This window comes from Nitrosomonas oligotropha, assembly GCF_900106555.1.
GTDB lineage: Bacteria > Pseudomonadota > Gammaproteobacteria > Burkholderiales > Nitrosomonadaceae > Nitrosomonas > Nitrosomonas oligotropha_A.
This window is the reverse complement of the sequence record NZ_FNOE01000002.1, coordinates 115,344-213,632: the sequence shown is the minus strand read 5'-3', so window position 1 is coordinate 213,632 and position 98,289 is coordinate 115,344. Positions and strand designations below refer to the sequence as shown.

Genomic DNA, 98,289 nt, shown 5'->3' with positions numbered 1-98,289 from the left:
GTTCCACGGCCAGAAATCGAGAAAACGTCTTCCACTGGCATAATAAATGCACCGTCGATTGCACGTTCCGGTTGTGGTATGTAACTATCCAACGCTGCCGCCAATTTCAGTATGGAAGGTTCGCCGATATCGCTTTGATCGCCTTCTAGTGCTTTCAGCGCCGAACCAACAATGATCGGCGTGTCGTCACCTGGGAAGTCATATTTAGACAATAGTTCACGTATTTCCATTTCCACCAGCTCTATGAGCTCAGCGTCATCCACCATATCCGCTTTATTCATATAGACGATGATGTAAGGAACGCCCACTTGGCGCGCCAGCAGTATATGTTCACGCGTTTGCGGCATTGGACCATCAGCAGCCGACACTACCAATATGGCTCCATCCATTTGTGCCGCACCCGTGATCATGTTCTTCACATAATCCGCATGCCCAGGACAGTCCACATGTGCGTAATGACGATTCTCTGTTTCATATTCCACGTGTGCCGTATTAATGGTAATTCCACGCGCACGCTCTTCCGGCGCTGAGTCAATCTGATCGTAGCTCTTCGCTTCCCCGCCAAATTTCTTCGTCAATATCGTCGTAATTGCCGCTGTTAGCGTCGTCTTACCATGATCCACGTGTCCTATCGTACCAACATTTACGTGTGGCTTCGACCGCTCAAATTTACTCTTTGCCATGTCTTGTTTCCCCTTTGCGTGCTTTAACCATACTATTTCACATACAACCTATGGAGCCCATGGCCAGGATTGAACTGGCGACCTCTCCCTTACCAAGGGAGTGCTCTACCACTGAGCTACATGGGCAAGCATAAACAACTCTACTTTACCGTTTTACCTGCTAATTCCCATTTGGAGCGGGTGAAGGGAATCGAACCCTCATCGTAAGCTTGGAAGGCTTCTGCTCTACCATTGAGCTACACCCGCACTAGTTTGCTGCTTGCAAGAAGCACAACTTAAACTTATACCAACAGGAGCTAACGCCCTGCTATCCTTACTGCATTTCCAAAATTGGTGGAGGGGGAAGGATTCGAACCTTCGAAGGCAGAGCCGTCAGATTTACAGTCTGATCCCTTTGACCGCTCGGGAACCCCTCCGAACGAAACGGGCGATTATGAATATATTGCGCTCATAAGTCAATCTAGATTTAACGGGAAGTTGTAGATAGATAGGGATTAATACCATTTGCAGTTTTTTGACAAGAACACATTATGGTTGGTAGCGTATGTTTCGATGCCACAAAACTTCGTAATCTGTAAAAAGCAGCGAATCCTGCTCTTAACTTATTATGCCAAGTGAATTCTTGGATCAACCCAAGTGTACGATATATCAGTCAAGACCAAGCCTATGATATATAACAGTGAACCTAAAAAAACCATTGCTCTCACAATCGCAAAATCCTGTGAATTAATCGCATCAATGGTGTAGCTGCCTAACCCAGGGATACCAAAAAACGATTCAACCAGCAGACTGCCGAGAAATAATAAAGGCACCACAACAACTGCACCGGTTAAAATTGGAATCAACGCATTCCCAAGCACATGCCGGAATAGCACAATGCGCTCGGATAGTCCCTTGGCTCTGGCTGTACGCACATATTCCTTGTTCATCTCTTCCAGAAAAATAGTGCGATACCAGCGTATATTGGATCCCGCACTACTGATCACACCAATGATCACCGGCAAAAATAAAAATTTTGCTGCATCGAGTCCGGTTTCGTAACCGGATATGGGCACCCAATGCCATAGTTTACTGATCAAGAATTGTCCGACGATGATATAAAATAGGCTGGAAATTGACATCAGCGCCACGCATGAAACTACACCCAAGAAGTCGATGTAAGTGGCACGAAAAAAAACCATCAGCAACGCACAAGTAATGTACACAACCAAACCCAACACAAAGACCGGCAATGCAATCGCCAGACTTGGCAGCATGCGCGACTTGATTTCCTGAGCGATATCCCGGCCATCATCCGCTTTGCCGAAATCAAAAATAAACATGGATACCGATTTTTCAAAAAAGATCGTACTGGTCAATTTATCCAGGTTTTCTGCTTCTTGGTTGAATAATAGCGGCTTATCATAACCTCGTTCCGCTTTCCATTTTTCAATCGCTTCGGGTGTTACATACTTAATACCTAACTGCATCCTCGCCATGTCATCCGGTGTATTCACGACAAAGAACAACATGAACGTAATGAGATTAACTCCGATCAGAATCGGAATCGCATAAAAAATGCGCCTGATGATATAACTTAGCATTTAACTTATCCCGTAGTGTCCGAAGAAGTTGCACGCACAGCGGTACTGCTCTCGTGACGGCGAAAGGCATTTACAGCGGGAACAAAACTAACTGCCAGTACAGCCAAAATCAACGCTACAGGCCATATGACCGGCTCATTCCATTCAGCGCGCTTTTGCGTCCTCAAAGCAGTATCGATTTTGAAATATTTCAGATTATTATTTGATATCCGGTTGGGTTTTACGTTCTGATACCATGCATGGTACAAACCATAATCCTTCGGATGATACCCCCATAACCACGGCGCATCTAAGCGCAGTATCTCAATCATGCGATCAATAATCTGTTGCCGCTGAGGCCCGTCCTCCATATTTTTCATCTGTTCAAACAGCCGGTCATATTCTGCATTAAGATAATTCGCCGCATTCTCGCCACTATTACCTACTTTACGTTGTGGTCCGTACAATAAGAATAGAAAATTTTCCGCGTCTGGATAGTCGGCATTCCAGCCCCACTCAAAAATCTGCGCATTCCCTTTGCGGATCTTGTCCTGAAAACGATTGTAATCAGTACTTCTCACGACCAGCTGGATATTTAATTTCTGAAATTGCTTACGCATCCAATCCAGTCTGGATCTATCTTCAGCACTACGCGCAGTCACATCAAAATATAAAATGAGCGGCGCACCCGTTCGTTGATCCATTCCGTCCGGATAACCCGCTTCCGCCAACAATGCCTTTGCAGCTTGTATTGACTTACGCTTTGGCTCACCGTTTACCCAATCGTACACCACGGGATTGACGCCTTCCTCACCTTCCCGGTAACCCGCAATACCAGGCGGAATAGGGCTTTGGGCCGGCATTCCACGGCCATTGGCAAAAATCGAAATAAACTCTTCGTAATCCACCGCAATCGAAATCGCTTGGCGCAGTTTTCTGGCCGATTCCCGTTCTCGTTCATTTCTGCCGCCGACGACTGGATCGAGCATATTAAATCCCATGTAGTAGGTCGATGCCGCCACCGCCGTCTCCAGCCGTATCCCTTGCTCAGCCATGGCCTCGGTCACCGTCGCTTCTCCCTGCCCTACCAGCTGCACGGCTTGATCAAAGCTATCCGAGCCAATTCCACTGGCATCGTAATAGCCTTGCAGGAATTTATTCCATCTTGGAATACTCTCCTTTTCCCGAGTGAAAATAATTTTATCAATGAACGGTAATTTCTTACCAGCATCCACGAGAAGATCATTTTCTTCATCTCCCGGCATACCTTCAGCAGGATAGTATTCATCATGGAAGTTCGGATTCTTCTCCAATACCATCCGTGAATTAGGATCGTTCTCGGTCAGCATATAGGGGCCGGTGCCAACCGGATACCAATCCAATGTGATATTTTTTTGTTTTAATCCTTGCTGCGAATAAAAACGATCAGCCTCCCACGGAATCGGAGCAAAAAAAGGCATCGCCAACCAATACACAAATTGCGGGTACTTACCTTTTATTGTGATACGGTAAGTATATCTATCGACAACTTGCACGCCTTCCAATTGATAATCTCTTAAATCCAGGAATGTTTTTTCTTCCGGCCGGTTCTGATCGGCTTGCTTCAATACATCGGCATATTCCCTGAGTCCGGCAATATAATCAGCCATCAGTCCGTAAATCGGTGAATGCAATTTTGGATGCGCCAACCGTTTGATCTGATAAACATAATCTTCCGCTACCAATTCCCTGGTGCCAGTTTGCGAAAAATCCGCAAGCTTGCGCACGGACGCCATTTCCTGCCGGTTTAGATCATGATACAACCAGTGACCTTGCGCATCGCGAGCAAATGCCGGGTGTGGTTGAAAATGTATTCCCGCTTTGATTGTAATTTCATACACACTGTAGGCAATATCATCCGGTTGCGCATCACCCGGCAATTGATTGCCATGAACATCCCGATACTTCACTACAGGTATTTCTTCTGCTGTTGCTGGAATCAACACGAATGGCCGCTTTAAATAATGATATTGCAGCGGAGGCTCATAGATTTGTGCGGTGAATTGAATTTCGTTGGAACTATAGGATTGCACCGGATCCAGATGTTTTGGCCGCTCTGTGAATACCGTATAGAGAATGTTTTTTTCCGTATCTTCGGCCACATAGGGATTATTCCATTGATGCCCGCTGCATGCGGTAAGCCAAGCAAAAAGTATCAACAATCCAGGTAAGAGAGTCCGTTTATCCATTGCAATTTCGATTCTATGGAATCCATGTTTTAAGTAAAAATGACACTAGCACCTTATATATCTTCCTTCACACAATTCCATCTTATGCCACCCATCGGCTATAATTTGACAATTCACTCAATTCTACAAGGAAATTATATGGGGTTTCTGGCAAATAAACGCATTCTCATCACCGGGCTGCTCAGCAACCGGTCTATTGCTTACGGTATTGCAAAAGCTATGAAACGAGAAGGCGCCTTGCTGGCTTTCACTTACCAGGGCGAAGAAGTTCGCGGCCGGGTGGAAAAGCTGGCGGCAGAATTTGATAGTAATCTGTTATTTCCTTGCGATGTCGCCAATGACAATGAAATCGCTGCATGTTTCGACAACTTGCAGAAGCATTGGGATTCACTCGACTGTATTGTTCATTCCATTGCTTTCGCACCGCGCGAAGCATTAACCGGTGATTACCTGGAAAGCGTTAACCGAGAAGCTTTCCGTATCGCGCATGACATCAGCGCCTACAGTTTTTCTGCACTTGCCAAAGCCGCATTACCGTTAATGCAAAACCGCAATGGCGCTTTTCTGACATTAAGTTACTTGGGTGCTGTCCGGGTCATGCCGAACTATAACGTTATGGGTCTGGCTAAAGCCAGCCTCGAAGCAAATGTCCGTTTTATGGCTTCCAGCTTGGGTCCGAAAGGTATCCGGGTCAATGCCATTTCCGCCGGTCCGATCAAAACATTGGCCGCCGCAGGTATCGGAAATTTTGGAAAATTGTTAGGTTATACCGAGAAAGTCTCGCCATTACGCCGCAATGTAACCACGGATGAGGTCGGCAACGTTGCCGCTTTCTTATGCAGCGATCTTGCCAGTGGCATTACCGGGGAAATAACTTATGTCGATGCAGGATTCAACACCGTTGCGTTTAATCTCAACGATTAACGATTAAACACAGAGTGCAATAACTTCAGGAAACTAGAAGCTGTCTTGTTTAACTTTTACATCATAGCGCTGCCTGAGTGCAGCTAAGTATGACGAGACTTCTTCTTGTGTAATCATTTGCTGGAGTTGTTTGGTAAAACCATCCATCTTGGCTTTATCCACGGATTCGGATTCAACGATCTTGTTGATTCGTATCAGATTAAATCCACCTTTTGGATTGATAGCTCCCGTATACACTGGCAGATCATTTGTCTTCGCTCTAAAAACAGCTCTCAATGTCTCATGATCCAGTCCTTGCGGCTGCATATAAGAAATTTGTTTGGCTTCGTCCCAGGTAACATCACTTACCTCTTCTCCAGCCTGTAAGCGCACGAGCTTGGCTTGTCCTTCTTCCACCGCTTTCGCCTCAGCCATTTGCTTTCTAAGCTTTCCCACGATCTGCTCTCGGACGACCTCAAGCGATTGCGTCGTGGCAGGCTTATGCTCAAGAATGCGGGCTGACACAAATGTATCGGGTTTTACTTCAACTGCTTCAGTATTACGGTGATTTGAAATCACATCTGCTGAGAAAATTGCTGACAATAGTTTCTCATTTGCAAGAATAGACGGCTCTGCCTTATCTCTCGTAATCCAATCACTCACTTGTGTGGACAGTTCAAATTTCTCTGCAGCAGCTTGTAGATTATCGCCTTGTTCGTAAACGATATTACTGAAATCTTCAGCAATCTCTCCAAAAATATTGCTGACCATCTCTAATTTAAGCTTATTTGCAATCTGTTCCCGCACTTCTTCCAGATCAGGACGTTTCTCTTCCTTGATTGCGGTCAGCTTGATTACGTGGAAACCAAAATTTGTTTCCACGATATCGCTCACTTCGTCCAGCTGCATTGAAAAAATTTTATCTTCAAAGGCTTTAACCATAGCACCGCGGCCAAAAAAACCTAGGTCTCCACCACGCATTGACGAACCTGGATCATCCGAATCTTGCTTAGCAATTTCTGCGAACTGCTCCGGATTTTGCTTGATTTTCTCCAGAACGCTTTCGGCTTTTTCCTTCGCTGCGCGTTTCTCGTCATCCGTGGCATCAGCCGCAATACTGATCAAAACATGGCTAGCTTTGCGCTCTTCGGCTTTACCAAATTCATTCTGATGCTCGGAGAAATAAGTATTAATCGCTTCGTCACTCACTGTTTCATTTCTAGCTACTGCATCCAGCGATAACACCAAATATTCGACTCGCGCACGCTCCGGCAAATCAAAGTCAGCTCTATGCTGGTCATAATAACGGGTAATGTCGGATTCTTCCGGTGTCACTTGTGATAGGAATTGTTCAGGAGCGATCTGCGATTGATTGATCTCGCGCTTAACTTCAGTGAGATAGTGCACTTTCTCCGCAACCGCTTTGGGAGCAAACGCATTGTCACTATAACCGTCCAATAATTGCTGAAGCAAAAGCTCCTGACGTACGCGCGACTCAAATACTGCTGGAGTTAAACCCTGATTACGCAACAATTCTTCGTATTGCTGCTTGGAAAATTTACTATCTTTCTGAAATGCGGGAGCTTCCCGGAGAGTTTTAATTACCTGTGAGTCCAGTACGGTAAAACCGTTGCTAACAGCTTCCCGGTGTAATAGTCTCTGCTGAATGAGCCTTTCCAGCACTGAGTTCCTTACCTCAAAAGTATCCAGCATCGCACTATCGAAATTCGCACCCAACATCGCGCGCATTCTTTCATGATGATCACGTAATGCTTGCTCATACTCACGCCGTGGAATTTCTTCACCGTCCACTACTGCAACATAACCTTCGCCACCCATCGTACGATACGACTCAACACCCCAAAACAAGAAGGGTAATATTAACAAGCCCATAAAGACTTGCACGACACGTTTTTTACGGTTGACGAAATCAAACACAATTAGAACCTGAGAATGCTAGAAAGTGAAATGACGATCAAAGAACTTTTTACTTCTCGTAAGCTGATAAACCTAATTTGGCGGAGTGGACGGGACTCGAACCCGCGACCCCCGGCGTGACAGGCCGGTATTCTAACCAACTGAACTACCACTCCTAGAACTAGCAAATTTGACTGGTGGGTGCTGACGGGATCGAACCGCCGACATTCGCCTTGTAAGGGCGACGCTCTACCAGCTGAGCTAAGCACCCGGTCAAGAAAGTGCGCTAGTTTACTGCATCTTTAAGCGCTTTACCAGCACTGAATTTAGGAACCTTCGCTGCTTTGATTTTAATTGCAGCGCCCGTACGGGGATTACGGCCTGTACGTGCAGCCCTTGTGCCTACTTTAAAAGTCCCAAATCCGACCAAAGTTACACTTTCATTTTTTTTGAGTGCCCCTTTTATTGCTGCTAACGCGCCATCTAATGCGCTGCCCGCGGAAGCTTTAGAAATTTTAGCCGATTTTGCGATAGCTTCGATGAGTTCGGATTTGTTCATATAATTCCCCTTCTTGGTTAATGGTAATTAAATCACAAGCAAGTACTGCAGACGCTCTTATATCAAGCCGTTAACGGCTGGTCAAGCGAATTAGCGTGTTCTCGCCGCACCATTTATCAAGCAAATCAACTGTTTCAGAGAATACCGGTCAACAGCGTCAGTTAAAAATTTCATAAAAACAAATAACTAGTCACCAGAAGCAGAGTTAACTGGAAGTTCTCAGGATAAATTCTACGCTAATAAATTTCCGCCTTTTGTTCACGGTTTAACAACACTTCGACCGCTTTCTTGGCGGATACTACGCCATGCAAAATATCGCAAACCGCTTGAGTAATGGGCATCTCAATATTCAATTGCTTGCCTAATTGCAATACCGATTTCGCCGTGTGCACACCTTCGGCGACATGCCCTAATGCATCTAAAATATCTGTCAGCGACTTTCCTTCCGCTAGCATCAATCCGACTTGTCTATTTCTGGATAAATCACCCGTGCTTGTCAGAATCAAATCACCAACTCCAGCCAGCCCCATGAAGGTCTTCATGTCTCCTCCCAAGCCAAGCCCTAGTCGCATAGTCTCTGACAATCCTCGTGTAATCAGGGCGGCCCTGGCATTATGTCCAAAACCGATACCATCAGAAATGCCTGCCGCGATGGTGATCACATTTTTTACCGCCCCCCCGGTTTCCACCCCGACAACATCCTCACTGGTATAGATGCGTAGTCTTGCACTATGCAGTTCGGCAGCCATTTTATTGGCGAAATCGATATCTTTAGATGCCAGTGTCAAAGCGGTTGGGAGACCTTGAGCTACTTCTTCCGCGAAACTTGGCCCGGATAACACACCGCAAGGTGGCAATCGGCCGGAAAATTCTTCAGCTGCAATTTGATGCGGCAGATAAGTTGTTCCCGATTCAAACCCTTTGCACCCCCAGATGACCGGCACCTTGATATTACAGGTAACAATGGCCCGCAATGTGTCACGCAAACCGGCAACAGGCACAACGATTAGCGCCAGATTAACGCCCTCCAACGCATCATCCAGCGTTGCAGTAATCTTCAGAGATTCAGGCAGTGAATGGCCTGGCAGGAAAGCTTGATTAATTCGTTGACGATCCATCTCAATGGCATGATCCGGATCCTTTGTCCATAGATGAATCTGATGGCGCGTTGATAGGCTAATCGCTAAGGCGGATCCCCATGCACCCGCACCCAGTACCGCAATTTTCATGACCCCCAAACCTGATTGACTTTGACATAGCCGGCTTGACCGCCAGAGTGCCGCACTTTGACCCAGCCTTTGCTATCGGAGTCCAACCATTCCAAGACAATATTCTCCTCAGCCTGGAACACTAATTCCGAGTTTGCATCGGCTGATTTGTGGATACTGGCCAACGGTACCGTCACCACCACAAAACGCTGCTGACTCAGTGTTTTCTTTTCAACCCAAGCAAGACTTCCACTACTATCGCGAACTTTTGCCCAACCATCGACATCCACCACCACTTCGACAGGAAGATGACGATCCGCCACGAATAGCTTGTCGGCTTTCAGCGATGGCGCGTCATACATGACAACGGCGCTATCGGCAATTGAGAAAAATTCCATCTCAGCCACTGCATAACCGGGAGATTGCAGAAAAATACCGGTCAGAAAAATTCCTACTTTATTTTTTAACCAGCATGAATCAATCAGTGAGCTTTTTTTCATGCGATTTTCATCTCCATGCGCGCGATTACCGGTTACTTCTAATTCGGTTTTGTTTCCGCGTTTTTCTGCTGATAAATAGCCTCAAAATTAACCGGATTGAGAATCACCGGCGGAAATCCGGCGCGCGTCACAACATCTGACACCACTTCTCTTAAATAAGGAAAAAGAATATTGGGGCAACCAATTCCCAACACCGGATCTATCTCTCCAGCCGGTATATTCCGAATACGGAAAATCCCCGCTTGCTGAGCTTCCACCAAAAACATGTTCTTGTCTTTAATCTTAGCCGTCACCGTTACGGTTAACAATACTTCATACAATCCTTCACCGATCCCTTGACTCTTGGTTCCCAGCTGCAAGTTAATTTCCGGTGTATCTCTTTCCAGAAAGATATTCGGTGCATTAGGAATCTCCAGGGATAAATCCTTCACATAGATTTTTTCTATGGCAAAAACCGGTTGCTGTTGCTCGCTCATATTGATCTTGTCCAATATAGTGAATTAATAAAATAAACCTAAATACAAATTGCTATCGCATCAATCAACGCGGCTGCAATCAACTTGCCAGCAGAGCCGTCAGCTCGCCCGCACGATCCAATTGCGTCAAGTCATCATACCCACCCACATGCTTTTCACCAATGTAGATTTGCGGAACCGTGCGACGCCCTGTTTTTCCCATCATTTCGATACGTTGCTCTGGCTCCAGATCAACGCGGATTTTCTCAATTTCCTGAACTCCTTTTGCACGCAACAAGCTTTCCGCCATCTTACAATAAGGGCAAAAACCAGTGGTATACATGATAACCCGGGGCATTTACTCTCACTTCCTTTATCGTTTAACCATGGGTAAGCCGGCACGCTTCCAGGAATCAATCCCGCCCATCAGATTAACCACTTGAGAAAAACCGTTTTTCTTCAAAACCAGACTGGCATTATTGGATCGAATACCACCCCGGTATACCACCACGACGGGCTTTTCCTTGAATTTTTGCAACTCCGTCCAACGTTCTTCAATTTTCTCCGCCGGAATATGCTTGGCATTCGGCAAATGCCCTGCGGCAAATTCGCTATCGTCGCGCACATCCAATACCAACGCATCCTGGTAATTGATGAACTGTACCGCGGTGCGTGTATCGATTTCTTTGATGCCGCCCTGCGTTACCATCGACCATACCAATAATGAACCGCTGATAACTGCGGTGATAACGAACAATAAATTCTCCAACCTGAGAAGAAAATGATCTTGTAATAATGACAATTCCATATAAGCTTTATTTTATTAGATTTTTTAAACTCTGAATTTTATCAGAAACTGAAAAGTTAAGGGATTCTCTGCTGTCAGACATTTGACTTCGCACATCATAGCATCATGCTCACCGACTTATCACATTCAAATCCACGAATACATCATCTATTCCATCTTTAATTAACTTAACAAGAAATACAAAAATCTGTCATCATTTTTCATGAAAAAAAAGCATTCTTATTTTTTTCATGCCAAAGAATCAGTCTAATGCTGTGTTTACAATCAAAAGTATAATAAAATAGCTGCGTTTTTTAATCTGCTTGACGATACTCATTTCCTTTTTATCAAAAGGCCAATATGAAGAAAATTGTTCTCCTGCGGCATGGAGAAAGTACCTGGAATCAAGAAAATCGATTTACTGGCTGGACAGATGTTGATTTAACGCCTCAAGGCATACAGGAAGCTCAAAGTGCCGGCAGGCTATTACGCGAACACGGGTTTGCATTTGATATTGCTTATACATCCGTCCTCAAACGGGCTATCCGCACTTTATGGATCGTGCTGGATGAAATGGATCAAATGTGGATTCCTATCCAACACACTTGGCGCCTGAATGAAAGACATTATGGTGCACTACAAGGACTGAACAAAGCGGAAACCGCAGCGCAATATGGTGACGAACAAGTCCTCATTTGGCGGCGCAGCTATGATGTCAGACCACCCGCATTAACCGTTGACGACACCCGCTATGCAGGTGCCGATCCGCGTTATAAAAACCTGTCGGATAATGATATCCCTGTAACTGAATGCCTAAAAGATACGGTTGCTCGATTCCTGCCCTACTGGAACACAACCATCGCACCGCAAGTTCAGGCGGGTAAAAGTGTCATCATCGCAGCGCACGGTAACTCCTTGCGTGCGCTAGTTAAATATCTGGATGACATTTCCGACGAAGATATTCTAAATTGCAATATACCGACCGGCGTTCCATTAGTTTACGAATTAGACGATAATCTGAAACCGATTAAAAATTATTATCTTGGTAACTTAGCTGAAATCCAGGAAGCAATGCAGACCGTCGCTAACCAAGGCAGATCCAGTGGTTAAAATATAATCCATTCATTTATTCAGATGCATGAGTGTAACCGGGCGCGCGATTCGAATAAATCTTATCAATCTGGAAATCATACGTTTAATTCAATTCATATAAAACATTACCGGTCAATCCTAGCGATTTGGGCGCTGATTTTGTTTTGCCCGTCATCCGCGTTCTCAAACAATCAGGAAAATCTCAAACTGCTGCGTGAACGCATTCAATCACTACAAAAAGATTTAGCCAATAAAGAAGCGCTAAAACAAAGCGCAGCAGATGCATTGCAAGGAACTGAGCGTGCAATCAATGCCATCACGCAAAAAATGACCAAACTTATTGAGCACGACCGGCAAGCCATAGAAGAATACAAGCAGTTACAAGCACAGCACAAAAAACTCAGCGAAGAAATCAGCATTGTACGAAATCAACTGGAAAAATTACTTCATCAACAATATATCGGGGGACAACAAGATTATTTGCGGTTGGCGTTGAATCAGCAAAATCCGCATCAGATCGCGCGCGATATTTATTATTACCGGCAACTCTCGCTCGCTCGCTCGGATAGCATCAAGAATCTCCAGTACAATCAACAAGAAATCGACACCCTGACACAAGCCAGCCGTCAAAAGAAAGACGAAATCGCCGCTATCCAAGCGGAATATTTCGATCAACGAAAAAAACTTCAACAAGAGAAAACCAAGCAACAAACGCTCCTTACGCAAGTATCCAATCAAATTTCTCAGCAGCAACAGGAAATCAATAAACTCGGGCAGAATGAAAAACGCTTAACAAATTTGGTAAACGAAATTAATCAATTACTTGTACAAGAAAAATCCAATGCCACGGCGATTAACAATAAGCTCCCGGATGCTTCCACTACAGGTGCTGCATTCTCAACATTAAAGGGCAAATTAAATTTGCCGGTACGCGGGAAACTTGTAAACACTTTTGGTGGTCAACGTTCAGGTAAGCATGTGACATGGAAAGGTTTATTTATACAATCGCCTGATGGCAGTGAAGTCAAAGCAATTTCCGCAGGCCGGGTCGTATTTGCGGATTGGTTAAGAGGTTTTGGTAATTTGATAATTCTGGATCACGGAAACAACTACATGAGCTTATATGGCAATAATGCAACACTTCACAAACAAGTTGGTGAGTCGACTCGCGGCGGCGAAACGATTGCAACCGTTGGAAATAGCGGTGGTAATGCCGATTCAGGTTTATATTTTGAGCTTCGTCACGGAGGAAAGCCGTTTGACCCGTTGACGTGGATAAAAATAGAATGAACGCAACAGCCATTTACATAAATTTGATCAGTGCGGAGATAGCTTAAATGAGTAACATAATCAAAAAAACAGGTTTAATTCTGATTGGCGCAATTGCTGGAATGATGCTCAGTTTGAATTTCTCCGCTATTGCCAAGAAAGAAAATATCGAGGCAATTCATCCGCTGCCGATTGAAGAATTGCGCACCTTTGCCCAAGTATTCGGCCGGATCAAAAGCGATTATGTTGAGTCTGTAGAAGACAAGAAACTGATCACCGAGGCGATCAATGGCATGTTGATCGGACTGGATCCGCACTCGTCATACCTCGATAAAGATGAATACAAAGAACTGCAAATCGGCACACAAGGCGAATTCGGCGGTTTGGGTATTCAGGTGACGATGGAAGATGGTGTCGTAAAGGTCATATCGCCGATCGAAGACACACCGGCGTTCCGCGCGGGTATCAAAACCGGTGATCTGATCGTCAAATTGGATGACACCGCTGTTAAGGGCATGACACTGAATGATGCGATCAAGCTGATGCGTGGCAAGCCCAACACTTCGATCAAGATCACGATTGTGCGGGAAGGAGAAACAGAGCCGCTGGTCTTTAATCTGGTGCGTGACATCATCAAAATCCAAAGCGTTAAATCGAAAATGATCGAACCGGGTTATGCCTATATCCGTATCACGCAATTCCAAGAGCAAACCGGTGAGAATCTGGCACAAGCCATCAAAACGCTTTTTGCCGAAAACAGCGGAGCAATGAAAGGATTAATCCTGGACTTACGCAATGACCCGGGTGGATTGCTCAATGGCGCTGTCGCTGTATCGGCTGCTTTTCTGCCAGAAAATGCGCTGGTCGTTTATACCGAAGGCCGCAGTCCGGATGCAAAAATGAAATTGCACGCCAACCCGGAATACTATCTGCGCGGACCGGATGAAGATTATCTGAAAGGATTACCATCGGCAGTTAAAACGGTACCGATGATCACCTTGGTTAATGGCGGTTCCGCTTCCGCATCGGAAATTGTAGCGGGAGCACTGCAAGACCATAAACGTTCCATCGTGATGGGATCACAAACATTCGGTAAAGGGTCCGTGCAAACGATTCTTCCGTTAGGTAACAATACCGCGATCAAACTGACGACCGCGCGCTATTACACACCGAATGGCCAATCTATTCAGGCACAAGGAATTACACCCGATGTCCTGGATGAAACCGACAGCGGCGATGAGCAGCGTTTGCGGGAAGCGGACTTAAACCGGCATTTGTCCAATGGCAAAAAAACCGAGAAAAAAGCGGCTTCCGAAACTGAAAAAGCAGCTTTGAAACCCGCCAGCGACAAAAAAGAGAAGAAAGAGAAGAAAAACAAAGACAAGAATAAAGCCCCTATCGAATTCGGCTCTGAGGAAGATCTCTTGTTGAAACAAGCCATGAATTACTTCAAGGGCATTACTGCATCACCCGAGAAAAAAAGCGATGAAACTGAAACCAAAAGCTGATTTCAGGAATCGTGGATGATCAGCAATTACTTCGTTACAGCCGACATATCCTGCTCCCGCAAATCGATATTGCGGGACAGGAGAAGCTCAATCAATCGCGGGTATTAATTATCGGTGCAGGCGGCCTGGGTTCTCCCGCCGCCTTGTATCTCGCCGCCAGTGGAATTGGCCATCTGACCATTTGTGATGGCGATCAAGTTGATTTAACCAATTTGCAGCGTCAGATTATTCATGATAGCGACACCATCGGTTTAGCCAAGACGCAGTCGGCAAAACAAGCGCTGCACAGAATCAATCCCGCAATCCATATCACCACAATTCAAACGCATGTCGATGCAGAAAAATTGTCGCAATTGGTCCCTCAAGCCGATGCAGTCATTGACGCCAGCGATAACTTCAGTACCCGCCATCATGTGAATCAAGCTTGTGCCGTTCATAAGAAACCGTTGATTTCCGGTGCCGCGGTGCAATTTTCCGGTCAAATCAGTGTGTTCGATTTACGCCATGACAACAGTCCTTGCTATCACTGTTTATATCCAATTGACGGTGACCAGGAAGATATGCCGTGCGCAATCCTAGGTGTATTCTCGCCCGTGGTCGGTATCATCGGCAGTATGCAGGCTGCGGAAACACTAAAAATTCTATTGAATATCGGTCAAAGTCTGAACGGCCGTCTGCTGCTACTGGATGGCCTCACAATGAACTGGCGCTCGGTCAGATTAAATAAAGACCCACTCTGTCCGGTATGCCGGTGTAATGGCCGGTAAAAACTAATGCATCAGGAACCACCGGCTATTGCACTTTAAAGCAATTCCTTCGGCAACAAAGTCATTCGTTGCGTTTCCCAATTGGCCAGCGGATCACGCCTGAATCCGCTGTTAACAAATTGATACCAGCGGCCAATCACGAAGCACATGAACAAATTAGCCTGCGCCGCAATATCCACATTCGCTGTCAGCTTCTGCTCACTGACGGCAAACCGTAATGCCTGTTTTAAAGTCGCTTCCAGCCGGTCATGCAACTGATGAATGCGCAATTGCAAATGATCATTCTCATTAATCAGCGCATCGCCAATCAGAATCCGCGTCATACCCGGATTTTTTTGCGAAAAACCTAGCAATAACAGTAACAGGTTTTCAATCTGTTTAGCATTCGACTGTTCTTCCTGCAGAATTTTATTGATCAGCACAAACAATGTTTTCTCAATAAATTCAATTAAAGCCGCAAACATGTGTGACTTACTGGAAAAGCAGCGATAGACCGCTGATTCCGAGATTCCCGACTGCTTTGCCAACGCGGCCGTAGTGATCCTAACTCGATGCGGATACTCCAGCATCCCGGCCAGCGTCTGCAGGATCCGATCCTCTCTTTCGCTTGATTTGATTGTTTGATTTGAATGCTTCAATTATTTGGCTGCAACATGACAAAAACGATAGCAGGAATATAACTAAATTAATAAATCAACGCGAGTACTAATCTGTCCCGCCGTCAATTTCCGCGCTTCGCTTTTTCCAGTAAGTATCTATAATTATTTGAATTCAATATACGCGGCAACACAGTGCAAGCTAGACCTGTCCACCTTAAACACGCTAGAATTGCTAATTTTTTGGGTTCGAGCGCATGCATACATGGCGAAAGGTGCCGTCCCGTGCTAAAACACCGATTGCACTGACCATAGGCAATTTCGACGGAGTTCATTTAGGCCACCAGGCCATACTTTCCCGATTGAAAGATACTGCCAGCCGATTAGGACTTCCGGCTTGTGTCATGACTTTTGAACCGCATCCGCGTGAATTTTTCGCGCCGGATCAAGCGCCTGTCCGACTCTCCAGTTTGCGGGAAAAATTAACCTGCTTGATTCAGACAGAAGTCGATTGTATCCACATTTGCCGCTTCAATTACGACTTTGCCAGAATCGGCTCGGAGCAATTTATCGCGGACATTCTGAATAAAGAGCTTGCGGTGCGCTGGCTGCTCATCGGCGATGATTTCCGTTTTGGCGCTCGGCGTGCCGGTGACTTTGCCATGCTGCAAGCTTTGTCAGCAGAAAATAACTTTTCCGTCGAAGCCATGCCCAGTGTTACCATCGACGGACAGCGCGTTTCCAGTACCGCGACCCGGCAGGCGCTTGCCAACGGCGATCTCGACACCGCCAGGAAATTGCTCGGCAGACCTTACAGCATCAGCGGACGGGTTGTGGATGGGGATAAATTAGGCAGACAACTTGGATTTCCGACCGCGAACATTCAGCTGCAGCATAACCGCCCGCCGCTTTCAGGTATTTTTGTCGTGTCCGTATACGGTGCCATACCATCCTCGCCCGCCACGCCGCTGCGCGGTGTTGCCAGTTTGGGCGTGCGGCCGACAACCCATGACAATGGCAAGCCTGTGCTGGAAGTCCACTTGTTCGATTTTCATCAGGAAATTTACGGACAGCATTTACAGGTCAATTTTTTGCACAAATTACGTGACGAAGAAAAATATGTGGATATCAACACACTCATCCGGCAAATCGAAAAAGATGTCGCGCAAGCCAAAAGTTTTTTTATAACCGCCCCGATTCATTCTCATAGCATGTGCAACGCCCTTTAACCTATCCATTGAACTTTCATGACTGATTATAAGAAAACGCTCAATTTACTCGACACACCGTTTCCGATGCGCGGCAATCTGGCCAGTCGCGAACCCGGTATGCTGAAAGCCTGGCAAGACAAAAATCTGTATCAAAAAATCCGCGCCGTCAGCAAAGGACGACCAAAATTCATTCTGCACGACGGCCCGCCTTATGCCAACGGCGACATTCACATCGGTCATGCCGTCAACAAAATCCTCAAGGACATCATCATCAAGAGCAAAACATTGGCCGGTTTTGATGCGCCGTACGTTCCCGGCTGGGACTGCCATGGTTTGCCGATTGAGCACCAGATCGAAAAGAAACACGGCAAGCATTTGCCTGCCGATAAAGTACGCGAGCTCTGCCGTGCTTTCGCGCAAGAACAGGTGGAACGTCAAAAAGCCGATTTCATTCGTTTGGGCGTGCTGGGTGACTGGGATAATCCTTATCTCACGATGAATTTCAAAACCGAAGCTGGCATTATCCGCGCGCTGGGAAAAATTTATCAAAGCGGCTATCTGTATCAAGGACAAAAACCGGTCAATTGGTGTATCGACTGCGGCTCCGCCTTGGCCGAAGCGGAAGTGGAATACGAAGACAAAACTTCACCGGCGATTGATGTGGGATTTGCCGTTCAGTTCGCGCATTCATCACTGAGCGGAATTTTCGGCATCGCCATTCCTGAGAATGCGCAAGCTTATGCCATCATCTGGACCACCACACCGTGGACATTACCGGCAAACCAAGCGGTCAGCGTGCATCCCGATTTCGACTACGCGCTGGTGCAAACTGCACACGGACTGGTAATCCTTGCCAGTGAATTGCAGCAGGCTTGCCTGGCACGCTATGATTTAACCGGTGAAACGCTTGCCACCTGCAAAGGCCGGGCACTGGAACATCTGGCTCTGCAGCATCCATTTGAGCCGCGCACGGTAAAAATCATTTGCGGCAAGCATGTCACTCTGGAAACCGGTACCGGGCTGGTGCACACGGCACCTGCGCATGGTTTGGATGACTATTTTGCCGGCCAGAATTACGGCCTGCCGAGTGACAGCCCGGTGGATGGCGATGGCAAGTTTATGGCCAGTACGCCTTTAGTGGGTGGGCTTTCGGTATGGAAAGCCAACGACATTGTCATCGATACGCTCAAAACCAGCGGGCATCTGTTTTGCCTGAAAAAAATCGACCACAGCTACCCGCACTGCTGGCGGCACAAAACGCCCATCATTTTTCGCGCAACCCCGCAATGGTTCATCGGTATGAATCTGCACAGCTCAACTACTGCGAATGTTGGGGATAAAACGTTACGCGATCTGGCGATGCAAGCCGTCGATTCCACCGCATTCTATCCGGCATGGGGCAGAGCGCGCTTGGAAGCGATGATCAAAAACCGCCCGGACTGGTGTGTATCGCGCCAACGTAATTGGGGTGTGCCGATGACCTTCTTTGTGCATAAAGATACCCACGCATTGCATCCGCGTTCACTTGAACTACTCGAGCAAGTCGCACAAAAAGTCGAGCAGCAAGGTATCGAAGCCTGGTTTGCGCTCGACGCCGCCGAATTGCTCGGCGATGAAGCGCAAACGTATAAGAAACTGACCGATACGCTGGATGTCTGGTTCGATTCCGGCACCACGCATGACACTGTTGTCAAAGCGGATGCGCAACTCAAATTCCCAGTAGATCTTTATCTGGAAGGTTCCGATCAGCATCGCGGCTGGTTTCAGTCTTCACTGCTGACCGGTTGCGCCATCGACGGCCGCGCACCGTACGATGAATTGCTCACACATGGATTTGTGGTCGACGGCAGCGGTCACAAAATGAGTAAATCCAAGGGTAATGTGATTGCCCCGCAAAAAGTGATGGATACTTCCGGCGCCGATATTTTACGGTTGTGGGTTGCTTCCACCGATTATTCAGGCGAACTTTCCATTTCGGAGGAAATTCTGAAACGGGTGGTGGAAAGCTACCGGCGGATCCGCAATACGCTACGCTTTTTACTGGCAAATCTGATGGACTTTAATCCGCATACAGACACGGTTGCCGTGGCAGATTGCCTGGAAATCGATCGCTATATGCTGGCATTGACCCAAGCCTTTCAGGAAGATTTAACGCGCAGCTATCAACGCTACGAATTCCATCAGGTCGTGCATAAACTGCATAATTTCTGCTCTGAAGACTTGGGAGGATTTTATCTGGACATCCTCAAGGATCGCCTGTACACGGCAGCAGCCAAAGGTCTTCCGCGCCGTTCGGCACAAACTGCGTTACACCATATCGCGCACAGCTTAGTGCGGCTGTTTGCGCCGATCTTGAGCTTTACGTCAGAGGAGGTCTGGGAACAATTGACGGGCGATGCTCAGGATAGTGTATTGTTTCATACGTGGCACGATCTGCCAGCACATCCGGATACCGAGTCATTGCAACAACGATGGGCGAAAATACGCTCGCTGCGTTCACACGTGCTGAAAAAACTGGAAGACTCCCGCACACAAGGAGAAATCGGTTCCTCATTAGCAGCTGCGGTAGAAATCCGCGCCAATAAGGAAGATTTTGCCTTACTGAATGCGCTGGGCGACGACTTGCGTTTCGTATTAATCGTCTCCGAAGTTCGCCTGATTCCAGTCAATGATCCGCAGCAGGAAGGCATAACCGTAACATCCAGCGCGCATACGAAATGCGAGCGGTGCTGGCACTACCGCCAAGATACCGGCCAGCATGCGGAACATCCCACGTTATGCGCACGCTGCGTTGCCAATCTTCATGGCGGCGGCGAAGAACGGCACTTTGCATGAAATTTCACGGCTAATCACTGAAACGAAAACTCTCTTATTATGAAACTCTACATCAGCTTGAGCATCGCTTTGATTGTTCTGATATTGGATCTCGCCAGTAAATACTGGGTCGAATCGACGCTGGAATTCGGTGAACGCATTCCACTCAGCGGTTTTTTTAACTTGGTGTTGACCTACAATCCCGGCGCCGCATTCAGTTTCCTCAGTGAGCAACCCGGCTGGCAGCGCTGGTTTCTGAGCGGAATCGCAGGCAGCGCGGCCTTAGTGATAATTTTTCTGCTCCATAAATACCGGCAGGAGAAATTATTTTGTTTATCGCTGAGTTTGATTCTGGGCGGTGCGCTGGGAAATTTGTACGACCGCATTACGCTGGGTCATGTCGTCGATTTTCTGGATTTCTATATCGGGAATTACCATTGGCCGGCGTTTAACATCGCCGATTCCGCTATTTTTATCGGCGCCGCATTGATGATTTATGACAGTTTCCGGAAAAAAGAAAATCCAGAAGACGCTGCAAAAGCAGTGAAATAACCCAATCTCATTTGTTGGATCTTTTTTCCTTGGTGATCGGGTTTTGCAGGGTATAACCGTTTTCCTTCATTTTATACCCTCCATAAGCACCCGCCCCGACGGCCACTAGCGTCCAGCAGCCGGATAACAGCGGTATGACTGGCAAGAAAGCAATCAAGGTCAATATTTGTTTTTTCTTCATCACTGATTCCGGTAAAAAATAAAATTTCAATCATTCCAGCAGACTGCCGCATTGGTTATAGACTACAGACAATCCGATACGCTTACAACCAGTCCGCGCACACCGGAAAAACACTTTTCTACATTCGCGGTAGCAGCTGCTAGAGTTTCCCGGACACTTTCTAGTTTCATCAGGCTGCACCGCTGACGCATTACCGCCAGAACCGCAACATTATCCCTATCCACGCCGCAACGAAGACGATATCCGCCCCCCCCCCGTGATGCACTAGCTGCCATCAAAATACCGCACGGCTTCTGAGGTCATGCGATGGCCTTTTCTTTGTGTCTGATAGTTTGCAAAGAGTTTACATTCTCTCAACAATTCAACAAATCCCCCCAGGTATAGTTCATCCCAACGCAGCAATGTGTTTTTATTCAAAGAATCATCCAAATGTTTGAGAGTATGAATTAGGTTTTATTACAGCGAGTGGAGGAATCAATGTCATTGCAAGAACTGAAAGCAAATAGCGTAACAGGAGTGCCAGCGGTAGCGCTTGATCTGGTTACGAATGAGTTTCTGACGTTTCGTTTGGGAAGCGAAGAATATGGGATTGAGATTCTGAAAGTACAAGAAATCCGAGGTTACGATTCCATCACGCATATTGCGAATTCGCCAGACTATATCAAGGGTGTCATTAATCTGCGCGGCATTATCGTCCCGATTATCGACATGCGAATAAAATTTAATTTAGGTCACGCAACATATGATCAATTCACAGTGGTCATCATACTCATGGTAGCAGGCCGGGTGATGGGGATTGTGGTTGATGGGGTATCAGATGTGATCACTCTGGCGGATGAGCAAATGCGTCAAGCACCGGGTTTAGGCTCGGTGATCGACACGGAATATATCATGGGTCTAGGTACAGTGGATGAGCGGATGCTGATATTGATCGACATCGAAAAGCTAATGAGCCGCAGCGACATGGGCCTTATTGCACGCAGCATTAATTAATCAACAAATTTTATAAAATATTCTTACAGGAGAATCGTAATGTTTAAAAACATGACCATTAAATCTCGATTGATCGTTGTCATTGGATTTCTTTCTGCTCTGCTGGTTAGCATTGGTGGTTTCGGAGTATATGGCATGAACCAGATGGATGCGGCCTTCAAAGGTGTTTACGATAATCGCGTTTTACCTCTGGGAGATCTGGGAAGAGTATTGGATGACATGCAACGCATACGTTTCAATACGATGATTTCAAGTAATTCCGAGAATCCAACTGTCGTGGCAGAGAGAAAAGCACTCAATGACAAGAGGTTTGCAGAAATCGAAACACTATGGTCTGAATATAAGGCAACCGAATTTATTGCCGAAGAAACTGCGCTAGCCAATGAATTCGAGCAGCAATGGAAGAGTGCGTCACAATCGGTAGAACACTCGATGAATGCTGCGCTTAATAAGGAATATAAGGTCGCACAACAGAATCTGCACGATGATCTGTATACTAAATTCGATGCAGCCCATACCACCATGTTCAAATTACTCGATATGCAACGAGTATTGGGTACCGATGAGTACAAGGGCGCCAATGAAGCTTACCAGAAGCACCTGTCACTCAGTAATACGATAATTTTAGTAGGATTGATCCTTGCTATCATTGCCGGATTTTTGCTGGTGCGTGCCATCATCAGACCGCTGAATGAGGCCGTTGCTATTGCAAATGCGGTGGCTGCAGGCGATCTGACTACCCGAATCGAAGTGAACTCAACCAATGAAATGGGACGTTTACTGCAAGCTCTGAAAACGATGAACTCTAATTTGCTGGATTTGGTAGGTAAAGTACGTAACAGCACGGAGTCCATAGCAACCGCGTCCAGTGAAATTGCATCAGGTAACTCGGATTTAAGCCACCGTACCGAAGAACAAGCTTCAAGCTTGGAGGAAACCGCTTCTTCGATGGAAGAACTGACATCAACCGTGAAACAGAACGCGGATAATGCGCGTCAAGCTAATCAACTGGCAGTAGGCGCATCGGAAGTGGCCATGAAAGGTGGTGCTGTAGTTGGACAGGTAGTACAAACGATGAGCTCGATCAATGACAGCTCGAAGAAAGTGGTTGAGATTATCAGCGTCATCGATGGCATTGCATTCCAAACCAATATACTGGCATTGAATGCCGCCGTGAAAGCAGCCCGTGCTGGAGAGCAAGGAAGAGGCTTCGCAGTGGTGGCGACAGAAGTCCGGACACTGGCGCAACGGTCAGCAGCAGCGGCCAAAGAAATCAAGGAATTGATCAATGATTCCGTGACAAAAGTGGATGAAGGCACAAAACTGGTGGATGAAGCGGGATCAACCATGGACGAGATCGTTACCGCTGTAAAACGTGTAACCGATATAATGAGTGAAATCTCAGCCGCATCGCAAGAACAAAGTTCCGAGATAGAGCAGATCAACCAAGCAGTAACGCAAATGGATGAGGTAACTCAACAAAATACAGCCTTAGTAGAAGAAGCTTCCGCCGCTGCTGAATCCATGAAGGAACAATCCAAGGTATTAATTCAAGCAGTGAGTGTGTTCAAATTTACGAACCACGGTGAACAAGTTGCAGCAACAAAAAACTCTGGTGTAGTGACACTGCTGCCCAACCGTGGATCAGCAACCAGGAAAGCTGCGGTCAATACCAAGACCGAAACGGCACCCGAGAAATTAGCGATGCCAACTCGTAAGGTTGCATCAGGCGGTAAAGAAGATTGGGAAGAATTTTAACAATAAGGGTTGATTGAAATAAGGCGATACCTGGGGTAACTCAGGTATCGCCTTAATGATGTGTAAGTCTGTTTACTCTTGATCAGAGCACTCGTGAAGTCAAAGACTCAGGAAGGTTGCGGAGGAACTTTGATCCATTGGCCTGAGCACTGCTTCACATAGGGATAGTATCCTTCGGGCTTGCGGCAGTAATACCAATAGTTCCTTTGCTGCACAGGCGCAGGGCCGGAAACTTCATTACGTTGAACATAGGTGGGTGCTCTGGCCGGGGCGAATGCCATGTTTGACGAAAATACCGGCGAGGCAGCCAGATATCCGCCCAAGGGATAATACGGTTCAAAATAGCGGTAAGGGCCAAAACCGGCATAACTATTATAGAATCCAACTCCAACACCACGGCCGCCGTAAAAACCAAAGCTGCTGAATGGCCCGCCGAAGCCATAATAACCGAAGGGAACAAACGGACTGTAATAACCAAATGGCCCGAATCCGAATCCTAGCCCCACTCCCAGACCTAAGCCGAATCCCAAACCAAAGTTATCGTGATGATGATGCCCTCCCCCGTGATGATGGCCATGATCATTCCCTGTAGTATTTTGACTTACATTCGTATTGTTCTGAATATTCACATTTTGCGTGGAGGAACCGTCTTGAACGACAGTACTATCATTCTGGGCAGATTGGTCACCCGCAGTAGAAGCAGTATCGGCAGCCCCAGGAGAGTCGGTTGCTCCTGCGGATTGAGTTGAATCGGTAGATTCAGCATTCGGATTTGAATCATTGTGCTGACCCAGAGCATCCCCTTGAGCGCCTTGGCTTGGATCGGAAGCGGTATCAACGGATTGATCCGGTAACTCTTTTTTCAAGGATTCATCTGCGGGCCCATCGCTACCGGATGCTGTATCAGTGCTGTTATCCGGGGTATCTTCCGTAGCGAAATCATTCGGCTGACTCGCTGCATCGGTTTGTTCTAAATCATTTCCCTGAAACGCATCATCGGCTGCCCCAAAGTCTTCCGGTTGGTTGAATTCATCATTCTGGTCGAAAGCATCGCTTTGGTCAAAACCACCCTGATCGGAGTAATCCGAATATCCGCCCGAATCGAGATCACCACCAAAATCGCCACCGTAGTCACCGCCATAATCGCCGCCGAAATCACCACCATCGAACCCACCATCAAAGCCACCGCCGTCTCCCTCAGCGCCAGCTGGATTCATTGAAAATATTCCGCAGAGGGCGATAGCCAAGCACGCTAATTTATATTTATTCATATCAACCTCAATCAGAATTCACTACAACTTTTACCCGTTAATCAAATCTCTAAACAACACCTCAGGCTTCCTCAGTCATCAACCCACCTCGACCGCTATTTGACACTATCATAACGAGGTAAATCTGAATGCATACTGAATAAAAATCCGAGCAGAATATGATTCAAACGACAGAAAACATCAGCTTCGAGTTAAGGTGTTGATTACGATTTCTCGTCAATGAATTCGTCAAGAAGCTGTTTGATGCGCATACTGTGACTCCCTTGCCAGTAAATCCGGTCGCATTCCGGACAGATCAGAAATTTATCGTAATGTTGCCTTGTCAACGGTTCCAGGCGATGTTCAATAAGCTTCTTGCCGGTTCCTATCAATATTCCATTGCACTGAGTACAACGCGTTAACGGTCTGATTAGGGAATATAACGCAAATCTTTTCAGAACTTCCCGGGTTTGAATTTTCGGCCTATCCGCACGCACAAAATACCCGTGCACAATGATCCTGCGTTTCAATAGCGAACGATCCCTGGTAAGCACGACACGCTGCTGCTCACAGGCTATTTTTGCCATTGCGCCATCGTCGTAATCATTGCGATAAAGGCAGTCGAATCCGAGCAACCTCAGATAGCGTGCTAATCTCCCAAGATTGCTATCGACCAAGAATAGCGGTGGTAGCGATAACGCTACCCTCAGTTGCAGTACCGGTATACCGTTGAAATTTTCACCCGCCGGGAAAACCTCGATATGATCTCCATCCCGCACAGTATAGTTAAAATCTACTGCAATACCATTTACCACAATTCGTTCAACTTCTGGGTGCGGCACATTGAAAGATTCGATCATGTCCTTAATCGAAGCTTTTCGCTCTAAGTTGTAAATAATCTCCGTATCACCGAGACCGGGTGCAAGAAAATCATTCAATGATTGATAAAAGCGTATTCCGATCTGCGCCACTGATTACATTCCCAGCATAAGTTATCGCTTGGATTCGGATTGCCTGCAGGTGTTTGATGTCAAGGTGAATTTAATTTGATCAAGATCAATATTTCGCGTAACTGTAAACGGTATTCTGCGAATCGTCGTCATACAAAATTAATTACAAATAACATTCAGAAGGTTCTATATGAGAATTACACAATTTTTAGCAGTATCGGCGGTTTTAGTTCTAGTTGCCTGCGGTGGGAAGCCTACAGCGCCGGAATCACCTGATCCGGATGCTTACGGTAAAACCATTCAGCCTTTCCATCAAATACCATCGGGCGATCAGGAAGGCGGCGGAAAAGCCAGATCAACTGAAGAAAAATCGAGTTACTAAAGTTTGCTAGAGGGTGGACAGTGCTCTATAGTTGAAAATCACAAGCAACTGAGGCTATAGAGCGCTGTCTTTTTATCATGCGAGAAGAAATTACTTACACACAGTACAGAGAGAACACTGATCCGGACACCCTGTCCAACCTATCTCACCAGCTCTGCACACTTTAACCACCACAAAACCAATGACCTACGCTGTTGCCCAGGAAAGGTCGTATGCTTCAGGGAACGGTCCGGATTTGTAGTCTATATCCCCTTTCGGCTCCACATCTTTCTTCAGCATTACTTGCCGAACCATTTCAGGAATCATCACCATACCCACGTAACGCCCCAGGCATTCATGGTTACCGAATCCGAAGTGAAAATAGTTATACCAATTGCGCTGCGGAATAAACTCATCCGGCGACTCAAATGCCCGCTCATCGAACGTCGCGGATAACGTCACCGGCAAAACATAAGTACCGGCACGCAAAACCGTTTCGTGGTCTGTTCCTTTCGCAGCCGTGTAATCGCTCACCGTAGTGCGGAACAAATACGACGTGATCGGAACAAAACGCAATGCTTCCCACACGATACCGTCGAACTCGGTTGTATCTTCCTTTTGTGCAGCCGCTTTAGCCGCCGCCAGCCATTGCGAATGCTGGAACAAATATTGCAGCACTTGCGCTACGGCTTGCGCAGTGGTCTCGATCGCACCGATCAACAAGCCGCCGGCATTCACACCCAGCCGTTTGATATCAAAATCCAATTCTTTCGCAAAACTGGTGCGCAGCATCCGAGTGACGATATCATCATCCAATCTGACGATTGTTGAAAACGTCAATTTCTCGAGTTTCACTGCCAATAACCGTTTCGCAATCAGCATCGTGATATAGTCTCCCAGCTTTTTGGAAGTTTCATTATGCCGGTCGATAATGCGTTTTGACAGTTCCGGAGGCAATAAATCGAATGGTTGATTATGGAACGTATCGTATTGATTCCAATACGACCACTCGATCAAGTCTTCCCGATTAGCGCCCGTCAGTCCAAAATACTTTTGCACCAATGTCGCGGGAACCATCCGGCAAAATTTATTCACAACTTCGATCTGCCCACTGGCATTACCGAGAATGCCACCGGCAATATCTGCAACCATATTGCGCACTCTGGGCAAATCATCACGATTCAGCATAAATTGCATCAGCGATTTCTCACGGGTATGCAGTGCATCGTCATCATGCGCCATAAGGTAATTGTCCATTTTTGGAACGTACGGCTTAACGGTGAATACTTTGTACATCAGCAGTATTTCCCTGACATCGTCAAACCGGGTCACCAAGGTGCAATCCGGCGTCACCAGGATCGGACGCTTAGCGCGCAATTCCTTAAAGAAAGGTAAAGGTTCTGTATCCATCCAGCGGCGTACCAAGGGAAATTTTTCCGTATCGGGAGTCGCATCATACCGTTCAAGATAGTTTGTACTCATTTCAATACTCCTTGTTCAATAAACATCCTCGTGGCAAGACCACGGGGAATCGCAAGTTAAGAATGATTACTCAAGAGTGTCCAGATATTACAAAGTTTTGAGATATTCCAGCACGTCGAGTTTTTCATCCTTATTCAGCGGTCTTAAAACTACACCATTCGGTTGCGCTGTTTTGCCGGATGCATATTCGTGCCCGGCGTTGCTATTGCCAGGAAAACTGGTATCAAAAGTAAAGCTTTTATATCCGCTACTTTTTAATCCCACTTTGACCGGATCAAATTCGCGTGAACCCACTTCGAATTGATCAGGACGGTATTCCCCATCTTCCGGATCACCTTCACGCTTTTTGGGTAATAACAAATCATACAATGATGGAACAGAACCATTGTGCAAATACGGCGCGGTTGCCCAGATTCCATTCAAAGGCCGTCCCTTGTAGGCATTAAGTGAGGCCAATGGATTGACTGTAGTATCCGGATCATAGTTACCATTTTTGATTGAGGATTTAATCTCATTTTCCGCATAGGCTGTTACGAGATTGGCAGCCCAATCCGTCCAACGTTGGAAAAACCACTTATCGGGATCAGGAGTAGCCACTACATTTTTTGTTGCTTGAGTCAGCAAAGCTGCAACGGGCGCTTCCTTATCCAGCAAAATATTACCCACTTCAAGTCCTACATACTGGTTGCGCAAAATGCCGGAATAACCCTGATATTTGAAGCTATTCTCTGCCATCGTGGAATCCGTTCCTATCGCGCTGACTTTCGTCATATGAGCGACGACGCGCCGGTTTGGATCGTCACGATCAATTCTGGCATGGCAGGCCGCACAATATTCATCGAATAATAGTTTGCCTTTTGCAGCTTGCTCCTCATTGATTTTTCCTAGAATTTCTTGCGGCCATACCGGAGAATTCAATTTCTTCAAGTGCGATTCAATTCTGTGCAAGTTTTGCACATCAACGGAAGAATCAAATTTGACTCGCGTGTTACCGGAGCCTTGGAAAAGAATCGATGTCAATGACGTTCCTTTTTCTTCTTTCCAGTCAAGCGTGCCAAATACACCAATCACTTCACCGGTATTCCGGCCAATCGGCCCCAGCCCGGCATTGTCAGCGATCCCATTCCATTGCACATAATCGTGTTGCGCAATATCCCATAAGAAAGGATAGCTAACGGGTGCATCAGGCCGATTGAAAATCTCATTATTCAACAGCGCTATTTGCTCAAAGGTCAGATACTTACTCAGACGCTCCATCAAATGATCACGCTGCTCTCCCGTGATCACATTATCAATTTTTGCCAGGATTTCATCGATTTGCTCCTTCGTCATCACTTTATCATCCATTATCTTCCGGTCGCTCAGTATCTCTCTCAGCTCTCTTGCGTTAATGGTATGTTCAAGCACACGATTGTATATGCGTCCGAAGGCATCCAGCCGTGCATAGCCATAAGAAGTTTGACTTGCATTGATATAGGTATAACTGTATATGCGCTGTTCATACTTACTTAAATCAGCAAGCACATCAGCTTCCGACTTGTAATTCCCCTTGGCTAATACATTTTTGACAAACCGCTGCTTAGCTTCCGCATCTTCACGCGTATGTTTCAAGGCTTTGGCCAGATCGATCATGATGTTTTCCATATCCGCGCTGGCCGGACCACCATCAATACGGATACCTACACCGTTATAGTTGATCTGTCCGGTGTGGCAAGCCGCGCAAGTCAAACCGACATATTCTTTGCCTTTGTATTTATCCTTAACCCAACCGACCGGCAGTGCATCAGGGTTTATCGATGAAGCCTTCTGAGGTAAGTAGCGGTAAAAATTCATATTCTCATCGGAACGGAAAAGCTGGGACTGTCCCGGCTTCTCCAGCGCCAAAAAGAAATCATAGGGCATCAAGTTTGATCCCTGTGTGGTGTAGTAAAACCACAAACTCTCGGCAGAATTCCAACCCTGATCTAGGTATTGGACCTTTGTATAGCTATCGCCAAGATGATCGTTCTCAACAGCAGATGCGTGGCGATCATCAGGTTCGTTTCCCGGGATAAGGGTGCAAGCGGATAGTATGCCGATGGAGAGCATCGAGGCGGCATAAGAAAATAAAGATCGTTTTTCTGACAAAATGAAATATTGTTTCACGATAAATCCCCTTTCATTTGAATTTGTTTAATCAGCATTGTTAGGACAATGTGCATTACTAATACCCGTAAACTCTTGCTCCTTACATTACCTGACTTTGGATTATTTCTTCTCGAGGCCCGTGCGCCTGACGCTAAAGCTCAATCTTGGCGGATTGTATTTTTCTTATTGGCAGTTCCCGATTATATGCACAATCCATTGCTGATCATAGCAATACTCGCACATCTCAGAAACATATTTGATACAAATAGTAACTTTACGGTATAACCTTAAGGAATCGCATTAGCTTTTTCGCTGCACCGGTTTAAAACCGTTTGCCAGCAACTCAAGCGCCCGGATGGGGAAGCGAATTGGCAACAGCGGGTTTCTCGCTATAAGTCATGACTGGCATTGAGCGACACTTTAAATACAGCAACTATCAAAATAGAGAGGGTTATCATGAAAAAACCATTCGCCGTTTTACTCTCGGTCATTATTGTCTTTGCGCTGACTGCGTACGCCACAGCACCCACTGCGCCCGCTGATGATGACCGGATTCATGTAACCATTTTGCATTTTAACGATATTTACGAAATCACCCCGGTCAGCGGCGGCAAGGAAGGCGGCATTGCACGGGTCGCCACGCTGCGCAAGCAACTGCTGGCGCGCAACCCGAATACCATCACCACCCTGGGTGGCGATCTGTTCAGTCCGTCCGCGATCGGCACCGCCCAATATGAAGGCGACCGGCTCGCCGGGCGGCAAATGGTCGATGTGCTGAATCACTTTCAACTCGACTATGCCACCTTCGGCAATCACGAATTCGACGTCAAAGAAAATCAATTCAACCAGCGCATGAAAGAAGCAAAATTCACCTGGGTATCGAGCAATGTGTTTGCCGCGGATGGTCAGCCTTATGCCGGTATAAAACAGAATCTGGTGATTCCTGTTACGGATAAAAAAAGCGGGAAAACCTTCAGAATCGGCATGTTCGGCTTGACGCTGGCGGCCAATAATCCGGGTTATGTGCGTTATTCCGACTCCATCGCAGCCACCGCCGATCAAATCAAACAACTCAGCGGACAAACCGATTTTGTGGTCGCCCTGACGCATCAAGCCATCGACGACGACATCGAGTTGCTGCAAAAATTTCCGCAAATCGGATTACTGCTGGGCGGGCATGAACATGTCAACTATCAAAACTGGCGCGGTAATTTCACGCCGCTGCTGAAAGGCGACGCCAATGTACGCTCGGTTTACGTGGTCGATCTTCATTTCGATCCGAAAACCGGAAAAACCCAGGTCAAACCCGAATTTGTCCCGATCAATGACACACTGACGGAAGATCCCGCAGTCAAAACCGTAGTCGATAAATGGATGAACATCGCCTTCGATGCCTTCCGGCAACAAGGGTTTGAGCCCGAAGCCGTGGTCACGACCACCACCGAAGCATTGGACGGACTCGAATCCAATGTGCGCACCCGTAAAACCAATTTGACCGAACTGATCGCCAAAAGCCTGCTACGCCCCTACCCCGAAGCCGAGCTTTCGCTGTACAACAGCGGTTCAATCCGCATCGACGACGTACTGCCTGCCGGTCCAATCACCGTCTACGACGTCATCCGGGTGCTACCGTTCGGCGGCAAAGTGCAACTGGCTACGATCAAAGGCAGTCTGCTCATCAAAGTGCTGAACCAAGGCATGGCAAATTCCGGCGCGGGCGGATTCCTGCAATCCGCCAATACCCAACAAGTGAACGGCGCCTGGCAAATCAGCGGCACCCCAATCGATGCGAAAAAAACCTACAAACTGGCGATCAACGACTTCCTCGCTTCCGGCAAAGACCATGGTTTAGACTATCTGAAACCAGGTAATCCGGATTTCGTCATTGTTAATCGGGGAGAAAACACCGATATCCGTCAAATGTTAATTGATCAGTTGAAGCGAAATTAAAAAGTTTGGGCAGCCTCCTGACGAGATAAAGCACATCACAAGAAAAACGAGACAGAACCGCATTCAAATACACATAAACTTATTGCCTACTGCAAACCTGAGCACTCCTCCGCTGCTCGCCATCGCTATTTTCATGGTTTCCCATGTACTATTTTAGCCGTCGGAATATAGTTCTTTATTGCCACACAATGCACTCTATGTTATTAATTATAATCAATTTTTTACCCTATTATCTCAATAATAAACCGCATTAAGGTACAATGCGATCACTTTAGCTTGGGCAATTCTGAAGAAAGAAGCCAACAAACGATCCAGCAAGACGGAATCAAGCAAAAAACGCAAGTTTGTGAAAAATCATTGAGTGTTATGCGCTCGATTTGAACGCTTTAAAGCGCGATGCATCAGCTTTTCAACAACTTCTACGTTATCGTGATCCAAAATCAGGAAACAATATGAATGACCACATTAAAACGATCAGTACAGTACTCGGCATGGTTTTATCGGCGATCATCATCGTTGACCAAGCTTTTGCCAACAGCTTACCGGAATTATACAAGCGCAGCGGCCTGCAAATCGGCGGCTGGATCAATGGCGGGGCAACCTACAATGCCAATAATCCGTCGGATGGTTTCAACGGCACGGTTACTTTCGCCGATCGCGCCAACCGGTTTCAATTAAATCAGCTCAATCTCTTCATCGAACGCAGCGTCGATACGGAAACTTCGAATTGGAGCCTTGGCGGCCGTTTCGATTTCATGTTCGGAACCGACGCCATTTACACGCAGGCTTTTGGTATTTCCGCATTCGATGAAAATACCGGCGAACCGTCGGAACGGGGCAACTGGGATCTGAATCTCTGCTGCAAGTCGACGCGCACCTATGGCATTGCGCTGCCGCAAGCCTATCTGGAGGCGCACGTACCGGTCGGCAACGGCTTGAACATCAAGGCGGGGCATTTTTATACTCCGCTGGGTTATGAGAGCGTCCCCGCGCCCGACAATTTCTTTTACACCCGCGCTTATATTCTGAACAGCGGCGAACCGTTCACGCATACCGGTTTTCTAGGCACTTACAATATCGATAAAAACTGGACCATCCAGGGCGCGGCGACGACCGGCAGCGCCACCGGCGGATGGGACGGCGGCTTTGACAAACAGCTCGACAACTGGGGCGGACTGGCCAACCTATCATGGAGCAGCGACGATAAAAGAACCAGTATGGCATTGGGCGGCACCTACGGCCAAACGGCGGTAAATCAACCTTGGATGATGTACAGCGTGGTGCTGCAACATTGGTTCACACCCAAGATGCACGGCGTATTGCAGCATACCAACGGCTGGGCGGCCGACATCAATCTACCCGAAGGAATCCGCAACGCCGCCTGGTATAGCATCAATACCCACCTGACTTACGATCTGAAAAAAAACCTGTCGATCGGCATTCGCGCCGAACGGTTTCACGACCGCAACGGCTGGCGGGTGTTCTCCCCTTACCGCATTCTGTCGGCGATGAATAACAAGGGCGTTAGTTACGCCGGCAATATTCCTCTCGTGAGCGCGCCCGCGGATTATTACGCCGTTACCGCGGGCATGAACTGGAAACCGGCGATGCACTGGAACAAAGGCTGGAAGCCGATGCGCAATCTCAATATCCGCAAGAATATCCGCTACGACCGGACGGACAGCATCGACATGGCGTTTCACCCTTTCGACGGCAAAAAGGATCAGTGGTTATTCTCGCTGGATGCGATGATACCATTTTAAAAATAAACTCCGGCCCAAAGAAGCCCGGGAAAATGATGCGAGCGGCTGCAAGGGAAGACCATGATCAGGGTAAAAACGCGATCATTTCTCAGGCTGCCGTTGCGCAAACCTAACCGCAACCGCCTTAACCGGAATCAATCAGGTAGAATACCGGCATTACGTTTTTCAAAGCGGCCCAAAAAATGATGTTACGTAAAATCTTCATCGCCAATCGCGGCGAGATTGCGGTTCGTATCATTCGCGCGTGTGCCGAGATGGGTATCCGTTCGGTAGCGGTGTATTCGGAAGCAGATCGTTTCGCGTTGCATGTCAAGAAGGCCGATGAGTCGTATTGCATCGGCAGCGAGCCGATGGCGTGCTATCTGAATATTCACGCGCTGGTCGATCTGGCTCTCGCGACCGGTTGCGATGCAATACATCCGGGTTATGGATTTCTGTCCGAAAATGCGCAATTCGCCCGCGCCTGCAAAGAACGCGGACTGACGTTCATTGGCCCCGAGGCGGATGTGATTCATCGCATGGGCGATAAAACCGAAGCCCGCAAGGCGATGATCGCGGCGGGGATTCCAGTGACACCGGGATCGGATGGCAACCTGCATTCGGTTGACGAAGCGCTCAAAGTCGCGGCGCAGATCGGTTATCCGGTGATGCTGAAAGCGACATCCGGCGGCGGCGGGCGTGGTATCCGGCGTTGCGACAATGCCGAAGAACTACAGCGCAATTACGCCCGGGTGATTTCCGAAGCAACCAAAGCCTTCGGCAGCGCCAACGTATTTCTGGAAAAATGCATCGTCAATCCGAAGCATATCGAAGTGCAAGTGCTGGCTGATCATCACGGCAATGTAATTCATCTCTACGAGCGCGATTGTTCGATTCAGCGCCGCAATCAAAAGCTGATCGAAATCGCGCCGTCGCCGCAACTGGATGAAGCACAGCGCCAATATATCGGCGGTCTCGCGGTGATCGCGGCGAAATCGGTCGGCTACACCAACGCCGGTACGGTGGAGTTTCTGCTCGACGATAGCGGCCGCTTTTATTTCATGGAAATGAACACGCGCGTGCAGGTCGAGCACACCATCACCGAAACGATTACCGGCGTCGACATCGTCGAGGAACAAATTCGCGTGGCCGCGGGTTTGCCATTGCGCTTCAAGCAGGAAGAAATTGTCCGACGCGGCTTTGCCATTCAGTTCCGTGTCAACGCCGAAGACCCGAAAAACAATTTTCTGCCGAGTTTCGGCCGCATTTCGCGCTATTACGCGCCGGGCGGCCCGGGCGTGCGCACCGATACCGCGATTTACACCGGTTACGAAATTCCGCCTTTTTACGATTCCATGGTGGCGAAAGTCATCGTTAGCGCGATGACCTGGGAAGACGTGATCAAGCGCGGTGAGCGCACGTTGCGCGATATGGGATTGTTCGGTATCAAAACGACGATTCCCTATTATTTGCGGATTCTGAAACATCCGCAGTTTCGCGCCGCCCGCTTCAATACCGGTTTCGTCGAACAAAATCCGAATCTCATCCAATATTCCGATAAACCCCGGCCTGAAGTGCTGGCCAGCGTGATCGCCGCGGTCGTGGCCTCGCATACCGGTCTGTAAATACCGGATTCATTGGTTAATCAAGGAAAACCTATGCAAAAAGTTCATATCACCGACGTCATTTTGCGCGACGCGCACCAATCCCTGATCGCCACCCGCATGCGTACCGAAGACATGCTGCCGGCTTGTTCGATGCTCGACAGCATCGGCTACTGGTCGCTGGAATGCTGGGGTGGCGCGACGTTTGACGCCTGTCTGCGGTTTCTGAAGGAAGATCCGTGGGAGCGCCTGAGCAAACTCAAGGCCGCGCTGCCGAACACGTCGCTGCAAATGCTGCTGCGCGGCCAGAATCTGCTCGGTTACCGCCATTACTCCGACGATGTGGTGCGCGCTTTTGTCAAACAAGCCGCAGCCAACGGCATGGATGTTTTCCGCATTTTCGACGCGCTGAACGACGTGCGCAATCTCAAAACCGCCATCGAAGCCGCTAAGGAATCCGGCAAACACGCGCAAGGCACGATCTGCTACACCACCAGCCCGGTGCACGACACCAAGAGCTTCGTGACACTGGCCAAGGATTTGGCCGAGCTCGGTTGCGATTCGATCGCGATCAAGGATATGGCCGGTCTGTTGACACCGTATGCGACCAGCGAACTGGTCAAGGCACTGCAAGATACCGTCGACCTGCCGATCCATTTGCATTCGCATGCCACCGCCGGATTGGCCGAAATGTGCCAATTGAAAGCCATCGAAGCCGGTTGCCGCCATATCGACACAGCGCTGTCATCGTGGTCGGGCGGCACCAGCCATCCGCCGACCGAAAGCCTGGTCATGGCGTTGCAAGGCACGGAACACGATACCGGACTGAATCCGCAAAAATTGCAGGAAGTGAACGACTATTTCGCGCAAATCCGCAAAAAATACCACCGTTTCGAGAGTGAATTCACCGGCGTCGACACCCGCGTGCATGTGTTCCAGGTGCCCGGTGGCATGATTTCGAATTTGGCCAATCAGTTGCAGGAACGCAACGCGCTGGATCGCATCAACGAGGTTTATGCGGAAATTCCGCGTGTGCGCAAAGACTTAGGTTATCCGCCGCTGGTCACACCGACATCGCAGATCGTAGGCACACAAGCGGTGCTCAATGTGCTGACCGGCAAGCGCTATGACACTATCACCAATGAAGTGAAACGTTATCTGCAAGGCGGTTACGGCAAAGCACCCGCGCCGATCGATGCCAAATTGCAAAAACGTGCCATCGGCAAGGAAGACATCATCGACTGCCGCCCCGCCGATTTGTTGAAACCGGAGTTCGAGCATCTGCGCCGGGAAATCGGCCACTTGGCATTGAACGATGAAGATGTGCTGAGCTATGCGATGTTTCCCGAAGTCGGAAAGCAATTCCTGGAACTGCGCTCCACCGGCCACCTCGTGCCGGAACCGCTGGAAGTAGCGTCAGCAGCGGGTAGCGGCATACAAAAAGCGCCAACTGAATTCAACGTCGCGTTGCACGGTGAGTCGTATCACGTCAAAGTCACCGGCACCAGTCCGAAAAACGAATCCTTACGCCATTTCTATTTCATGGTCGACGGCATGCCCGAAGAAATCGTCGTCGAAACGCTCGATGAAATCGTGCTCGACGGCGGCACCCAAGGCGCCGTCAAAAGCACCATCGCCAGCAAACGCCGCAGCCCCGCAAACGAAGGCGACGTCGTTGTCAGCATGCCGTGCAATATTCTCGACGTGCTGGTCAAAATCGACCAAAAAGTCACCGCCGGGCAGCCAGTACTCATCACCGAAGCCATGAAAATGGAAACCGAAATCACCGCCCCGATCAGAGGTATTGTCAAAGCCGTGCACGTCGTCAAAGGCGAATCGGTGAATCCAAATGAGGTGTTGATTGAGATTGTGGCGGGATGATTGCGTATAAGCGATGAACTCAATATTACGTACAGTAATCATTGTGTAAGTTGATTAAATCGGGACGATTTAAATGGGAAAGTATTCAAAACTCAGGATGAAAATCCTGATGGGAAGTGCAGACAACGACATTGCATTTTCCGAGCTTTGCCAATTATTGACCCGGTTAGGGTTCATCGAGCGAATAAAAGGAAGTCATCACTTATTCACTCGCGAGAACATTGAAGAGATTATTAATTTGCAACCAAAGAACAGTAAGGCAAAGCCGTATCAGGTCAAACAAGTTAGAATTCTATTGACAAAGTATCGCATGGGAGAACATGACATTGATTAAATACGAATTAATTATTTACTGGAGCGAGGAAGATCACGCTTTTATCGTCGAAGTACCGGAACTACCCGGTTGTATGGCGGATGGAGAAACCTACGAGCAAGCAGTCACCAACGTGAAAATCGTCATCGGTCAATGGATAGAAACCGCTCGCGAACTGGGCAAACCGATCCCGGAACCCAAAGGCAGGTTGGTGTACGCGTAACGCACCACATACTCACTTCCCTTGCCTGAACATAGTTAATGTCTGCGTAAAATGTGACTTCAAGTAGGATTTTGCAATGACATTACATCCCACCTTTCTTCATGATCAACCTGCTGAGGACGATGCATTCGGCCGCGAACCTTTTGCAAAAAGTCTGGCCTGTTCTCTTGTTCTACCAAACAACAGCCCTGGATTGGTTGTCGGGATCGAAGGAGAATGGGGTTCAGGAAAGAGCACATTAATTGGATTTATTACAAAGCATCTCAGAGCGAATCAGAAAGCAATTGTCATTGATTTCAATCCCTGGATGGTCAGCACTACCGGGGCTTTAGTTGAAACCCTAATTGAACAAATTGCAGTTTCGATTGGTAAAAAAGTCACTAGAGGAAAAAAAGGAATCGATGCTAGTCAGAAATTGATCAACTTTGTTCGCTTACTAAAACCGCTCAAATATATTCCTGCATTATCCTGGGCGGGCCATATAGCTGAAGATGTCACTGAAGCAGCACAAGTAAATCTTGATGACATTAAAAAACTATTGCCCGACATGGATTTGGCACAAAAAAAGAATGATGTCATCAATGCACTGAAAAAATTGGATCACCCAATAATCGTTGTCATTGATGATCTTGATCGCCTTCCTGCTGAAGAAGTACGGACCATGATTCAGGCAATCAAAGCGGTAGCTGATTTTCCGCAAATCACCTACCTACTGGCCTATGATCCGGGCATTATTGCCCGAGCCCTTACCGAAAATGAGAAATCTGGCCTTTCCTATTTGGAAAAAATTGTGCAAGTTGCTTATCCGCTCCCACCGCTATCTAGGCGGCAGCTCAAGCGATTTGCTGACGAAAAAACTCGAGATCTGTTAAAGCAACTCGAAATCGACTTGCAGTCATATGAAAATGATCGTTATGAAGAAGCAATCATCTTATTTACTCAGCTATCACGTCACCCCCGCGATGTCATCAGAATCACAAACCGTCTTTGTCTCAGCCTACCAGCTACAAAGGGTGAAGTTAATACTGCTGACGTCATCGCGTTTGAAGCGCTTACTCAACGCTTTCCTGCAATTCGGAAAGCAGTTCTTGAGCATTCGGCTGACTTCACTGGGCATTTCTTTCGAGGTGATCTAATCAGTAAGCAATATGCATTTGATTGGGGCGTATCCCTTGGATCAAGAGAAGATGAAGCAGAGCATACTTGGTTAAAACACCTACCAAAAGATAATGAACATGATCTTCAAATTGCAAACAAAACCTGTTTGTTTCTTTTTGAAAAGAAAGCAAGAAATGGTGTAGATGACTTAAGAATAGCTGATCCGGATCAGTTAGCTCGTTTACTCTCATTAACTTCAATTGAAGAAGTTCCTGAAGTTAAAGATATCCATAAACTTCTGATGGAACCGGAAGAGCTAGAAAAAAAATTGAATCGTGCAGATAGCGAGGAAAAACTGTTTCTGTTGAATTGGTTGAGCACTTACGCACCTTCGTGTGACGAACGGGATATTAAAGGATGTATTAATAAACTAACGAAAATTTCACAAAAACTAACTAGCGACTCCCTGCTAACCAAAGAACTTGCACATGGTATCAGCGATTTAATGATACGCCTGCTGCGATTATTAGAGCCTCCGAATTATGAACAATGCTTTCAGGACATTGCAAGTAACTTACCATTGTCTATTTCTATGATGGTGCTATCTATCGCCGAAAAAAATCAAGGAAATCAAGCGACTAAAACTTGGTCCGATCAAGTAAGAAAATCCATTCGGGAAAACAATCTGCTTCAAGAAATCTATCTTCATTTGATTTTACATCGCTTCACACAATTAAATGACAATGATAATTCTGAATCTTATGCAGCGATTGATCAAATGTGCAAAACGGAAGAAGGATTGGCTGCTTTTCGAAAAATCTTTACCCAAGAAAGTTTTGGTCCTGCTACTAACGAATTAATGCGGGGTATTATCCAATCCATTAAGGGAAAGGATGAATCGTCACTTGAAATCTCTTCCCACAAGGAAGTCATTAAATTAATTGAAGAGCAACAAGCTAAATTAAAGATGCCGGAAGCGAATTAAATATATGGAGTGTTAATATCAGCTTTGTCTGCTTAAATCCTTTCTATTACCACTCACATCACCTCATTCAACCGGCGCCGTCCGAGAATTTCCTTGTACGCCTGACTGTTCAGCAATTCTGAGATGCTGCCGGCGGCGGCTGGTCTGCTAAACAGATAGCTTTGTACGATTTCACAATTCAGGTTTCTGAGAATATTCAATTGCGCGGGAGTTTCGACGCCTTCGGCCACGAGCCGTAGCCCAGTTTCCGTCCGATTTCTATCATCAAGCTGACCAAGGTACAGGTTTTCGGGTTAGCCTGCATGTCGTCAATAAATACCGGTCGATTTTCAGGTAGTCGGCTTGCAGGTATTTCAGCGAGGCAAACGACGAATAACCGGTGCCGAAATCGTCGATCGACAACAACACGCCAATGGCTTGAGACCGGATTTACGAGGTATTTTCCCAACAAGGCCAGTTCTTGAGTGAACCTGAATAGCGGAGGCTACGCTTTATGTCTTGCAGACGAAACGCCTGCTGCTTAACGCGATAAAAAAGTAATCTTCTTGATAAACGCCTCAGCGCCGCCTTGGGTATTGTTGGTATTGGCTTGGAAAGCAATTCCTGTAATCGGCGGTGTTTTAGGGTGTTTGAAAGTGGTACGAAATTTTTCATCGACTTCAAAATCGGTGGTAATCACTTTACCCGGCTGATCACCGGATGCCACGCAAAAATATCGCCCGCCTTTTTTCCATAGCTTGCCCAAATACATACGGCCCAGTTCTTCAGCTTTGCCGATAAAAGCGCTCAAAAAATAGGGCGCTGCATAGATGCCCAACGGCAAGCCGCTGGAAAGCTTTTCGGTTCCAAATGACAGCATCACGGCGATAGGCACACTGTTAATTCCCGCATTCCAATTTGCGCCCTGGGGATATTTATTCACGCCCCAAACGATTTCCACCCGCTTAACATTGTGAATAAAGTTCTGTTGTCTCAGCTGCAAACCAAACAATCCGGCCATCTCGCCGTCCGCGCTGATCACTAGGGCATCATTTTCAAATCTAGGGTTTAATTTTTTTGCATCCAACTGAAGCTCGAATCCTCTTTCCTCCAACCAGGAAACGGCACTGCCATTCGAATTGCCGGAAAAATCGATGACATGAACAATTTTTTCATTCGCTGCGGCAAACGACGTCCAACACCACAAAAACAGAATGCCAATTAAAAATTGTCGATTAGGGAAGCGTTGATTCATTCGTCGAACAAGAAGATAAGCACACCAAAAGCGTCAGGCCTTACAGTTTACAAGAATTAACAGCAGTAGCACTACCCGCAAAGCATAATCAACTACGCGGTCTCATCTACACGGCCTTGAGCAAGAATCGTCTTGTGCGCTTGATTGTTCAGAAATTCTGAAATGCTGGCGGGAGCGGCAGGTTTACTAAACAGATAGCCTTGCACCATTTCACAGTCAAGGTTCTTGAGAATATCCAGTTGTTCTGACGTTTCCACGCCTTCGGCAATGATGCCGTAACCGAGTTTTTGTCCCATTTCTATCATGGAACTGACCAAGGTGAGGGTTTTTTGGTCGATCAGCATATCGTCGATGAAATATTTGTCGATTTTCAGGTAATCCGCTTTCAGGTGCTTAAGCGATGCGAAAGAGGAATAGCCGGTGCCGAAATCGTCGATGGACAGTAACACGCCAAGGTCTTTCAAGTCTTGAAAAATGGTCAGATTGCGCGGATCGGTTTGCACGATGCCTTCGGTCACTTCGAGTTCCAATTCGGCTGGCGCGATGCCAACTTCATCGATGATACGCTTAACCAGCAGCACAAATCCTTTGTCCAGAAAAAGACTGGGGGAAATATTGACGGCCATGCGCAGCGTGCGGAAACCTTCTTGCTTCCAAACCACCAGCTGGCTGCACGCGGTGCGTAACACCCATTCGGTGAGCGGTTTGATCATGCCGATTCTTTCGGCGGTGGCGATAAAATCGTTGGGCGGGACTTGCCCCAATTGCGGGTGATACCACCGCGATAGCGCTTCGACGCCAAAAATTTCCCCGCCCTTGATATTGATTTGCGGTTGATACACCAAAGACAATTGCTGTTTTTCGATGGCTTCCCGCAGGTTTTGCTCGATTTGAAAACGATACTCCGCCTTGTGAGTCAGCTCGGCTTTATAAAATGCATACTGATTTTTCCCATTCTCCTTGGCGGTGTACAACGAGATATCACCGGCTTTGAGTAAAGCGGAAAGAGTTTCGCCGTCATCGGGGTAATAGGCGATGCCAATACTGCAAGCCGGGGCGATTTTTCTGGAATAAATCCCGATCGGTTGGGATATGGCCTCAAGACAGCGTTTCGCGACATTGGCGGCGTAATCCGCTTCGACTTCTTCAATGAGGATACAGAACTCATCGCCACCCAGCCGGGCAATGAAGTCTATGTCGCGGCAGGTGTGGATTAATCGCGTTGCAATGGTTTTGAGCAACAAATCGCCAGCGTCGTGCCCCAGGCAATCGTTAATGTATTTGAAGTTATCCAGGTCAATGTACAGCAACCCGAAGCGGCGGCCGTGCCGGCTGGAGGATTTGGTGATTTCTTCCATGTGCTGCATAAACGAGGCGCGGCTGGCCAATCCAGTCAGTTCGTCAGTATACGCCAGCGTGCGGATGCGTTTTTGCGCTTGATCCCGTTCCATGACGATCCCCGTCAGCCGGGCAGCGGATATCAGATCTTTTAACTCTTTCTCGTCCGGCAGTGCGGGGTGATTGTAGTACATGCCGAATGCACCCAAAACTTTCCCGCTGGAGCTTTTGATCGGTTCGGACCAGCAACACCGCATACCGTGCGGTAACGCAATGTGTTTAATTTCCGCCCACTTCGGATCGGTTTCGATGTTTTCCACCAGCACCCGTTGCCCGGTATAAGTGGATGTCCCGCAGGAACCGACACTCGGTCCGTTTTCCAGGCCGTGCACGGCTTCGCAATAAGCCTGCGGCAAACTGGGCGCGCCACCGTGCAGCAGTTTATTACCGCTCAATTCGAGCATCGAGCAGCGCATGCCGGGGTGGCGGGCTTCGTACATGAGTGCAATCGCATCGTAAATATCCGGCGCGGGACGCCCTATCGCAATCATCTCGAGTATTTCGGCGTATTGATTATCAAAGGTTTCGGCTTTTTTGCGTTCGGTAATATCGACATGAGTACCAATGAGACGCAACGGCTTATTGTCTAACGCGCGCGTGACCAGAAATGCGCGCGATAGTACAAAAACCTCGTGGCCATCCTTATGCCGCATGCGCATTTCAACTTCAAACGAATCCTTGCGGCCATCAAAGTAATCTTGCACTTTCTCCAGTGCGATGATTTTGTCATCGGGATTGACTAGGTTCTCCCAGGTGCTTATTTGATTCGCCAGCTCATTCTCCGCATAACCCAACATGCTTTTCCAGCGTGGCGAGTAATACACTTCATCCGTTTCCAGATCCCAATCCCATAGTCCATCGTTGGCGCCGCGCATCGCTAACGAAAACCGCTCCTCACTAACATAAAGCTCATGGGTACGTTTCTCGGTCATCAACTCGATAGCAGCCAATTCGGAACGCAATCGCTGCAGTTCTTCCAGTAGTTGAGACTTGGTTTGCTTGGTATTACCCATGGTTACCTCAATGATAAATCAATGTGCGAAGATAACCATCTAAATTAGGATTTTGCAAGTGATGATGGATAGGCATGATCCCGAAAAAAAATAGTATGACGGCACCCTGCCCTTGCGTCCTTTCCGCTTGCCATCATGACTTATGGATTGTTCCGGTTTATTTTGTTTTTCTTAGCCTTTTTTCTGGAATCCTTAGCAGCGGCTCCTGTTCCGTTCCGCTGAGCGCTACCGATTAATTTTTCCTTACCCAATTTCTGTATGAATTTTTCTTTATCGACCGGCGAGACGATAATGACTTTATCTTCTCCGTAGGTTATTTGCAGGCGATCGAACGACAAAGCCGGACTTGTCGCCGCGACCTGAGTTTCCTCTAGGGATACGATCGATTGAATGGGGATATTCCATGTAAACGGACCGCTGATGATCTTGAGATCATCGCCACTGACGATATACCGGGTCGAAACATAGATCCAAATGGGGAAGCCAGCACCCGCAATCAATATAATCGCCGCAAACACATAATTGGCTATTCCGCCGACCGTCAGCGGGACGGATGCGCCCATTAAGCAGGCGGAGACGGATAGCAATAAACAAACCAGTACCCAGTTATCGATTTTAGACTTAAAGACATGCATGATTATTCGTTCTTAAAATATTGATTCGATGAAGCGCACAAAACCTGCTTGGTTTTGATCGCAATGAATGGCCGCACTGCAAAAATACCAGCCAAGAAAAATGGGCAAATTTTGCCCTATTATCGTTTTAAAAACAAAACTTGCGCCACCATTACTTTAAAAAGCCCTAGTGACGATCTCTGTATTGATGATCATTGCAAACAAACGCAAGGAAACCGGAGCTTATTTTCCCCCTTCCAGCATTGAATGCGCACCCCACCCACCCGATTATCCGGAATGTATGAACAACTTTGTAGCATGCGAAACCGCGCACATACATACAAAAATAAACCTTTTTCACGTATAATTCCGTCTTCAATAGCTGGGGCATTTCAATGAATAACCCCGGTCCATTTTCCAGATCTTGTCAGTTTCCAAGGAGTTTTTTGTGTCACAACGACCGCACGCCATCCTCGCACTTGCCGATGGAACAATTTTTCGTGGCGTGTCTATTGGCATTGAAGGCATCAATACCGGCGAAGTGGCGTTCAATACGGCAATGACCGGTTATCAGGAAATCTTGACCGATCCGTCGTATTGCCAGCAAATCATCACGCTGACTTATCCGCATATTGGCAACACCGGCACCAATCCGGAAGATTTTGAATCCGGTAACATCAATAAAGTGTACGCCGCCGGATTAGTAATCCGTGATTTGCCGCTCATGGCCAGCAGTTTTCGTAAAACCCGCACATTACCGGAGTTTCTCCAAGAGCAGAATGTCGTCGCTATTGCCGAAATCGATACACGCAAATTGACGCGGATTTTACGCGAAAAAGGTGCGCAAGCCGGTTGCATCATGGCGGGCGATATCGACGAGGAAAAAGCATTGCAAGCTGCCCGGGCATTTCCCGGATTAGCCGGGATGGATCTCGCCAAAGTGGTGAGCTGCCGCCAGCCGTATACCTGGACAGAAGGCGAATGGTCGCTCGAATCCGGTTTCCAGACTCAGGACAATCCCAGATTTCACGTCGCCGCTTTTGATTTCGGCATCAAACGCACGATTTTGCGCAAACTGGTGCAGCGCGGCTGCAAGGTGACGGTATTCCCGGCGCAAACCCCGGCCGAGGAGATTCTAAAGGCACAGCCTGATGGCATTTTTCTGTCCAATGGCCCCGGTGATCCGGAACCGTGCGATTACGCCATCTCCGCCACGCAAGCTTTGCTACAAAAAAATATCCCGCTATTCGGTATTTGCCTAGGTCATCAATTGCTCGGTTTAGCCAGCGGCGCACGCACCATTAAAATGAAATTCGGCCATCATGGCGCCAACCATCCGGTGCAGGATGTGGCCAATGGCAAGGTGATTATTACCAGCCAGAATCACGGTTTCGCTGTCGATATCGACACATTACCCGCGACCGCTCGGATCACGCATGTCTCGCTTTTCGACGGGAGTCTGCAAGGATTCGAGTTAACCGATAAACCGGCCTTTTGTTTTCAGGGTCACCCGGAAGCAAGCCCAGGGCCGCATGAAGCGGATTATTTGTTTGATAAATTCATCGCCATGATGCAGCGCTATAAAAGCCCGCACTCCCAATAATTACGCCATGTTCATCCGCTAGATAGTATGCCTAAACGTACCGACATTCAGTCCATTCTCATCATCGGCGCCGGCCCGATCATTATCGGCCAAGCCTGTGAGTTTGATTATTCCGGCGTGCAAGCCTGCAAGGCCTTACGCGAAGAAGGCTATCGCATCATTCTGGTGAATTCGAATCCCGCCACCATCATGACCGATCCGGAAATGGCCGATGCCACCTATATTGAGCCAATTACCTGGACCATGATTGAGAAAATCATCGCGACCGAACGGCCGCAAGCGCTACTGCCTACGATGGGCGGACAAACGGCGTTGAACTGCGCGCTCGATCTGGTCAAACACGGCGTGCTGGAAAAATACGGCGTCGAACTCATCGGCGCTTCGCGCGAAGCCATCGACATGGCCGAAGACCGGGAAAAATTCAAACAGGCAATGACCCGTATTGGCTTAGGCTCGGCACGCTCCGCAGTTGCGCATAGCTTGGAAGAAGCCATGCAGGTTCAAGCGATGCTGGGTTATCCGGCCATTATCCGCCCTTCGTTCACCATGGGTGGCAGCGGCGGCGGCATTGCCTACAATCGCGAAGAGTTTCTAGATATCTGCGAACGCGGATTGAAAACTTCTCCCACCAAGGAATTACTGATCGAAGAATCCGTGATTGGCTGGAAAGAGTTTGAAATGGAAGTGGTGCGGGATAAAAACGACAATTGCATCATTGTCTGTTCGATCGAAAATCTCGACCCGATGGGCGTGCATACCGGCGATTCGATTACCGTCGCACCGGCGCAAACGCTCACCGACAAAGAATATCAATTGATGCGTAACGCATCGATCGCAGTGTTGCGGGAAATCGGTGTGGAAACCGGCGGCTCCAATGTGCAGTTTGCCATCAATCCGGACGACGGCCGGATGCTGGTGATTGAGATGAATCCGCGCGTGTCGCGCTCATCTGCATTGGCGTCGAAAGCGACTGGCTTTCCTATCGCCAAAATCGCCGCCAAGCTGGCCGTCGGTTACACGCTGAACGAGCTGGGTAACGATATTACCGGCGGCATTACCCCGGCCTCCTTTGAGCCCACCATTGATTATGTCGTCACCAAAGTGCCACGGTTTGCTTTTGAAAAATTTCCGCAAACCAATGATCGCCTGACCACACAGATGAAATCGGTTGGTGAAGTGATGGCAATCGGCCGCACATTCCAGGAATCCCTGCAAAAAGCACTGCGCGGATTGGAAACGGGGGTTGACGGTCTGGACGAAAAAACCGACAACCTGGAAACCATCCACACCGAGCTGGCCAACCCCGGCCCCGAGCGGATCTGGTTTATCGCCGATGCGTTCCGCTGCAATTTGTCGCTGGACGAAGTGCATCAGTTGACACACATCGATCTCTGGTTTCTGGCGCAAATTGAAGATTTGGTCAAACAGGAACAAGCATTAACCGGTACGGCGCTGGAAGCGCTGGATTATCTGGCGCTGCGAAAATTGAAACGCAGCGGTTTTTCCGACCGGCGCCTGGCCAAACTGCTTAATACTGGACAAACCGCAGTCCGTTCGCGCCGCCATCAATTCAATCTGCACCCGGTCTATAAACGCGTCGATACCTGCGCGGCCGAGTTCGCGACCAGTACAGCGTACATGTACTCCACTTATGAAGATGAGTGTGAGTCCCGCCCAACCGGTAAAAAGAAGGTCATGGTGCTGGGAGGCGGTCCTAATCGCATCGGGCAAGGCATCGAGTTCGATTATTGCTGTGTCCATGCGGCTCTGGCACTGCGCGAAGACGGTTTTGAAACCATCATGGTAAATTGCAACCCGGAAACGGTTTCGACCGACTACGACACATCGGATCGCTTATATTTTGAACCGCTGACACTGGAAGACGTGCTCGAAATCGTCGCGGTAGAAAAACCCGATGGCGTGATCGTACAGTATGGCGGGCAAACACCGCTTAAACTTGCACGCGATCTGGAAGCCAACGGTGTGCCGATTATCGGCACCAGCCCGGATATGATCGATTGCGCGGAAGATCGCGAACGCTTTCAGCAAATGCTGCAACAACTAGGATTGCGGCAACCGCCCAATCGCACCGCACGCAATCCGGAAGCCGCACTGATCGCCGCCGAGGAAATCGGCTATCCACTGGTGGTACGGCCCAGCTACGTATTGGGCGGCCGCGCGATGGAGATCGTGCATGAAAAAGCCGATCTAGAACGTTACATGCGTGAAGCGGTTAAAGTTTCCAACGATTCCCCGGTGTTACTGGACCATTTCCTGACCAATGCCACGGAGGTGGATGTCGATGCCATTTACGACGGAGAAACCGTGCTGATTGGCGGCATCATGGAACATATTGAACAAGCCGGCGTGCATTCGGGTGATTCCGCATGTTCGCTGCCGACTTTCAATTTATCACCGGAAACCCTGGATAAGCTGCGGCGTCAAACCGCCGATATGGCGCGGGCGCTGCATGTCGTCGGACTGATGAACGTACAGTTCGCGATTCAGGACGATACGGTATACGTCCTCGAAGTCAACCCGCGGGCATCGCGCACGGTGCCTTTCATTTCCAAGGCAACCGGTCTGCAGCTGGCCAAAATTGCAGCGCGCTGCATGACGGGTAATAGTCTGATTGCTCAGAATATTACCAAAGAAGTGATACCGGCGTATTATTCGGTCAAAGAAGCAGTTTTCCCCTTCATCAAACTTCCCGGTGTGGATACGATACTAGGACCGGAAATGAAGTCGACCGGCGAAGTCATGGGAATGGGCGCCACTTTCGCCGAGGCGTTTATCAAATCTCAATTGGCAACCGATGTCCGCTTACCTGAATCGGGTAAAATTTTTATCAGTGTGCGGCAATCCGACAAACCACACGCGATTGAAATCGCACGCAACCTGGCTGGACTCGGCTTCACCCTTTATGCTACGCGCGGCACTGCCGCCGCCATAACCGAAGCGGGAATCGACGTTATCATCGTTAATAAAGTAGCGGAAGGCCGTCCGCATATCGTCGATATGATCAAAAATGGGGAAATTAACCTAATCATCAATACCGTAAAGAATCAAAGCAGCGCGATAAAGGATTCGTATTCGATCCGCCGCGCCGCGCTTCAGGCGAAAGTGACTTACTATACGACGCTAGCGGGAGCGCGTGCGGCCTGTGTCGGCATTACCAACAGACGCGAACTGCAAGCGTATAATCTGCAGAAATTGCATGTACAACTTAAGGCATAAGCAATTAACTTTTCTTGATTATTAAGAAACAGAATGAAAATGAAAGGCAAACAACCACAATGAGCACGATCCCTTTAACAGTAGCCGGAGCGGAAGCGCTACGCAAAGAATTACACGAAATGAAAACCGTACATCGTCCCGCAGTCATCGCGGCGATTGCAGAAGCGCGTTCGCACGGCGATCTGTCCGAAAATGCCGAATATGATGCTGCCAAGGAAAAACAAGGGTTTATTGAAGGCCGTATTGCCGAGCTGGAAAGCAAACTCTCCAGCGCTCAGATCATTAATCCTGCACTGATTAACGCCGACGGTGCTTGTGTTTTCGGCGCCACTGTTGAACTAGAAGATTTGCAAAGCGGTGATACGGTCACCTATCAAATCGTCGGTGACGACGAAGCCAACATCAAAAATGGAAAAATTTCCATCAGCTCCCCCATTTCACGCGCCTTAATCGGCAAATATGCGGGCGATATCGCCGAAGTTCAGGCACCCGGCGGAATACGTGAATACGAAATATTGGATGTTAAATACATTTGATGCCGCTAAAACTCAATTCTGATAACTACGTTTGGTACGAAAAGGCTCACGTTTCTTTTTCTGGGAAGGACGCGTGGATTTTTTATCAGCCTCTTCCGGCTTGGGACGGTAAATAACAAAAGTTTTCCCAATATGCTGCACCGGTGCGGCACTCAGCTTCTCACAAATTTCTTCAAATAGCGTATTCCTGGCGACCCGGTCGTCGACTTGAACCTTAACCTTAATCAGTTCATGACTTGTAAGCCCGCGCTCCAATTCTTCGATAACCGTGGCCGACAACCCCGACTTCCCAATCATGACGACCGGATTGAGCGCGTGTGCTTGCGCTTTCAATTCGCGCCGTTGAGCAATTGTTAGTGTTAACATAAATTCTCTTTAAACGTATTATTTTACTTGATGAAACGGGCTAAAACCAGCAAAGCTTGGATGAAAGAACATGTTAATGATTTTTTCGTCAAGCAATCCAAGAAAGAAGGTTATCGTTCTCGCGCCGCTTACAAGCTGCTTGAGATCGCCGAACGGGATCATCTATTTAAATCCGGTATGATTGTTGTCGATTTAGGTGCTGCACCCGGCAGCTGGTCGCAAGTCGCCAGCCAGAAAGTGGGCCAGAAAGGAAAAGTAATTGCATTAGATATCCTGGAAATGGCGCCTTTGCCCGGTGTGGCATTTATTCAGGATGATTTTAGGGAAGAACGCGCTCTGTTTGAATTAAGAAAACATCTGGAGGAGCGGCAGCCGGATCTTGTCATTTCAGACATGGCGCCCAATATGAGTGGTATTGTAGTCAGCGATCAAGCCAGAAGTATGTATTTGGCTGAACTGGCGCTGGCATTCTCGATGGAACAACTGAACTATGGCGGAAATTTCCTAGTCAAAGTTTTTCAAGGTAGGGATTTTGAGCAATTTCATCGCGACATGCGCACCGGATTCAAAAGCGTTGTGGTACGAAAACCAGAAGCCTCGCGTGATCGCAGCAACGAATTATATTTATTAGGACTCGGAAAAAAGTAACACCGGAAATCGCTGAGAAATGAATGGATCCCCCCAGTGATTAAGACAAATGTAAAGAGTAGGATGATAGTTTGATAGCAAATTTCTATAACATGAACTGTTCTGTTCTATTTGACAAAATAGAGTTAGAATGCCCAATCAATGATTTTTAAGGTGCAAACCAAGGAGCTATCTTGAATAACTTAATTAAAAACATGGCCATTTGGCTGGTAATTGCACTTGTGTTGATGACCGTATTTAACCAATTCAGCGTACGTCAACCGACGCAAGTACCAATGGAATACTCTCAATTCATTTCTGAATTGAATCAAGGCAGAATTGCCAAAGTTGTCATTGAAGGCCGTACCCTGAAAGGTACGAAATCCGATGGCAGACGCTTTACAACCTATGCACCTTCTGATCCATGGATGGTCAGTGATTTACTCAGGGCTGGCGTCATTGTTGAAGCTAAGCCTGAAGAAGAACCATCTATGCTGATGAGTATTTTCATCTCATGGTTCCCAATGCTATTACTGATTGCAGTATGGATTTTCTTCATGCGGCAAATGCAAGGTGGCGGCCGTAATGGCGGCGCATTCTCGTTTGGTAAAAGCAAAGCGCGCATGTTAGATAAATCAGCCAACACAGTGACTTTCAACGACGTCGCAGGTTGCGAGGAAGCAAAGGAAGAAGTAGCGGAGCTGGTTGAATTCCTGCGCGACCCATCCAAATTCCAGAAACTTGGCGGACGAATCCCACGCGGCGTTTTGATGGTAGGCAGCCCAGGTACTGGTAAAACATTGCTGGCGCGAGCCATCGCAGGAGAAGCAGGAGTACCTTTCTTCAGCATTTCCGGTTCGGATTTCGTTGAAATGTTTGTCGGTGTGGGCGCATCCCGTGTGCGTGACATGTTCGAGCAAGCTAAAAAACATGCACCCTGCATTATCTTCATTGACGAGATTGATGCGGTTGGCCGTCAACGCGGTGCCGGACTGGGTGGCGGAAACGATGAGCGCGAACAAACGCTCAACCAATTGCTGGTGGAAATGGACGGTTTTGAAGGTGCTATGGGCGTGATCGTAATCGCAGCAACGAACCGTCCTGATGTATTGGATCCTGCATTGTTACGTCCTGGCCGTTTTGACCGTCAAGTTACGGTACCGTTACCGGACATTCGTGGACGGGAACAAATTCTGCATGTGCATATGCGCAAAGTACCGCTTTCACCCGATGTCAAAGCGGATATTCTGGCGCGTGGCACTCCCGGTATGTCGGGCGCCGATCTGGCCAACCTGGTCAATGAAGCAGCGTTGTTTGCCGCTCGCAGTAACAAGCGATTGGTCGACATGGAAGATTTTGAACGCGCCAAAGACAAAATTTTCATGGGCGCGGAACGCCGCTCGATGGTCATGCCGGAGCACGAACGCCGCAATACCGCTTACCATGAATCGGGACATGCGGTAGTGGCTCAATTGCTGCCGAAAACCGATCCGGTGCACAAAGTGACGATTATTCCGCGTGGCCGCGCATTGGGTGTCACGATGCAATTGCCAACGGAAGACCGTTTCAGCATGGAACGTGAAGAAATTCTGCAAAGAATTTCCGTGATGTTTGGTGGCCGTATTGCTGAGGAAGTTTTCATGCATCAAATGACCACCGGCGCATCCAATGACTTTGAGCGTGCTACCGAATTGGCGCGGCAAATGGTCACCCAGTGGGGGATGTCTGACGTACTTGGACCGATGGTTTATGGTGAAAATGAAGGCGAGGTTTTTCTCGGCCGTTCAGTAACCACGCATAAAAATATGAGTGAAAAAACGATGCAAACCGTTGATGCGGAAGTTCGCCGCATTGTGGATGAACAGTATGCGATTGCTCGTAAACTCATTGAAGAAAATAAAGATAAGATTGAAGCAATGACACAAGCATTGCTGGAATGGGAAACGATCGATAGCGATCAAATCAACGATATCATGGACGGCCGTCCACCACGTCCACCCAAACCGCCTCAATCAATGTCTTCCACAGTGGCAACCGAAGGATCATCTACTGCGGTAAAAACGGATGAACCCAAGGAACCCGCAGCACCGCAAGAAATAGCTAAAGAAGCAGACTAATCATCTGCAATCCAAATCAACGGGATACGACTAAAAAATCGTATCCCGTTTTCACTTCTACAATTCCTTAACGCATTGTGCCTTCATTACAGCAAAACCTTATTCTCTCAAGCAGCCGCCCGTTAATCATGGGCATCATCAACGTAACGCCGGACTCTTTCTCGGATGGCGGATTGTATTTATCAACACAGCAAGCCATTGCGCATGCCAGGAATCTGATCGATGAAGGCGCCGATATCCTGGATATCGGTGGAGAATCAGCGCGCCCGGGAAGTCAGCAAGTCAGTACCGAAGAAGAGTTAAAGCGTGTTATCCCTGTGCTGGAAGCGCTTGCCGATACTGGAATTCCTATATCGATCGATACTTCAAAGCCCGAAGTGATGAAACACGCCATAGCTGCAGGCGCTTTCATGATCAATGACGTGAATGCGTTACGCAGCCCCGGCGCATTGGAAACCGTCGCACAAAGCAATCACGTGCAACTTTGCTTAATGCATATGCAAGGCACGCCGCAAACCATGCAAGCAAACCCGCAATACCACAATATCGTTCATGAAGTGAAAGATTTCCTGCAACAACGCATCCAGGCAGCAGCAGCAGCTGGTATATCGAAAGACCGGCTGGTTATCGATCCGGGGTTCGGCTTTGGCAAAACGCTGCAACATAACTTCACCCTGTTAAATCAACTGGATCAATTGACCACACTTGGTGTTCCACTGTTAGCAGGCTTGTCGCGCAAATCCATGCTCGGAGCGATTACCGGAAACAACGTAGATCACCGCATTCATGAAAGTATCGCGGCAGCCTTGCTAGCAGTAACTAAAGGTGCCAAAATTGTACGTGTACACGATGTCAAAGTAAGCAAGGAAGCGCTTGCGATCTACAATGCCATGAAAAATTGTGCTGCACAGAAAATCAACTTAACCGCGTCGAATCGCAACAGACAACACCACTCAAATTGACTAAAAAATATTTTGGAACAGATGGTATCCGCGGGCGTGTCGGCAAAGAACCCATTACGCCGGATTTTATTCTGCATCTAGGCTATTCCGCCGGCAAAGTTCTCGCTGCTGCCGATTGGCATCTGATGCAAGGCAAACGCCCAACCGTTCTGATCGGTAAGGATACCCGGGTATCGGGTTATATGCTGGAATCCGCTTTGGAAGCAGGCTTATGCGCCGCCGGTGTGGATGTCATTCTATCCGGGCCGATGCCGACCCCGGCCATCGCGTACCTGATTCGCGCCTTGCGGCTGCAAGCCGGGATCGTCATTTCAGCTTCGCATAATCTATTCGAGGATAACGGCGTCAAATTCTTTTCTGCCGAAGGTAGAAAATTGCCTGACGAAATAGAGCATAAAATCGAAAGCGGCATCCATGCGCCGATCGAAACCAAACCTTCCGCGCAATTAGGAAAAGTACAGCGTATTGACGATGCCGCCGGACGTTATATCGAATTTTGCAAAAGTACTTTCCCTTATCACCTTGACCTGCGCGGACTACGTATCGTTGTCGATTGCGCGCATGGCGCCGCTTATCATATCGCCGGTCACGTCATGCACGAATTGGGTGCAGACGTCGTCACCATTGGCGTACAGCCCAATGGACTGAATATTAACCTGGAGTGCGGTGCGACGCATTGCGCGACATTGCAAAAAGCTGTCAAACAGCACCACGCCGACTTAGGTATCGCGTTGGATGGCGACGGCGACCGGCTCATGATGGTCGACAAAAATGGCCGGATTTATGATGGCGATCAACTGATTTATATTATCGCCAAACACCGCCAGCAGAATAAAATGCTGACCGGCGGGGTTGCCGGTACTTTGATGACTAATCTGGCGATCGAAGCGCAATTCAAAAAAATGAATATTCCATTTCTTCGCGCCAATGTCGGTGACCGCTACGTGTTGGAGGCATTGCAAGAGAAAGGGTGGCAGCTCGGCGGCGAGAATTCCGGACATATCATCTGCATGGACAAACATACGACAGGCGACGGCATTATTTCCGCTCTGCAAGTGCTGTATGCGTTACGCGATACGAATAAAACTCTGGCTGAGTTCCTGCGCGGCGTCTCGCTTTACCCGCAACGCTTGATCAACGTGAAAACTCCCAAACCGTTTAATTTCAGTGCCAATAAAGCAATCCAAGCCGTACGCGAAGAAGCCGAAACCGATCTGAATGACAAAGGACGCGTGCTGATTCGCGCATCAGGCACGGAACCGCTGATCCGTGTTATGGTGGAAGGTGAATCGAAGCATAAAATCAACCACTGGGCCGAGCGCATCGCTGCAACCATACAGACGGCCAGCAATTCTTGATACAGGCGTCATTTTTACCGGCAGATTTTTTACAAAAATTCGCAAAAAATCAACACATGTGCATCGACCTTAAGACAAAAAAGACATTGTCATAATCCTGTAACAATTCTGAAATAAGATACCGCACTGGTCGCACGATCTTTCATGACCATTTTATTGACTCACCTGGAGAACATATTCATGTTGACCTCGTTTAACTTCAGAACATTCCTAGCGGCTACACTGTTGAGTGCGTCCGCTATTACAACAGCAATCGCCAGTCCGATCGTAAAGATTGACGGCTCCAGCACGGTTTTCCCGATTACCGAAGCGGTTGCGGAAGACTTCCAGATCGCCAAGCGCGGCGCGGTTCGTGTCACTGTCGGCATCTCCGGAACCGGCGGTGGCTTCAAAAAATTCTGCCGCAATGAAATTGATATCGTCAATGCCTCGCGCCCCATCACTGAATTGGAAATGGAAGCCTGTAAGCAAACAGGTGTGCAATATATTGAAATGCCGATCGCATTTGATGCTCTGACCGTCGTTGTTAATCCCAAAAATACCTGGAGCAAAACCATCACCGTCGAGGAACTGAAAAAAATCTGGGAACCGGGTGCGCAAGGTAAAATCACCAACTGGAATCAAATCAATCCCGAATGGCCGGACAAAAAAATTAAACTCTACGGTCCAGGCGCGGATTCTGGCACATTTGAGTACTTCACCGAAGCCGTCGTCGGCAAAGCCAAATCAAGCCGCGGCGATTTCACCGCTTCTGAAGATGACAACGTGCTGGTGCAAGGTGTCGCAAGCGACATTTACGCGTTAGGATTCTTCGGTTTCGCGTATTACATCGAGAATAGCAAAAAAATCAGCGCCGTCGCGATCGACAACGGCAACGGCGGCGTGCTGCCATCCGCTGCAACGGTTGAAAATAATAGCTATAAACCATTATCGCGCCCGATATTCATCTACATTAACGCCAAGTCCACCGAAAAACCAGAAATTCAGGAATTTGTTAATTTTTATATGCAAAATGCCGCGGCGCTGGTGACGGAAGTCAAATATTTCCCGCTCTCAAAAGAAGTCTATAACCTCAACATCGAGCATCTGAACAAGAAGAAAGTAGGCACTGTGTTCAAAGGAACCGGAACGAACATCAAGCTGGAAGATATACTTAAACTGGAATCCAGCTTATAGCCTTCACCCGGTAAAAACTTCTACACGGATAGCGCTGTAGAAAATAGCCGCAACTCAAGGAAGCGCTGATTAACCCATAAGCCGGTATTTGGCTTAGAATTGATCAGCGCTTCCTTATTATTGGGATTAAAGAACTCGTCGAAACATCATGGATTTTTTACCGGTCTTCCTCAACATCAGAAACAAAGCTTGCTTGGTCGTCGGTGGCGGCGAGGTCGCCACGCGCAAGGTTATGCTTTTGCTTCAGACCGGTGCATATGTTTCGGTGGTCTCACCAGAGCTGAGTAGCGCATTAAATGAATTCCACGCACAAGGCAGAATCAAACACCATGCTGAATTCTTTCAGCCCGGACATTTGGAAGAGATCGTTTTGGTAATTGCCGCCACCGACGACCGCGACACCAACCGGCAAGTTTCCGCAGCAGCACAGCAGCGGCAGATTCCCGTCAATGTGGTCGATAATCCCGATCTTTGCACATTTATCATGCCCTCCATCGTTGACCGTTCACCGCTGCTGATCGCCATCTCCAGCGGCGGGCAATCGCCCGTACTGGCGAGACTTTTACGCGCGCAATTGGAAACCATGATACCGGCCGCTTACGGGCACCTCGCCACGTTGGCGGGTAAATTCCGCGAGCACGTTAAGCAACATTTCACGCACCCGGAAAAGCGGCGGATTTTCTGGGAAAAAACACTGCAAGGCCGGTTCAGCGAAATGGTACTGGCGGGACAAGACGAAGCTGCGCAGGATTATTTGTTGCAGTCCTTGCAGCAGGAAAAAGACCAGCCACCGCAAGGCGAGGTTTATTTGGTCGGTGCCGGACCGGGAAATCCCGACTTACTGACGTTCCGCGCCATGCGCCTGATGCAGCAAGCCGACGTGGTGGTTTACGACCGTCTGGTTTCGCCTGCGATTCTCGACATGGTGCGCCGCGACGCCGAACGCATTTACGCCGGCAAAGAGCGCAACCGCCATACTTTGCAGCAGGAATCGATCAACCAACTGCTGGTGCGGCTGGCGCAAGAAGGCAAACGCGTGCTGCGGCTGAAAGGCGGCGACCCGTTTATTTTCGGCCGCGGCGGCGAAGAAATCGAAACCCTAGCTGCGCACCGCATTCCTTTTCAAGTCGTGCCCGGCATTACTGCTGCATCGGGGGTCGCCGCTTATGCCGGTATTCCATTGACGCACCGCGATTACGCGCAATCGTGCATTTTTGTCACCGGCCACTTGAAAAATAACAGTATCGATCTCGACTGGCCCCATCTCGCCCGCCCCAATCAGACCATCGTGATTTATATGGGACTCCTGGGTCTGCCCGTACTATGCCAGCAATTGATTGTGCACGGCCTGCTGGACAGCACACCCGCCGCCATCATTCAGCAGGGTACCACGCAGAAACAAAGAATTGTGACCGGCACCCTGCAAACATTGCCGGAGCTGGCGGAAGCCGCTCATTTGACCCCGCCGACCCTGATCATCGTCGGGCAAGTCGTCAAACTGCATCAAAATCTCGCCTGGTTCGAACCGGCTTCGGAAGCGGAAAATACGCAGGCGCACTTCCTGGCATTGGATCAACCGGCAAAACCATCATCCGAATAACAATCCCGCCCGGCTCGACCGTTTTATTCCGGCTCGGCAAAGCGCATCGACAAATCGATCGCTTGAATATTTTTGGTTAAGCCACCAATCGAAATCCGATCCACCCCTGTTTCCGCCACCTGCCGCAGGTTATCCAAGGTAATGTTGCCGGATGCTTCCAATATGACAGCTTTACCCGCTTGCTTGCGAGCCAACGTCACCGCATCCGCTAGCTGATTCAACGTGAAATTGTCCAGCAACACCATGTGGGCACCCGCTGCCAATGCTTCCTGTAATTCCTGCAACGACTCCACTTCGATCTGGATAAACACACCCGGCGGCGCGATTTCGCGCGCCCTGCTTAAAGCCGGTTGAATCCCTCCTGCGGCGATGATGTGGTTCTCCTTGATCAGAATCCCGTCGTACAAGCCAATGCGATGATTCACCCCGCCGCCACAGGTCACCGCATATTTCTGCGCTAGGCGCAACCCCGGCAGCGTTTTGCGCGTATCGACGATCACCGTCCGGGTACCAGCGACAGCATCGGCATACCGTCGGGTTTGCGTCGCCACGGCGGACAGCAATTGCAGAAAATTCAGCGCTGAGCGCTCCGCCGTCAACAGCGCGCGGGCATTTCCTTTGATCTTGCATAATGTCTGTCCAGCGTGAATTGCATCGCCATCCTTGGCGCACCATTCGATCTCTGTGTCCGCCGCCAGCGATACAAAACACGCTTCAAACCATTGCATCCCGCATAACACGGCATCTTCCCGGCTGATCACCGTTGCTTGCAAGGTTTTGTCAACCGGTATCAACGACGCCGTCAGATCACCGCTGCCGATATCCTCTTGCAACGCGCGTTGCACATTAGCGCAAATTTCATCGTGTAAATCCAGCATTTTTATCCTCAACCGCCATGAAGCCATGCATTATAGTGCACACAAGTGGTTCACTTCCGCCAATCGAACAGCTAGTATAGCGATTGGCTTGCGAAATAAGGAGAGCATATGTCCAGCGCTTTTGACTTGATCTTTTTCAGTATTGCCGCAATGCTGGGCGTAGCCGCTGTCGGTTTGATCGCCGTCTGGTTCATCCAGGATGTCACGCAAAAGAAGCATTCGATCCTGCGCAATTACCCGGTGATTGGCCGGTTGCGTTATTTTTTTGAAATCCAGGGCAAGTATTTCCGGCAATATTTCTTCGCCAATGACCGCGACGAGATGCCGTTCAATCGCGCCACGCGCGGCTGGATTTACAAGAATTCCAAGAATAAGGGCAGTCTGGTCGGTTTCGGGTCGACAAACGATTTGCGCCAGCCGGGTTCGATTATTTTCGTCAACGCTGCCTTTCCGATTCAGGAAGAAGACCAGTTGCCGACACCGTCGTTACGCATCGGTGAAGGTTACTGCGAACAGCCATTCGAGGCGAAATCGATCATCAATATCAGCGGCATGAGTTACGGCGCCATCTCGAAACCGGCGGTGCGGGCGTTATCGCTCGGTGCCGCGCAGGCGGGTTGCTGGATGAATACCGGTGAAGGCGGGTTGGCACCGTATCATTTGGAAGGCGATTGCGATTTGATCATGCAAATCGGCACCGCGAAGTACGGCATCCGCGATGAGCACGGCAATTTCTCAGCGCAGCGCGCGAAAGAGCTAAGCAAAGTCGTCAAAGCCTTCGAGATCAAGCTATCGCAAGGCGCAAAACCCGGCAAGGGCGGATTGCTGCCGGCGGGCAAAGTGCATGAAGAAATCGCCTCGATCCGCGGCATTCCGGTGCATCAGGATTCGATCAGCCCGAACCGCCACAAGGACATTAACAACATCGACGAGCTGCTCGATAAAATCCATTACATCCGAGAATTGACAGGCCGTCCGGTCGGTATCAAAACAGCGATCGGCGGGTGGAATTTCATCAATGAGCTGTGCGACAGTATCAATCGCCGCGGACTCGAATATGCCCCGGACTTTTTGACCATCGACGGCGGCGAAGGCGGCAGCGGCGCGGCACCGCAGACCTTGATGGATCACGTCAGTTTACCGATCGCGGAAGCCCTGCCACGCGTCGTCGATGCGCTGCTGCAATCCGATCTTAAGAAGCGCATCTATGTGGTGGCAGCCGGAAAACTGGTGACTTCCGCGGAAGGTGCTTGGGCGCTGTGCGCCGGTGCTGATTTTGTCAACACTGCGCGCGGCTTTATGTTTTCACTCGGGTGCATCCAGGCGATGCGCTGCCATCTGAATACCTGCCCGACCGGCATTACTACGCATGACGAACGGCTGCAAAACGGTTTAGTGGTGGAAGAAAAATATCTGCGGGTCGCGAACTACGCCCGGAATGTCAATAAAGAAATCAACATGATCGCCCATTCATGCGGTTTGCGCCACGCGCGGCAATTTAAACGTGAACATGTGCGTATCGTCGAAACGGCGGGCAAAAGCGTAGCGCTGAATATCCTTTATCCTTACCCGGAGCCTAACAAGAAAAAAATATAGATTTAAAAATCCACTGGTCATTTCCCGGCTGGCCTGCTGTTTATCGAGCGTTAGCGCCAGCCTTAAAGAATTAACCCGACTAAATCCCGCCTCATCATACTGAAAATAAGGGGTAAAAATGCCCTTTAAATATGACTTAAGTCTATTGTCAGTCCACCGATAATACATGCCTTACGCTGAAACCACACCCACTGACCGGCCAATAGACATACGACAAAACATGTTTCGTTTTTTCATCAATCAGGACGACAAAAAGATTCGTGTTATCAGCGGATTGACACTGAGTATCCTGATCTTGTCAGCGGGTTTCTCCGTTTACAGCGTCATGCAGCCGCAAACCGAAGCCATGGCCACTTCAGGACTCCGTGCCACTTTAGAGAATACCGTTAGACTGATCGAAAATCAGATCTCGCACTCCCTGGCAAATAGCCGGGCAATATCCGTTAATACCGTTCTGATTGAAAGTTTGGAAAAGCTTAATGCCGCTGAATCCGGAAACGAAGACATAGCCGTACTGCTAAAAACCACGGAAAAAATACTAACCACGTCTTTCTCCGGCATCAAAATCTATGACTCCGAAGACAATCTCATCGTCGATGCAGGCATTAATTCCAGTCACGCGCATCCGGGTATCGAACTGAGCGCCACTCCCGGTATCCGCACAATATTATTGTGGCAAGAACAGTTCATTATCCGTAATTCCCTTCCGGTACTGAATGGCAAGAATCACGTCATTGGCCGGATCACAACCGAAGAACACATACCCGATCTTACGAGGATATTCAAAGAAGCCGTTTTGATCGGTAGAACCGGCGACTTTCTTCTTTGCGCGCCGGTCCAAGAAAGTAATCTCGATATGAATTGCTTCGTGCGCGGGTTGGATGGAAGTCAATTTAAACGCATGCAACGCATCATGCACAACAAACCATTACCGGTACACTTTGCGCTTGAAGGACAAAACGGCGTTAAATTTACGAAGGATTACCGGCAAATGGATGTCGTCGCGGCACATTCGCCCGTCGCCTTCGGCCTAGGCGCTGTGCTCAAGATGGATGAAAAAGAACTTTATGGCAATTTCTCCGAGCAAATCATAACGATTTTATTTTATCTGGCTCTGCTTGTTCTGGCCGGCATGGCGATTGTTTATTGGTTAACCAAGCCGCTTATTCACAAAACGATTAAATCGAAAAATGCCTCGATCAAAGCGCATGAGGAATTGCTACAAGCTAAAAACAACGCTGAAAAGATTTCATTGGAGCTGACCGCTTATTTAAATGCCATAGGGAAACTCGCCTTAATTTCAATCACGGATCGCACAGGCAACATTATTCAGGTCAACGAAAAGTTTTGCGAGGTCAGCGGCTATACGCAGGAAGAATTGATTGGTAAGAATCATCGTATTCTGAACTCATGCACGCATCCAAAATCATTTTTCGACGAAATGTGGGCCACTATCGCAAAAGGTCAAACTTGGCACCGGGAAGTCTGCAATCGCGATAAATCGGGCAAGCTCTACTGGGTTGATTCGACCATCGTACCGCTGGTGAACGTTCACGGAGAAATCGATCGTTACCTTGCCGTGTGGGTGGATATCACCGCACGTAAGCAAAATGATCTGGACCTAAGCGAACGGCTGAAAGAAAGCAATTGCTTGCATGTAGTGCGCAATTATCTGGAGCAGGATCAAGATACCGAAAAAACCTGCCAGAGCATATTACGGTCATTAATACAGGCGCTGCAATTTTCTGACATAGCCGCCGCTGCGATTACACTAGGCGGCACACAGTTCGCCACTGCCGGATATCAAGACAATTTTACTCATACGATAAACGCCGCGATCATCGCTAATGGAGAAGCATGCGGGCGATTGGAAGTAGCCTATACACAGGATATTCCATTCGCCTTACCTTATGAGCAGAATCTTATTGACACGATCGCGCATGATCTGAGCCGCTGGTACGAGCGCAAAGAAGCCGAAAAGCGCATTATCGAAATGGCCACGCACGATGCACTAACCGGACTGCCCAACCGGCATTTGCTGCAAGATCGCATCGAACAGGCACTGGTTCACGATACACGCAGTCAAAAACAAATGGCAGTGTTATTTATCGATCTGGATCATTTCAAAACCATCAATGACTCGCTCGGTCACGATATCGGTGACCTGCTGTTGCAGGCGGTCGCGGAGAGATTGCTGACTTGCGTGCGCAGCGAAGATACCGTGGCCCGTCAGGGCGGCGATGAGTTTATTGTAGTGCTGAATGCGATAGCGGAATCGCTGGATGCCGCCAAAGTGGCGCAGAAAATTCTCGATGCATTGATGCGTCCCTACTATATCCACAAAAATGAATTACATATCTGCGGCAGCATCGGTATCGCCGTCTTCCCGGACGATGGCGCTAATGCCGAAACATTGCTGAAAAACAGCGATGTGGCGATGTATCATGCCAAGGAAAATGGCCGGAACAACTATCAGTTCTTCACCGATGAACTCAATAAATCAGCCCATGAAAGACATACGCTCGGCCTCGATTTACGTTATGCATTAGAGCGCAATGAGCTAGTTTTACATTACCAGCCGATCATGGATATGCCGGATCATCAGTTGCACAGTGTCGAAGCGTTGTTGCGCTGGCGGCATCCGCAACACAAGCTGATCGCACCAGATAAATTCATCAACCTGGCGGAAGAAACCGGTTTAATTATTCCGATCGGTGAATGGGTGGTAAAAACGGTGTGCGAACAAATCAATGCCTGGCAGGCGCGAGGCTACCGCATCCCCAAAGTAGCCATTAACCTATCCGCGCGGCAATTCCGTGATAAGGAGTTAATCAATAATATTGCGCGTATCTTGGATGAAACCGGCGTAGCAGCCCACCACATCACGCTGGAAATCACAGAAAGTATGCTGATCGATAATATTGAGAAAGTCGTGGAAACACTCAATTGTCTCAACGCCATGGGCATTCGTATCTCAATTGATGATTTCGGCACCGGCTATTCAAGTCTCAGTTATCTGAAGCGTTTCCCGATTCACACCCTCAAAATCGACCGCACCTTTGTGCGCGACATCGTCACCGACAGAAGCGATCACACCATTGTTGCAACGATCATCGCGATGGCACACAGCCTGGAAATGGATGTCATCGCAGAAGGCATAGAAACAGAGGAACAACTCAATCTTTTGCGTGCTCAGCATTGCAATCACTATCAAGGCTATTATTTCAGCAAGCCGGTCACCGCTGCTGAAATCGAGTACATGCTCATTAAACCCGCATCACGCCATAGAAAGATTCACGCCATCCGTTCGGCCGGTTAATCCACTCTTGAAATTTCACACATTTCCCCCACGTAGGCAATAACAACCTACGATGGGAGAATTTAATGCGTTTTGACAAACTAACCACTAAGTTTCAACAAGCTTTCGCGGATGCGCAAAGTATCGCCGTTGGTCAGGATAATCCGGCCATCGAACCACAGCATCTTCTGTTGGCTTTACTGCAACAAGACGATGGCAGTACCGTTTCTTTACTGCAACGCTCCGGTGTCAATACCACGCCGCTGCTGGAGAGCCTCAAACAGAACGTGCAGCGTCTGCCGAAAGTGGAAAACGCAGGCGGGGAAGTCAATATCTCTCGCACCCTGAATAATCTGCTCAATCTGGCGGATAAGGAAGCGCAAAAACGCAATGATCAATTCATCGCTTCAGAAATGTTCCTGCTCGCTTGTTTGCAGGACAAAGGCGAGATCAGCGCACTGCTCAAGCAACACGGCGCCAATGCCGCGGCACTGGAACGCGCCATCAACGCCATCCGTGGCGGCGAGCAAGTCAGCAGCGCGGAAGCAGAAAGCAGCCGCGAAGCGTTAAAAAAATATACCCTGGACCTTACCGAACGGGCACGCCAAGGCAAACTGGATCCAGTCATCGGCCGCGACGACGAGATCCGCCGGGCAGTACAAGTGTTGCAACGACGCACCAAAAACAATCCGGTGCTGATCGGTGAGCCGGGTGTGGGCAAAACCGCCATCGTTGAAGGCTTGGCGCAGCGCATAGTCAACGGGGAAGTGCCGGAAAGCTTGAAAGACAAACGTGTTCTCTCTTTGGATATGGCCGCCCTGCTGGCCGGCGCCAAGTATCGCGGTGAGTTCGAGGAACGCCTCAAATCGGTACTCAAAGAACTCGCACAAGACGAAGGAAAAACCATTGTCTTCATCGACGAACTGCATACCATGGTGGGTGCCGGTAAAGCGGAAGGTGCGATGGATGCGGGCAACATGTTGAAGCCGGCGTTGGCGCGTGGAGAATTACACTGCGTCGGCGCGACAACCTTGGATGAATACCGCAAATACATTGAAAAAGACGCCGCACTGGAACGGCGCTTCCAAAAAGTCTTGGTGGAAGAACCGAGTGTGGAAGCCACCATTGCAATCCTGCGCGGCTTACAGGAAAAATACGAAGTGCATCATGGCGTGGATATCACCGATCCCGCTATTGTCGCAGCTGCGGAATTATCCAACCGCTACATTACCGATCGTTTTCTGCCGGACAAGGCAATCGACCTGATCGACGAAGCCGCGGCACGCATCCGCATGGAAATTGACTCCAAACCGGAGGCATTGGATAAACTGGACCGCCGTTTAATCCAACTCAAAATTGAACGTGAAGCGATCAAAAAAGAAAAAGACGAGGCATCGCAAAAGCGGCTGCAATTGCTGGAAGAAGAAATAAGACAAAAAGAACGTGAGTATGCCGATCTCGCCGAAATCTGGAAAACCGAAAAATTCCAGGTGCAAGGTTCGCAGCATATTAAAGAGGAAATGGAAAAAATCAAGCTGGAAATCGAAGCGGCCACCCGCAAAGGCGATTGGCAAAAAGTTTCGGAATTGCAGTATGGACGGCTTCCGCAACTGGAAGCGCAATTGCAATCCCAGCTGAAACAACAGAGTGAAGGCGCTGAACCAGGCGCTGCAAACGCGCCTAAGTTATTGCGCACGCAAGTTGGCGCGGAAGAGATCGCCGAAGTGGTATCGCGCGCGACCGGCATTCCGGTATCGAAAATGATGCAGGGAGAACGTGAAAAACTACTGCTGATGGAACAAAAGCTGCATGATCGCGTGGTCGGACAGGATGAAGCCGTGCGGCTGGTATCGGATGCGATCCGGCGTTCCCGCGCCGGGCTGTCCGATCCCAACCGGCCTTACGGATCGTTCCTGTTCCTGGGCCCAACCGGCGTGGGCAAGACTGAGCTGTGCAAAGCTTTGGCCGGATTCTTGTTTGACTCGGAAGATCATTTAATCCGCGTCGATATGTCTGAATTCATGGAGAAACATTCGGTCGCACGCTTGATCGGCGCGCCACCGGGCTATGTCGGCTATGAGGAAGGCGGCTACTTAACCGAACTGGTGCGCAGAAAACCGTATGCGGTCATCTTGTTGGATGAAGTGGAGAAAGCGCATCCAGATGTGTTTAATGTGCTGCTGCAAGTACTCGATGATGGGCGCATGACCGATGGTCAAGGACGCACGGTTGATTTTAAGAATACCGTGATCGTCATGACATCCAATTTAGGATCGCAAATGATTCAGGAAATGTCCGGAAACGATTATCAAGTTATCAAACAGGCTGTCATGGGTGAAGTCAAAACATACTTCCGTCCGGAATTCATTAATCGCATTGATGAAGTGGTCGTATTCCATGCGCTTGATCAGAGACATATTCAGTCGATTGCCAAGATCCAATTACAATACCTTGAAGCAAGATTGGCCAAGCTGGAAATGAAGCTTGAAGTCAGCGATGCCGCTTTGTCTTCTATTTCGCAAGCAGGCTTTGACCCGGTATTCGGCGCACGCCCTCTAAAACGAGCGATCCAGACGCAAATCGAGAACCCGCTCGCCAAAGAGATTCTGGAAGGAAAATTTGTTGCAAAAGATACTATTAAGGTTGATTTCAGCGATGACACGATCCGTTTTACACGTGTAAGCGGATAACCGCGTGCTATCAGTGAATCCCAAAATAGGATTGGAAATGAACAGCCAGAAAAAATAGACCGGGAGACGTGGTGAATATACTTAAACACTACGAGATTCGGGTAAAATGTATTCTTTTTACCGGATAGATTGTCATGTTTAAAGGTAGCTTGGTTGCTATCGTCACCCCGATGGATGAAGAAGGCGGATTGGATCTGGATCGCTTCCGCGCTCTGCTCGATTTCCACATAGACCAAGGTACCGACGGTGTCGTCATCGTTGGTACGACAGGCGAATCCCCAACAGTAGATTTTGAGGAACATCATCTGTTGATGCGTACCGCGGTTGATCATGTGGCCGGACGCATACCGGTGATTGCCGGTACGGGTGCCAATTCAACACGAGAAGCGATCGATTTATCGGTTTACGCCAAGAATGCGGGGGTCGATGCCTGCCTCTCGGTTGCGCCTTATTACAACAAGCCAACGCAGGAAGGACTGTATCAACACTTCAAAGCAATCGCCGAGGCCGTTGATATCCCGCACATTTTATATAATGTTCCGGGCCGGACCGTGGCTGATATCCGTAACGATACGGCGTTACGTTTAGCGCAGATTCCCAACATCGTCGGCATTAAAGACGCCACCGGCGATATCGGACGAGGTTCCGATCTGTTACAACGCGCGCCGTCTGATTTCTTCATTTATAGCGGAGATGATGTCAGTGGGCTGGCATTTTTGCTGCTGGGCGGGCATGGTGTGATTTCAGTCACGGCCAATGTAGCGCCCCGGATGATGCACGACATGTGCGTTGCAGCATTTACAGGCGACCTCAATACCGCGCGTGCGCTCAATAATAAGCTTTTGCGTTTACACCTTGATCTGTTCGTTGAAGCCAATCCTATCCCGGTAAAATGGGCTGTCGAGCAAATGGGACTCATCGGCCCTGGAATCCGTCTGCCGCTCACGCCTTTATCCAGCCAGTACCACCAACTTATTCGCGAAGCAATGCAATCAGCCAATATCCACGATTTGAAGAGGTAAGATGTCAAAAATGAAATGGCGGAAAGTCACCATACCGTCTCTGGTATTGACGCTTTCATTGGCAAGTACAGGTTGTAAAATGATCGACCTGTTCCCAGAAACTAAAACCATCGATTACAAGTCAGCAGGAAAACTGCCGCCGTTGGAAATTCCGCCCGATCTGATTCAACCGGCTATTGATGAGCGTTACGCAATTCCCGAGGCGAGTTCATCCGGCAGCACCACTTTCTCCAGCTACAACAACGAACGCGGCGGACAACAAAAAACTGTCAGTTCCTCCTTAATACCGCTATCCATTCAGAATGTGCATATTGAACGCGCCGGAACACAACGCTGGCTGGTCATTCCTCAGCCTCCCGAAGCCGTTTGGCCGGTGGTTAAGGAATTCTGGCAAGAGCTGGGTTTCCTCATCAAAATGGAAGTTCCTGAAGCCGGTATTATGGAAACCGATTGGGCTGAGAATCGCGCCAAGATTCCACAAGATATTATTCGTACTTTTCTCTCCACCTTTCTGGATAGTATTTATTCAACCGCTGAACGCGACAAATTCCGCACCCGGCTGGAACGTAACGACACCAGCACTGAGGTCTATATCAGCCATCGCGGTATGACTGAAGTACTGGAAGGTGGTAGTCTCAACCGCACAGTCTGGCAACCACGCCCGGCCGATCCTGATTTGGAAGCCGAAATGCTATCCCGCTTGATGATGCGCTTCGGTGTCGAGGAACAAAAGGCAAAACTGGAGTTAACCACCGGCAGAAGCTCGACCACGGAACGCGCATTCATCAACTCAGAGGGCACTTCGCTGGTCGTTAACGAAGCATTTGACCGGTCATGGCGGCGAGTCGGCCTAGCGCTGGATCGAATTGGCTTTACTGTTGAGGATCGCAATCGGGAGCAAGGCATCTATTTTGTACGTTACGTTAGCCCTGACAAAGACAGTAAGAAAAAAGGTGATGACGAAGGTATTCTTTCCAATATTATGTTCTGGCGAAGCGGGGATAAAGATAGCGCGAAAGCCGAGAAATACCGTATCCAGGTACACAACACCGGTACAAACACCAGTAATGTCACTTTGCTGAATGATGATGGAACAGCCGTGGGCTCTGCCACTGCAAGCCGCATTCTGAAGCTATTGCATGAGCAACTTAAATAGCAAAAGCAATGAAGCCCAGATCAGATTCTTGAAGAGTTAGTTTTGTAGTTATTCTTATTAAAGTAACAAAAGAAAAAAATACAAAAATAGAAACAAGTTTACAAATAAAAAAACCGCCCGAAGGCGGTTTTTTTATTCCTTCCAAATAGAAGAATTATTTTTTACTATCTGGTTCTCCACCACTCATAACTTTTTCGTAGTTTGCTTTTTCAGTTTCAGGCAGTGCTTGGCTAGGTTTTCCACCACATGCTGATAAAGTTAAAGATAGTAAAAATGCAGCCAGAAGAGCATATTTCATATGATTTTCCTTATAAAAAGTTCTTAAAATAACAACGCAGTATATAATAAATTTAACTCATCTTTCAAGCTGTTTACTTAGCCGAAAGTAATCCATTCATATCTGCCATTCAGGTTTTAATCATCCGGACAATAAAGACATCTAAATGATCCCTGTTCTCTGCAAATCCATTTCCTGTTACTTGAGTATAGCAGTGAGAAAATGGAAACCAGAGATTTTGATTGATGTACAAAAAAACAAACCGCCAACAAAATCCAGTAAATTTATCTTTTTATAATCAATCAGCAAGTCACAAATTTTCTTGCGAGAATCTGTGACTCAAAAAGCGCATTTCTATACAGCTTTTTGACGATTACTGCGATCATATTTTCGCAATAACTCTGCTATTTGCTAATCCTTTTTATTTTGATTCTTGAGGTTCAGAATCTCTAGGTCCATAAGCGGATGGAGGTGGTTTATCCATTGGATAACCATCAAGACTTTTCTTTCCTTCACAAGCACTTAATGTCAATATAGCAAAAGCGATTATTACCAGTGAAAATCTAAACATTCAATCTCCCATTTTCTTCGTTTTGATTTGCGTGCGATAGGATAATCGAACTCATCCGATTATACAAATTTGATTCAAAAAATTCTGCTTCATTTCCTTGCATTATTCAATTAATACAGTGCAGTAATAAGTGACCACAGAGAAGATAGCCAGCGACTCCATTGAACAAAAACTTTACTTTAGACAGCGCTTAGTTATTATCTAGAATATAACCACTGACATACCACTGATAAAGAATTTCCTCAGTTTCTTTATCCATTTCGCAAGCGGGTGGCAATTCATAATTATCAGCCAGCTCAATCAATATCTTGTATGCATCAGCGCCGACTTGAACAGTCTCACCGTTAATAAAAAATTTATCACGGCCGCTTAACATTCTGCTTTTTAAATCCAGCTGCACTCCATTTTCTTTAATTCGCTTGAGAAAAACACGCAATGACGATGGTTTAGCGGGCTGCGCAAAGAAAACATGTGATTTAGGTTCCGAGAGATAAATACCCAGAAAATCCTCGATGTCATCTCGCTCCCAGTTAATCTTCTTCAAGATTGAACTAACCTGAGATTGCATTGCAGCACTAATTTTTGACGGGTGTGATTGCCATTGCAAATCAGGATCGGAATACCAGCCATCCGTTAAAATAGTATCCTGCAAATGAACGAGAAATTGCGTTATCAATTCTTGCTGACTCGGAGCACGGAAACCAATGGAATATGTCATGCAATCATCCACAGCAATACCGTTATGTGCGTATTTGGGCGGCAAGTAGAGCATATCACCGGGGTTTAGCACCCATTCCTGCTCAGGTTGAAAATTCTTCAAAATCCTGAGCGGCGCATCGGCGATAAATTCATCATCCAGTTGCGCGGATATCTGCCACCGCCTGGAACCCATCCCTTGCAATAGGAACACGTCATAGGAATCGAAATGTGGGCCAATCCCGCCGCCCTTAGGGGCATAACTCACCATCAAATCATCCAGCCGGGTGTGCGGTATGAAGCGGAATTTTGATAACAAATCGCGCGCCGGAGCAAGAAAATGATTCACATCTTGCACCAGCAATGTCCATTGTTTTTTAGGCAGCTTTGCCAAATCATGATCACTTAACGGACCATGCGTGAGATGCCATTTGCCGTTTCTTTGTATAACAAGACGGGATTGCGCATCTCCATCACACGCCAATGCCATCAATTCCTCGCGTGTCAGTAAGCCATTAAAGCCCGGTAAAGCATTTCTCACCAGCAGAGGCTGCTTCTGCCAGTAATCACGCAAAAAATTCTTCGGAGTCACATCACCCAAGGAAATAGTTTTTATCCTACTGATGTTCAATTCCTTTACCATTTCTCAGTTTCTCAATGCCGGCAATGATTCTGTGCGCAGTACGAATTTTAGCGCCAATCCGTTATTGCACCAGCGCTCCCCTCTGGGCGACGGGCCATCTTTAAAAACATGCCCTTGATGCCCCCCGCAACGCGCACAATGGTACTCGGTGCGCAGAAAAATTAACTGATAATCCGGTTTGGTGCCGACATGCCCGGCAATCGGTTGCGTAAAACTTGGCCAGCCGCTTCCGCTTTCATATTTATTCCGGCTTTCAAACAGCGGTAAGTAACAAGCGGCACAAATAAATGTCCCGTCTCGCTCTTCGTCATTTAATTCACTACTGCCGGGTTCTTCGGTTTGTTCTTCAAACAAAATCCGGTAAGCGTCCGGAGCCACTAATCCGTGCCATGCTTCGTGCGGCTTATTAAGCGGCACAATCGCCGGATTGATACCTGTTGCTGCGAGCCGCAACGGCCACATCAGCGAAACGGCAGGTAACACCGCCAATAAGCTCATGCGTTGCAGAAAAATGCGCCGGTTCATAAAAAACCCTCATGTCATCCAAGCGGCCCGTCGGCCTTATTTCATTGAAAAAGAATGTCCATTGAACAGACAAGTTGAATTAAAACGTAAAATGCTCAGGTCGCGCTAACTAAGATTTTGCTGCATCCGGCGGTGCAGATTTAATCGCAAATCCTGTATCATTTCGTTTTTAGGATTATATCTTAGCCCACATGAAAATCACTTTTCTGGAATTTGAGCAAAATATCGCAGAATTTGAATCAAAAATTGAAGAATTACGCTTTGCGCAAGATGATTCGGCCTTGGATATCTCTGCTGAAATTGCACGCTTACAAGCAAAAAGCCAATCCCTAACAAAAAATGTATACGCAAAACTGACACCCTGGCAAATCTCGCAAGTGGCCCGCCATCCGCAACGCCCCTATACATTGGACTACATAGAGCATCTATTTACCGACTTCGAAGAACTGCATGGCGACCGGAATTTCTCGGATGATCATGCGATTGTCGGCGGCTTGGCCCGATTTAACGGCCAGACCGTTATGGTGATCGGCCATCAGAAAGGACGCGACACTCGGGAAAAAATCTACCGCAACTTTGGTATGCCAAAACCGGAAGGTTATCGCAAGGCATTGCGCTTAATGCGCTTGGCGGAAAAATTCTCGATTCCGCTGATTACTTTTATCGATACACCCGGCGCATATCCCGGCATCGATGCGGAAGAGCGCGGACAATCCGAAGCCATCGGCAGAAATCTTTATGTTCTGGCGGAATTAAGAATTCCCATTATCTGCATCGTGATCGGTGAAGGCGGCTCCGGCGGTGCTTTAGCTGTTGCCGTCGGTGATGTGATACACATGCTGCAGTATGCCACCTATTCCGTCATATCACCGGAAGGCTGCGCCTCCATTTTGTGGAAAAGTGCCGACAAAGCACCGGAAGCCGCAGAAATCATGGGTATTACGGCCGACCGCTTGAAAGCAATGAATTTGATCGACAGCATCATTACGGAACCGATCGGGGGCGCTCACCGGGATTACCCGGCCATCATGCAATCGGTAAAAGCCGTGTTGCAGGAATCGCTGCGTAAATCTCAGGATCATTCCAGTGAAACGCTTCTGGCAAAACGTCTGGACCGGCTTATGGCATATGGCTCATTCAAGGAAGTCAAAATCGAATAGCTTGCTAGGTGACGCTGAAGCAGTATTACTCGCGCATATCAAACCAGGCGATCATCTCACCATAGCACTGAGCGGCGGTATCGACTCAGTCGTGTTACTGGACATACTCGCTCAATTATCCCGACAAATACCCTTTACGCTCTCCGCTGTGCATGTAAATCATGGCATCAGCCGCAATGCAGCCGGTTGGAGCAATTTCTGCAGCAATCTCTGCGCAGCTTATGGTGTTTCAATCCACGTAGCTTCTCTGCAAATAAAAAAAGAAGCCGGGGTTAGCCTTGAAGCCATTGCCCGGGAAGAACGTTATCGCATCTTCAGCCGTATGCATGCGGATTACGTGGTTGTTGCGCAACACCTGGACGATCAGGCCGAAACACTGTTACTGCAATTATTTCGCGGTGCCGGAATCCGCGGGTTGAGCGCAATGCCGCTAATCAGAAAGCAAGATTCCGATACCGCGCCGCAAATTCTCCGCCCGCTATTGGAAATTTCCCGTAGTAGAATCGAAGCCTACGCTCATAAAAATGAATTAACCTGGATCAACGACGAAAGCAATGACGACACCGGTTTCAATCGGAATTTCCTGCGGCACGAGATTCTGCCCTTACTGAAAAAACGCTATCCCAGTTATCCCAAAACACTGCTGCGCACCAGCCGTCACCTGTCTGAAGCATCGTTATTACTGGACGAACTGGCTGCAATGGACAGTGAAAATTGCGTTGTCTCCGGCTTGCTGCAAGTCGAGCGCATGCGCAAGCTCAGTTTTGCGCGTGCAAAAAATCTCCTACGCTATATGTTGTCGCAACAGGGTGCGCTACTTCCCAGCACGGCAAAATTGGAAGATATTGTGAATCAGCTTTTGTCCGCGAATAAGGACAACCGCCTACACATCGTTTTTGGCCATAGCGAAATTCGTTGTTTCAAAGGCGCCGTTCATATCCTGCCTAAGCAATCTTCACCGCAAGACCCGGAACAATGCACATGGCAAGGAGAACCGTGTTTAGCGCTGCGGCATCTGAGCGGCAGTATCCGCTTTACACACGTAAAGGATCAAGGTATCAACCAACATAAATTATCAGATGCACCGGTAACCGTCCGTTCCCGGAAGGGCGGCGAACGTTTCATGCCGGCTTGCAATCGCCCGCGCAGAAGTTTGAAAAACTTATTACAAGAAGCATCCATCCCTCCCTGGCAACGCAATACCCTACCGCTACTGTTCTGCGGCGAACAGCTGGTATGGGTTCCGGGAATCGGCATCGATTGTGAATTTCAAGTAAAATCGGGAGAAACGGGGATTTTACCGCTGTGGGATTCAGCATGAACAAGACCGGAATTCAGATTACTGATTTACTCAACTGGAAAATTGCATGATTTTAGTCACGGGAGGCGCAGGATTTATTGGCAGTAATTTTGTTCTCGATTGGTTGGCACAATCGGATGAACAGATCATCAATCTTGATAAATTGACTTATGCCGGGAATTTACAAAATCTAGCGCCATTGTCTCAAGATTCTCGGCATATATTTGTAAAAGGCGATATCGGTGATACCCAATTGGTTTCACAATTGCTGCCCCAGTACCAGCCGCGCGCAATCCTTAACCTGGCAGCTGAAAGTCATGTCGATCGTTCCATTCTAGGTCCGGAAGATTTTATTCAAACCAATATCCTGGGTACGTTTCGCTTATTGGAAGCAACACATGCTTATTGGCGCGAGCTGGAATCGGCTGCAAAACAAAGTTTCCGTTTTCTTCATGTTTCAACCGATGAGGTTTACGGCTCATTGAGAAAAGATGAATCCGCATTTACCGAAGCACATCGTTATGAACCCAACAGCCCCTATTCAGCCAGCAAAGCAGCCAGCGATCACTTAGTGCGCGCCTATCACCATACTTATGGGTTACCCATACTGACCACCAATTGTTCTAACAATTATGGCCCGTTCCAGTTTCCGGAAAAATTGATTCCTTTAATGATTGTTAATGCGCTGGCAGGAAAATCCTTACCGGTATATGGAGATGGTCAACAAGTGCGTGACTGGCTCTATGTTGCCGATCATTGCAGCGCGATCCGGCGTGTATTGGAGCGCGGCACTCCCGGTGAAACTTATAATATAGGCGGCTGGAACGAAAAGCCTAATATTGAAATTGTGCAGACCATCTGCAGCCTGCTAGAAGAATCTTATCCCAACACAAATTTTCATAACCTCATCACGTACGTTCAGGATCGGCCAGGACACGACAGACGCTATGCCATTGATGCGACGAAAATCGAACGCGAACTCGACTGGAGACCGGTCGAAACATTCGCTACCGGCATACGAAAAACGATCCAATGGTACTTGAACAACCGGCAATGGGTAACTGATGTGCAAACCGGTGCTTACCAGGAATGGATCAAAACGCATTACGCCGGATTGCAGTCATGAAAATTCTATTATTCGGCAAAAACGGCCAGGTCGGATGGGAATTGCAGCGCAGTCTCGCACCGCTGGGTGAATTAATCGCATTAAGTTCAAGCAGTGAAGAATTTTGCGGTGACTTGACCGATTTCGCCGGTATACAACAAACCCTGCGGCTAATCTCGCCCGATATTATCGTCAATGCAGCAGCTTATACTGCAGTCGACAAAGCAGAAAGTGAGCCTGAACGGGCATATACGCTCAATGCTCAAGCACCTGCTGTGCTGGCACAAGAGGCCAAAAGACTCAACGCATGGCTCATCCACTACTCAACCGATTACGTCTTCAATGGACATAGCAGTCAACCCTATCTTGAAACTGATGATTGCGATCCGCTCAGCGTCTATGGTAAATCTAAATTGGAGGGTGAGAAAAACATCCTCACTTCCGGCTGCTCACATTTGATTTTTCGTACCAGCTGGGTCTATGCCGCTCATGGAAATAATTTCATAAAAACAATACTTCGCTTGGCGCAGCAGCGCGATAAATTGACCATCGTGGATGATCAAGTCGGCTCACCAACCGGAGCAGAGCTAATTGCAGATATCACCGCTCATGCATTGCGCATGGTTAAGCAAAAACCCGAGGTCTCCGGTTTATATCACTTAACTGCCGGTGGAAGCACTTCATGGTATGGGTTTGCTAAATTTATCCTGGAAAATGCAGAACGCATGAACTACCAGCTCAAAATCCAACCTGCTGCATTGCAACCGATCCCCAGCAGTGATTTTCCTCTGCCTGCAAAACGTCCGTTCAATTCTCGTCTCAATACTGAAAAACTGACAAAAACTTTTGGTCTTATTTTGCCATCATGGCAAACCGGAACAGCACGAACGCTAACAGAACTGCTCAGTGAGTAATTTGAAAAATACGATCAAACAAAAATATGTGCTCTTAGCGCATTGTCAGTACATAGTCGGAAAGCATATTAAAAACGATTTGACCAAATCGTTTGCTGAACAAGTCCGACAAACCTTCATGCGGCGAAAAATCAACCAGGACTTCTGCCTTAATAATCTCCCGTGCGACATATTCGGCATTGCCCATTTCATCAGCTAGCCCTAAATCAATGCTTTTTTGGCCTGTCCACACAATTCCGCTGAATATTTCCGGAGCATCTTTTAAACGTTCACCTCGACCTTGCTTTACTACCTGAATGAATTGCTCGTGAATTTCACGCAGCAAATGTGTCGCATGTTCCTTTTGTATAGGATCTAAAGGTGCAAAAGGATCCAGGAAATTTTTATTCTCGCCAGCAGTAAGCAATCGCCTTTCAATGCCTAGTTTTTCTAAGGTGCCGGTAAAGCCGAAGCCATCTATCAGCACACCAATTGAACCAATCAAGCTGGCTTTATCAACAAAAATTTTATCAGCAGCCACAGCCACATAATATCCACCCGAAGCACAAATGTCTCCAACCACTGCATAAAGTGGTATATCCGGGTATTTGATTCGTAAACGGCGTATCTCATCATTGATATTGCCAGCTTGAACCGGACTTCCTCCAGGGCTATTTATGCGTAATACTACACCTTTAGTATTTTTATCTTGAAACGCTGAGCGTAGGCTGGCATTAACTTTATCAGCATTACTCATGCTATCGGGAGTAATCATACCGCGTAAATCAATCAGTGCTGTATGCTTCTCTGCAATTCGAACTCTACCGTCTTCTATCCAGCCTAAGGCAAAAAATAATAAAATAAACAGATATAAAAAAGTAATTAGCTTAAAAAAAATCCCCCAATTGCGCGTGCGACGCTGCTCACGAAGAGATGCCAGAGCAAGATTTTCAAGTAGATCTCTTTCCCAATCATCTTTTTTAACTTTAGATTCACTCATAGCCATCATAGCCATCCACTCAAATTAGAAATGAATATTATTGAAAATATTGCAATTTGATTCTAAGGAAATTCTTGTCGATCATCAGCAACAAGATTATTGAAGAAATTTTGCAGTTTTACAAATTAGGGAAGCAGAAACTAGAAAACCTCTCATCAAGTAAAATTTTGATGAGAGGTTTCTAAAAAAGAGTGCCTGGCGGTAACCTACTTTCACATGCGAATGCACACTATCATCGGCGCAGCTTCGTTTCACGGTTCTGTTCGGGATGGGAAGAGGTGGGTCCAAAGTGCTATGGCCGCCAAGCGTAACTTGACACTGAATAATATTAAACAAATATTATTCAAAAAGGAAAAAGTAAAATGGATCAGAATATATCAATAGCATAAATTATCAAAGTTATAGGATCAAGCCTCACGGTCAATTAGTATCGGTTAGCTTAACATATTACTATGCTTCCACACCCGACCTATCAACGTCGTAGTCTTCGACGAACCTTTAGGAGGGTTATACCCTCGGGAAGTCTTATCTTGAGGAGAGTTTCCCGCTTAGATGCTTTCAGCGGTTATCTCGTCCGCACATAGCTACCCGGCGATACGACTGGCGTCATAACCGGTACACCAGAGGTGCGTCCACTCCGGTCCTCTCGTACTAGGAGCAGGTCCTCTCAAACTTCCAACGCCCACGGCAGATAGGGACCAAACTGTCTCACGACGTTTTAAACCCAGCTCACGTACCACTTTAAATGGCGAACAGCCATACCCTTGGGACCGGCTACAGCCCCAGGATGTGATGAGCCGACATCGAGGTGCCAAACTCCCCCGTCGATATGAACTCTTGGGAGGAATCAGCCTGTTATCCCCGGCGTACCTTTTATCCGTTGAGCGATGGCCCTTCCATACAGAACCACCGGATCACTATGACCTGCTTTCGCACCTGCTCGACTTGTCAGTCTCGCAGTTAAGCACGCTTTTGCCATTGCACTATCAGCACGATTTCCGACCGTACCTAGCGTACCTTCGTACTCCTCCGTTACAATTTGGGAGGAGACCGCCCCAGTCAAACTGCCTACCATACACGGTCCCCAATCCAGATAATGGATTTAGGTTAGAACCTCAACAACACCAGGGTGGTATTTCAAGGATGGCTCCATGAATTCTAGCGAATCCACTTCAAAGCCTCCCACCTATCCTACACAAGTGTTATCAAAGTCCAATGTAAAGCTACAGTAAAGGTGCACGGGGTCTTTCCGTCTAGCCGCGGGGAGATTGCATCTTCACAAACATTTCAACTTCGCTGAGTCCCAGGAGGAGACAGTGTGGCCATCGTTACGCCATTCGTGCAGGTCGGAACTTACCCGACAAGGAATTTCGCTACCTTAGGACCGTTATAGTTACGGCCGCCGTTTACCGGGGCTTCAATCAAGAGCTTGCACCCCATCATTTAACCTTCCGGCACCGGGCAGGCGTCACACTCTATACGTCCACTTACGTGTTTGCAGAGTGCTATGTTTTTATTAAACAGTCGCAGCCACCAATTCATTGCAACCCTGTTCTGCTTCACGCGCGAGGCGCTACACATACAAAGGGCACACCTTTTCCCGAAGTTACGGTGCTATTTTGCCGAGTTCCTTCTCCTGAGTTCTCTCAAGCGCCTTAGAATTCTCATCCTACCCACCTGTGTTGGTTTACGGTACGGTCTCTATTCAACTGAAGCTTAGTGGCTTTTCCTGGAAGCATGGTATCACTCACTTGGCACTCCGAAGAGTGTTGCGTTATCACGTCTCAACTAAGCCATTCGGATTTACCTAAACAGCATATCTACACGCTTGAACCGGGACATCCAACACCCGGCTGAGCTAACCTTCTTCGTCCCCACATCGCATTGAACAAAGGTACTGGAATTTTAACCAGTTTCCCATCAGTTACGCATTTCTGCCTCACCTTAGGGGCCGACTCACCCTGCGCCGATTAACGTTGCACAGGAAACCTTGGGTTTTCGGCGAGGGAGTCTTTCACTCCCTTTATCGCTACTCATGTCAGCATTCGCACTTCCGATACCTCCAGCAGTCTTTACAAACCACCTTCACAGGCTTACGGAACGCTCTCCTACCATCTACATAAAATGTAAATCCCTAGCTTCGGTGCACAATTTGAGCCCCGTTACATCTTCCGCGCAGGACGACTCGATCAGTGAGCTATTACGCTTTCTTTAAAGGGTGGCTGCTTCTAAGCCAACCTCCTGACTGTCTATGCCTTCCCACTTCGTTTCCCACTTAATTGTGTCTTGGGGACCTTAGCTGAGGGTCTGGGTTGTTTCCCTTTTGACACCGGACGTTAGCACCCGATGTCTGTCTCCCATGCTCGCACTCTTTGGTATTCGGAGTTTGCAATGGTTTGGTAAGTCTCAATGACCCCCTAGCCATAACAGTGCTCTACCCCCAAAGGTGATACATGAGGCACTACCTAAATAGTTTTCGGAGAGAACCAGCTATTTCCAGATTTGTTTAGCCTTTCACCCCTACCCACAGCTCATCCCCTAATTTTTCAACATTAGTGGGTTCGGACCTCCACGAGGTGTTACCCTCGCTTCATCCTGGCCATGAGTAGATCATCTGGTTTCGGGTCTACACCCAGCAACTATACGCCCTATTAAGACTCGCTTTCGCTGCGCCTCCCCTATTCGGTTAAGCTTGCTACTGAATGTAAGTCGCTGACCCATTATACAAAAGGTACGCAGTCACCCTTGCGGGCTCCCACTGTTTGTATGCATGCGGTTTCAGGATCTATTTCACTCCCCTTCCGGGGTTCTTTTCGCCTTTCCCTCACGGTACTGGTTCACTATCGGTCGATTACGAGTATTTAGCCTTAGAGGATGGTCCCCCTATCTTCAAGCAGGATTTCACGTGTCCCGCCCTACTTATCTCAATCTTAGTTCTATATTTGAATTTTCGCCTACGGGACTATCACCCACTATGGTTTAACTTTCCAGAAAATTTGACTAATTCAAATACTAAATATTGAAGGCTGATCCCAGTTCGCTCGCCACTACTTTGGGAATCTCGGTTGATTTCTTTTCCTCTGGGTACTTAGATGTTTCAGTTCTCCAGGTTCGCTACACTTAGCCTATATATTCAGCCAAGGTTGACTCTTGCTCAATTAATTTTACTCAAATAAATATAGCAAAAATAATTAAGCAAGAGTCAGGTTTCCCCATTCGGATATCTCCGGATCATAGCTTGTTTGCCAGCTCCCCGAAGCTTTTCGCAGGCTTCCACGTCCTTCATCGCCTGTAATCGCCAAGGCATCCACCACATGCACTTATTCACTTGATCCTATAACTTTAACAACTTAATAAAGTTATAGTCTCTATACTTGTTGCATTATTTTTAAGATACAATCTAACCCATAATTTATTTTACAAACAATCAAAAACTCACGATCATTTTATAAAAAATAAATATTTTACTTTTTCCAAATTTTTAAAGAACGAAATTAATTTCGAAGGCAAGAAATCTATCACACAAGCTTATGATGATAAAAAATAGTTTACTTAAACTCAAGAACTATAAATTGGTGGAGGTGAACGGGATCGAACCGATGACCCCCTGCTTGCAAAGCAGGTGCTCTCCCAGCTGAGCTACACCCCCTTATGTTGGTGGGTCTGGGTGGACTTGAACCACCGACCCCACGCTTATCAAGCGTGTGCTCTAACCAACTGAGCTACAGACCCTTGAGAGTCTAAATTCCACTCAAACATTAGCACAAGCTTTTGATTTTTAGTCTTGCCTTAATAACAATCGATAGGTTGTGAGTACTTAAATGAGATACTCTTGAAAGGAGGTGATCCAGCCGCAGGTTCCCCTACGGCTACCTTGTTACGACTTCACCCCAGTCATGAACCTCACCGTGGCAAGCGCCCTCCTTACGGTTAGACTACCTGCTTCTGGTGAAGCCCACTCCCATGGTGTGACGGGCGGTGTGTACAAGACCCGGGAACGTATTCACCGCGGCATGCTGATCCGCGATTACTAGCGATTCCAACTTCACGGAGTCGAGTTGCAGACTCCGATCCGGACTACGACGCGCTTTCTGAGATTAGCTCCCCCTCGCGGGTTGGCAACCCTCTGTACGCGCCATTGTATTACGTGTGAAGCCCTACCCATAAGGGCCATGAGGACTTGACGTCATCCCCACCTTCCTCCGGTTTATCACCGGCAGTCTCATTAAAGTGCCCAACTAAATGATGGCAATTAATGACAAGGGTTGCGCTCGTTGCGGGACTTAACCCAACATCTCACGACACGAGCTGACGACAGCCATGCAGCACCTGTGTTCAGATTCCCTTTCGGGCACAAATTCATCTCTGAAAATTTTCTGACATGTCAAGGGTAGGTAAGGTTTTTCGCGTTGCATCGAATTAATCCACATAATCCACCGCTTGTGCGGGTCCCCGTCAATTCCTTTGAGTTTTAATCTTGCGACCGTACTCCCCAGGCGGTCAACTTCACGCGTTAGCTACGTTACCAAGTCTAATAAGACCCGACAACTAGTTGACATAGTTTAGGGCGTGGACTACCAGGGCATCTAATCCTGTTTGCTCCCCACGCTTTCGTGCATGAGCGTCAGTGCTAGCCCAGGAGGTTGCCTTCGCCATCGATGTTCTTCCATATCTCTACGCATTTCACTGCTACACATGGAATTCCACCTCCCTCTGCCGCACTCTAGCTCTGCAGTTTCAAACGCAGTTCCCAGGTTAAGCCCGGGGATTTCACATCTGACTTACAGAACCGCCTGCGCACCCTTTACGCCCAGTAATTCCGATTAACGCTTGCACCCTACGTATTACCGCGGCTGCTGGCACGTAGTTAGCCGGTGCTTCTTCTGTTGATACCGTCATGAATCATGATTATTAGTCACGACTTTTTCTTCTCAACTGAAAGAGCTTTACAACCCGAAGGCCTTCTTCACTCACGCGGCATTGCTGGATCAGGCTTGCGCCCATTGTCCAAAATTCCCCACTGCTGCCTCCCGTAGGAGTCTGGGCCGTGTCTCAGTCCCAGTGTGGCTGGCCGTCCTCTCAGACCAACTACTGATCGTCGCCTTGGTAAGCCATTACCCTACCAACTAGCTAATCAGACATCGGCCGCTCCAAAAGCATAAGGTCTTTCGATCCCCTACTTTTCTCCTCAGAGAATATGCGGTATTAGCACATCTTTCGATGCGTTATCCCCCACTTCAGGACACGTTCCGATGCATTACTCACCCGTCCGCCACTCGCCACCAGGTGCAAGCACCCGTGCTGCCGTTCGACTTGCATGTGTAAAGCATGCCGCCAGCGTTCAATCTGAGCCAGGATCAAACTCTTAAGTTCAATTCTGGTAAAACTCTCGCTTGACGTATTATGATGTTGATTAATAAAACCAATATCTTTTATTTCTTGCGAGTATTTAAATTTTTTGATTCTTTCGAATCTACTCTCAATTTAAGTACTCACACCTATCGATTGTAATTTTTTAAAGAGCGTCGCTACTTGTTTTTAATGTTGCGCAGTAGCGAGAAGCGGAATTATACAGAGTCTAAAAGACCGGTCAAGTAATTTCTGTAGATAATTTTAATTAAATAGTGCCATGAAGCTTATATTACGAGAAAACTCCTTTTATTACAGTCACTCATACCACTCAAATTTTTTTACTTAAATTATTATTTCACACCCTGTTTAAGGCTTGCCTCAATGAAGCTGTTCAAATCCCCATCTAAAACACCTTGCGTGTTCCCAATTTCAATATTTGTCCGCAAATCTTTTATGCGGGACTGATCTAATACATAAGACCTGATTTGATGGCCCCAGCCTATATCTGTCTTCGTTTCTTCTATAGCTTGCTTTTCTTCGTTACGTTTACGCAACTCTGCTTCATACAACCGCGATTTCAACATAACCATAGCATCCGCTTTGTTCCGATGTTGTGAACGCCCGCTTTGGCATTGCACAACAATCCCCGTCGGGTTGTGGGTAATCCGGATAGCGGAATCGGTTTTATTGATATGTTGACCTCCCGCACCCGATGCGCGGAATGTATCTATGCGCAAATCGGCCGGATTAATTTCGATTTCTATCGTGTCGTCGACTTCCGGATAAACAAAAACACTTGCAAATGAGGTGTGACGCCGATTACCGGAATCAAACGGTGATTTTCTAACCAAACGATGCACACCCGTTTCAGTGCGCAAATACCCATACACATATTCACCTGTCACTTTCAAGGTAGCACTCTTGATGCCGGCAATATCCCCTGGTGACTCTTCCAATACTTCAACTGTCCATCCTTGCCTTTCACAATAGCGCAGATACATGCGTTCAAGCATGGCTGCCCAATCTTGCGCCTCCGTTCCTCCCGAACCTGATTGAATATCCACAAAACAATTCTTCGGATCCATCGGATCGGAAAACATACGGCGAAATTCCAGATTCGCAATGACTTGCTCTACCTTATTGACATCAACGGCAATACTCTCGAGCACCGCTTCATCATTTTCTTCCTTTGCAATTTGAAATAACTCTTCCGCATCCTGCAACTGTTGTTCCATCGATACCAATGTCACCACAGTATCTTCCAGCAGCTTTTTTTCTTGTCCGATTTCTTGGGTGCGCTTACTGTCATTCCAGATTGCCGGATCCTCAAGCAAACGCGTTAACTCGTTTAATCGGGTCTGTTTAGCATCGAAGTCAAAGAAACCTCCGTAATTCACCGGCACGATTACCCAGATCCTGGAGATGATTAGAAACTGCATTAATTTGTTCTGCTTCCATATATTTCACCTTTAGTTTGAATTTACTGATTATACCGTTTACTAGATTTAAGTTCCGAGCGCCTTCCGTCAATCCAGCCATTGCATACACATCCCCAATATCACGCAAGACGAATTGGTAACAATTTCAAACAAGCCGCTAATAAAAAATTATAATGCTCAGCTTATATATAGTTAGCTGATCGTGCATTTTTATCCACCGGCTTATTTTCTAAACTTGGTCTCATCACATTCTTAAATAATGTCCCAATTTTTTGCTTTAATTCCTGCCGCAGGCTCAGGCTCACGCATGGGGAACGAACTCCCCAAACAATACTTGCCGTTATGCAACAGGCCAATGATTTATCATGCAATCAGAACATTAAGTAACAATCGGTCGATTGCGGGAGTATTTATCGTACTGGCGCCCGACGATACTCACTGGTCTCAATACGATTGGTCCGAATTTTCTCAAAAATTAACGGTATTACACTGTGGCGGAGCAACCCGGGCGGACAGCGTGCTCAATGGCCTTACCACCGCACAACAACAGGGCCTGATCAATCCACAAGACTGGGTGTTGGTGCACGATGCTGCCAGACCCTGCTTGACATCCGATCAACTGGATAAATTGATCAGTGAATTAGCCGGTGACGCAGTCGGTGGATTATTGGCTGTACCTGTAGCCGATACCCTGAAGCGCAGCAACGCAGACAACCACGTGAAACAAACCGAATCACGGGAAAATTTATGGCAGGCACAAACACCGCAAATGTTCCGCTATGAACTGCTCACCTGGGCACTGCAAAATGCGACAAACATTAATGTGACCGATGATGCCAGCGCCATTGAAGCATTAGGGCTTCATCCCAAATTGGTACCTAGCGATGCGTACAATTTTAAAGTAACCTACCCCCAAGATCTGGCTTTGGCCGAATTGATCATACAAAAAAGGAATCATCCGTGAGCACAATAAGAATAGGACAAGGTTTTGACGTTCATCAACTGGCTGAAGGCCGTCAGCTGATCATAGGCGGCGTTACGATCCCGCATGAAAAAGGCCTGCTTGGCCACTCGGACGCGGATGTGTTATTGCATGCCATCTGTGATGCATTATTGGGTGCGGCGGCATTGGGAGACATCGGACAACACTTTTCCGACTCCGATCCGCGCTACAAAAATATTGATAGCCGCGTGCTGCTACGCAATGTATACAGCTTGCTGGAAAATAATCACTACAAACTCGTCAATCTTGATGCAACCATTATTGCGCAGGCCCCAAAAATGGCACCGCATATCCCGGCAATGATCGCCAATATTGCGCAAGATCTGCAAGCCTCAGCACGCAACATCAATATCAAAGCCAAAACCGCCGAGCATCTGGGCGCGATCGGCCGCAAAGAAGGCATCGCAGCCGAAGTCGTATGCCTGATTGACCGCGCGGAAAGTAAGATTGACTAAACAAGATACTGATCTGGAAATACAATCCATTCGTGTATTCTTTGCTATTTCTCCCAGTAAATTTATACAAAGACAGCTGGCGCACCAAGCCGAATTACTGGCGCCAATTTGCGGCGGGCGCCAAATCGTAATGCCGCATTTTCACCTCACGCTGGTATTTCTGGGTAATGTCAGCGTTCAGCGCATCGAAACGCTCCGGCACACCATGAGAAATATAGCGGCAAAGAAATTTGCGCTTTGTCTGAATAAAATCAGCTACTGGAAACACAATCAAATTATTTACCTCCACGCGAAGCAATTCCCGGCTGAACTGTTCGATCTGGTTACTGCATTACAATCAACTCTGTCAGAAGCTGGATTCGTATTTGACCACCGGGTGTACAAACCGCACATTACGCTCTTCCGGAAAGCCGCGCATCCAGTCAATACGGAGCTGATCAATCCTATTCATTGGCCTGTCAATCAATGGACTCTGTTGCAGTCGAAACCAACACAAACAGGGATTGACTATGTTCCACTCGGTCATTGGCGGTTAAAATAAGCAGCCAGCGGCAAGAGTTCTATGGCTCAAACTTATTTCTCAACCGTATTGACAGTGAAATTCCCACATACCTCGGCCCGCAATTAACTTGAAAATTCTCGCTCTCGAAACTTCTACTGAATTTTGTTCCGTTGCACTTAGTCTGGACGGCACAGTATCCGGTCAGGAAATCCTTGCCGGGCGCAACCATTCTGAAATGATTCTCCCGATGGTACAAAAATTCCTGGCCGAAGCAGAATTAGCATTGCAACAATTGGATGGCATCGCTTTCGGCGCAGGCCCCGGATCATTTACCGGTCTACGCATTGCTTGTGGCGTCGCGCAAGGTTTGGCTTACGCCACCGGTCTTCCGGTTGCGGCAATCAGCACACTGGAAGCCGTCGCGCAACAAACTGATGCAGAGAAAGTGATCGTCGCCCTTGATGCCCGTATGGGTGAGCTTTATTATGCCGCCTATCAGAAGTCAGCATCTGCTGATTGGACAATTATCAACCCGCCCGCGCTTTGCCTGCCGCAACAAGCGCCTGCAGTTTCCGGTAATGGGTGGCATGGATGCGGCAGCGGTTTTGATGTTTATCCGGATTTATCACAGTTGTATCGCGAACATATTCAGCAGATCCACTATGAACTGCACCCGCGAGCGCACGAAGTGGCGCAACTTGCGCTTCCTAAATTCCGCGATGGCGCATGCGTTGATCCTGCTCATGCAATGCCCGTATACATCCGCAACAAAGTCGCGCTAAAGGAAAACGAGCGATGAACATGGCAGCGCAACAACCTATAGAAATCAGACCGATGCAGCTTTCGGATCTGGATCGCATTATCCTGATCGAGCGGGAAATTTTTCTGTTTCCATGGTCACTGGGAAACTTTGCCGATTCCATCAAAACCGGATATGTGTGCCGGGTTCTGCAACAAACCGATACGCTGATGGGTTACGGAATCATGATGATGAGTCCTGAAGAAGCCCATATCCTCACCCTCGGCATTGCCGCCAATTGGCAAAAAAAGGGCTTGGGAAAAAAAATGCTGCAATTCTTTATTCAGCATGCCAAAGAACAAAGTGCAAAATCGATTTTCCTGGACGTGCGCGAATCCAATCAAGGCGCCGCACAGCTCTATAAACAAATGGGTTTTCAGCACATCGCCACACGCAAAGGCTATTACCCCGCCATGTGCGGACGCGAAGATGCGCTTGTCATGCGGCTGATGTTATGAACACCCGGCGCAGACAAATACTGAAGGAATTGAATTTGCTTCCGGTGTGGCGCTTAAAATCAGATACCACCCAGCACAGCGAAGCCGCAGAGCCGTATGTTGCTGCAAACGAAAATTCACCGCTACCGTCCGAGTCTGTGAAAAGTACAGCGCAGTCGTCGCCCATCGCGCAAATGGATTGGAATCAATTGAAGGCGGCGGTAGCGCATTGTGTCGAGTGCCCATTAAGCCAAACACGTACACAAACCGTGTTTGGCGTTGGCGCTGAGAATGCCGATTGGCTGTTCGTTGGAGAAGGACCAGGCGCGCGCGAAGATGAAATCGGTGAACCGTTTGTCGGGCAAGCCGGCAAGCTGCTGGACCAGATGCTCGCCGCGATTCACTTAAAGCGCGGCGAGCAAGTCTATATCGCCAATATTGTCAAATGCCGCCCGCCCAATAACAGAAATCCGAGCGCGAATGAGACAGCGCAATGCGAGCCTTACTTAACCCGGCAGATCGCATTAATCAGACCCAAGCTCATCGTCGCGTTGGGCAAAGTTGCTGCACAGAATCTTTTGAAGTGCGACGACAGCATCTCCAGCTTGCGTGGCAAAGTACACGATTATTCAGGCATACCGCTGATTGTTACCTACCATCCGGCTTATCTGCTGCGTTCTTTGCCTGAAAAGGCAAAAGCCTGGAAAGATTTGTGTTTTGCACAAACAACGATGCAATCACTGCGATAGCATTTGTTCTTCATGCAGCACACCCCACCCGAAATCAGTGTATTTTCTTTGCCCCGATCAAATGAAGCGAGTCTTCTTTACTTTGATTTAACAAATGCCATTTCCGGATCAATGCCATCATGACAGAAACAAATAATCCGAAAGCGGCAATCACAATATAGATGTGCACTTCAAACCATATCAGCAACGCATAGAGTAACAGCATCGCCAGAATACTCAGGTTTTCATTGAAATTTTGCACCGCAATGGAATGCCCGGCACCCATCAAAATATGTCCACGATGTTGCAGTAAAGCATTCATCGGCACGACGAAGAATCCCGCCAATCCGCCAATCAGCATCAGCAATGCGATGGCAATCCACAGATCTTTTACCAGAATCATCGCCATCACAACAATGCCCATCGCGATGCCCAACGGGATTACTTTGACGGATTGCCTCAGAGAAATCCACCGGGCTGCCATCACAGCACCCACGGCAATCCCCACTGCGACCACACCCTGCAATTGCGCGGCTTGATTGAGCGGATAATTCATCGCCACTTCGGCCCATTTCAACACAATAAACTGCAATGTCGCACCCGCCCCCCAAAACAGCGTGGTCACCGCAAGCGAGATTTGTCCCAGCTTGTCGGCCCATAATAATTTCAAACAGTGACTAAACTCGTGAATCAGAAAGAAAGGATTCTTTTTGGGAATACGATGATCAACACCGGTATTCGGAATGTACAGATTGAACAACGCCGCGATGGCATAAATGACAGCGATGATCAGGATACCGCTTTCCAATGCGTTATCGATTCCCGTGTCGATAACAGGAAAATCAAACTGCAGCAGCGCACCGGCAACGGAAGGAGTAATCAGCACTCCGCCCAATACCGTACCCAGTACTATCGATGCTACCGTCAATCCTTCGATCCAGCCATTGGCAATCACCAATTTCTCCGCAGGCAATAATTCGGTCAAAATACCGTACTTAGCAGGCGAATAAGCGGCCGCACCCAGCCCTACTACCGCGTACGCAGCCAATGCAAAATATTGATGCATGGCAATGAAGAGCAATCCGCAACCGGTAATCTTGATGGTGTTGCTAATAAACATGACGCGCCCTTTGGGCATAGAATCCGCAAATGCGCCAACGAAAGGCGCCAGAATCACGTAGAACAACACGAAAACAAACTTCAGCATGGGTGTTAAATAGGCAGGCGCATGTAAATCAATCAACAGTGCAATCGCCACAACCAGCAACGCGTTATCTGCTAATGAAGAGAAAAACTGCGCCGCCATAATCGTATAAAAACCGCGTTCCAAGCTATTTCCTTGTATATTTATTTTTTCTGAGTAGATTCAGGATTGAATCCAATACATCACTTGTGTAATAAAATCACCCGCTGCTGATCCCTTCAAACGCCTCTGGTCGGGTACCAAGATTAGCATATCATGCCGCTTCGCATGTTAAGGTATGGCGGCATAATAGTTAAATCGGTATCACAAAATTAGATTATTATAAAAAACTTGCGAATAATACTCGCTCTTGCTTATTCTGAACATTAAATTAATGCCACGCCCTACCCAAGCTTTTATCGACCTTGCCGCTTTAACTCATAATCTGTCCATAGTCCGCAAACATGCTCCACAGTCGCGCATCATGGCAATCCTTAAAGCCAATGCTTACGGTCATGGATTACTCCATAGCGCCAACGCCCTAAAAAACGCCGATGGATTCGGATTACTGGAGCTGGATGCGGCAATATGCCTGCGTGATGCCGGCTACCAGCATCCGATCTTGCTCCTGGAAGGTTTTTTTTCAACCGCAGAATTAGCGATCCTTGAGCAATACCGTTTGAGCGCGGTCATCCATCATGCTGAGCAAGTTGCCATGTTGTCAGCTTCCAAGCATTACAACATCGATTTGTTTTTAAAGATTAATACCGGAATGAATCGTTTGGGGCTGGCGCCACAGCAATTTTCACAAGCCATCGGCACACTGATCGAGAAGCAATACTACAAAAACATTACCTTGATGACACACTTTGCTTCCGCTGATGAACCTGACGAAGAAAAAAATGTCCTTCGGCAGTTGCAGTACTTCGAAGCCATCACGAAAGAATACCGCCATTATCCCAGCTCACTCGCAAATTCCGCAGCAATCATTCGTTATCCTGTCACGCATGCCGATTGGGTGCGCCCTGGCATTATGCTATACGGGGCCTCACCTTTTACGGATAAAACCGCGGCGGAGTTGGACCTGCAACCCGTCATGACGCTTTCGAGCAGAATTATTGCCACACAGGATTTGGGAATTGGTGATAGAGTCGGTTATCACGGCCTTTTTCAAACAGCCGAGCCAATGCGCATCGGCATTGTCGCATGCGGTTACGCGGATGGATATCCACGCCACGCGCCGACGAACACTCCCGTATTGATCAATAATCAACGCAGCCGGTTGTTGGGCCGGGTGTCAATGGACATGCTCGCGGTAGACTTAACCGGTATTGAAAACGCCGGATTGAATAGCCCCGTTACATTGTGGGGGAAGGGATTGGGTGTTGATGAAGTTGCTCAGAGCGCCGGTACAACCAGCTATGAATTACTTTGCGCACTATCTCCCCGAGTAGAAAAGACTGCTTCGCTGTAGAAGCACAACATCACAATCCGATCTACTCAGGGCATATCTCAATTACAAGTTTTACTCTACTTTTGCTTTGCTGCGTAATTCTTGTACCACTGTTCCAAATTCGCGCTGCAATACACGTTGTTGAATATTTTGCTTAACTTCTTCAAAAGGCGGCACTTCCATTGGACGGATATCCATTAACTGAATCACGTGCCAGCCAAAAGAAGTTTGCACGGGTTGTTCAGTCAATCCCCCTTTGGATAATTTCACCAGTGCTTCGGAAAATGGTCTGACATAAGCTGCCGGTGGGCTCCAATTAAGCTCACCGCCATTTTCTTTACTGCCGTCATCAACCGATTTCTCTTCAGCTATTTTTGCAAAATTACCGCCTTTCTTTAGTTTTGCAATAATATCCTTGGCTTCATTTTCATTGGCGACAAGAATATGGCGTGCCTTGTATTCTTTATCTCCCATCTGCACTTTCAGAACTTCGTATTCTTTGCGCAAGGTCTCTTCACTCACCACATTATTTCTTATGTAGTCCGCTTGAAAAGCTCTGACCAGCACTGCTTGACGAGCTATTTCGAGTTGTGCGATTACGTCGGGATCTTTATCTAATTTCTTTTTCACTGCTTCTTGCGCGAGAATCTCTTCAGCAATCAGATTTTCTCGCAAAGCCTTTCTCATTTCCGGACCATCAGGCTGTCCTTGCGCCGCACTGGCCTTCACCATTAATTCCAGACGTGATTGCGGAATTGCTACGCCATTTACCTTAGCCACGGTACCTGTTGATTGGGCTTGAGCTGATAGTGTAATCACTCCTAAAACACTAATCATCATTGCCTGTGAGAATTTCGTCAAACGCATTGAATTTCCTTTTTTGTGATTGAGATAAAATTATATTCGCCAGAATATATCGCCGCGAGAAAGTATACGCCTTAACTGAATCAACGTGAATCTCTACAGACCATTATTTCTATTGAATATCTTGATACTGTTGAAGAAATGGTGTTGCAATCGCTTTATGCCGGCAACACCTTTTTAAAAGGCTTTACGGTCACTTTCTGATAGACACCCGCGCTAATGTAAGGATCGGCGTTAGCCCACGCTTGCGCTGCTTCCAGGGATTCAAACTCGGCCACAATCAGACTGCCGGAAAACCCTGCAGAACCAGGATCTTGACTGTCGATAGCCGGATAAGGACCGGCCAAAACCAAGCGCCCTTCATCCTGTAATACTTGAATTCTTTTCAGATGCTCCGGACGAACTGTCATCCGTTTTCCCAAGCTATCCGGTACATCCTCTCCATTAATGGCATATAACATTATCGTTCCTTGTTCGCTTTATTTTCTCTTTCATCCTTTAAATCATCTGGTTCACCGACAGGCGCATCCTCAGTCACTACAGCAGGCGCATCTTTCAAATACTTCCCTAACATCAACACTTGTGCGATAACAAAAACAAGCATCAATCCCGTAGCACCAAAAAGCTTAAATGTAACCCAGGTATCTACTGGAAAACTAAACGCGACATAGAGGTTGACACACCCCATCGTTAGAAAAAACCCCACCCAGCTTAAATTGAGTCTGCTCCAGACAAAAGGCGGCAAAATCATCTGTTTCTCAAGCATGGCTTGTATCAGGTTTTTTCTAAAAATTACATGGGATCCCATTAAAACGGTTGCGATCAACCAATACAACACGGTCGGTTTCCATTTGATAAATGTTTCATCCTGGGATATTAGTGTCGCACCGCCAAAAATGACAATAACAGCCAAATTGATCCACATCATTTTATCGACGTGGCGATTGCGAAACCAAAGCCAGACGATTTGTGCAATCGCTGCCACTATCGCAACCGCCGTGGCGATGAAGATATCGTACAGCTTGAACGCCAGAAAAAATAAAATTACCGGAAATAGATCAAAGAGAAATTTCATCGCTGTAAATATCGTAAATTTTTTTAATGGCTCGTCCGAGAGTAGATCATCAAAAGCAAGAAATGTTTCTCACTCCAATACCGGAGGTAAATGAGGAGTGAGGCTATTTTTCTCCTGCGTCGCCGCACCCAACAAAGCATAACCGAGCAATCGACCGGTATCATCTTTATAGAGCGCCTTTACGCCATTCTGATCGGCTTCCACATGCCATTCACCTTTTATAGTGAAATCGGGCGGCGAAACAACCGCGGGACATGCGGGTGTTTTAACGATAACCGGCATCGCCGGATAACGAACTTCTGTAGGATTACCTGCAAGCGTTGCCGCCAGGGCCCGTGCCGCATGCGTAATCGGCATCACAAAAGGCAGCACTTTCCCTGCTACTTCGGCGCAATCACCCAAGGCGTAGATATTGTCAAACTGCGTTTGTAACAAGCGATTCACGACAATTCCCCGATTAACCGAAATACCGGCTGATGTCGCCAGTTGCGTACGCGCACGTAACCCGACCGCGGACAAAACGATATCAGATTCAATTGCACTTCCGTCGGCGAATGTCAGGTGTAGCTTTTCTTGCACTTGATCAACGGACTGTGTGGTTGCATTCAAATGAAAAACCACACCCGCAGCTTCCAGCCTTTGCCGTATAAATGCCCCGCCTGCTGGCGGCAATAGACGTCCCAGCGGCTGCGCACTGATATCTATCACATCGACATGGTAACCGGCGGTTGCCAGATCATTGGCAAACTCACAACCAATCAAGCCCGCGCCAATAATACTGATACGTTTTTTTCCGGTCAGTGCAACGCGAAATTTTTTATAATCGTCAAGATCATTAATAGTCAATATATTCGCTACACCATCGCCCGAAAGCGGCAAATGCACCTGATCAGCGCCCAACGCCAAAACCAATTGATTGTAAATAATCTTCTCACCATCGGCCAATGTCACTTCACACGCGGCTTGATCAATTGCGCTGACACGACAGTGGGGGCGAATGGAAATCTTCAATTGTGATGCCATTTGAACCGCGTCACCGTTGACAATCGATTCGGGAGTCTTCCCGGATGACAATGCATTTGACAGCATGGGTTTGGAGTAAAAACCGCCATGATCAGCAGATAGCATGACGACATCAAGTTCCGTATTCAGTTTACGTAATTCACGCGCCACCGCATAACCGGCTAATCCACTTCCTATAATAACCACGGGATTTTTCATTAACTTAGATCTCCACCATCTCTAAATCCACCTCATTCACGCTTACCCTATGACCGCCATTGCACCGGCATAGCGGCAATCGGCTTCTTTTTTGGATTAACAAAAACAAAGCACACTGATTAGCGGAATACGCTTCCTAATCAATGTGCCTTGTTTGTATCTACTTTATTGTCTGCTGCGCACGGATGCGGCTGCATCCGAAGATCAAAACGACTCCCGCGCTATTTATTTTTCTTCAGCCTTGTTGTTCACCAAACTTGTACGTCTTTGCAAATAAGCATCGCGCACGAATTCATACTTATCCAACGCAGCTTCTTCCAGTGTCTTATCTTGTTCCAGGAATTGTGCCCGTGCATTAACCGTTCTCGCTGCAGCTACAGGGAGACGTAGCGCTGTCGTATTAAGATAAGGAACGCCGTTCATGAAAACACCCGTCACCCCTTGTGTCACAGGATCCATAAAGAAGCTGTCGACAGCGATACCGACCGTATCACGAACAGAACTTGGTCCCAGCAAAGGCAATACGATGTAAGGTCCGCTGCCGACTCCATAACGTCCCAGTGTCTGACCGAAATCTTCGTTTCGCTTGTTGAGATTAATATCGCTCACAGCACTGATATCACTCGCGATATCGATCATGCCGAATATCCCAAAAGTGGTATTGACCAATAAACGGGCACTACTGGCAAGCGCGCTCTCATAATTTAATTGCAGCACGGAGTTAGTGATTACCACCACTTCGTTCAAATTGGAGAAAAAGTTTCCAACAACCAGTTCAATCGGATCGGGTGTAACCCGCTTATAGCCTCTGGCCACAGGGTCAAAAACTTTGTCGTACACCATTTCATTGAAATTAAAAACAGCGCGATTCATGGATTCCAGAGGATCATGCACACTATTTTGGTTGTTAACATTCGCACTCGCCGTTGTCTTCGTTGAGGCACAACCCGTTAAAAAAAAACCAGAAACCAGCACAGCGATAGCTACGGTACGGATAATATTAATCATGTTCTTATTTCTTCTAATAAAAATTTTGGTCGATCTTGCCACATTTATACGATAGGTTCAATACAACCTCGCACAAAGTGCTATTTTTGTTCAAGCGGTCATCCATCGTTACTATGCGGAATCATTAGAAAGTTTTCAGTTCATTCGGTGCCCGGCGGTCAATATACGACAGATTATGCCTGCACTTTATAAATTATCACTCAACAATAGAATGGACAAAACGATGCAATTCTCCGGTTAAGCCGCTTCCATCCCGCTATGGCGCAATAACGCATCCAATTCCGGCTCACGTCCTCGAAACGCAATAAATGACTCGAGTGCGGAGCGGCTTCCTCCCACAGCCAGAATTTCTTCCAGAAAATGCGAACCCGTAGCTGCATTCACCACGCCATCCGAAGCGGTTTCTTCAAACATGCTGTAGGCATCGGCCGAAAGCACTTCTGCCCACTTATAACTATAGTAGCCCGCGGCATAGCCGCCGGCAAAAATATGCGCGAAACTGTTGGGGAAACGGTTAAAGTCCGGTGGAATAATTACTGCGACCTGATTGCGGATATTATCCAATAACTGCAACACCGTCCGATCGCCATCCGGTTTAAAATCGAAGTGCACGTGCATATCAAACAACGCAAACTCAATCTGCCGCAACATCTGCAAGCCACTTTGGAAATTCTTGGCTTTTATCATCTTATCGAACAGCGCTTTGGGTAATGATTCTCCTGTTTCAATGTGCTGAGTCATTCCGGTCAACACATCCCATTCCCAGCAAAAATTTTCCATGAACTGGCTCGGCAACTCCACCGCGTCCCATTCAACGCCATTAATTCCGGACACTCCCAAGTCTTCCACTTTGGTCATCAAATGATGCAAACCATGACCAAACTCATGAAACAACACAATCACTTCATTATGCGTAAATAAAGCCGGGCGCGGTTGATGATCCATAGTAACCGGCGCTGAGAAATTGCACGTAAGGTAGGCAACGGGTAATTGTATGGCGTGCTTCGCCGTGTGTTGATCATCGATCCGGCGTCGCGTAACTGCGTCATCCATCCAAGCGCCACCACGTTTGGTTGGCCGGGCGTAGAGGTCCAAATAAAATTGACCGATCAACTCACCGTTGGCGTCATGAATATCAAAAAACTTCACATCGGGATGCCAGCACTGAATATTGCGTGCAGGTGCCGCAAGCGTGATGCGGATGCCGTACAGTTTTTCCACCACTTTAAACATACCGGTCAATACTTTATCTTCAGGGAAGTATTGCTTAACCTCCTGATCCGAAAAAGCGTAGCGCTCTTGCCGCAATTTCTCGCTGACATACGCCAAATCCCACGCCTCAAGTTTCTTCAGATTCAATTTCTCCGCGGCAAACTGTTGCAGTGCTTGTAGATCGGCCACAGCATACGGTTTTGCCTTGACAGCCAGTTTCGTCAGAAAATCCAAAACTTGCTGCGGAGAGGTTGCCATTTTTGTGGCCAGCGAAACTTCAGCATAATTATCATAGCCCAGCATGTGCGCTGCTTCACGGCGCAGTTCCAATATTTTATTAATCAGCGGCATATTATCTTTGCTCGAATCCGCTTGGCTATCAAACTCGCTGGCCCGTGTCGCATAGGCGCGGTACATTTGTTCGCGCAAATCGCGGTTATCGGCATATTGCAGCACGGGAAGATACGATGGCATATGCAGGGTGAATTTCCAGCCTGTTTTGCCCTCCGCTGCGGCTGACTGTTGCGCCGATTGCAGCACATCATCCGGAATACCCGCCACCTTCTCCGCATCGTCAATCAATAATGAATAAGCATTGGTGGCATCCAGCAAATTATCGCTGAACGTGGACGTCAACTTGGATAGTTCTTCCTGGATTTGCAAGAAACGTTGTTTCTTTTCAGCCGGCAACTCGGCGCCACCCAAACGGAAATCGCGCAATTCATTGTCGATGATTCGCTTCCGCGCCGGAGTCAGTTGGTCGAATTCCGCACTTGCACGTAACTGTTTAAATTTCTCAAATAACCGCACATCCTGCGATAACTCGGCATAAAACTGCGTGATCAAAGGCAGATTGGCATTATAGGTCTCACGCAGCTCCGGCGTATTCATCACCGCGTTTAGATGCGACACTTGTCCCCAAGCACGGGATAACCGTTCATTGGCATCCGTCATCGGCTGCACAAAAGTCTTCCAGGTAGGCGCTTTGTCATCCGCCCGCACCTTGTCAATTACCGCGCGATTTTCCTTTAACAAGGTTTCAATCGCCGGTGTGATATGTTCGTTGTTGATTTCTGCAAAACGCGGCAGTCCGGAAAAATCAAGTAATGGGTTTGACATGTTGCTCCAAATGATCAGTTAAAAACAAATTCTGTAACAATCGTGCTGCTGAATAAACAAAATGCCGTCCAGTTCAGTGCTCATAAACAATATGACCATTTACCAGGGTATATTTAACGCCACCCGGGATTTCCATCCCCATAAAGGGCGTGTTCTTTCCTTGGCTTAGAATGGCTGACGAGGTCACTTTCCAGTAATGGTCAGGATCAAAAATACAGATATCCGCAGCACTGCCGAGCGATAAATGCCCTGCGTCAATTCCCAGTATCCGGGCCGGATCCGAGGTAATCTTGGACAACACGTTGAGCAATGGCAGCCGCATTTCCGATCCCCATTTCAAAGTGAGCGGCAGCAACAACTCCACTCCCGTCGCACCCACCTCGGATTGACCGAACGGCAATAATTTAGCGTCTTCATCCACCGGTGCATGATCCGAACAAATCGCACCGATCGTGCCATCCAGTAAACCATGACGCAGCGCATCGCGATCACTCGAGCTGCGCAATGGCGGCATCAGATGACAATTGGAATCAAAAAATCCGATATCCATATCCGACAGGTGCAAATGATTAATCGACACATCGCAAGTGATCGGCAAACCTTGCTGTCTGGCTGAACGAATCATCGCCAGGCCCTCAGCGCTGGAAATCCGGCACAAGTGCACTCTGACGCCGGTTTCCTTGGTCAATAAAATAATATTGCCGATGGCGATCGTTTCAGCGCATACAGGAACGGTCAGCAAACCCAGCCGGGTCGCCACTTCGCCATCATGCGCCACCCCATCGCCGGTCAGCGTGATTTCCTGCGGACGCAGCCACACGCTAAAACCGAATGTCGATGCGTACAACATAGCCTGCATGAGCACCCGCAAGTTCGGCAATAACCCGTCCGGTTGCCCAAAAACCACGCATCCGGCGTCGTTCAGTTCGGCCATCTCGGTTAAGCGCTCACCCTTCAACCCTTGCGTCAATGCGCCAATCGGATAAACGTTCGCCTGATTGAGGCTTTTGGCGCGATGTTTCAGCATTTCCACCAATCCCGGTTCATCCAAGGGTGGATCGGTGTCCGGCGGACAAGCAATGCTCGTGACGCCACCGGCAACCGCCGCAGCCATTTCGGATTCCAGTGTGGCCATATATTCCAGCCCCGGTTCACGCAGACGCACGGACAAATCGACCAGTCCCGGACACACGACAAGCGATTGCGCATCAATCACACGGCTAGCCTGAAATTCATCCGGTGCCGCGCCGATGGCAACGATTTTACCTTTGGCAATAAAAATATCCTGCACGGCATCGATACCGTTTTTTGGATCGATCAAGCGCCCATTTTTAATATGAATTTTCATGCAACCGCCTCTAAACCTGATTGCCTGCCAGAATTGACATTACCGCCATGCGCACCGCTATGCCGAATGTCACTTGCGGGAGAATTACCGACTGCTTGCCATCCGCGACTTCCGAGTCAATCTCGACACCGCGATTCATCGGCCCAGGATGCATCACAATGGCATCGCGCCTGGCCAGTGACAGTTTTTCCGGGGTCAGCCCATAATATTTAAAATATTCCTCCGGACTGGGTAAATTCGCGCCTTTCATGCGCTCATTCTGCAAGCGCAACATCATCAGCACGTCAATGTCTTTGAGTCCCTTGGCCATATCGTGATAAACATGCACCCCCAGGCGTTCCACCATTTTGGGCAGCAGCGTTTTAGGCGCGATCACGCGGACTTCCGGCACACCGAGCGTGGTCAATGCATGAATCTGGGAACGCGCGACCCGTGAATGCAAAATGTCGCCAATAATAGCCACGCGCAAATTACGAAAATCGCTTTTGTAGCGCCGGATCGTGAACATATCCAATAAAGCCTGAGTCGGATGCGCGTGACTGCCATCGCCGGCATTGATCACATGAATATCCGGTTGCACATGTTTTGCAATCAAGTGTGCCGCGCCGCTCTGCGCATGCCGCACGACAAACATATCCGCGTTCATCGCGGAAAGATTATTGACCGTATCCAGTAGTGTTTCGCCTTTGGATTGCGCGGAAACGGCAATATTCAGATTGAACACATCCGCCGATAAGCGTTTGGCGGCAATTTCAAAGGTTGTGCGCGTGCGCGTGCTGGGCTCAAAAAAAAGATTGAATATCGACTTCCCGCGCAACAAAGGGATTTTCTTGACATCACGTTCCGTGACACCGACAAATGACTCGGCGGTATCGAGGATATGCAATAAAACAGAAGCGGGTAATCCCTCGGTTGTCAGCAAATGCTGCAA

81 protein-coding genes, 7 tRNA genes and 3 rRNA genes (1 of these 91 cut by a window edge) are annotated in these 98,289 nt (G+C 47.9%); 43 read left to right on the top strand and 48 right to left on the bottom strand.

Going from position 1 to position 98,289, the window contains the following annotated elements; all coding sequences use genetic code 11:
- From BLU57_RS02475 to BLU57_RS02450, 6 genes are all read right to left on the bottom strand, one after another.
- The coding region (locus BLU57_RS02475; protein WP_143026929.1) for a GTP-binding protein at positions 1-683 on the bottom strand (683 nt) is incomplete at its 3' end.
- A 51-nt stretch (positions 684-734) separates the two neighbouring features.
- Positions 735-809, bottom strand: a tRNA-Thr gene (locus BLU57_RS02470).
- Between the two features lie 46 nt (positions 810-855).
- Positions 856-929, bottom strand: a tRNA-Gly gene (locus tag BLU57_RS02465).
- Positions 930-1,014: 85 nt separating this feature from the next.
- Positions 1,015-1,099 (bottom strand) — tRNA-Tyr (locus tag BLU57_RS02460).
- 189 nt (positions 1,100-1,288) lie between these two features.
- A complete protein-coding gene (locus BLU57_RS02455; protein WP_090315678.1) occupies positions 1,289-2,266 on the bottom strand; it encodes an ABC transporter permease in 978 nt (325 codons plus the stop codon).
- A gap of 5 nt (positions 2,267-2,271) precedes the next feature.
- Complete coding sequence (locus BLU57_RS02450) at positions 2,272-4,473, bottom strand: ABC transporter substrate-binding protein (RefSeq protein WP_090315676.1); 2,202 nt, start codon at positions 4,471-4,473, stop codon at positions 2,272-2,274.
- 138 nt (positions 4,474-4,611) lie between these two features.
- Here BLU57_RS02450 and fabI point away from each other — a divergent pair, with 138 nt between their 5' ends.
- Positions 4,612-5,397 carry an enoyl-ACP reductase FabI gene (gene fabI, locus BLU57_RS02445; RefSeq protein ID WP_090315675.1) on the top strand — a complete coding sequence of 262 codons (786 nt, stop codon included), beginning with the start codon at positions 4,612-4,614 and terminating at the stop codon, positions 5,395-5,397.
- A gap of 33 nt (positions 5,398-5,430) precedes the next feature.
- On the opposite strand, the gene BLU57_RS02440 is transcribed toward fabI, so the two are convergent.
- The 9 genes from BLU57_RS02440 to BLU57_RS02400 all read right to left on the bottom strand — a co-directional run bounded on the left by BLU57_RS02440 (position 5,431) and on the right by BLU57_RS02400 (position 10,772).
- A complete protein-coding gene (locus BLU57_RS02440) occupies positions 5,431-7,314 on the bottom strand; it encodes a SurA N-terminal domain-containing protein (protein WP_090315673.1) in 1,884 nt (627 codons plus the stop codon).
- Positions 7,315-7,392: 78 nt separating this feature from the next.
- Positions 7,393-7,469 (bottom strand) — tRNA-Asp (locus tag BLU57_RS02435).
- Positions 7,470-7,488: 19 nt separating this feature from the next.
- Positions 7,489-7,564 (bottom strand) — tRNA-Val (locus BLU57_RS02430).
- A gap of 15 nt (positions 7,565-7,579) precedes the next feature.
- The gene (locus BLU57_RS02425; RefSeq protein ID WP_090315671.1) at positions 7,580-7,852 is read right to left on the bottom strand and encodes an HU family DNA-binding protein; all 273 of its coding nucleotides are present in this window, start codon (positions 7,850-7,852) and stop codon (positions 7,580-7,582) included.
- Positions 7,853-8,088: 236 nt separating this feature from the next.
- The gene (locus BLU57_RS02420; protein WP_090315669.1) at positions 8,089-9,081 is read right to left on the bottom strand and encodes an NAD(P)H-dependent glycerol-3-phosphate dehydrogenase; all 993 of its coding nucleotides are present in this window, start codon (positions 9,079-9,081) and stop codon (positions 8,089-8,091) included.
- A complete protein-coding gene (locus BLU57_RS02415; RefSeq protein ID WP_090315666.1) occupies positions 9,078-9,560 on the bottom strand; it encodes an SH3 domain-containing protein in 483 nt (160 codons plus the stop codon). Before BLU57_RS02415 ends, BLU57_RS02420 begins: the two co-directional genes overlap by 4 nt.
- A gap of 38 nt (positions 9,561-9,598) precedes the next feature.
- A complete protein-coding gene (secB, locus tag BLU57_RS02410) occupies positions 9,599-10,036 on the bottom strand; it encodes a protein-export chaperone SecB (protein WP_090315664.1) in 438 nt (145 codons plus the stop codon).
- A 79-nt stretch (positions 10,037-10,115) separates the two neighbouring features.
- Entirely contained in the window at positions 10,116-10,373 is a 258-nt protein-coding gene (gene grxC, locus BLU57_RS02405; RefSeq protein WP_090315662.1) for a glutaredoxin 3, read from the bottom strand.
- A 15-nt stretch (positions 10,374-10,388) separates the two neighbouring features.
- A complete protein-coding gene (locus BLU57_RS02400; RefSeq protein WP_308811223.1) occupies positions 10,389-10,772 on the bottom strand; it encodes a rhodanese-like domain-containing protein in 384 nt (127 codons plus the stop codon).
- A 390-nt stretch (positions 10,773-11,162) separates the two neighbouring features.
- On the opposite strand from BLU57_RS02400, the gene gpmA reads away from it, so the two are divergent.
- The 4 genes from gpmA to BLU57_RS02380 all read left to right on the top strand — a co-directional run bounded on the left by gpmA (position 11,163) and on the right by BLU57_RS02380 (position 15,438).
- On the top strand, positions 11,163-11,912 hold the full coding sequence (gpmA, locus tag BLU57_RS02395; protein WP_090315658.1) for a 2,3-diphosphoglycerate-dependent phosphoglycerate mutase: 750 nt from the start codon (positions 11,163-11,165) through the stop codon (positions 11,910-11,912).
- Between the two features lie 141 nt (positions 11,913-12,053).
- Entirely contained in the window at positions 12,054-13,184 is a 1,131-nt protein-coding gene (locus BLU57_RS02390; protein ID WP_256206092.1) for a murein hydrolase activator EnvC family protein, read from the top strand.
- Positions 13,185-13,231: 47 nt separating this feature from the next.
- Positions 13,232-14,671, top strand: a complete 1,440-nt coding sequence (locus tag BLU57_RS02385; RefSeq protein WP_090315655.1) for a S41 family peptidase — start codon at positions 13,232-13,234, stop codon at positions 14,669-14,671.
- A gap of 11 nt (positions 14,672-14,682) precedes the next feature.
- Entirely contained in the window at positions 14,683-15,438 is a 756-nt protein-coding gene (locus BLU57_RS02380) for a HesA/MoeB/ThiF family protein (RefSeq protein WP_090315653.1), read from the top strand.
- Positions 15,439-15,473: 35 nt separating this feature from the next.
- Here BLU57_RS02380 and slmA read toward each other — a convergent pair whose 3' ends face one another.
- Positions 15,474-16,076, bottom strand: coding sequence for a nucleoid occlusion factor SlmA (gene slmA / locus BLU57_RS02375; protein WP_090315651.1), 603 nt, complete (start codon positions 16,074-16,076; stop codon positions 15,474-15,476).
- Positions 16,077-16,291: 215 nt separating this feature from the next.
- Here slmA and BLU57_RS02370 point away from each other — a divergent pair, with 215 nt between their 5' ends.
- Genes BLU57_RS02370 through lspA form a run of 3 tightly spaced genes read left to right on the top strand, consistent with a single transcriptional unit; the run spans position 16,292 to position 20,611 of the window.
- On the top strand, positions 16,292-17,263 hold the full coding sequence (locus tag BLU57_RS02370) for a bifunctional riboflavin kinase/FAD synthetase (protein WP_090315649.1): 972 nt from the start codon (positions 16,292-16,294) through the stop codon (positions 17,261-17,263).
- 18 nt (positions 17,264-17,281) lie between these two features.
- Entirely contained in the window at positions 17,282-20,080 is a 2,799-nt protein-coding gene (ileS, locus tag BLU57_RS02365) for an isoleucine--tRNA ligase (protein WP_090315648.1), read from the top strand.
- 39 nt (positions 20,081-20,119) lie between these two features.
- A complete protein-coding gene (gene lspA / locus BLU57_RS02360; RefSeq protein ID WP_090315645.1) occupies positions 20,120-20,611 on the top strand; it encodes a signal peptidase II in 492 nt (163 codons plus the stop codon).
- Positions 20,612-20,618: 7 nt separating this feature from the next.
- On the opposite strand, the gene BLU57_RS15975 is transcribed toward lspA, so the two are convergent.
- Entirely contained in the window at positions 20,619-20,792 is a 174-nt protein-coding gene (locus BLU57_RS15975) for a hypothetical protein (protein ID WP_176776346.1), read from the bottom strand.
- A 477-nt stretch (positions 20,793-21,269) separates the two neighbouring features.
- Here BLU57_RS15975 and BLU57_RS02350 point away from each other — a divergent pair, with 477 nt between their 5' ends.
- Positions 21,270-21,785: a chemotaxis protein CheW gene (locus tag BLU57_RS02350; RefSeq protein WP_090315640.1), complete on the top strand. Its 516-nt coding sequence runs from the start codon at positions 21,270-21,272 to the stop codon at positions 21,783-21,785.
- A 39-nt stretch (positions 21,786-21,824) separates the two neighbouring features.
- Positions 21,825-23,543: a methyl-accepting chemotaxis protein gene (locus BLU57_RS02345; protein WP_090315638.1), complete on the top strand. Its 1,719-nt coding sequence runs from the start codon at positions 21,825-21,827 to the stop codon at positions 23,541-23,543.
- Positions 23,544-23,650: 107 nt separating this feature from the next.
- On the opposite strand, the gene BLU57_RS02340 is transcribed toward BLU57_RS02345, so the two are convergent.
- Together BLU57_RS02340 and BLU57_RS02335 are read right to left on the bottom strand one after the other, a co-directional pair.
- On the bottom strand, positions 23,651-24,760 hold the full coding sequence (locus BLU57_RS02340) for a hypothetical protein (RefSeq protein WP_090315633.1): 1,110 nt from the start codon (positions 24,758-24,760) through the stop codon (positions 23,651-23,653).
- 257 nt (positions 24,761-25,017) lie between these two features.
- Positions 25,018-25,764, bottom strand: coding sequence for a Mut7-C RNAse domain-containing protein (locus BLU57_RS02335; RefSeq protein ID WP_090315630.1), 747 nt, complete (start codon positions 25,762-25,764; stop codon positions 25,018-25,020).
- 169 nt (positions 25,765-25,933) lie between these two features.
- On the opposite strand from BLU57_RS02335, the gene BLU57_RS02330 reads away from it, so the two are divergent.
- Positions 25,934-26,125 carry a hypothetical protein gene (locus tag BLU57_RS02330; protein WP_090315628.1) on the top strand — a complete coding sequence of 64 codons (192 nt, stop codon included), beginning with the start codon at positions 25,934-25,936 and terminating at the stop codon, positions 26,123-26,125.
- Positions 26,126-26,311: 186 nt separating this feature from the next.
- On the opposite strand, the gene BLU57_RS02325 is transcribed toward BLU57_RS02330, so the two are convergent.
- A complete protein-coding gene (locus BLU57_RS02325) occupies positions 26,312-27,586 on the bottom strand; it encodes a cytochrome P450 (RefSeq protein ID WP_090315626.1) in 1,275 nt (424 codons plus the stop codon).
- Positions 27,587-27,673: 87 nt separating this feature from the next.
- Positions 27,674-29,731, bottom strand: a complete 2,058-nt coding sequence (locus BLU57_RS02320; RefSeq protein WP_090315624.1) for a di-heme-cytochrome C peroxidase — start codon at positions 29,729-29,731, stop codon at positions 27,674-27,676.
- A 438-nt stretch (positions 29,732-30,169) separates the two neighbouring features.
- On the opposite strand from BLU57_RS02320, the gene BLU57_RS02315 reads away from it, so the two are divergent.
- From BLU57_RS02315 to BLU57_RS02285, 7 genes are all read left to right on the top strand, one after another.
- Positions 30,170-31,663, top strand: coding sequence for a bifunctional metallophosphatase/5'-nucleotidase (locus tag BLU57_RS02315; RefSeq protein WP_090315623.1), 1,494 nt, complete (start codon positions 30,170-30,172; stop codon positions 31,661-31,663).
- A 491-nt stretch (positions 31,664-32,154) separates the two neighbouring features.
- Positions 32,155-33,426 carry a porin gene (locus tag BLU57_RS02310; RefSeq protein WP_176776347.1) on the top strand — a complete coding sequence of 424 codons (1,272 nt, stop codon included), beginning with the start codon at positions 32,155-32,157 and terminating at the stop codon, positions 33,424-33,426.
- 185 nt (positions 33,427-33,611) lie between these two features.
- Complete coding sequence (locus BLU57_RS02305; RefSeq protein WP_090315617.1) at positions 33,612-35,030, top strand: acetyl-CoA carboxylase biotin carboxylase subunit; 1,419 nt, start codon at positions 33,612-33,614, stop codon at positions 35,028-35,030.
- 33 nt (positions 35,031-35,063) lie between these two features.
- Positions 35,064-36,890 (top strand): sodium-extruding oxaloacetate decarboxylase subunit alpha, encoded by a 1,827-nt coding sequence (gene oadA, locus BLU57_RS02300; protein ID WP_090315614.1) that lies wholly within the window; start codon positions 35,064-35,066, stop codon positions 36,888-36,890.
- Positions 36,891-36,963: 73 nt separating this feature from the next.
- Positions 36,964-37,224 (top strand): type II toxin-antitoxin system HicA family toxin, encoded by a 261-nt coding sequence (locus BLU57_RS02295; RefSeq protein ID WP_090315612.1) that lies wholly within the window; start codon positions 36,964-36,966, stop codon positions 37,222-37,224.
- Entirely contained in the window at positions 37,211-37,426 is a 216-nt protein-coding gene (locus BLU57_RS02290) for a type II toxin-antitoxin system HicB family antitoxin (RefSeq protein ID WP_090315610.1), read from the top strand. Before BLU57_RS02295 ends, BLU57_RS02290 begins: the two co-directional genes overlap by 14 nt.
- Positions 37,427-37,502: 76 nt before the next feature.
- A complete protein-coding gene (locus BLU57_RS02285; protein ID WP_090315608.1) occupies positions 37,503-39,509 on the top strand; it encodes a KAP family P-loop NTPase fold protein in 2,007 nt (668 codons plus the stop codon).
- Between the two features lie 53 nt (positions 39,510-39,562).
- Here the strand turns inward: BLU57_RS02285 and BLU57_RS02280 are convergent, their stop codons facing one another.
- The 5 genes from BLU57_RS02280 to BLU57_RS02260 form a co-directional block, all read right to left on the bottom strand.
- A complete protein-coding gene (locus tag BLU57_RS02280; protein ID WP_090315606.1) occupies positions 39,563-39,793 on the bottom strand; it encodes an EAL domain-containing protein in 231 nt (76 codons plus the stop codon).
- Positions 39,774-39,917, bottom strand: coding sequence for an EAL domain-containing protein (locus BLU57_RS02275; RefSeq protein ID WP_256206090.1), 144 nt, complete (start codon positions 39,915-39,917; stop codon positions 39,774-39,776). Before BLU57_RS02275 ends, BLU57_RS02280 begins: the two co-directional genes overlap by 20 nt.
- A gap of 112 nt (positions 39,918-40,029) precedes the next feature.
- Positions 40,030-40,743 carry a DUF3047 domain-containing protein gene (locus BLU57_RS02270; RefSeq protein WP_090315602.1) on the bottom strand — a complete coding sequence of 238 codons (714 nt, stop codon included), beginning with the start codon at positions 40,741-40,743 and terminating at the stop codon, positions 40,030-40,032.
- Between the two features lie 92 nt (positions 40,744-40,835).
- Positions 40,836-43,154, bottom strand: coding sequence for a bifunctional diguanylate cyclase/phosphodiesterase (locus BLU57_RS02265; RefSeq protein ID WP_090315600.1), 2,319 nt, complete (start codon positions 43,152-43,154; stop codon positions 40,836-40,838).
- 140 nt (positions 43,155-43,294) lie between these two features.
- Complete coding sequence (locus BLU57_RS02260; RefSeq protein WP_090315598.1) at positions 43,295-43,789, bottom strand: PH domain-containing protein; 495 nt, start codon at positions 43,787-43,789, stop codon at positions 43,295-43,297.
- A 427-nt stretch (positions 43,790-44,216) separates the two neighbouring features.
- Here BLU57_RS02260 and carA point away from each other — a divergent pair, with 427 nt between their 5' ends.
- Genes carA through greA form a run of 3 tightly spaced genes read left to right on the top strand, consistent with a single transcriptional unit; the run spans position 44,217 to position 49,144 of the window.
- The gene (carA, locus tag BLU57_RS02255; protein WP_090315596.1) at positions 44,217-45,371 is read left to right on the top strand and encodes a glutamine-hydrolyzing carbamoyl-phosphate synthase small subunit; all 1,155 of its coding nucleotides are present in this window, start codon (positions 44,217-44,219) and stop codon (positions 45,369-45,371) included.
- A 27-nt stretch (positions 45,372-45,398) separates the two neighbouring features.
- On the top strand, positions 45,399-48,608 hold the full coding sequence (gene carB, locus BLU57_RS02250; protein WP_090315594.1) for a carbamoyl-phosphate synthase large subunit: 3,210 nt from the start codon (positions 45,399-45,401) through the stop codon (positions 48,606-48,608).
- Positions 48,609-48,667: 59 nt separating this feature from the next.
- Positions 48,668-49,144, top strand: a complete 477-nt coding sequence (gene greA, locus BLU57_RS02245; protein WP_090315591.1) for a transcription elongation factor GreA — start codon at positions 48,668-48,670, stop codon at positions 49,142-49,144.
- Between the two features lie 12 nt (positions 49,145-49,156).
- Here the strand turns inward: greA and yhbY are convergent, their stop codons facing one another.
- A complete protein-coding gene (gene yhbY, locus BLU57_RS02240; RefSeq protein WP_090315589.1) occupies positions 49,157-49,510 on the bottom strand; it encodes a ribosome assembly RNA-binding protein YhbY in 354 nt (117 codons plus the stop codon).
- Positions 49,511-49,540: 30 nt separating this feature from the next.
- Here yhbY and BLU57_RS02235 point away from each other — a divergent pair, with 30 nt between their 5' ends.
- The 6 genes from BLU57_RS02235 (at position 49,541) to cysG (ending at position 57,350) form a co-directional block, all read left to right on the top strand.
- Positions 49,541-50,158, top strand: coding sequence for an RlmE family RNA methyltransferase (locus tag BLU57_RS02235; RefSeq protein WP_090315587.1), 618 nt, complete (start codon positions 49,541-49,543; stop codon positions 50,156-50,158).
- Between the two features lie 173 nt (positions 50,159-50,331).
- Positions 50,332-52,254 (top strand): ATP-dependent zinc metalloprotease FtsH, encoded by a 1,923-nt coding sequence (ftsH, locus tag BLU57_RS02230; RefSeq protein WP_090315584.1) that lies wholly within the window; start codon positions 50,332-50,334, stop codon positions 52,252-52,254.
- 128 nt (positions 52,255-52,382) lie between these two features.
- Positions 52,383-53,216, top strand: coding sequence for a dihydropteroate synthase (folP, locus tag BLU57_RS02225; protein WP_090315583.1), 834 nt, complete (start codon positions 52,383-52,385; stop codon positions 53,214-53,216).
- Positions 53,213-54,574: a phosphoglucosamine mutase gene (gene glmM / locus BLU57_RS02220; protein WP_090315581.1), complete on the top strand. Its 1,362-nt coding sequence runs from the start codon at positions 53,213-53,215 to the stop codon at positions 54,572-54,574. Before folP ends, glmM begins: the two co-directional genes overlap by 4 nt.
- Before the next feature lie 180 nt (positions 54,575-54,754).
- Positions 54,755-55,750 carry a PstS family phosphate ABC transporter substrate-binding protein gene (locus BLU57_RS02215; RefSeq protein WP_090315579.1) on the top strand — a complete coding sequence of 332 codons (996 nt, stop codon included), beginning with the start codon at positions 54,755-54,757 and terminating at the stop codon, positions 55,748-55,750.
- A 148-nt stretch (positions 55,751-55,898) separates the two neighbouring features.
- Complete coding sequence (gene cysG / locus BLU57_RS02210) at positions 55,899-57,350, top strand: siroheme synthase CysG (RefSeq protein WP_090315577.1); 1,452 nt, start codon at positions 55,899-55,901, stop codon at positions 57,348-57,350.
- A gap of 23 nt (positions 57,351-57,373) precedes the next feature.
- Here cysG and nadC read toward each other — a convergent pair whose 3' ends face one another.
- A complete protein-coding gene (gene nadC / locus BLU57_RS02205) occupies positions 57,374-58,228 on the bottom strand; it encodes a carboxylating nicotinate-nucleotide diphosphorylase (protein ID WP_218131624.1) in 855 nt (284 codons plus the stop codon).
- 108 nt (positions 58,229-58,336) lie between these two features.
- Here nadC and BLU57_RS02200 point away from each other — a divergent pair, with 108 nt between their 5' ends.
- The 5 genes from BLU57_RS02200 to bamC all read left to right on the top strand — a co-directional run bounded on the left by BLU57_RS02200 (position 58,337) and on the right by bamC (position 67,990).
- Entirely contained in the window at positions 58,337-59,824 is a 1,488-nt protein-coding gene (locus BLU57_RS02200; protein ID WP_090315573.1) for an FMN-binding glutamate synthase family protein, read from the top strand.
- Positions 59,825-60,044: 220 nt separating this feature from the next.
- On the top strand, positions 60,045-63,143 hold the full coding sequence (locus tag BLU57_RS02195) for a sensor domain-containing protein (protein ID WP_090315571.1): 3,099 nt from the start codon (positions 60,045-60,047) through the stop codon (positions 63,141-63,143).
- 65 nt (positions 63,144-63,208) lie between these two features.
- The gene (gene clpB, locus BLU57_RS02190; protein ID WP_090315569.1) at positions 63,209-65,812 is read left to right on the top strand and encodes an ATP-dependent chaperone ClpB; all 2,604 of its coding nucleotides are present in this window, start codon (positions 63,209-63,211) and stop codon (positions 65,810-65,812) included.
- A 134-nt stretch (positions 65,813-65,946) separates the two neighbouring features.
- Positions 65,947-66,834, top strand: a complete 888-nt coding sequence (gene dapA, locus BLU57_RS02185; RefSeq protein ID WP_090315567.1) for a 4-hydroxy-tetrahydrodipicolinate synthase — start codon at positions 65,947-65,949, stop codon at positions 66,832-66,834.
- 1 nt (position 66,835) lies between these two features.
- Positions 66,836-67,990, top strand: a complete 1,155-nt coding sequence (bamC, locus tag BLU57_RS02180) for an outer membrane protein assembly factor BamC (RefSeq protein ID WP_090315564.1) — start codon at positions 66,836-66,838, stop codon at positions 67,988-67,990.
- 154 nt (positions 67,991-68,144) lie between these two features.
- On the opposite strand, the gene BLU57_RS15970 is transcribed toward bamC, so the two are convergent.
- The 4 genes from BLU57_RS15970 to msrB form a co-directional block, all read right to left on the bottom strand.
- Positions 68,145-68,288, bottom strand: a complete 144-nt coding sequence (locus tag BLU57_RS15970) for a hypothetical protein (RefSeq protein ID WP_176776343.1) — start codon at positions 68,286-68,288, stop codon at positions 68,145-68,147.
- Positions 68,289-68,688: 400 nt separating this feature from the next.
- On the bottom strand, positions 68,689-68,838 hold the full coding sequence (locus tag BLU57_RS15965; protein WP_176776342.1) for a hypothetical protein: 150 nt from the start codon (positions 68,836-68,838) through the stop codon (positions 68,689-68,691).
- Between the two features lie 190 nt (positions 68,839-69,028).
- Positions 69,029-70,177, bottom strand: coding sequence for a cupin domain-containing protein (locus tag BLU57_RS02175; RefSeq protein ID WP_090315563.1), 1,149 nt, complete (start codon positions 70,175-70,177; stop codon positions 69,029-69,031).
- 3 nt (positions 70,178-70,180) lie between these two features.
- Positions 70,181-70,702 (bottom strand): peptide-methionine (R)-S-oxide reductase MsrB, encoded by a 522-nt coding sequence (msrB, locus tag BLU57_RS02170; protein ID WP_090315561.1) that lies wholly within the window; start codon positions 70,700-70,702, stop codon positions 70,181-70,183.
- 191 nt (positions 70,703-70,893) lie between these two features.
- On the opposite strand from msrB, the gene BLU57_RS02165 reads away from it, so the two are divergent.
- The 4 genes from BLU57_RS02165 to rfbD are packed head-to-tail and all read left to right on the top strand — an operon-like array spanning position 70,894 to position 75,181.
- Positions 70,894-71,862, top strand: coding sequence for an acetyl-CoA carboxylase carboxyltransferase subunit alpha (locus BLU57_RS02165; RefSeq protein WP_090315559.1), 969 nt, complete (start codon positions 70,894-70,896; stop codon positions 71,860-71,862).
- Complete coding sequence (gene tilS, locus BLU57_RS02160; RefSeq protein WP_090315556.1) at positions 71,831-73,183, top strand: tRNA lysidine(34) synthetase TilS; 1,353 nt, start codon at positions 71,831-71,833, stop codon at positions 73,181-73,183. The genes BLU57_RS02165 and tilS overlap by 32 nt, the downstream gene beginning before the upstream one ends.
- A gap of 46 nt (positions 73,184-73,229) precedes the next feature.
- Positions 73,230-74,288, top strand: coding sequence for a dTDP-glucose 4,6-dehydratase (gene rfbB, locus BLU57_RS02155; protein WP_090315554.1), 1,059 nt, complete (start codon positions 73,230-73,232; stop codon positions 74,286-74,288).
- A complete protein-coding gene (gene rfbD, locus BLU57_RS02150) occupies positions 74,285-75,181 on the top strand; it encodes a dTDP-4-dehydrorhamnose reductase (RefSeq protein WP_090315707.1) in 897 nt (298 codons plus the stop codon). The genes rfbB and rfbD overlap by 4 nt, the downstream gene beginning before the upstream one ends.
- Positions 75,182-75,215: 34 nt before the next feature.
- On the opposite strand, the gene BLU57_RS02145 is transcribed toward rfbD, so the two are convergent.
- The 7 genes from BLU57_RS02145 to prfB form a co-directional block, all read right to left on the bottom strand.
- On the bottom strand, positions 75,216-76,160 hold the full coding sequence (locus BLU57_RS02145) for a S49 family peptidase (protein WP_090315552.1): 945 nt from the start codon (positions 76,158-76,160) through the stop codon (positions 75,216-75,218).
- Between the two features lie 193 nt (positions 76,161-76,353).
- Positions 76,354-76,466: ribosomal RNA gene (gene rrf, locus BLU57_RS02140) — 5S ribosomal RNA — on the bottom strand.
- A 97-nt stretch (positions 76,467-76,563) separates the two neighbouring features.
- A 23S ribosomal RNA gene (locus BLU57_RS02135) occupies positions 76,564-79,494 on the bottom strand.
- A 239-nt stretch (positions 79,495-79,733) separates the two neighbouring features.
- A tRNA-Ala gene (locus BLU57_RS02130) sits at positions 79,734-79,809 on the bottom strand.
- Between the two features lie 6 nt (positions 79,810-79,815).
- A tRNA-Ile gene (locus BLU57_RS02125) sits at positions 79,816-79,892 on the bottom strand.
- Positions 79,893-79,995: 103 nt separating this feature from the next.
- Positions 79,996-81,533: ribosomal RNA gene (locus tag BLU57_RS02120) — 16S ribosomal RNA — on the bottom strand.
- The 16S, 23S and 5S rRNA genes sit together here with 2 tRNA genes alongside, the layout of an rRNA operon.
- Positions 81,534-81,862: 329 nt before the next feature.
- A protein-coding gene (gene prfB, locus BLU57_RS02115; protein WP_143026928.1) for a peptide chain release factor 2 occupies positions 81,863-82,970 on the bottom strand; the annotation gives its coding sequence in 2 pieces (ribosomal slippage) (positions 81,863-82,888 and positions 82,890-82,970; 1,107 coding nt in all).
- Positions 82,971-83,210: 240 nt separating this feature from the next.
- Between prfB and ispD the strand changes: the two genes are divergently transcribed.
- From ispD to BLU57_RS02085, 6 genes are all read left to right on the top strand, one after another.
- On the top strand, positions 83,211-83,915 hold the full coding sequence (gene ispD / locus BLU57_RS02110) for a 2-C-methyl-D-erythritol 4-phosphate cytidylyltransferase (protein WP_090315548.1): 705 nt from the start codon (positions 83,211-83,213) through the stop codon (positions 83,913-83,915).
- Entirely contained in the window at positions 83,912-84,409 is a 498-nt protein-coding gene (gene ispF, locus BLU57_RS02105) for a 2-C-methyl-D-erythritol 2,4-cyclodiphosphate synthase (protein ID WP_090315546.1), read from the top strand. The genes ispD and ispF overlap by 4 nt, the downstream gene beginning before the upstream one ends.
- Positions 84,402-84,950: an RNA 2',3'-cyclic phosphodiesterase gene (gene thpR / locus BLU57_RS02100; RefSeq protein ID WP_090315544.1), complete on the top strand. Its 549-nt coding sequence runs from the start codon at positions 84,402-84,404 to the stop codon at positions 84,948-84,950. Before ispF ends, thpR begins: the two co-directional genes overlap by 8 nt.
- Before the next feature lie 88 nt (positions 84,951-85,038).
- Positions 85,039-85,710 carry a tRNA (adenosine(37)-N6)-threonylcarbamoyltransferase complex dimerization subunit type 1 TsaB gene (gene tsaB / locus BLU57_RS02095; protein WP_090315542.1) on the top strand — a complete coding sequence of 224 codons (672 nt, stop codon included), beginning with the start codon at positions 85,039-85,041 and terminating at the stop codon, positions 85,708-85,710.
- Positions 85,707-86,168, top strand: coding sequence for a ribosomal protein S18-alanine N-acetyltransferase (gene rimI / locus BLU57_RS02090; RefSeq protein WP_090315540.1), 462 nt, complete (start codon positions 85,707-85,709; stop codon positions 86,166-86,168). The genes tsaB and rimI overlap by 4 nt, the downstream gene beginning before the upstream one ends.
- Positions 86,165-86,896: a uracil-DNA glycosylase gene (locus tag BLU57_RS02085; protein WP_090315539.1), complete on the top strand. Its 732-nt coding sequence runs from the start codon at positions 86,165-86,167 to the stop codon at positions 86,894-86,896. Before rimI ends, BLU57_RS02085 begins: the two co-directional genes overlap by 4 nt.
- Before the next feature lie 34 nt (positions 86,897-86,930).
- Here BLU57_RS02085 and lplT read toward each other — a convergent pair whose 3' ends face one another.
- Positions 86,931-88,205 carry a lysophospholipid transporter LplT gene (lplT, locus tag BLU57_RS02080; protein WP_090315536.1) on the bottom strand — a complete coding sequence of 425 codons (1,275 nt, stop codon included), beginning with the start codon at positions 88,203-88,205 and terminating at the stop codon, positions 86,931-86,933.
- Positions 88,206-88,452: 247 nt separating this feature from the next.
- Here lplT and alr point away from each other — a divergent pair, with 247 nt between their 5' ends.
- Positions 88,453-89,532: an alanine racemase gene (alr, locus tag BLU57_RS02075; RefSeq protein WP_090315534.1), complete on the top strand. Its 1,080-nt coding sequence runs from the start codon at positions 88,453-88,455 to the stop codon at positions 89,530-89,532.
- A gap of 51 nt (positions 89,533-89,583) precedes the next feature.
- Here the strand turns inward: alr and BLU57_RS02070 are convergent, their stop codons facing one another.
- The 8 genes from BLU57_RS02070 to BLU57_RS02035 all read right to left on the bottom strand — a co-directional run.
- The gene (locus BLU57_RS02070) at positions 89,584-90,378 is read right to left on the bottom strand and encodes a peptidylprolyl isomerase (protein ID WP_090315532.1); all 795 of its coding nucleotides are present in this window, start codon (positions 90,376-90,378) and stop codon (positions 89,584-89,586) included.
- Positions 90,379-90,533: 155 nt separating this feature from the next.
- On the bottom strand, positions 90,534-90,836 hold the full coding sequence (locus tag BLU57_RS02065) for a YciI family protein (protein WP_090315531.1): 303 nt from the start codon (positions 90,834-90,836) through the stop codon (positions 90,534-90,536).
- A complete protein-coding gene (locus BLU57_RS02060) occupies positions 90,836-91,450 on the bottom strand; it encodes a septation protein A (RefSeq protein WP_090315528.1) in 615 nt (204 codons plus the stop codon). The genes BLU57_RS02065 and BLU57_RS02060 overlap by 1 nt, the downstream gene beginning before the upstream one ends.
- A 69-nt stretch (positions 91,451-91,519) precedes the next feature.
- Complete coding sequence (locus BLU57_RS02055) at positions 91,520-92,671, bottom strand: NAD(P)/FAD-dependent oxidoreductase (protein WP_090315526.1); 1,152 nt, start codon at positions 92,669-92,671, stop codon at positions 91,520-91,522.
- Between the two features lie 225 nt (positions 92,672-92,896).
- Entirely contained in the window at positions 92,897-93,679 is a 783-nt protein-coding gene (locus tag BLU57_RS02050) for an MlaA family lipoprotein (RefSeq protein ID WP_090315524.1), read from the bottom strand.
- 237 nt (positions 93,680-93,916) lie between these two features.
- Complete coding sequence (locus BLU57_RS02045; RefSeq protein WP_090315520.1) at positions 93,917-96,010, bottom strand: M3 family metallopeptidase; 2,094 nt, start codon at positions 96,008-96,010, stop codon at positions 93,917-93,919.
- A 73-nt stretch (positions 96,011-96,083) separates the two neighbouring features.
- Positions 96,084-97,358, bottom strand: coding sequence for a dihydroorotase (locus tag BLU57_RS02040; RefSeq protein ID WP_090315517.1), 1,275 nt, complete (start codon positions 97,356-97,358; stop codon positions 96,084-96,086).
- Between the two features lie 10 nt (positions 97,359-97,368).
- Positions 97,369-98,289 carry the 3' portion of an aspartate carbamoyltransferase catalytic subunit gene (locus BLU57_RS02035; protein ID WP_090315515.1) on the bottom strand. 39 nt of this gene lie beyond the right edge of the window, so only the last 921 of its 960 coding nucleotides appear in the window; the start codon falls outside the window, past its right edge; it ends in the stop codon at positions 97,369-97,371.

What these genes read in the sequence shown, in the direction of transcription:
- BLU57_RS02455 (WP_090315678.1), bottom strand. Translation starts at nt 2,266, where the DNA reads ATGCTAAGTTATATCATCAGGCGCATTTTTTATGCGATTCCGATTCTG.
- BLU57_RS02450 (WP_090315676.1), bottom strand. Translation starts at nt 4,473, where the DNA reads ATGGATAAACGGACTCTCTTACCTGGATTGTTGATACTTTTTGCTTGG.
- fabI (WP_090315675.1), top strand. Translation starts at nt 4,612, where the DNA reads ATGGGGTTTCTGGCAAATAAACGCATTCTCATCACCGGGCTGCTCAGC.
- BLU57_RS02425 (WP_090315671.1), bottom strand. Translation starts at nt 7,852, where the DNA reads ATGAACAAATCCGAACTCATCGAAGCTATCGCAAAATCGGCTAAAATT.
- BLU57_RS02420 (WP_090315669.1), bottom strand. Translation starts at nt 9,081, where the DNA reads ATGAAAATTGCGGTACTGGGTGCGGGTGCATGGGGATCCGCCTTAGCG.
- BLU57_RS02415 (WP_090315666.1), bottom strand. Translation starts at nt 9,560, where the DNA reads ATGAAAAAAAGCTCACTGATTGATTCATGCTGGTTAAAAAATAAAGTA.
- secB (WP_090315664.1), bottom strand. Translation starts at nt 10,036, where the DNA reads ATGAGCGAGCAACAGCAACCGGTTTTTGCCATAGAAAAAATCTATGTG.
- grxC (WP_090315662.1), bottom strand. Translation starts at nt 10,373, where the DNA reads ATGCCCCGGGTTATCATGTATACCACTGGTTTTTGCCCTTATTGTAAG.
- gpmA (WP_090315658.1), top strand. Translation starts at nt 11,163, where the DNA reads ATGAAGAAAATTGTTCTCCTGCGGCATGGAGAAAGTACCTGGAATCAA.
- BLU57_RS02385 (WP_090315655.1), top strand. Translation starts at nt 13,232, where the DNA reads ATGAGTAACATAATCAAAAAAACAGGTTTAATTCTGATTGGCGCAATT.
- BLU57_RS02370 (WP_090315649.1), top strand. Translation starts at nt 16,292, where the DNA reads ATGCATACATGGCGAAAGGTGCCGTCCCGTGCTAAAACACCGATTGCA.
- ileS (WP_090315648.1), top strand. Translation starts at nt 17,282, where the DNA reads ATGACTGATTATAAGAAAACGCTCAATTTACTCGACACACCGTTTCCG.
- lspA (WP_090315645.1), top strand. Translation starts at nt 20,120, where the DNA reads ATGAAACTCTACATCAGCTTGAGCATCGCTTTGATTGTTCTGATATTG.
- BLU57_RS15975 (WP_176776346.1), bottom strand. Translation starts at nt 20,792, where the DNA reads ATGAAGAAAAAACAAATATTGACCTTGATTGCTTTCTTGCCAGTCATA.
- BLU57_RS02350 (WP_090315640.1), top strand. Translation starts at nt 21,270, where the DNA reads ATGTCATTGCAAGAACTGAAAGCAAATAGCGTAACAGGAGTGCCAGCG.
- BLU57_RS02345 (WP_090315638.1), top strand. Translation starts at nt 21,825, where the DNA reads ATGTTTAAAAACATGACCATTAAATCTCGATTGATCGTTGTCATTGGA.
- BLU57_RS02340 (WP_090315633.1), bottom strand. Translation starts at nt 24,760, where the DNA reads ATGAATCCAGCTGGCGCTGAGGGAGACGGCGGTGGCTTTGATGGTGGG.
- BLU57_RS02330 (WP_090315628.1), top strand. Translation starts at nt 25,934, where the DNA reads ATGAGAATTACACAATTTTTAGCAGTATCGGCGGTTTTAGTTCTAGTT.
- BLU57_RS02325 (WP_090315626.1), bottom strand. Translation starts at nt 27,586, where the DNA reads ATGAGTACAAACTATCTTGAACGGTATGATGCGACTCCCGATACGGAA.
- BLU57_RS02315 (WP_090315623.1), top strand. Translation starts at nt 30,170, where the DNA reads ATGAAAAAACCATTCGCCGTTTTACTCTCGGTCATTATTGTCTTTGCG.
- BLU57_RS02310 (WP_176776347.1), top strand. Translation starts at nt 32,155, where the DNA reads ATGGTTTTATCGGCGATCATCATCGTTGACCAAGCTTTTGCCAACAGC.
- BLU57_RS02305 (WP_090315617.1), top strand. Translation starts at nt 33,612, where the DNA reads ATGTTACGTAAAATCTTCATCGCCAATCGCGGCGAGATTGCGGTTCGT.
- oadA (WP_090315614.1), top strand. Translation starts at nt 35,064, where the DNA reads ATGCAAAAAGTTCATATCACCGACGTCATTTTGCGCGACGCGCACCAA.
- BLU57_RS02295 (WP_090315612.1), top strand. Translation starts at nt 36,964, where the DNA reads ATGGGAAAGTATTCAAAACTCAGGATGAAAATCCTGATGGGAAGTGCA.
- BLU57_RS02290 (WP_090315610.1), top strand. Translation starts at nt 37,211, where the DNA reads ATGACATTGATTAAATACGAATTAATTATTTACTGGAGCGAGGAAGAT.
- BLU57_RS02285 (WP_090315608.1), top strand. Translation starts at nt 37,503, where the DNA reads ATGACATTACATCCCACCTTTCTTCATGATCAACCTGCTGAGGACGAT.
- BLU57_RS02270 (WP_090315602.1), bottom strand. Translation starts at nt 40,743, where the DNA reads ATGAATCAACGCTTCCCTAATCGACAATTTTTAATTGGCATTCTGTTT.
- BLU57_RS02265 (WP_090315600.1), bottom strand. Translation starts at nt 43,154, where the DNA reads ATGGGTAATACCAAGCAAACCAAGTCTCAACTACTGGAAGAACTGCAG.
- BLU57_RS02260 (WP_090315598.1), bottom strand. Translation starts at nt 43,789, where the DNA reads ATGCATGTCTTTAAGTCTAAAATCGATAACTGGGTACTGGTTTGTTTA.
- carB (WP_090315594.1), top strand. Translation starts at nt 45,399, where the DNA reads ATGCCTAAACGTACCGACATTCAGTCCATTCTCATCATCGGCGCCGGC.
- greA (WP_090315591.1), top strand. Translation starts at nt 48,668, where the DNA reads ATGAGCACGATCCCTTTAACAGTAGCCGGAGCGGAAGCGCTACGCAAA.
- yhbY (WP_090315589.1), bottom strand. Translation starts at nt 49,510, where the DNA reads ATGTTAACACTAACAATTGCTCAACGGCGCGAATTGAAAGCGCAAGCA.
- BLU57_RS02235 (WP_090315587.1), top strand. Translation starts at nt 49,541, where the DNA reads ATGAAACGGGCTAAAACCAGCAAAGCTTGGATGAAAGAACATGTTAAT.
- folP (WP_090315583.1), top strand. Translation starts at nt 52,383, where the DNA reads ATGGGCATCATCAACGTAACGCCGGACTCTTTCTCGGATGGCGGATTG.
- BLU57_RS02215 (WP_090315579.1), top strand. Translation starts at nt 54,755, where the DNA reads ATGTTGACCTCGTTTAACTTCAGAACATTCCTAGCGGCTACACTGTTG.
- cysG (WP_090315577.1), top strand. Translation starts at nt 55,899, where the DNA reads ATGGATTTTTTACCGGTCTTCCTCAACATCAGAAACAAAGCTTGCTTG.
- nadC (WP_218131624.1), bottom strand. Translation starts at nt 58,228, where the DNA reads ATGCTGGATTTACACGATGAAATTTGCGCTAATGTGCAACGCGCGTTG.
- BLU57_RS02200 (WP_090315573.1), top strand. Translation starts at nt 58,337, where the DNA reads ATGTCCAGCGCTTTTGACTTGATCTTTTTCAGTATTGCCGCAATGCTG.
- BLU57_RS02195 (WP_090315571.1), top strand. Translation starts at nt 60,045, where the DNA reads ATGTTTCGTTTTTTCATCAATCAGGACGACAAAAAGATTCGTGTTATC.
- clpB (WP_090315569.1), top strand. Translation starts at nt 63,209, where the DNA reads ATGCGTTTTGACAAACTAACCACTAAGTTTCAACAAGCTTTCGCGGAT.
- dapA (WP_090315567.1), top strand. Translation starts at nt 65,947, where the DNA reads ATGTTTAAAGGTAGCTTGGTTGCTATCGTCACCCCGATGGATGAAGAA.
- bamC (WP_090315564.1), top strand. Translation starts at nt 66,836, where the DNA reads ATGTCAAAAATGAAATGGCGGAAAGTCACCATACCGTCTCTGGTATTG.
- BLU57_RS15970 (WP_176776343.1), bottom strand. Translation starts at nt 68,288, where the DNA reads ATGAAATATGCTCTTCTGGCTGCATTTTTACTATCTTTAACTTTATCA.
- BLU57_RS15965 (WP_176776342.1), bottom strand. Translation starts at nt 68,838, where the DNA reads ATGTTTAGATTTTCACTGGTAATAATCGCTTTTGCTATATTGACATTA.
- BLU57_RS02175 (WP_090315563.1), bottom strand. Translation starts at nt 70,177, where the DNA reads ATGGTAAAGGAATTGAACATCAGTAGGATAAAAACTATTTCCTTGGGT.
- msrB (WP_090315561.1), bottom strand. Translation starts at nt 70,702, where the DNA reads ATGAACCGGCGCATTTTTCTGCAACGCATGAGCTTATTGGCGGTGTTA.
- BLU57_RS02165 (WP_090315559.1), top strand. Translation starts at nt 70,894, where the DNA reads ATGAAAATCACTTTTCTGGAATTTGAGCAAAATATCGCAGAATTTGAA.
- tilS (WP_090315556.1), top strand. Translation starts at nt 71,831, where the DNA reads ATGGCTCATTCAAGGAAGTCAAAATCGAATAGCTTGCTAGGTGACGCT.
- rfbB (WP_090315554.1), top strand. Translation starts at nt 73,230, where the DNA reads ATGATTTTAGTCACGGGAGGCGCAGGATTTATTGGCAGTAATTTTGTT.
- rfbD (WP_090315707.1), top strand. Translation starts at nt 74,285, where the DNA reads ATGAAAATTCTATTATTCGGCAAAAACGGCCAGGTCGGATGGGAATTG.
- BLU57_RS02145 (WP_090315552.1), bottom strand. Translation starts at nt 76,160, where the DNA reads ATGAGTGAATCTAAAGTTAAAAAAGATGATTGGGAAAGAGATCTACTT.
- ispD (WP_090315548.1), top strand. Translation starts at nt 83,211, where the DNA reads ATGTCCCAATTTTTTGCTTTAATTCCTGCCGCAGGCTCAGGCTCACGC.
- rimI (WP_090315540.1), top strand. Translation starts at nt 85,707, where the DNA reads ATGAACATGGCAGCGCAACAACCTATAGAAATCAGACCGATGCAGCTT.
- BLU57_RS02085 (WP_090315539.1), top strand. Translation starts at nt 86,165, where the DNA reads ATGAACACCCGGCGCAGACAAATACTGAAGGAATTGAATTTGCTTCCG.
- alr (WP_090315534.1), top strand. Translation starts at nt 88,453, where the DNA reads ATGCCACGCCCTACCCAAGCTTTTATCGACCTTGCCGCTTTAACTCAT.
- BLU57_RS02070 (WP_090315532.1), bottom strand. Translation starts at nt 90,378, where the DNA reads ATGCGTTTGACGAAATTCTCACAGGCAATGATGATTAGTGTTTTAGGA.
- BLU57_RS02065 (WP_090315531.1), bottom strand. Translation starts at nt 90,836, where the DNA reads ATGTTATATGCCATTAATGGAGAGGATGTACCGGATAGCTTGGGAAAA.
- BLU57_RS02060 (WP_090315528.1), bottom strand. Translation starts at nt 91,450, where the DNA reads ATGAAATTTCTCTTTGATCTATTTCCGGTAATTTTATTTTTTCTGGCG.
- BLU57_RS02055 (WP_090315526.1), bottom strand. Translation starts at nt 92,671, where the DNA reads ATGAAAAATCCCGTGGTTATTATAGGAAGTGGATTAGCCGGTTATGCG.
- BLU57_RS02050 (WP_090315524.1), bottom strand. Translation starts at nt 93,679, where the DNA reads ATGATTAATATTATCCGTACCGTAGCTATCGCTGTGCTGGTTTCTGGT.
- BLU57_RS02045 (WP_090315520.1), bottom strand. Translation starts at nt 96,010, where the DNA reads ATGTCAAACCCATTACTTGATTTTTCCGGACTGCCGCGTTTTGCAGAA.
- BLU57_RS02040 (WP_090315517.1), bottom strand. Translation starts at nt 97,358, where the DNA reads ATGAAAATTCATATTAAAAATGGGCGCTTGATCGATCCAAAAAACGGT.